The sequence below is a fragment of the Paenibacillus campinasensis genome (genome assembly GCF_002272015.1).
Taxonomy (GTDB): Bacteria; Bacillota; Bacilli; order Paenibacillales; family Paenibacillaceae; genus Paenibacillus_AQ; species Paenibacillus_AQ campinasensis.
This window is the reverse complement of sequence record NZ_NPBY01000038.1, coordinates 115,343-223,834: the sequence shown is the minus strand read 5'-3', so window position 1 is coordinate 223,834 and position 108,492 is coordinate 115,343. Positions and strand designations below refer to the sequence as shown.

Here is a 108,492-nt window from a genome sequence, read left to right as displayed (position 1 = left end):
CTATTAATGCGGAAGTTTAACACTCGCCGCGGCGTGTCGCACTCTATGTGAGTGCGTGGATTGAAATATACCCGTATTGACATGGAGGCAACTGGCCGAGACATGGTCGCACTCTATGTGAGTGCGTGGATTGAAATCGACAAGAGTATCACAATGAGATATATCGGAATGGGTCGCACTCTGTGTGAGTGCGTGGATTGAAATGTTCCATTCTTTCCATCTCTGTAATCCTGTCTCTGGTCGCACTCTGTGTGAGTGCGTGGATTGAAATTCCTGGAGGTGGGAAGTGGAGCGCTGGCACTATTGTCGCACTCTATTTGAGTGCGTGGCTTGAAATATGATGTACAAGTACAACCAGGGTCAGGACCCTGTCGCACTCTATGCGAGTGCGACAAGTGCATGGATTTAACCGATCTATCCCATTTCTGTTAGATCACCTCATCCCTCTCCATCGCTACTTATCTCCCACACGCGACCGTTTCCTTTGACCCTAAAGCTCTCCTAATCCCAGGAGGGCTTTTTTCATTTGTTAACAAATCCCCGCTGTTTCCTCAGAATCTATTCATAAAATTAACCAACTCCTAAAATGCGGATAACATCCAGATTACAATTGAAAATTACAGTAGAGGTATAGACGTCTAGACAATTTCGATGAAAGGAGAATAACTTGAACAGGTTGCAGGCCAGTCCCAAATACGGACTACTGATTACAGTTCTCATCTGGACCTTGTTTCCGATCTACTGGATGGTGATCGTGGCCACACAGACCGATTTGTTTGCGGATGTGTCGCTATTCCCCCGTTCTGTTACGTGGGAGCATGTGATCAGTGTTTTTACAGAAGAAAATTACTTAGGGGCGTTAATCAACAGCTTTACCGTTACAGCCATCTCCTTGCTGATCGTACTCGCATTTGGCTTGTCCTGCGCATATGTCTTGGCACGGCGATCCTTTCGGGTACCGCTCAAAAAAACGCTGTTGATCTGGATTTTGCTGGTCAGAGTGCTGCCACAGATTACATTTGCACTGCCTTTATACATCTTAATGAACGATGTGGGGCTTCTGAGCACCAAAATGCCGATTGTGCTGGCACATATTCTGGTGAACTTGCCTTTTGTCATCTGGTTTATGATTGCATTCTTCTACCATGTTCCGGAGGAAATCGAAGAAAGCGCAAGGATGGACGGTGCATCCGAATTTACGATCTACTATCGGGTGGTGCTGCCGCTCGTGGTGCCGGGCATCGCCGCCATTTCGATTCTGTCCTTTATGGCTTCATGGAATGAGTATTTGTACAGTGTTATCTTCATTCAGCGTCCCAGCGACTTCACGATTCCGCTGAAGCTGGCGACGCTCAACAGTGAGCAGGAATTGACGGAGTGGGGCAAGGTTGCTGGCGGCGGGCTGATATCCATGATGCCGGTGCTGCTGGCGGCGATTTTTATGCAGAAGCATTTAATGAACGGCCTAACGGCCGGTGCAGTGAAAGAATAGGAGGATAAGAGAGAAATGAAAAAACGTATGGTTGCATTAGTAAGCATTGTGACGGCAGTTAGCATTATGGCAGGATGCCAGTCATCCTCTTCCACATCGGCCAATGAACCGACCAAGCTGGTGATCGCCGCTAGGGGCGGGACGCACGTAACAGCGATGGAAGCGGTGAAAGAAACGTTTGAACAAGAACATAATGCGCAAATCGAAATTCTCGGTCTGGAAGCAGCGGACCTGAAGCAGAAGGTGTCCCTGGATTCAACAAGCAAGAACGGTGCTTATGATCTGATCATGGCTGACGACCCGTGGATGCCGGAGTTTGGCGAAGCAGGCATTTTTGCGAATCTGTCCGAGCTGGGTGTAGAGGCTGACGCAGATTTCGAGGAATCCTCGCTGGCGCTCGGCAAGCATCCTTATGAGACAGGCGATCTGTATGCTCTTCCTTTTGCAGGCAATGTACAGCTGTTCTTCTACAATAAAGAGCTGCTCGACAAACATAGCCTCAGCGTTCCGCAAACCTGGGAAGAAGTGGTGAATGCAGCGAACACCATTCAAGCTTCGGGAGATGGAGCAGGCTATGTCATCCGCGGACAGCAGGGGAACCCGATCGTTTCCGATTTCCTGCCGATCTTCTGGGCACATGGCGGACAAGTGTTTGACGACAATTGGAATGCGCAGCTAGACTCCGAGGCCGGGCGCAAAGCGCTGGACACGTATATCAATCTACTGGCAGCCGGCGTGAACTATGAGCAGACCGACATTGTAAGCTCGGTATCCGAGGGACGCGCAGCGATGGCTTTGGGCTGGCCGTCATGGTTCATTAGCGAAGGAAAGGCTAGCGCGAATTACGCTCCAATTCCGTCCAAGGCGTCCGCGAGCGATGCCGAAGCTTCGACCGGTATGATTGGCAACTGGATGATGGGCGTTGCTGCCAACTCCGAGAACAAGGAGCTTGCAGCGAAATTCCTGACCTTCATTACAAGCAGCGAGAGCCAGAAGGTAATGGCTCAGCACGGCGGTGTGCCGACACGGAAGAGCGTGTATCTGGACAGCGAATTGTCCGCGAAGTTTGAGCATTTCCCTGTACAGCTCGAAGCGCTGCAGAACTCGGTAGCCAGACCGAGAACGACGAAATGGTCTTTGGTTGAAGAAGCACTGGGTGCTGAACTGTCAGCGGCTATTGCTGGAACGAAATCGATCGAGGACGCGCTTGCTAGTGCTAACCATGCGATTAATCAAATCATGCAATAATAGCGGTTTGACGATAAAGGAGCGGAATGAATTTGTATAGCAGGCGGCGGTTTCAATGGGCCATGCTGGCTCCCGTAATCTTGTTGTTAATCGGATTGACGGTCTTTCCGTTCATCTATACCGTCTCAAGCAGCTTTACCGACCACTACTACTTGGCGGGTGATTCCAAACAGTTTATCGGGATTGCCAACTACAAGCGCCTCCTGCAGGATCAGTTATTTCTTCAGGCTATCTGGAATACTGTCAAGTTCATGCTACTGGCGGTTTCGATTGAAACCGCCTTGGGACTTGCGATTGCACTGCTGGTCGAGAGCATGAGACGGGGCAAGAAAGTGCTGCGCGTATCGCTGCTGATCCCGTCGCTGCTGCCGCCGGTTACGGTGGCGCTGATCTGGCAGATGATGCTGAGCAACCATAATGGCATTATTAATCATCTGCTCGGCTGGTTCGGCGCAGGGCCTTTCAATTTTTTGATGGACGTGAATCTAGCTTTCCGAACGATTCTGTTCATTGACATCTGGCAATGGACGCCGTTTGCTTTCCTGCTGCTGTATGCTGCGCTCCAGGCCGTACCACGGTCGCAATACGAGGCAGCCAGAGTGGATGGCGCCGGCAAACTGAATATTTTTACGCATATTACGCTTCCGAATATTATACCGACGCTGCTGCTGGTGATCCTGCTTCGCACGATTGACACGTTCCGCCTGTTCGATAAAGTGAACATTCTGACTGGCGGGGGGCCGGCCAATTCAACGATGACCGTGACCCAGTATATCTACAGGCATGGCGTGTTTAATCTGCAGGTAGGCTACGGCGCGGCTGCATCCGTTATCATGGTTGCGCTGGTCCTGGCTTTCACCGTGTTCTATATTAAACGGTCCATCGGAGGCAGCGAGCAAGATGGGCATCGTTGATTCTGGGATGGTCGGGTTTGGCGAAGCGACCGTATGACGGCTGGCAGCAGGGGAGTGGGAATTGTAATTAATCAAATGAGGACATGTGATGGCATGAATGTGGAGCAATGGATGAAGGACATGGAGGAATGGGGCGAGCAAGTGGCCGCCTTCCAGCGAGAAACGAAACGAGAACAGCAACTGAAGGTGTCGACCAAAGGGCATGAGATGGACTTTGTGACCAATGTGGATCTGAAGTCTGAGGATATGCTGGTCCAGCGCATCAGTGAGAAATATCCCGATCACAGCATCCTGACCGAGGAGCGTGGGTTAATCGACAAGCAGAGCGACTATTTGTGGGTGATCGATCCGATTGACGGGACCACCAATTTTATTCATGGTTTTCCGATGTCCTCTATCTCGGTCGCTTTGCAATATAAAGGGATCACGCAGGCCGGAATCGTCTATGCGCCGTGGATGGCGATGAAGTTCAGTGCGATTCGGGAACGGGGCGCCTATCTGAATGGGGAACGCATCGCGGTGTCACAGACATGTGAGCTGAGGCACAGCTTGCTGGCCACCGGATTTCCTGCCGGAGACAGCCAGTCGACCGTGAACCTCGCTTATTTCAACCGGATGATCAGGAAGGTGTCGGGAATCCGGCGCACCGGCAGTGCCGCATTGGACCTGTGCTTTGTCGCTGCCTCGTTCCTGGATGGCTATTGGGAATTCGATTTAAGCGATTGGGATATGTGCGCAGGGGCTTTAATTGCGAAGGAAGCAGGGGCCATAGTACTGAACAAGGATATGGACAATCACAGGCTATTAATCTGTTGCAATCCTCGCATCTTCGATGTGCTGCAAGCCGGCTTGCTTGAGCAGGAAGAATACTAACAGAACCGGGAGGCTGTAGCATTGGGCACCTATCAACATATCAAACAGGAAATCGGAAAGATGATCGACAGCAAGCTGTGGAAGGTCGGCCAGAAGCTTCCTTCGGAATATGAGCTGGCTAAATATTTCGGCGTCAGCCGCGAGACGCTACGGACGGCGATCAAGCTGCTTGAGCAGGAGGGCAAGCTGCTGGTGAAGCACGGCGTGGGCACCTTTGTCATCAAGCCGCTTCCGATGATTCCGAGCCGGCTTGAATTTCTCCAGAGCATCGGGACGATGATCAAGCTGGCAGGTTTGACGGAAGAGGAGAACAAGGAGATGATCGGGGAAGTGGAGTGCAGCCCCGAGTGGGCCGAGGCGCTGAACATTGAAGAGGGCTGCGGGGTAGTCAAGCTGGAGCGCATTCGCTATGCGGACGGCGATGCCGTTGCTTACTCGATCAATATTATGCCGAAGGAGCTGGTGGGCGACGCCTTTGAGCGGATTGATTTCTCCGGGTCGCTGTTCGGCTTCCTGGAGGACAAGTGCAAAATTCAGATTGCCAGGGCGGACACCGAGCTGCTAGTTCCTTTGAAGAAAGACAAGTACGTGCAGCGTCTGCAAATTGATAAAGAGGAAGAAACGCCCGTCATCTTGATGAAACAGCTGCATTATGACGAGCAGAACAAGGAAGTGCTGTATTCGCTTGATTACTTGCGTAATGATGTGTTCAATTTCTGGATTCGCCGGGAACGAAAATAATCATCTTATACCGGTTAAGGAGTGGTTATGATGGGCACGCGGCATTCATGGACAAGCAAACTGTTGAAGGTGGTATTAAGCGCAGCAGCAGTGCTGCCTTTTATCGCAACTAGCGCGTCGGCAAGCTCGGTATTCATTGACGCCAATCCGTACAAAGCGTTTCACGATACGTATGATGAAAGCGATCCGGACCGCAAATTCCGCGATGCGCTCGATATGAAGTTCTACAACGTTGAGCTGGACATCATGGTGGACACGAATCGCACCCGTTACGAAGGGCCGCAGTATCCTGACTATTTGCAGGGCAAGGTGAAGCTGTACGTGAAGCATGATGCGGCTGCCTGGCCCAATACGAGGCATCTGTATCAATACTTTGAAGATATGGCCGCGCAGATTGCTGCCCGAGGCGGCAGCATTCACGGCGACGGAAGAAGCATCATCGTCAACCTGGACATGAAGACGGCCAACAGCCCGAACTACGAGGATGTGGCTGACTCGCTGCAGGCGATTTTCACCCATTATGAGTCTTATATGAGCCATGGCTACATCGGCAGTGCGAACAGCTTCACCGAGCGTGCGATCACCGTGTGCTTGTCTGGCACTGACGCGCTGAAGAATGCGTATTTCAACTACATTTCCGGACAGACGGGCAAGCTGCTGGCCTTTAAAGACGAGGTATACAGCATAACGCATAGCAGATATGGCAATGTCGCTGATTATTTCCCGAACGCTGCGGACATCTATCACCGGTTCTATGCGGTTCACTGGAAGCATATCGAGAGCGGCTTTGACACGCTGATGCCGGGCAACTGGTCGCAAGAGGAAGAGCAGCGCTTGAAGGACATGATGTACATGGCCGAGCAAAAAGGGTACACGCTCCGCTTCTACAGCCTGAACGGCAATGAAGGCGCATGGCATTACAAATTCCCGAACGGCGACGGGGACGCGGCACAGCGCTGGACCCAGTTCGCTTACATGAACCACAAGCTCGGTACGCGCCATTTCGTATCGACCGATTCCTACCAGTCCATGACGAAGTTGTTCAATCACTTTCTCGTTCCGCTCCGGGATTACAACCACCGGGTTGAGAAACCTGGCGGCACGCAGAATGGGGTAGACGTATCGGTGTCCATAACGGATGACCGGCGCGTCGTTGAGGTGCACAAGGCCGAAGGGCTGTTCAACAACAATCTGTGGTATTCCGTCGGGTCCGTACGTGATGACGGGTACATTCAGTGGGTGACGAACGAACGCATCAATCCTGGCGGTCAGAATAAAAACGGCGTTCAGCCTCACAGTGATGTCACGAATGTGGGCGGCCAGCAGATCGTGGTCCAGGTCAATAAAACCGACGGCACCGGTTCCGGGCTGTGGGCCAACATCGGCAGACTGGAGCCGAACTCGACCATCACCTGGATCACCAATGAGCGGATTGCCATCGGCGGCTCGCATACGTCGGGAGATTGGCCGCACATCGCCATCGACGGCGATCGGGCAGTGCTTGTGTACCTGAATGGCGGCAAGCTTCACTATCACACCGGGCGCATCAACACATCGAACTACAGCATAACGTGGAGCAACAGTGGAACGATCAACAATCAGAATGGCGAGCGTCCGGATGTCGCCTTCCAGGACGGCAGAATCGTTGTCGTGTATCGGGACGGCGGACGACTGAACTATACGACAGGCACATGGGGCCAGAACGGGAATATCACCTGGAACGCAAGCGGCAGCATGGGCGGTCAGGATGGCAAGGATCCAGCGGTTGCCTTTATTGGCACAGACAAGATCATTGAGCTGCATACGAGTCAAAATACGGGCCTGATCTGGTACAACATCGGGGAGCTGGAGTGGCCGAACATCCGCTGGATTCACAACTATGTGTGGGATTCCGGCGTGTCGTCCCGCCCGAGCGTCGATTATAACGCAGCGACCAACCTGCTTGTCGATCTGCACAAATCGGGGATGAATGATGCGTTGTGGTATAACACCGGGAGCATTCATTTTCCATAACGAATAGAGCACAGGCAGAAAAGTGAGAAAAGGAAGAAAAGGCATGATCGCCGCCATCCCTTGGGGAGGCTGGTGATCATGCCTTTCTTGTTTACCTGTTCTGTTGTGCGGCAAGATATTCCTTGACCCGCCCAGCGGCTTCCATGACCGAGTTCGCCTGGATCGTGACGCGCTTGTCACCGTCATAGTGGCTCGCGGTATGCTCATAGCGGGGATCATAGTAATACTGCAGCAGCAGGCCCACGGCATCCTCATATTGGCTGCTCTCGAGATGACGCTGGATCTCCGCCGCGATCGGGGTATGAATCCGCTCCTTGATGCGCAGAAATGCCTCCATGCACGCTTCAGCATGCTGCTCGGGCTTATAATCCTCGATGATGTGACGGATGCGCGCTTCCATCGGAAGGTCGATCCACAGATGAGTGCCTTGTTCTTTTTTGGTCAACAAAAATTCAGGCAAGGCCACTTTCCCGATGCGCTGGCTTTCGGCTTCAAAAAGCATGTAGGGTGCCTGCTGATGCTGAAGCAGCTCCTGCAGCAGCAGGGCATCGAATGTCTTCTGGTTACGGGCCGCGTAGCCAATGTGACCAAACACCGATCCGCGGTGGCCCGCCATGCCTTCGAGATCAAGCACAGGGTAGCCCTCCTGCTGAAGCTGGCGCAGGATTTCCGTCTTGCCTGATCCGGTATGGCCATTCAGGACGATAGCAGGGGCCTGGAGCTCATAGCTGGCCAGCTGATCAACGACCCATTTGCGGTACGCCCGAATTCCGCCCGTCAGCCGATAGGCCTTGATGCCCATTAACGAGAGGACGGTGGCCGACGTTCTGCTGCGCATGCCTCCCCGCCAGCAGAAGACCGCCTTCTGCTGCGGAATGGCCGCGAACTCGCGGATAAATGCCGGCAGCTTGGCTGACACGATCTCAAGTCCGCGCTCCTTGGCCGCCTGTACGTTCACCTGCTTGTACAAGGTGCCGATTTCGGCCCGCTCCTCGTCGTTGAAGATCGGGATGTTGATGCTGCCCGGAATCGTTGCAGCAGCATATTCGGACGGCGATCTGACATCAATCGGAAGCAGATTATTGTCTTTCTGAAGTTGTAGCAGTTCTTCAACAGAGATGTCGTGAATCAAGTGTTATCGCTCCCTCTATAATAGTCCTTAACGGACGACGATGTGCCCTGGATGCTCTGCTGTAATTTCCCCGATGCGCGCCGCTTCGACGCCCGCTGCCAGCAGATCGGCAAGCAGCGCCTCGGCCTGGCTGCCGTCCACGGCAATCAGCAGGCCCCCGGATGTCACGGCATCACACAAAATATACTGATCCAGCGGATCCATATCAGCCGGGAACGTCACCGATCCCTCGAGATGGGCGAAATTGTTCTTCGTTCCTCCCGGCACAAATCCGGCCTCGGCCAGCTCGCGAACACGCGGCAGCAGAGGGACGAGCGCCTGCTCAATGACAACGCCGTTGCCGCTGCCCTTGGCCATCTCCGAGGCGTGTCCAAGCAGGCCGAAGCCCGTAACGTCCGTGCAGGCATGCACGTCATAGGACGCCATCGTCTCGGCCGCCGTTTTGTTCAGCGTGGACATGACGGTGGTAACGCGCTGAATCTCTTCCTCGCTGAGCTGATCCTTCTTGATGGAGGTGGTCAGAATGCCGACCCCGATCGGTTTGGTCAGAATCAGCTGATCTCCCGGCTTCGCGCCGGCGTTAGTCCGCACTTTGTCCGGATGCACGAGCCCGGTCACAGCCAGGCCAAATTTCGGCTCCTTGTCGTCAATGGAGTGTCCGCCAACGAGCGTGACGCCAGCTTCCTTCAGCTTGTCGCCCGCGCCTCGCAATATGTCGGACAGAATGCTTTTGTCCAGCGTATGGATCGGGAAGGCCACAATGTTGAGTGCGGTCAGCGGCGTGCCTCCCATCGCATAGATATCGCTGATGGCATTGGCGGCAGCAACCTGGCCGAACGCATACGGATCATCGACGATTGGCGTGAAGAAATCGACCGTCTGCACCATGGCCATCTCATCGTTGAGCTTGTATACCCCAGCGTCATCGCTGGTGTCCAGGCCGACCAGAAGGTTCGGATTCGGCTCGGCAGGCGGAAGGCTCCGGATGACCTGCGCCAGGTCGGCAGGTCCGATCTTGCAGCCGCAGCCGCCTTTGGAGGATAGAGACGTCAATTTGACGTTGTTTATATGATTTTGAAGTGACATCATCACAACTTCCTTTCAATAGGAACTGGGCATACACTTACCCAAGTCACTATTATACTCCTCCAATAAATAATAGTAAAAACCTCGTTTGCTTGTGATATAATACTATCCGTTCTTATCAATCTATTACTGTTCTTACCGGAGGGAAAGGAAATGCATAGTGTGGAAACCACCAAGCCGTCCGGTCACTTCAATCGAAAGACATTGCTGTTTGCATTGCTCTTTATCGTGATCACTGCGGCTGGCTTGTTGTATGTAAAATGGTGGCCGTATTATGGCAAAGCCATCACGTCTGCGACCACGCATTCGATCGGCTCGTCGATACTAACCGGTGCCGGCGATACGATTCCGGCGCCTTCATGGAGCGCCGCCTGGGAATATGCGGCGGCTTATTTTAAAGCCGTTTGGAAAGCGGCTGTGCTCGGTATACTGCTCGGCTCGCTCGTGCAGGTGCTGCTGCCTTCCAAGTGGCTTTTGGATATGCTCGGCAAAGCCAATTTCAAGAGCACCGCTATCGGCGGTCTGGCCTCCCTGCCCGGGATGATGTGCTCCTGCTGCGCCGCTCCGCTCGCTGTCGGGCTGCGCAAGAAGAAGGCGTCGATAGGGGCAAGCCTGGCCTTCTGGATTGGCAACCCGACGATTAACCCGGCAACACTGATCTTCATGACATTTGTGCTGTCCTGGGAATTCACGCTGCTGCGCCTGGTGTTTGGCCTCTTGCTTACGTTCGGGGTCAGCTATCTGGCGAACCGCTTTGCGCCGAATGAACTCGTGCCGCAGCAGGTGCAGGCTGCGCTTCCGGAGGACAACGAGCCGGAGCAGCCGATGTATGTGCGCTGGGGCAAGGCGATGTGGAGCATGTTCATATCGGTCATTCCGGCGTATGTGCTGGTCGTGCTGATGCTCGGCGCATTCCGCGCGTGGCTGTTCCCGGCGATGGACGGGGCGGGCTCGAACAGTCTGCTGGCCATTATCGGCTTTGCCATTGCAGGCATGCTGTTTGTCATCCCGACCGCTGCCGAAATTCCGATTATCCAGTCCTTCATGGACATGGGGATGGGCGTTGGCCCTGCAGCGGCGCTGCTGATGACACTGCCGGCGATCAGCCTGCCTTCACTGCTGATGCTGGCGAAGCATTTTCCAGGCAAGGTGCTGGCATTCACTGCATCCTCGGTTGTGGTGATCGGCATATTGGCCGGACTCGTCGGCTGGATGCTCCTGTAGAATATACAAAGGACTTCAATTCCACGGTACAGGTGGGAATGAAGTCCTTTTTTTATATTGCGGCTTATGGTGGCAGCCAGCGCTTGGGGGACAGCTATGGTGCAGCCTGTGATCAACCGGTTGTTTCCGGTCCAGTGCGGCGGGCGGCACGTGGCACGGGGGGATAACGGCATGAACGCCTAGAGGAGTCCCGCCCATCGCAGTCCATGCCAGATGCCGTCCTGCTCCGCCTCGGAGGTGACGAAGGCGGCCAGCTTCTTGACAGCCTTCGGTGCATTGCCCATCGCGATGCTGCACCCGACGAACCGGAACATCTCCATATCGTTATAGTTGTCGCCAAAAGCGTAAATATCCTCCGGCCTGAACCCGGTTTCGGCGATCAGCCTTTTAATGCCGGCCGCTTTCGAACCTCCCGCAGGCAATACATCCATCGAGCAGGGATGCCAGCGGACAAAATGCAGGTCCGGAAATGCCAGTCGGAACATCGCCTCATGTTCCTCCGTGCAGAACAGCATCGTCTGGTAAATGTGCCTGCCTTCGTAGTACCGAGGATCGCATTCTGGATGGAGGACATCCAGCGAGCGCATGCACTGCTCGACATAGGGGTGATGCTGCTGATTGCAGCGCATCCCTTCCGCATCGAGGTACACCAGCGGATGCTCCCGCTCTGCCGCGAAGGCGGCCAGCTGCGCAACGAGCTCCGGCCCGATCGGGTTGCTGTAGATCAGCCGGTGTTCGTGCACGACATATTGCCCGTTAAAGCTGACGTAGGAATGCAGCCCCAGCTCCCGCCGCAGATGCTCCAGCATGAACGGGGAGCGTCCGGAAGCAAGCGCCACAGTGTGCCCGGCTTCCTTCAGGGTGAAGATGGCGCGCTTGGCGGAGGCCGGAATCCGATTATGTCGGTCCAGCAGCGTGCCGTCGATGTCGAACAGGACCAGTTTTCCTTGCGGTTTGTTCACCCGATTCACGCTCCCAGCGGCTCGGCGCTGTCCGCCAGATTCAGCCGGACCTTCTCATGCAGACGCAGCGCCACCGGGGAGATGACCTCCCAGTTCCGTTCATCACTGCGGATATCGTAGTGGAACTCCTTGCCCTGGAACTGGACGTTGACGACTTCACCGGGAATGCCTTCCGTGCCGTCTGGCTGGAGCAGAAATTGATCGGGGCGCACAGGATATAGACCGCTCGCTTTGAAATAATCGGCAATGCCGTCACCGTTCCAGGCGGTGTTGCTGCCTTCCGGCGTGAACAGGTTGCCGCTCCAGCTGCCCTGCACCAGATTGGACTTGGATACAAACTTGGCGACGAATTCGGTCTCCGGCCGCAAATAAATGTCCTGCGGCGTTCCGGCCTGTTCGATGCGGCCGTCCTTCATGACCACGATCCGGTCAGCCATGGCCAGCGCCTCCCCCTGATCATGGGTGACGTAGACGATGGCCGATCGGGTTCGGCGGTGGACCTGCTGGATTTCGCGGCGCATATCCATGCGCAGCATCGCGTCGAGGCTGCTGAGCGGCTCATCCATCAGCAGCAGGGAAGGCTCGGGAGCCAAAGCCCGGGCAATCGCGACCCGCTGCTTCTGACCGCCGGACAGCTCGTGTGGCATCCGCGCAGCCAGATGGGACAGTCCGGTCAGCTCCAGAATTTGCCGGATGCGCTCCTCTTCCTGACCTTTAATACGGGCAGGGGTGGCTTTATGGGTCCGGATCGGGAAGCGGATGTGCTCGGTCACATTCATATGCGGCCAGAGCGCGAACGATTGGAACACCATCCCGATCCGCCGCTTCTCCGGCGGCAGCAGCGTATGCTCGCCCGCCACGACACGGCCCTCCATCCGAACCTCGCCGCTGGTGGGCTGCTCGAATCCGGCCAGAATGCGCAGCAGCGTTGTTTTGCCACAGCCGGACGGGCCGAGTATGGCCACAAACTCCCCGTCCTGAATCGTTAATTGAATATCCTTCAACGCCTCGAAGCTGCCGAAGGATTTACTCACATGCTTGATCTCTATACTCATCGATGACACCCTCCGTTCACTTCATTGTTCATTAAGCTTTAAAGCCCTTGCGCGCGGCCCAGCGCTGAACGAGCAGCAGCCCCGCTCCGCCTATGCCAATCAGCAGGACGATCAGGCTGGACAAGGCGGTCGAGTAAAGCGTGTTGCCGGCCTGCTCGAAGCTGAATATGGTGACGCCAATCGTCTGCGAGCCGGAGGCATACAGCAGCGCCGATACCGTCAGCTCGGTCAGCGCGGTCAAGAAGACCAGCAGCCCGCCGGTCAGAATGCCGGGCAGCAGCAGCGGAAGCAGGATGGCGGTCCATTTGCGCCACGCGCCTGCGCCGGAGACCCGGGCAGCTTCCTCCATCGAAGCGTCGAGCTGCATGAAGGAGGTAATGCCGGAACGAATCTGCAGAATCAGGAAGCGGCATATATAGGCGATGAACAGAATCGTCATCGATCCGTAAATGCCGGGATTCCAGCCCGGAATCGGCTCCATCCAGACGAGAATCATGGACAGGGCAAACACGATGCCAGGCAGGGTGTAAGGGACGGCCGTCGCAAGCTCTGCCGCTTTATTGAAGCGGGTTGGCTTGCGCACCCGCATATAGGCGAATCCGCAGCCGAGCACGAGGCAGACCAGCATCGTCACGCCAGACAGCACGAGGCTGTTCTGGATCGCCTGCCATACCCGCTCATTCTCGAACAGAATGTAGCGATAGTTATCCAGCGTGAAGTTGGCAGGCGTCAGGCCAAGCCCGTAGGCCCGCTTGAGGGACATGGACACCATCGAGGCCAGCGGCACGACCGTGACCAGCAGCAGGAAGCCCCACAGCACCGCCGACAGCGGCTTGCGCATCTTGCCTAGCGCATAGCGGGGCGCATGGTCTGGCTGGATCGTGTCGGAGGCGTGGCTTTTGCGCAGCAGAATCCATTGGATCAGACTGCCGATCACCGCCGCCACGCCGAGCATGACGGACAGGGAAGCGCCGCGGGCAAAGGCCGATGGCCCGAAGCCGATAATCTCCTCATAGATCAAGGTGCTGAGCACCGAGATGTTCACCGGCGATCCGAGGAAAGCCGGAATGCCGAAGTTGTCCAGGGAAGCCAGAAAGACGAGCAGCCCTCCGGCCGTAAGCCCCGGCAGCGCCAGCGGGAGCGTAATTTGCCGGATCGTTTTCAGCCTGCCGGCCCCCCCGGCGCGGGCGGCCCATTCCAGGTCCCGCGGAATTTTGCGGAATACGTCCAGTGTGAACAGATATACCAGCGGAAAATGATGAATGCCCATCACAAATATGATGCCGCCCATACTGTACATGCTCCATGGCGTTAGGTCAGCATGAATCATCCGAAGCCCTTGGGCAACCCAGCCCTGTGCGCCCATGAAGGAGGACCAGGACAAGGTCAGAACATAGGACGGAAGAATAAAGCAGAGCAATACCGCCATATGCAGCAGCCCCTTGTAGCGGATGTCGGTATAAGCGACAATCCAGGCGAATGCGGTGCCAAGCACAAGGGAGAAGACGGTGGAGCCGATGACGATCACCGCCGTGTTCCGCAGGGTGGACCAGAAGCGGTCCTGCTGCAGCAAGTTGGCGTAATGGTCCAGTGTCAGGCCATGCTCTCCCTGGAAGCTGAGAAGAATCAGCTTCAGGATCGGATATACAAAGAAGATCAGTACCGCCGCTGCGCCCAGCAGTCTGGCGAGCAGCCTCAGGTTCAGAAGCTTCCGCAGACCGGAAAGGGACTTGCGCCCTTTTCCGGTCTTTGGGAGTGCGATCGTGCTAGCGTTTGTATTTTCCATCCATGCCGGTTCCATGTTGTTACTCACCAAACACCTGGATGAACTGCTGCTTGTCCGCTTCACGCTCGTCTGTCAGCTGCGCCAGATCGGCAGAGAGAATCTTCATGTCCGCGATTCCCTTAAGTCCTTCCGGCGGCGCGATGCCTTCCCGAATCGGGGAATAGCCAATCTCTGCGGCCAGCTTCTGTCCTTCTTCGGACAATACGAAATCGACAAACGCCTGGGCGGCCGGCACATTCGCAGCATCCTTCATGATGCCGATCGGCTCGGTGATGACCGGAACGCCTTCGCTAGGGTACGTTAATTCTACCGGCGATCCCTTCGCTTTCTCGCGGGCAACCATGTAGTCCACAACAAGCCCGTAAGATTTCTCGCCGCTGGCAACAGCCTGCATGACAGCGCCGTTTCCTTTAATGACAGCCATGCCGTTGTCCTTCATCTGCTGCAGGAAATCCCAGCCATAGCCATCGGTACGGCTGAATACGCCGATGTTATAGGCGGCTGCGCCCGAGTACAGCGGGCTTGGCATAATGCTGGCGTCTTTGCTTTCCGGCGCAGTCAGCACCTGCCAGGAATCCGGCGTGCTCGATACCTTCTGGGTATTGGTAGCCAGGACGGTAGCCATCACCTTGGTGCCGGCATACATGCCGTCCGGATCTGCCAGCTCAGCCGGAATGTGGTTCAGCTCGGGCGATTTATAAGAGAGCAGCATGTCTTCCTTCTTCAGCGCTTCAAACGTAACCGCATCGGCAAGCAGCAGCACATCGGCCTGAACCTTGCCCGCTTGGCGCTCAGCCTGGATCTTCGCCGTTACCTCCTCGGTACCGGAGCGGAAAATATCAATCTTCACATCCGGGTAGTGCTTATTGAATGCGGCAGCCAGCTTGCTTGCATCCTCTTCCGGCTGTGAAGTATAGAACGACAGATTGCCCGAAATTTCAGTTGTTGCGGCCGGTGGTGTTTCGGCACTGTCTTGTCCGGTTGTGGCAGCAGGCTGGGGATTGCCGCAGCCGCTGAATAAGAGCATGCCCGCCAGAAGGGGAAGTATGGCTTTTTTCGTTAATGGTTTCACAGATGATCTCTCCTTTGGTTCGTTCGTTTTTGTATATAAGGTGTAAAAATGAATCATGGCATCAGCTTGTGGCTTTCAGCAGCAGATGGCGATGAATGGCCTCGGCTACGCCGTCTTCCCGGTTGCTGCCGGTGACGACCGCAGCCCGTTCTTTCACATGGGGCTCCGCATTGCCCATGGCAATGCCGAGTCCGGCCCACTGCAGCATGTCGAGATCGTTGTCATAATCGCCGGCAGCGGCAACCTCTCTCGCGGGAATGTCATGGGCGGCACATAGCCGTTCCAGCGCGCCGCGCTTGGTGACCCCGGCCGCGTTCACATCAAACCGCAGGCTGCCTGTCCGGGACAGCTGATAGCGTCCCTGCTGCTCCAGCGCCTGGTACAGCTGTTCACGGGCCGTTTGGTCGTGGCAGATGACCGCTGCTTTATAGATCGGATCACCGGTGCTGCGGATAAATTTCCGGTAATCTCCGCCCACGTCCTCCACGCGGATAAGCATCGTCTGATCCCGGTAATTCACTTCGTTCAGCTCCCGGTTAGCCCTGACGACAACATTGTGGAGCGGCCAGCGCCGGTTCATGTCATTGAGCTCCCGCACATACAGCACATTGAAGCCGTAGAAATGAATGTAGGCCCCGGCGGTTTCCGCCAGGTCGAGCAATGTCAGAGCATCCTCCGGCAGAAGCGGAGTGCCGTCCAGCAAGTGGCCGGTATCGGCATCAATCGTCACCGCTCCGTTCAGCGCGACCAGCGGGAAATTCATGCCGACCTCCCGGGCGTGCAGCCAGACGGAGGCCGGGAAGCGTCCGGAGGCAATGGTGACATTCACGCCCGCCCGCATCAGCTGCCGGATCGCTGCCATCGTCTGCGGTGTAATCATCTTGTCCGAGTTGAGCAGCGTGCCGTCCATATCCAGCGCAAGCAATTTATACATCGATCAATCCTCCGTTAACATTCACTTAAATGGTGTACATGCTGAGCGGCTCGGGAATGGCTACCGGACCGTGGAACACCCGGCTCGCCTCCTGGCGCATATATTCAAGGTTGCCGTCACCCGGAAGGTGAACGAGGACAAGCTGTTTCACATTCGCCTTGCCGGCGATCATCCCAGCCTGCTGGGCATCCATATGACCTTGACCTGATGTATGCACACTTCCTTCGCAGATCGTCGCCTCGCACAGAAAAATATCCGCATCTCTGGCCAGCTCGATCAAGGATTCGCAGTAGGAGGTATCGCCGGAGTAGACCAGCACCTTCCCCCGGTAGGTGATGCGGATGGCATAGCACATAATCGTGTGCTGCACCGGAACGAATTCGATCTCGGCTCCGGCCAGCTTGATGGTGGTCGCCGGATCAATCGTATGCACCTCCGTATGCTCGCCGTAGAGCCTGCTGTGCATATCGACGGGCTCGCTTGGCGCGTACAGCTTCAGCCGGTGGTTCATTCGGCCGTTGCGAATTGCGCCGGCTGCCGCGTATTGAAGCACGCCGAGATCCGCCATGTGATCATAGTGCAAATGCGATAAAATGACACCGGACAAATGTTCAACCTTCGTTTCATACGGAAGCCTGCTCATCACGCCGCTTCCGCAATCCAGCAGGATCTGTCCTTCCTCCGTCGTAACCAGATAGCCGGCGGTGGCGCCGCCAGCCGACGGGTATCCTCCCCAATAGCCTAAAATTTTTACATTCATGCCTCACACCTCTTGTTCATGACCCAATGTTGTTACATTTGTTCTGCACGGTTACAATTGTAAGTAGGCTCTGTTATTGCTGTGTCAAGCTATTGTCAATTTTGTGTAAACGCCTGAACGCGGGGAGTCCCGTCGCTTGACTATGCCCGGAGTGCCATTTTATAGTGGGGGTTGTAATTGCAAAACGACTTGAAGTTGTACCAAAGAATGTAAAAGGGCGGACGACTTGTGAACCTAGAAGAACGCAAAAACATGGTAAGGGTGTGCAGGCTGTACTATTACGAATCCTGGACGCAGGAGAAGATTGCTGCGCAGCTGGGCGTGTCCAGACCCGTCATTTCCAAGATGCTGCAAAGGGCTCGGGACGAAGGGATTGTGGAGATTGTCATTCACGATGATGACCATGAGGTATCCAAGCTGGAGAAGGAGCTGGAGCAGCTCTTCGGCCTGACGCAAGTGCTGGTGGTGCCGACGAAGGACCTGAACAAGGAGCTGATCTCGAGCGCCGTCGGAAAAGCAGCGGCCCAGTTCGTGCTGAAGCTGATCCGCAACGGGGACCGCGTCGGGGTGTCATGGGGGAATACGCTTTATCATATGGTCCGGGAGTTTCCGCTGGAGAAGAAGGAGAATGTGAAGGTCATTCCGCTTGTCGGCGGCACCGGGAATGCCCGCAATGAGATGCACTCCAACCAGATCGCGTATGAGCTGTCCAAGAAGCTCGGCGTCAGCTGCGAAACGCTGTATGCGCCTGCCGTCGTGGAGACGGAGGAGCTGAAGGAGCAGATCATTCAGCTGCCCAACATCTCCTCGGTATTGCAGGAGGGAGAGCATATCGACGTGGCGCTTGTCGGGATCGGCAACCCGTATTCGATGTCAACGATGGAAAGATCCGGCTACCTCAACGAGCAGGTGCTGGCCGAGCTGAAGGAGATGGAGGTGGTTGCCGACATCAATTCCCGGTTCATCACCCGCAGCGGCGAGGTGAGCAGCCATCCGATCAACCGGAAGGTGATCGGGCTGCCGCTGGAGCAGTTGAAGCAGACGAAGACGGTGGTAGGCATGGCATTCGGACTTCATAAAATCGATTGTATTATAGCGGCGCTGAAGGGCGGTTACATCAACATGCTGATTACGGATGAAGCCACAGCGGAGCAAATTGTGAACATACAGCAAGGGACGCCGCGAATGTCGGGGCGCAGAGGGAAGAACAAGGGCTCTTGAGCGGCCCCAGCCCGAAGAGGAGAAGAGGACACCAGGCACAGCAAGCTGCGCAGGGTGTCCTCTTTCTTGATCTCATTCATCGTGATCCGATGCTGTCGTAATCTGTCCGGCTGATCCGATCGCGATCACGTAGGGCTGGTGTGCGTCTTCAGAAATTGCCGTGGAGACATGCCCTCGGCCTGCTTGAAGGCTTTGCTGAACGAATGCACATTGCTGTAGCCAACCTTCTCGGCGATCGTAGACAAGGACAGATGGTGATGAAACATCATCAGTTCTTTGGCTTTCTCCATACGATAGCGTATCTGAAACCGATGCGGGCTTACACCGAATGTCTGCTTGAACAGGCGGGAGAAATGGAACACGCTCAACACGGCCATTTTGGACAAGGTTTCCAGCGGAATGGTGGCGTTATAATGCTCCATAATATACGTAACGGCCCGCTCCATCGCCCGCTGGTGCATCGTCAGGTGAGCGTTGTCGGCGGCCCGAAGCCCCTTCAGAATCAGATAGAGGATGCGGAGCACCAGCGATTTCTGCAGCAGCGGATAATCGGGATCGCGCCGCTCGTAGGCGTGGATGATCTGCATCAGGGTGTGAAACACCTCGGCATGATTCGGAATGCGGATCACATTCGGCCAGCCGAGGGCGGAGCCGAGAATGTCGGGGCGGAGCCAGGCCAATTCCTCCTCGCTGCACTCACTGCGCCTTTTGAAATGAATCGGCACCGCTTCGTAATCCGCATAATCCAGCACGTCAAAATGAATATGGGGCATCCAGCACTCCCCCCGGGACATGACAAATTCATGCTCCAGCCCCGGCTTGAAGAGCAGAATATCCCCCGGCTCGGCAAGGAATGTCTCATTCTCCACGCGGATCGTAAGCTCCCCTCGCTCCACGTACAGCAGCTCATAGTCAAAAATGATTCTCGGCGCGAGGCGCATCCTGTCTACCCGGTGGTTCCAGGCTCTGCGAACGTTCGGGGACAGGCTTCGCATCAGGCGCTGAATCGTCGGCGGCATCGGCAGATGGTTCATCGTTTCCTCCTGATTCGCAAGATCGGATGCAATTATTCCGTCACAGACTCAATCCGTCGCTTGTTTCATGATCCCACAATAGCAAGAATGGACAACAAATCACAAGTCCTAACATCGAATAGGGGCGTCTGTCTTCGCTACAATCCAAGGTGTACACGTTGGTGAATAAACGGAACGCTGAAGATGAAGCAGGACGAATACCATGATATGAACACAAGGGAGAGCGATGAGCATGAGCGAATTTAACGGACTGGATGTCGGCTTGGGCAATTTGTATCGACTGTCAGCAGCCAAGACAAGATCCATCAGCGCGGAAAATTTTACGGGAGCGAAAGGGCAGGGCGGCATGGCCACGGAAGGAACAGGTGCGGGACCTGCGCGCGATCTGGGCCAAGGCTGGAAGGTGTCGCCATCGGTCATGATCCCGGCGGGCGAGGTGTTCACGATGGCGGAGATCGATGGTCCCGGGGCCATTCAGCATATCTGGCTGACCTGCGCGCCGGAGTGCTGGCGGCATCTGATTGTGCGGATGTATTGGGACGGGGAGAGCGAGCCGAGCGTGGAGACGCCGCTGGGGGATTTCTTCTGTAACGGCTGGTGTGAGCGCAGCAATGTGAACTCCTTGCCAGTGGCGGTGAACCCGGCTGGCGGTATGAACAGCTACTGGGTGATGCCGTTTCGCCGAAAGGCGCTGATCACGGTGGAGAACCGGATGCCTGGAGAGGTCGTGCTGTATTATCAGATCGATTATACGCTGACCTCGGTGCCCGAGGATGCGGCTTATTTTCATGCCCAGTGGAGAAGAAGCAACCCGCTTCGCTACAAGGATGTACATGTGCTGCTGGATGGCGTCCGGGGCAAGGGGCATTATGTCGGTACTTATCTGGCCTGGCAAGTGAACAACAGCGGCTGGTGGGGTGAAGGGGAGATTAAATTTTACATGGATGGAGACCGGGAGTTTCCGACAATCTGTGGTACGGGCACAGAGGATTATTTCGGCGGGGCCTGGAATTTCGAGCAGCCAAGGGGCGAGTACGCCACATACTCCACCGCCTATCTGGGCTTTCATCAGCTGATCAAGCCGGACGGCTTGTACCGGAGCCAGCAGCGCTTTGGCATGTATCGCTGGCATGTGCTGGACCCGATTCGCTTTGAGACCGATCTGCGCGTGAGCATCCAGGCGCTTGGCTGGCGCTCGGGCGGACGGTACTTGCCGCTGCAGGATGACATTGCGTCCGTCAGCTTCTGGTATCAGTCGGAGCCGCATGCGCCTCATCCGCCGCTGCCGGACAACGATGGGCTGGAAGTGATTTAAGCCGGGAAGGCTCGCCCTCGGCTGTTTCAACCGAGATCAATTGCGGCGGCAGGTTTCATCGAAATCGGCTGTAGTTGCTGATTCAGCGGTGCCAGGTGAGATACCTGGAGGATGTTGAGTGGCAAACGGGAAGGACCTCGGCTCCTGCGATGTGCGGGAGTGGGGTCCTTCTGGTGCTGTTATCGGTTCAGCCGGGATGAATTTGTTGGTTTGGCGATGCCCGGGCCCGGGAATGGTGTACAATATGATTACTGCATTAACAAACGGCAAGGCCGCATGGGGTGGACCGGCCACAGCAAACGGTCCCGCTGGGAGAATCATTCCTGCGTAAGTGAGCGATAATTGAAGGGGATTAACGAAAGTGCGCATTTTGTTACACGATATAAGTGATGTTCGTGAACTGAAGGTCTATGATACAGCGGAGTTGTATGGGGTCAAGGGGCGGTACCGTGTGCTGGAGTTCTCCGATCAGGCGGTGCAGGGGGCGATGGATCTGGATGATCCGGCGCGGATCGTTCTTGAGTATCCAAGGGCGATCATTCATCTGATGGATGCGAACCATCCGGATTTTGAGGCTGCATTCCTGATCGGGCACGGCATCGGGACGATTGTCCGCCATTATGCCGGCCGCCGGATGACGGCAGCCGAGGTGGACCCGCTCGTGGCGGAGCTGGCCTGCATCTATTTTGGAAGTGAAGCTGAATCTGTGAGGATAGGCGACGGGCGCGAGCTGCTGGAGCGGGAGGCGGCGGATACGCTCGATTATATGATCGTGGATGCTTTTACGAAGGAAGGGACACCGCGGCATCTGGTTTCGGCAGAGTTTTTCAAGATGGCGTCGGAGAAGCTGCATGATCAGGGGGCTGTCATCATGAACCTGATTGGACGCGGGACGAAAGATCCTTATATCCGTGCAATCCATACGACGCTGCAAACGGTGTTTGCTTATACGAAGGCTTTTTTTCTGTCGGATCGCCGCACCGATATGCAAAACATCATTCTCATCGGGGCTGCGCACCCGATTAGGTATCAGGAGCGGCATATGGCCGGCTTCCGGGAGGCCGGTCTTGATGAGGGCTATATCATAACAGATCGTTTGTAAGGAAGGGATGACATACATATGGAACAAGTATTGCTGGTGCTGGTCGGCATGCTGGCCGCGGTGAGCGGGGCGATTGCCGGCCTTGGCGGCGGATTTATCATCGTGCCGGTGCTGGCGCTTATGTATACGGTGCCGGTGCCCCAGATTTCGGGCACGTCGATGGCGGTTCTGTTCGTCAGCGCGATCTCCAGCACATGGGCATATGCCAGACAAAAGCGAATTGATTACCGGAGCGGCCTGGCGTTCTCGGTGGCGATGATCCCGGGCTCCGTGCTGGGTGCCTGGACGACGAGTATTGTGGACAGCCGCGTCTTTTTTATCGCGCTGGGGCTGTTCCTCATGCTGATGGCCATCGTGATCAACTTTAAGCCTACTGAGAGCCGGGGTGGATTTCTCCGGCCGACGGTGACCAGGAGCTTCATCGATGCCTCGGGCCTGGAGCATCGCTATGCGTTCAATCTGTGGTTCGGCTCGGGGGTGGCGTTTTTTGTCGGCTTTATCTCCAGCCTGTTCGGCATTGGCGGCGGCTCGGTGATGGTGCCTACCATGATTCTGTTTCTGGCGTTTCCGCCGCATATCGCGACCGCAACGTCCATGTTCTCAATCCTGCTCTCCTCGCTGGTGGGCACCATCTCCCATGTCGTGCTGGATCATGTGTTATGGGGCACGTTCATCTGGCTTGCGGTTGGCGCGCTGGCAGGGGGACAAATCGGGGCGAGGCTCGCCTCGAGGATCCCGGGGCTCATCATTGTCCGGATCTTGTCGGTATGCCTGTTCCTTGTGGCGATCCGGCTGATGTTTAAAGGGTAGAGGGGGCGAACGAGCGGGTCCTACATGTATCCGTTCCTACAGGTTTGAACACAGAGCGCTGGACCTGTGCAGGCACCATCGCTCTGCTTATGCTGTCGCTTGTTCCTGATCTCATCCAAACTGTGCATCGGTGACCTCGAAGTGCAGCCAGTGGAACGGCCCTGTCTCCAGCTGCCAGCTGACCTCGCCGCGGGACGGGACCAGGATGCCCTGAAATTTCCTGTACGCCTCCATCCTGACCGACCACGCTTCCAGGCGGAAGGTTCCACCGGCGTCCATGTAGCGCTGCGCCTCAAACCGGACAGGCTCGCCGCTTTCCTGAAAATAGAAGATGCCCGAGACGGCTGCTCCGCCATAGGAGATGGACGCCCGTGCAGCATCGGGGCCGAGCGCTTCCCATGTCATATTCGGCGACAATGCCGCCGGCGGATACCAGACGATCTCGGCCAGGTAGCGTACCAGCGAGCCTTGATCCACCTCAGGACCGCGGGCATGGGCTGCCGTGAGGATGCCCATCAGCTTGATCAGCATATCTGCATGCTGGTCCGCGTACAGATCTCTGCCGTAGATGGCTACACCCGGCGCTGCCCTGATCTTCGCTTTCCAGATAAAGGCTGGCGCAGCCAGCAGCGAATGCTGATCCGCCAGGAACGGCATCCATCGTCCATCCGGCTGGGTGCGAAGCATGCCCTTCTGGCGAATGTGCACCGAGCTGAAGGGGGTCTGATCCAGCGCCCCTGTAAGCTTCAACCATCTCGCTACCGGCGGTGGCAACTTGCGTAACCGGTCTTCTTCAGGTTGAAGGAACGATGACGGAAGAGGCGCTTGTCTAAGCAGGCGCGCTTCCTCCGCTGCTACGCCAGCCCGGTAAGCGCGATTTCGTGCAGCTATTCCGATGATCAGGCTGATAATTATCGCTGATATGACTGCGGCTATCCATAACCAGTACATGGCCAACCTCCTCACACAAGTCTTATTTTTTGTTGCGCTTAAATTGCCAGTAGATCAAATACGGGACCGGTGTGAGGCAGAGAATGAAATACTTGCTTGCATACCAGCCTGCTTCTCCTTTGGCATTGAAATGAAACGGAATTTGACTTGGCAATACGAAGGTCACCGCCAGCAGAATGACAAACGTTCCGGCGAGCAGCAGCAACGCCGTTCTGGTTGGCTTCTTCATACACAATTCCTCCTCTAATCATGATTAATGATGCCTTTCCTGCTTCCGGCACATCGCCACAATTCCCTGAACCCATGTCACGTTCAAGACGGTCGCCAGGGCAGCTAACCCAAGCAGGATTGCCGCTTGACCCCAGTTGTGTTCCAGGGCGAAGGTCAGAAGATAATACAGCAGGCCGATCAGGCTGAATGAAACGAGCATCGCCAGCACGACGTTCAGATTCTGCTTGACCGCTTCAGACTTGTTCAGCCAGTTCAGCTTCGGGCGGCGGGTGTCGATCCAGACACCGATTGCCGACCACAGACCAGCGTATAGCGACCCGATTGAGAAAATAATCACAATCTGTGTCAGACTGAATCCAAAATAAAGCCAGAAAATGAAGCAGTTCATGAGCAGCCCGCAGCAGGATAAAGAATAAGCAAAGGCCAGCTTGGCAGACACCTGGCTATGCCAGGCAAGCGGAACCAAGCGGCATATCCAGAAATGGCGGCCCTCTCTTGATACGCTGCTGGAGGCCACCGGATTAATGGCAGAGGTCGCGATGATCACGCCGAGTGCTAGCAGCAGGGAGAAGAAGGGTTCCTGCGCGACCATCTCTCTTACGGTGCCGGCATCCTCACCGGCAGAGCCCATGCTGAAAGCAAGGGGAAGCATCAGCGGGGGCAGGACGATGCCGAATAGCCCGTTGATCACGTATACAGGCTCCCGGAAGAAGAGCTTCAGCTCCTTGATGAAGCAGCTCACGAATGGGGTGCGCCGGCTGTACGGGCGAGTCGCTGTTGCCGAGACTGGAGCAGCCCGGCGGGGCTGCATTGGCAAGTACAAGCCGCTGCGAAACCATCGCCTGCTAGCCAGTACGTAGAGCGGAAGACTTAATGCAGATACGGCTGCGAACAGGGCCAGTGCGATACCATAATGCCAGGTTTCCGATCCGTGGATGAGGTGCAGCAATTTGCTGAGCACATCGCCCTGAAGCAGGGTTCCCGTCAGCCATCCGCAGCCGGTAACCGTGAGCAGGCTCCCGGCTAACCCAAGCCAGCCGGGATGAACGCGCATGCTGCACTGGGAAACCTTCAGGGCGAGCATAGCGATGACTGCCAGCAGGACCGATGGGATGACAGGCATGAACAGCATAATCGTCAAAGCCGCTGCGGCGAAGCCCATCGACGGGTGATGGCTGCCGTATACGCTGAAGACCGGCACGAGCAGCAGCAGTTCCAGCGTGTAGCCGAGCAGCAACGACACCAGCAGCTTGCTTGTCAGCAAAGTGCCAGGCTCGATCGGCATATGCAGCAGCCCGGTGTAATCCCTGGAGTAGCAGAAGAGGTGAACGGTATAGAATGCGCTCGCCAGGAGGAGCAGCAGCAGGATCGCACAGAGGAAGACGATTAGATAGGCTGATGGCGCGCCGGCTTCATGAAAGAACCGATAAGCTTTGGTCAACAGATTGACATAGCTGTACATGAGAAGGCTGCCAATCATCAGCAATATCGCGAGCATCACCGTCGTATGCAGGCTGATACCTCCTTGTCTCAGCCAGTGTCGAGCCTGGAGGAAGTTCACGTTGGTCAGCAGGATGCACCGGGTCAGCCTGCGGATCTGAAGCCTATTCATAATGCCGAATCACCTCCAGATACAGCTCTTCCAATGTCCGGCCTCCTTGCTGCGCGTGCTCATCAAGAAAGGAGGTGTGCAGAATCTTCCCCTGCTTGATGATCAGGATGCGATCGCATAAAGACTCGCATACCTCCAGGATATGGGATGAGAACAACACGATATGGCCTCGCTCGGCATGACTTTTCATTAATTGCTTCAGGACAAGGACTGATTCCACATCAAGCCCGGTCAGCGGTTCATCCAGAATCCACAGCCTGGGATCGTGGACGATGGAGGCCGTGATGAACAATTTCTGCTGAGTGCCATATGAGCAGCTTCCGATCGGCTTATGCAGATGCGGCTGCAGCTGGAATTGCTCTGTTAAGGTGCTGTACACTTCCGATCTTCTGGTGGCGCTGACGCCATACATATCGGCCATGAAATTCAGATATTCCTTGCCGGTCAGACCATCGTAAATGTGGTGGCTGCCGGAAGCATAACCGATGGCTGATTTGTATGCCTTCGGATCACGATGCAAGGATTGACCGTACAGCTCGATGCTGCCGTGATCAGGCTTTAGCAGGCCGAGGATCAGCTGAATCGCCGTCGTTTTGCCGGCACCGTTCGGTCCAAGCAGACCGCAGATGGTACCGCCGTCGATCTGAAAAGAGAGTCTGTCCGCAGCTGGCGCCGTCTGCAGATTGTATTGAAACGTCACATTGTCCACTGTCAGCATTACGTTGCCTCCTCCAGCTTCCGTCTTTTCTTTCCGGGTTGCAGATTCGCCGTCAGGCCAGCTGTTTTCCTCCCCCGGAAGTCCGCATATGGCTGGCTGGATTGCCGGACGCTCATGCGCCATCGCCGGAAGACCGTGCCTCCATGTTGGATATATTGTGCAGAAGGCGTTCAATGAACAGGTGGAATTGCGCCAGCTCCTCACCGTTAAAATCGGTGAACAGGTCGTTCAGAAAGGCGGTTTCCTTGTCTTCGCGTGTGCGGAAATAGTCCAGGCATTGCTGGGTCAGCCCGATCCTTCGAATCCGTTGATCTTCCGGATCGATGCTGATCTCAAGAAATCCTTTGCTTTCCAGGCTTCTGGCCATCTGCATCACATTCTGATGCGTCGCGCCCACGATGCTGGCGATTTCCTTCACCGCCAGCTTGGCAGGCATGCTCTTGAACAGGATTGCGATGAGCAGCCATTGCTTGACCGTTACATGCTGATCCAGCCGGTCTCCAAGCGCTTGCAATCGATTGGCGATCAGGAAGAGCGAGGCGAATACGGTTCCTTTATGTTCTTCTATGGTGGATTCCTCCTAATCATTATAGGGTTGCTAAACTGCACCAGTCCGTAATGAATTATCAAGACGAGACGGAAGCGAATGTCCCGCTCCTTGCAGCAACGGCACCTCCAGCTTGGCTCCAGGCGCAAGCCGGTATAAGGGGACCAGCGGGTGAAGTAAGGGTGAGACTTGATGGTGTCAGGCAGCTTGTCGCTAAGAAGCCGGCTTTCGACCACTTCTGCCAACTGATGGCGGAAAAAATGAACTTTTGAAACAACGCCCATCCTCGCCATAAGCTCCATCCGATGAAGCCAAGTCATCCAATCCGGAGGCCGACTCAAACGGCGATAGTCTCGATCCATGTCGGCAACCGCAAAACTTCCCGGTGCGATGACCTGCCCGTTCCATACTCCCTTCCAGTCGGGAATAGGCGAGAGGCGCAGAATGTTGCGTATTGCTTCAGCAACGATATCCATCTGAGACTCGGTCCGCCATGATCGGGTATAGGCCAGCAGCCGATAGTGATAGACGCTTGGCCAGCCTGCGCCCTTCTTCAGTATCGCCTTGCCTCGAATAGTCGTGCCGATTTCCTCCCAATGCTCCACACCGGCAGCATGGTCAAATGCCTGCAATGCTTTCTCAACCTCGCTGCGGACTAACGGGCTATGCTCCATACCGCACTGCGAGAGCAGGACGGCACGAATCATGCTCGAGCCGCCGAGATTGAGCGTATCGAGATACCGGCCAACCTTCCTTAGCGATCCGGTACCGAATACATCCGGATGTTCATGGACATACTCGAGCATGGCAGACAGCGCCGGATGATCGGGGCGGACGCCTTTCTCACTAAGAAAACGGATGTAGGTCTCCAGCCCGTGCTCAGAATGCGCATCCCGCTGCGTGATGAATCCAAGCGGCTGCTGGCGGATATGCGCTACTTCCTCATCACGCAGTAAGCGCTCGTACAGTCCGTCAATTCGTTCGGACGATGCTGTATATTCCGGGACGATTTCCGTCAGCAGCCGGTATTGGATGGAAGGGCAGCTGTCGTCAAGCAGACGGTCGATCAGTGTCTGCTTGAGAAGGCAGGCCTGCTGAAGCAAGTCTGTGCGCGTGCTCATTAATAGGTTCACCTCCGCAGTAGGTGGAAGGATGAAGCGTGCTCGTCATCTTGTATCCGGCCACCGCTGGGCATGCTGTACGCTTAACATGTTGAATGAAATATAGGTAATATATTACCTATATTATAAAGGCTGCATGTCGTTGTCAAGTCGTGCGTGGGATTGAGGTCAATCTGCTACGGCTCAAATTCTGAATTCGTCCAATGAACAGCAATCGGGACGGAAATAATAAAATTCAGAATAGGATTGACACAGACGTGTTACTAATATAACATTGCTTCAAATAGTGAAAATACGTTGAGAAGGAATAGTACGATTTTTCAAACGAACAGAGAGCTGTTGGATGGTGCGAAACAGCCGTGGAGAGAATCGGAACTCGCCTTGGAGTTGCCCGCTGAACCGTAGAAGCAAGCGTTCAATAAGTCGGATATCCCGTACTTCTGGACCCCTTGTTCAAGTAGGCGGAGCCGGAGCCTGACCGTTATCATCAGGAGGATGCCTGGTTTGTCGATGTTGACAGCCCCGTAATCCGTAGAGTGCATGCCGCTTGGCATGAATTCGGAGTGGTACCGCGTAAGATATCAAAGTCTTTCGTCTCTGTTGCAGGAGATGGAAGGCTTTTTTTACATGTCTGGTCTTTAGAGGATCAGCGCATCAAGTCGATGAAGAGGAGGATAACCATGAACAATGTTGAAAAGTACGCAAGAGGATATTTTATGCCGCCGAAAACCAGCTTGAACTGGACCCAGAAGGAGTATATTACCGAGGCTCCGGTTTGGTGCAGCGTCGACCTGCGCGATGGCAACCAGGCTTTGATCGTTCCGATGAACTTGGAGGAGAAGCTGGAATACTTCCAGTTGCTTGTGGATATTGGTTTCAAGGAGATCGAGGTTGGCTTTCCCGCAGCATCGGAAACGGAGTTTGCCTTTCTGCGGACGCTGATCGAGCAGCAACTGATTCCGGATGATGTGACGATTCAGGTGCTTACCCAGTCCAGAGAGCATATTATTCGCAAAACCTTTGAATCCCTGAAAGGGGCGAAGAAGGCGGTGGTCCATCTGTACAATTCGACTTCTGTGGCCCAGCGGGAGCAGGTATTCCGCAAATCCAAGCAAGAAATCATCGACATCGCCGTGAATGGTGCGAAGCTGCTGCAGCAGTGCGCAGAGGAGACGGAAGGGAACTTCCAGTTCCAGTATTCGCCGGAGAGCTTTACAGGCACTGAAATTGAGTTTGCACTGGATATCTGCAACCGCGTGCTGGAAGTATGGCAGCCGACAGCAGACAATCCGGTTATTATCAATCTTCCGGCGACGGTATCCATGTCCATGCCTCACGTCTACGCCAGCCAGATCGAGTATATGAGCGAGCATCTGAAATTCCGGGAGCATGTCATTCTGTCGCTGCATCCGCATAACGATAGAGGAACAGGCGTGGCGGACGCGGAGCTCGGAATGCTGGCCGGCGCGCAGCGCGTGGAAGGCACGCTGTTCGGCAACGGGGAAAGAACCGGGAATGTTGACATTGTGACGCTGGCGCTGAACATGTACTCTCACGGGGTGGATCCGAAGCTGAACTTGGAGAACATCCCGAAGATCATCTCCGTGTATGAGCGCCTGACCAAAATGCGGGTAAGCGAACGCCATCCTTACGGAGGCGAGCTGGTCTTCACCGCCTTCTCCGGTTCGCACCAGGATGCCATCGCCAAGGGCATGAAATGGCGGGAGGAGCAGCAGCCGCAGCATTGGTCGGTTCCTTATCTGCTGATTGATCCGAAGGACATCGGCAGGGAGTATGAAGGCGATATTATCCGCATTAACAGTCAGTCCGGCAAGGGCGGAATCGGCTATGTGCTGCAGCTGAAGTACGGGCTGGATCTTCCGGCGAAGATGCGGGAAAGCTTCGGCTATTTCGTGAAGAACGTATCGGACCGGCAGCAAAAGGAGCTGATGCCGGATGAAATTTACGACATTTTCGTCAGGGAATATGTGAACATCAGCGCCCCTGTCGAGTTTGTCAAATACCGCTCTGCCGAGCAGGATGATTTTCATACCATTGTCACGATTCGGACCGGTGATGAGGTGAAGGAAATCGAAGGCGCCGGCAACGGAAGACTGGATGCGATCAGCCATGCGCTGCAAGACGGCCTTGGCGTTGAATACAGCGATCTGATCTATAGCGAGCATGCCCTGGAAACAGGTTCGAAGTCGCAGGCTGTCTCCTACATCGGCATCACCGCTCCGGACGGCACCCGGTACTGGGGCTGCGGCATTGACGTAGACATTATGACCTCGTCGGTAAAAGCGCTGTTTAGCGCCGTGAATCAATTAATGCATAAAGCATAAAGCCCGCTAATGCTCGATAACGGTTCCGTTTGCGGACAGCGAGCGCGTCGTGATGGGCAGACAAGATGAAGGAAGGCGCTCGTGAAGAGTGCCTTCCTTGTTCTCGTTTCGGCCAACGGCGTGGAAGGTCGCTCCCATGCGTCTAGAGGACATCAGGCAGGCCAGAGCGCTTTTCGGCCACCAGATGACCGGTGATTGGAAGCACCGCCCGCCCTCGTGTCCCCGAAGGTAGCTATTCCGAGTTTATCCGGCAACCCGACTGGAAATAGTGAGTAGTATCAGATTGTATTATCCGAGAAGGCAGGTTGAGTGTTGTTGGAAGTAATGAAGGAGCTTCTTCTGGTCTCAGGACGTATTATAACCATCTTCCCCTTGCTGCTGGCCATCGCGCTGTTTATGGGCAAACGGTCGGTTGGTGAGTTGCCGGTGTTTGATTTTCTGGTTGTCATCGCCTTGGGTGCGGTCGTGGGCGCAGATATCGCCGATCCCAAGATTGAGCATATCCATACGGCTGTCGCCATCATCCTTATTGGGCTGCTGCAGCGAGTGGTCTCAGTATGGGCCATCAAAAGCAGAACCTTTGGCAAATGGATTACCTTCGAGCCGACCGTGGTTGTTTCCGACGGAACCCTGCTTGTGAAAAACATGCGCAAAGTTCGGTATTCGACAGACAACATCCTTCAGATGCTGCGTGAGAAGGATATCTTCCACCTGAATGACGTCGAGCTTGCCATACTGGAAGCCAACGGCAAATTGTCGGTATACAAGAAGCCGCTGAAAGCGACGGTAACCTTGGCGGATATGGGGCTGCCGGAGCCTCCGAAGGGCATAGCCTACCCGTTGATTCTTGAGGGGGCTGTCTCGGAGAAAGTATTGTCCTACCTCCATAAAGACGAGGCTTGGCTGGAAGATCAGCTGCAAGCGAAAGGGATTCAGAAGGAAGACATCTTCTACGCTTCCATCGATGACAACCTTGAACTGCATATTTCGCAAACCTCTTCAGGTCCGATTCCTCCTATTGAGCATTGAGGAGTGCGGCAAGGCGCGCGCAGGATTGGCATCCGCCGGGTCACTTTTATACATAGCCACCCCATGCGTGAACAAGAGGATAGTCGTTACAGTAAAAAAAGATCAGGGAGCGGGCTGCCGGTGATGCCGGGCAGCCCGCTATTTGTCGTGGGCCCGTTCCGATGGGAGCGGGCCTTATGCCTGTCTCTCGCAAAGGAAGAGATGAATTCTGAAATCAGATGTGGTAGGATAAACTTGTATACTTGTTTAGTTGTATACAAGTTGGAATTTTATCTTTTGAAAGCGAGGTTAAGCGATGATCAGAGCAACGGAAGACCAGCAATATTATGAATTGACCAGCCCTGTCAGCATGCCGAAGGCATCGGGATTTCTATGGAATGAGAACATGATGATACATATGAACTGCCGCGGCTATGCGGTCGCCCAGTTTATGCAGCCGGAGCCAGCGAAGTACTCGCATGCGCCCAATCTGGAGGCCAAGACCTTCATGCAGCCGGAGCAGCCGTATTACGCGCATCATCCAGGGAGGTTCCTTTATATCAAGGATGAAGTAAGCGGTAACATCTTCTCGGCGCCTTATGAGCCGGTCCGCAAGCAGCTGGACAGCTACACCTTTGCGGTGGGCAAGCATGATATTCGGTGGAAGGTGATCAGCGACGATATTGCGGTGGAGATGACGCTCAGCCTGCCGAAGTCCGATGTGATCGAGCTGTGGAAGATCAAGGTGACCAACTTGTCCTCCAAGCCGCGCAAGCTCAGCCTGTATCCTTACTTTACCGTAGGCTATATGTCCTGGATGAATCAGTCCGGGGAGTACGTGAAGGAGCTGCAGGGCATCGTCTGCTCCTCCGTAACGCCTTATCAGAAGTATCAGGACTATGACAAAATCAAAAATTTCAGCGACAAAACCTATCTGCTCGCGGATCGTCCGCCTGTCTCCTGGGAGGTGAATCAGGAGGCGTTTGAGGGCGAAGGAGGCTTGCACGCCCCGTCTGCGCTTGCGGCAGAGACGCTGCCTTGCGGAGATGCGCGCTACGAAACGCCGGTATGCGCCATGCAGTACAGGCTGGAGATGGCTGCTGGCGAGCAGCAGCAGTACCGCTTCCTGTTCGGCCCGGCCCGGAATGAGGCCGAGATTGAAGGGATACGCAAGGCGTATTTCCTAGAGCAGAACGCCGATGGTCTGGACGGCTTCGAAGCGGCAGGGCCGGAATACGCCGCCTACGTGGGCGAGGGCCAAGGCAGCATTCAGATTCGCACTCCGGACAGCTGGCTGGACAATTTTGTGAACCACTGGCTGCCAAGACAGATGTATTATCACGGCGTGACGAACCGGCTGACGACTGACCCGCAGACGCGAAATTACCTGCAGGATAACATGGGCATGAGCTATATCAAGCCGACGATTGCCCGAGGCGCTTTTCTGACGGCGCTGTCGCAGCAGGAAGCAAGCGGCGCGATGCCGGACGGCATCATTCTGCATCCGGATGCGGAGCTGAAATATATCAATCAGGTTCCGCATACCGACCACTGCGTATGGCTGCCGGTATGCCTGAGCACTTATCTGGACGAAACGAATGATTACAGCATTTTGGAAGAGAAAGTGCCGTTTAAGGACAGCGAGGAGCTGGCGACGGTATTTGAGCATATTACCCTGGCCATGCACTGGCTGATCCGCGACCGGGATGACCGCGGGCTCAACTATATTAATCAGGGGGACTGGTGTGACCCGATGAATATGGTTGGCTATAAGGGTAAAGGGGTATCAGGCTGGCTCACGATTGCGACCGCGTATGCCTTCAAGGTATGGGCCGACATATGCGAGCAGAGCGGACATCCGCAGGCAGCCCGGGAGTTCAGACAAGCGGCGGATGAAACGAATGAGACCGCGAACCGCTATCTGTGGGATGGGAATTGGTATGCGCGCGGAATTACGGATGACAATGTTGTGTTCGGCATCAGCACAGACAAGGAAGGCCGCATTTACATCAATCCGCAGGGCTGGGCGCTGATGAGCGGGGCCGCTGACGAAGACAAGCGCAAGAAGCTGATTCAGGCGGTACACGAGCAGCTCGAAAGTCCTTATGGCGTGGAGAAGCTGGCGCCTTCCTTCACCGCCATGCGCGAGGACGTTGGGCGGGTCACGCAGAAGCATCCGGGCAGTGCGGAGAACGGGGCGGTCTACAACCATGCGGCGGCATTTTATATTTATGCGCTGTATCTGGTCGGCGAGCGTGAGAATGCGTATCGTCTGCTGCGCAAAATGATTCCGGGTCCGGACCTGGATGATATTATGCAGCGCGGCCAGATGCCGGTGTTTATCCCGAACTATTATCGCGGTGCGTACAGACAGTTTCCGCGCACAGCCGGACGGTCGAGCCATCTGTTCAACACCGGAACCGTGCCATGGGTGTACCGCTGCCTGATCGACGGCCTGTTCGGGCTGCAGGGCACTCCGGAAGGATTGCGCGTTCGTCCGCAGCTTCCAGAGGCGTGGCATGAGGCAAGCGTCACGCGCCTGTTCCGCGGTGCGGAGCTGAAGGTGAATTTCAAGCGTCAGGCTGGCGTAAGCGATGTGGAGATTTATGTGAACGGAAGCCTGATCGAGGGCAGCGTCATCACCGGTGTAGAGGCTGGTCAGCAGTACGAAGTGCTGGTGAAGCTTCCTTAGACACATATTCGCCCCGTGCGGCAGCTCTCCAGCGCACGCTGTTTCGCCGCATGGTTGGGGTCGGTCGACCCCATGCAAGATAAGACAAGAGCCCGCTCCTGCTTGAGCAATTCAAGCGGGAGCGGGCTTGTTATGTATGGACCGAGATGTTGAAGATGGTGAATTCTCATGTGGATAAATACGGATCGTTAGCAGGGAGAAGGAACCTATCAGGCATCACACTGCACGTTGAATTTGTTGCCGTCCGGGTCGAAGAAGTTCAAGAACTTGTTGCCTACGCCGTCGTCAACGATGCTCTCCACCGTAACGTTGTGTTCCTTCAGATGAGTATACAGCTTCTCGATATCCCGCGTCTGAAAGCCGATCACATTATGTGTCTCGCCGTTCTTGGTGAAGTTAGCCTGGGTGTCGTCAGCGGTCTCTACCAAAAACAGCATCTGTCCGGATGGTAGATTAAGCTGGGCCAATGCCTCCTCCGGCATGTGCCATGCAAGCTTGAGGCCGAGCACCTCTTGAAACCAGGCCGCCGACTTTTCGATATGGCGAACCGGGATTTCATTGTATAGAATTTGTTCCAGCATAACTTGTCCCCTTTCCTGGCATTTTTTGATAGTATACCGGATTTGAGGCCTCAGTTAAATATTAGATTCCTTTCTAGGAAAAGACCGGCGGACATTCCTATGGGGCTATGCTCGGCCATGGTTCGCCTATGTGCGTCTGGTGATAGCGTAGCGGCCGTAAGTCGGGTGAAGCGATTAGGCTTGCTCTGCGCCTGTCAGGCGCTTTCGAGCGGCGGACCGGGGATGTCTATAGGGGTCACTCAGCCGAAGCTCCCGGGGCACGGAATGGGCGTCGCCAGATCAGCGTACTGCCGTCCGTTCATCACGTGCGCGTTCCCGGGAGCGCATCGGCATGTTAGGCGTTGCTTGTGCCTGTGTCTGAGCCAGTAATCCATACCCATTGCTGGCTGGGATAGAAGTGAGAACCATTCCAGTTGAGCTCGTTCATGAAATAGCCGAGTCCGTCGGCGTTATACCGCCCCGTTATTCGCTGCAGCGCCATCAGCTCATAGCGTCCGTCCCGGTCAAAATCAACGGGGTACAGGCCGCCAAGCGGATTCACATCGCCCTGAATCGGCTCCTTGAGCTTTCCGTCCGGGGTGTAGATTTCAGATAAATAAGCCTCGCCTTTATAAGTTAAGTCGATGATGTACGTGGAAGCGGGGGTAGCGCTGGTGGCTCTGACCTTGTAGCCGTCCTCGTAGTTGATGCTGTAAGCATGGGCTTGATTGTATAATTCATAGTCGAACAGCAAGCGGGGCTGGTTGTTAAGATACGAGAAGACGTAAGCATAGATGAAACCGCCTGAGCCGCCGGAATCGATAACGATAAGGATGTCACTGGCACCATCTCCGGTATAATCGGCCAGCTGGATCGTCGGATTGTATCCTGAATTTTGTTTTAGCGGGATGGTGCTAATCCGGCCAGTCCGTCCGTCGCGGATGTGTAACGTAATATTTTCATAAAAAGGGCTGTCTGCTTGAGAGTCCCCGGTCAGATAGACAAGATCGAGAATCCGGTCTCCATTCACATCGCCAAGCTTCTGGTCTAACACAGGCATGCTCACGATCCCTCCTCGGGCTGTAGGTATATGGCCAGTGTATTCTCGACTGCAGCGAAGGTGACAGAAGCCCAGTAAGAGGACAGGACGTGAGGGGGGGCCGGTATCCCGAAAGGCCTAGAATCCAGAAAGTAGCCGCGTTTTCAAGGACTTAAGTACCCGTTCGGTTCCAGGTACAGACAGCGGAACTGCCGCTAACGGGAGGGTGGCGGTACAAGGGGGAAACTTTTACAGTTTGTGGGGATGGGGTTTTTGTGTTACTATTTTGGGTGTCTGCGCCGCCGAAAACGAGATTCCAGCATTAAATTGGATGGAAATTACATTTTAACAATATCCCGGAGTGGTGCAATTTTCATATTAATTCTATTATAATAGGGAAAGCATCTTTTAATTAGGAGCCTGGAAATGAAAAAGCTAGGAAGAAACGATTTATGTCACTGCGGAAGCGGGAAGAAGTACAAGAAATGTTGTCTGGAGAAGGATCAGCATAGGGAACGCCATACCGTTCGCGGTAAAGTGATCCAGTTCCCGGGTTCGAAACCGGCCAGTGCCATGAAGCCAGAGGCTGAGCGTCTATGGCAAATGCTGAATGATAAGCTGGTATGGCTGGATTGGAAAGCTGATGAGCATCGCGAGCTTGCGGAAAGCGTATTCCCGCAGATCTGCCGCGATTACAAGCTCAAGGATGAGGACACGCTGTTCAAGGTGTTCAGCCTGCTTCTGATCTGGAACAACTTCTCGAAGGAAGTGAATCCAAGCTATCGCAAGCCAGGGGGATACGCGGCTGCACTCGAGCATTTGGCAACCTCGCTGCTTGAGCTGCCAGTAACGAAATCCGAGCTGGCGAAGAAGCATGAAGTATCTCCGGCAACATTGAATCGCTACAGCAGCCAGATTTCCGAATTCATGGACGGTGTAGCGGCATCGGATGGTGCGCCGGCTGGCCAGGGAAACGAAGGCTCCGGCAACTAGAATAGACAGGGACTTTCATAAGAGCTTACTTTCTGAATATGATGGACAAGATGTCCCGCGAACGAAAGCGGTTATCCGTACATATGATGTTGTAATTTTGGGGGTCCTGTTATTCTGGCGGCCGCTCCGACAGGGGCGGCTTTTTCACATTCTCGCATTCATTTTCTACTCTCACGACTCTGCATCGATGGTTCTCGCATCATGTTCACATGTCATCACATGTACAAATGGCTTGTCATCCCTGGATTTAGCATAGGATTTGTACGATCAATCGTACAAATCTTCATGTGGCGAAGCATGGAAGCACGTCTCATCCTTTCTGCCGGAGCGGCGGGGTGGGTGTGCTTTTTTTTGTCGTTGCATGCAAAAAAATCCGCCCATCCCTTCACAGGTGGAAGAGTGGGCGGATGGCTATATGGTTCGACTCGGGGCGCGTCAGACTGCCCATTGGCGGAAGAGCCCTTGCGCTGTGCCATAAGTGCGGATCAGCGACCGCTTTGCGTCACCACGCCCTAGAGCAGTCGCATTGCTGCCGCGACGAGCGGTCAGCGGAGCGTGACCGGAATTTCCTTAACGCCGCGCACGATCATGCCAGGCCTCCATTCCAGTTCTTCCGGCTTTGCGGCGAGCGCGATATGCGGGTACCGCCTGAGCAGAGTCTGGATCGCAATCTCTCCTTCCAGGCGGGCCAGCGGCGCCCCCAAGCACAGATGGATGCCAGTGCCAAAGGCAAGATGCGGGCTCTTCTCCTTGGTGATATCAAACACATCCGCATCGCCGAACTGCTCCTCATCCCGATTGGCTGAGTCGAGGGCGACGATAACGAGATCGCCTTTGGCTATCGAATGGCCATGAAAGTCGATATCCTCGCTGGCCCAGCGGGAGGTGCTGAATTCCACAGGACCATTGTATCTGAGCATTTCCTCAATCGCGTTATGAATGTATTCCGGATGTTGAAGAAGCAGTTCCTTCTGCTCCGGATGCTCCATGAGAGCAAGCATGCCGTTGCCGATCAGGTTGACGGTCGTTTCATGCCCCGCGATGATCAGCAGAGTGACCACGCCATACAGCTCCTCCTCGGTTAACTGATCCCCGGCCTCTTCCGCCATCAGCAGTTCGCTGATCAGATCCTTCCCGGGATTTTGCCGCACCTGGGCGAACCAATCGCGCAAATAGTCGATAAATTCCTTGGCATGCTGCTGAAAAGTCGCGGCGTCTTCATTGCCGGAGCCGATGATGGTGTTGGACCATGTACGGAATTTGTCCCGGTCCTCGAGCGGCACCCCGAGTATTTCGCTAATCACAATAATCGGCAGCGGGAAGGCGTAGTCGTCGATCAAGTTCATCTGCTCGCGTCCGGACACCTGGTCCAGAAGATCGTTGGCAATATCCTCGATGTGGCTGCGCATGCCGGCAATCATTTTCGGAGTAAAAGCTTTCTGTACAAGCCCCCGCAGACGGCGGTGGTCCGGCGGATCGGAGAACAGCATGTTGTTCGTGAACACGCTGCGGCTCTCGGGCCCGTACCGTTTGACCATATCCTTGCTAAAGCGCGAATCCTTCAGCACTTCAACCGCATGGTTGTACTTGCTGATGATCCATCCGGGCTCTCCGCTCGGGAACACAACCTTGTAGATCGGAAACGCATGGCGCAGCTTTTTATAATCGGGATAAGGATTGTGTGTAAAGGCTGCGGTGAACAACTCCGGCGGGTGGACCTCATTGCTATTCAACATGACGATCTCCTTTCTGTGCGGCACCTTGCTCACGAATCGCCGCTGTGATATGCGAACTTCTGGGATAAAGCACATGATATATATTCCATTTTTTAATTGTCAAAACCTTTATTTGTAAAGAGTATCTTTATGACAAAATTGTGACGGACGTCACTTTGACCTGCATTTGGACACGAATCGGCACCCATGTAAAGAAATTGTATAGCAGCATCCTATAACCTAGGTCTATAGACTTATGTAATTAGGGTGATGTCCATGACAAAAGAGTATTTCGAAGAAATGAGAAAGTTCAGCCACAATGATGATATGAGATACAAACTGCTGATGCGCGGGGTCCGGCAGCTGTATGAAGAAAGACAGAAGGAGAAGAACCCGCTCGGTATTCTTCGTCGTCGCAAAAGAAATCGGTCAGTCCGCGTCGGCAAATGGTAAACCAGTAGCCATCAAATGAAAGTTTGACAGCAGAAGAAAACCTATTGTACAGTATTAGTCAAAAGAATAGGAAGTCCACTAGGGGAGCCGTCAGCGGCTGAGACAGGAGCATATCCTGGACCCTTTGAACCTGATCTAGTTCGTACTAGCGTAGGAAAGTGGAGCCTTCATAATACGGGATGGCAGCGTCACTTGACGTTGTCGGTCCTATGCGATGAAGCCGCTCCAGTTTTCGGGGCGGCTTTTTTGGTTGTCCACGAAAATCGGTGATCACGGGACTCCCTGCTCTTTATTTTTCAGGAGGTGGGGTATACATGCGTTTTTCAGAGGAGCTTCGCCGCGAGGCGGACGGTATTTTTGAGGCTATTTTTCAACATCCCTTTGTCAGAGGTATTGCCAAAGGACAGCTGGGCAAGGAGCAGCTGACCCATTACGTCAAGCAGGATTTCGAGTATTTAAATGCCTATATGCGGATTTATGGCATCGCGATTTCCAAATGTGCGAACCGGGAGGACATCGCGGCATTTAACGAGCAGATCTCGTTTATCCTGAACAGTGAGATTCACCCGCATCATAATTTTTGTACGGTCGCTGGCGTCAGTTACGAGGAATTGCAGGGTTACCCGCTGGCGCCTTCCGCACATCACTATATCCGTCACATGCTGACGGTGGCGCACGAGGGCAGTCTGGGCGAGATTATGGCGGTGCTGCTGCCATGCCCATGGACGTACCTGGAAATCGGCCGCAGGCTGATGGAGGAAGTGAACCCGGATGAGAATCATCCGTTCCAGGAATGGATTCAGTTCTACGGCAGCCGGGCGGGAGGCGTCACGGATAAATTCCGTCAAAGGGTGGATGCCTGGGCGGAAACGGCAACGGCGGATGAGCGCAGACGGATGAAGGAGCATTTTATGCTCAGCTGCCAGCTGGAGTATATGTTCTGGGATATGGCTTACAAGCTGGAGGCGTGGCCGGTGCCGATGCCGGAAGCGATCTCCCGGCCTGTGCAGCCGATCTGAGTATGTAGGAGGCAGGATGATATGAGTCTGTTGGAACAAAAGCTTTCTGGACTTCTCACTAAGGTGCGAAATGAGAAGCCGCTCGTTCATAACATGACCAACGTCGTTGTTACGAATTTTACGGCAAATGGCCTTTATGCGCTGGGCGCTTCGCCTGTAATGGCTTATGCTCCGGAGGAAGTGGCCGATATGGCCAAGATCGCCGGTGCCCTCGTGCTGAACATTGGGACGCTCAGCCGTGAACAGGTCGATGCGATGATTATTGCTGGGCGATCCGCCAATGCTCACGGCGTACCGGTCTTGCTGGACCCGGTTGGCGCCGGGGCAACCCCTTTCCGTACGGAGTCGTCGCTTCGAATTATGCAAGAGGTCAACGTTGCGCTGGTCAGAGGCAATGCGGCTGAAATCGCCCATCTGATCGGAGAGAGCCGGAGCATTCGCGGCGTGGATGCAGGGGATGACGAATCGAGCAGCGGCCATACCGAGCTTGCAGTTCGGGCTTCACGCAAGCTGGACACCGTCGTGGCCATTACCGGAGCGGAGGATGTCATTACAGATGGGGACACGTTACGGGTGGTTCGCGGCGGAGATGCCAGACTGACTAAGATAACGGGAGCAGGCTGTCTATTGACCTCGGTGCTTGGCGCCTTTGCCGCGGTGGAGCCGGACGTGCTGCTTGCCGGTACAGCTGGGCTGGCCTTCTACGGGGCAGCGGCTTCCCGAGCGGGGGCACGCACGACAGGTCTGGGGCCGGGCAGCTTCCAGACAGCCTTCCTGGATGAACTGGACCGGCTTGCACCGGACTCGCTGACCGGGCATGCGACGGTGCAGGATTATGCGGCAACGGGGGGAATAACATCATGATGAATGAGCACAGGGTATATAAAGCGCTGACAATTGCGGGCTCCGACAGCGGAGGCGGTGCCGGTATCCAGGCGGATCTTAAGACTTTTCAGGAGCTGGGAGCCTATGGCATGTCGGCCATCACGGCCATTACGGTACAGAATACGCTCGGCGTCCAAGGGGTCTATCCGCTGCCGGCGGAAGCATCTGCAGAGCAAATTCATGCGGTCGGCACCGATATCGGGGTCGATGCGCTGAAGACCGGGATGCTGTTCAGTGCCGAGATTATACGGCTGGTAGCGGAGCAAATAAGAGATTTTGGCTGGGAGAAGGTGGTCGTTGATCCGGTGATGATTGCCAAGGGAGGCGCGGAGCTGCTCCAGATGGAAGCGATCCAGGCGCTGAAGGAGGAGCTGCTGCCGCTAGCGATGGTCGTTACGCCGAATATTCCGGAAGCGGAGGCGCTGGCGGATATGAAGATTCGGACGATGGAGGACCGCCGAGAGGCTGCGAGACGTATTCATCAGTCCGGGCCGAAGATGATTGTCATCAAGGGCGGCCATGATGAAGAGGGCGGGAGCAGCCAGGTGCTGGACCTGTTCTATGACGGCTCATCCTTCACCGAGCTGATCGGCAAAAGGGTAAAGACCACGCATACACACGGAACAGGCTGTACTTTCTCAGCTGCAATTACGGCCGGTCTGGCGAAGGGCATCTCTCCATCGCAGGCGATTCTGGATGCCAAAGCCTTCATCCAGGCAGCGATTGAGGATGAGCTGGGAATCGGCCACGGTCATGGTCCAACCAACCATTGGGCCTACCGCCGCCGCAATGGGATGCTCGTATAATCAGGATCAAGCAATCAGGCATTATAGCTGAATATGTAGACGAGATAGATAGACAAGCTTCGATATCGATAGATATCGGGGCTTGTTTTTTATTATGGAAAAATTATAGAAATTAAGCTTGAGAGTTGACATGCAAGAATTGAACAGTAATACTGGAACTAATTATTATTCCATAATATGGATTCCGTGTGGGGTCTTGTTGGAGGTTGTTCCATTTGAATACAACAACCACGATACGATCACAATTAGAGGATTATCTTCGAACTAAGGGGTTGACCATCAATCGCTTTGCTGAGATATCCAATACCAACTCTGGGACGATTAGTTCTATTATTAATGGTACTCGGCCAATATCAATGCAACAACTCGATCGTATTACGTCCGGCATGGAGCTCCCCGAGGGAGCGCTATACGAGCTGTATGTTGAGGAGTGCTTTCGTTATTCACCTAATTGGCGTCGGTTACGCCCTTTCCTATACCGCTGTGCGGAACTGGACAAACTCGATTGCATCCATAAGATTGTTCAATTGATGATGGACAGTCTTATCTATCTCCCACTATTGTTCGATACTGCTGAAGATTGGTATCAACAGGGAAACGAATCAGCGGCAGCGATCATCTATGAATGTGTGGCTGAAAGTGAGAAATATCAGCATTCTGAACGGCTTGCTTTATGCCAGTACAGGTTATTTTCGATTTCAGTCGGCTCCAATCAACAGCTCAATTTACAAGCAGCTACGAAGTTTGAAGGTTTTGTAGAACGTTTGGATGAGATCGACCAGCTCGACGCATTGAAAGACCTTGCTAATATATATGCGGCTCTCGGGCGATGGGGTAAAGTAGATGAAATTGCAGAGAAGATGGGGAGAAAGGCCAGTATCTTATACCGGAACAAGTATCAGACGTCGAGAAGACGTGTATTGCATAAGGAACCGAAGAAACCTTTATTTCTATATATCATTTATTCCTACCTGTTGCGGTCCGGGGTTAGTGATGCGCGAGGCGAGTACGAGCAGGCTCTTAGTTATGTATCTCTGTACAGTGATCTTGACTGGGTAGTAGAAGATTCAGAGGAAGCTCGTCAGATCATAGCACAATACAAGATGTGGGCAACTGCCAATAGGTATATGTACAAACTCATGATGGGGGATGTTGAAGTTCTTCCTGAATATGTGGCCTACATTGAGGTCAGGCCTGATGAGATATTGCCCGCACTTTACAAGATACTTCAAGCGGCCAACCGTTTCGGTTTAGATATCGATTCGGTCTTGAAGAAGTTCGAACAGCAAATTTCTGAATTTGCTACCGGTAAAGGGCTAACTGGCACCTACAACGAACAAGTAGCATCCGATCGCTATATTCGTTTTGTGATTGAGCTGGCGATTTATCATTTAAACAAGCAGCGGTATGAAGTCGTCGTTGATTACTTGCTGGAAGGATTGAGGGCAGCAACAAGAATTAATAGGATTTGGGCGACTCGGAGCTCTACGGAGTGGGATGGAAATCATTCTAGCAGTAACGGAGAGAATCACTCCCATCATTGGCGGTTGTTGATTTTAGGAATAATAAGCATGCTTGGCCAACAAGAAGGATTATCCGGCCAAGAGATTTCTGAATGGCTGTGAAAATAGTAAAGATTGAATCTAGCAGCCCTAAATATAAGTCATAGGAGTCATTCTCCTATGGCTTGTTTTTTTACATCCCGCCCTATTGACTTTACATGACATTAACCATTCGATTCCGTTCGACTCGGTAAGAATGGATGTGACAACCATCACTGGCACACTCTAGTGTATAAACAGAAACAATGCATTACAAACTAAAAACATTATTTTTACATTATATTCTAAAATATTACACGAGGAGGTGCGAGCGATGATGTATACTGACGTGATGCTGCAGCGAATAGAAGATGCTAGACAACTGCTGTATCAGATGGAGCAGCAGTATGGTTTGCGGCATCCGAGGGTCCTTAAGCAATCTATGGAACTGGACGAGCTTCTCAACCGATATTATCGATCAACGTACCGTAAAAATGTGAAACCCATTGCGTAAATAAGACGTTTAATTCCTGAGCGGATTCGGATAGACAAGGGTATTCGACGGAGATCGCTCACTTGAAGAATGAGAGGGTTCTGCCTCGGAATCATGACATCAGGAAGGGGACTATGGATGGATCAGTACAGGCAATTAACGAGAATGATGGCTACAATCCGAGGCTCCTTGGGTCCCGGATGCACCATCGTGATTGATTTCGCAGCAGGAGAAATCTATTGGGAGCTATCGGAACAAGGCATTGTTGCCGAGATCAGCCCGCGGCCCCTGACAGGAATGGAGAGCAAGCTTGCTCTCGTAGAGGACCTTCGAAACTGCCGGATCTTTAACTGGCATGATCATTATGTGGACCTTGGGGCCAGTGAAGGAACCCATTGGAGCCTGGAGATTGAATGGGGCGATCAACGGAAACGGATCACGGGTCTGAATGCTTACCCCGCCGAGTGGAAGCAATTTTGCGGAATTTTGCGGAAGTGGTCGGGCCGCGCATTCGGGTTCCGAATCTTTTCCGGTCAAATCTATCGAACGGTCCTCTACCATTATCGCAGGCATTAAGTATGATCGGTCGGAATTGAATATGACATAGAATCGTTTTGACGAATTGAAATCATATTAACGTGCAGCGAAGGTCGCTGCTTTTTTATTTGGTCAGATAGTTGTTTGTCGTCTGTTCCCCTTCCCACGAACTCCCCCCTAATCCTGTTTATTTTTTTCCTTCTATAATAAGTAAGTCTCTCATAGTATCTAACAACCAACTGGAAATGTAAGCGTGTTTATTGTGATCGAACATAATAAGGAAATTCCTTCCATCTCGAAATGCGCATATGCATATTCAAATATTTACACAGAATTGTTCGTCACTTTACAATGCATGGATTGAATGTCTGGAGAGAAGCACGTACCCTTATGTACGAACATTATAATGTTTTAGGAGGGAACAGAGAAAGTGAAGAAGAGGATCACGCTGACAAGCCGTGTGCTTGCCATAGTTATGTTATTGACCTCTCTGCTGCCAGCAGGGTACAGTCCGGCGCAGATGGCTGGCGTGGCAGCCACAGATACGAATGTATTCGCCGGAGCAGGAGTCACGGCAACGGCGAACGGATACATATCGGATGACTTCGCTCCGTCTAAAGCAATCGACGGCAGCAAGAACAGCGGGAAATGGAGCTATGCAGGAGGTTCAAGCCTGCCGGATCCAGCGAACCCGTATTGGATTAAGGTAGACGTTGGCGCTGAGGCTCTCGTGCGCCAATTCGTGCTGTTTCATGCAGGAGCAGCCGGTGAACCGGACAGCTACAATACCCGGGACTATTCGATTGAAGTGAGCACCGATGATGTGAACTGGACGCCGGCAGTAACGGTGACAGGCAATACATATCAAGAGACTGCACATACGCTGAGCGTCCCTGTTCAGGCAAGATATTTTAAACTGAACATTACGGATCCTGGCGCGGCGGATGCTGCGACGGGAGGGTATGCAGCGAATATTTACGAGTTCCAGGCTTGGGGTTCGATGGTTGGTGCATCGGCGGTGCAGCCGGATGGCATTCGCATCGACAAGCCGAATCTGGATCTGTTGGAAGGTGAAACAGAGCAGCTGTCGGCCATCCTCTCACCGCCAGGAGCCGCTACGCCAAATCTGATCTGGTCATCAGATAACCCTGCCGTGGCTGGGGTCGATGCGAATGGTCTCGTTACCGGCGTATCCGAAGGCAGCACGGTTGTTACAGTGACAACAGAGGACGGGGCTCATCAAGCCGCTGCGGTCATCAACGTTGGAGCAGCAGGCGCCGCCATCCTTGCGGCTGGACTCCATTTTATCGAGAAGGATAGTCAGTGGACTTATTTGGATGACGGCTCGGATCAAGGCACGGCCTGGAAGGAGCCGAATTTCGATGACAGCAGCTGGAAGAAGGCCCCTGCCCCGCTTGGGTATGCAGGCAGCGGCAAAGGCCAAGACTTGAACACCTGGATCGGGTATGGCTCGGATGCAGGGAACAAACATTTAACAACGTATTTCCGTCAGGAGTTCCAAGTAACCGATGCAGCTGCAATTAAACAGCTGGAAGCTTCCTTGATTCGGGACGACGGAGCGGTCATCTACCTGAATGGGCAGGAAGTATACCGCACCAACATGCCGAGCGGCGAGATTACGTATAGAACAACGGCATCTACTGCGGTTGGAGACGAAAGAAACGCATATGTGTTTGAGATCGACCCTGCCTTGCTGGTCGACGGCACGAATGTCATGGCTGCCTCCGTGCATCAGGACCGGGGAGCCAGTTCGGACCTGTTCTTTTCCCTTGAACTGAAGGGTTCGGATAGTGCACCGCCGGTAGTCGGCAAGGATAACGGATTGCTCGGGGAGTATTATACGGGCAGAAGCAATTTTGATTTCGGTGATCATAAGGGAACGGCGATCGACTCCCGGATCGAATTTAGAAACCTGGATCCCATCCTGCAATCATTAACCGGTCAGGCAGATAACGCCAATGTGCGCTGGACCGGACAGATCATGCCGCCGCAAACGGATGATTACACCTTCTATATGATTGGCGATAACGGCTTCCGGTTGTGGATCGACGATCAGTTGATCATCGATCATTGGGTGAATGACTGGGATATCGAGCAGACCAGTACGCCTATTCACCTGAATGGCGGACAGAAGTACAAGATTAAGATCGAGTACTTTGAGGATTATGGCGGCTCCAATCTCTATCTGCGCTGGTCTACACCTTCCATGGCAAAAGAAATTGTGCCTGATCATGTCTTCTATTTGCCAGAGGATTACAATGGCCCGGTTGCAGCAACGGTTATGGCTGATGGCCTGAACATCTCGCTTGAGATGTTGTCCGATCTGGGAGCTCTTCCGGGAGCGCTGCAGGATCATATTACGGTTACAGCAGACGATACACAGCTGACGCTGCTGGATGTGCTGCAGGATCGTGATCCTTCCTTGATGACGGTCCAAGTGGCTGAAGCGATCACGCCAATTAGGCGGGTAAACATTGCTTATGATGGGTTAGCCGGTCTGCAGCTGGCTGATGGCACGAATGTGGGCAGCTTTGCCTTCACTGCGATCAACCAATCTGAGGTCGTGGATTACACGCCATTTGATATCGCAATGTCCCTGCATGGGGATGCAAAAACAAGACGCAGTTTCGCCTGGTATTCCCAATATCCAAATCCGGCAACCGCCCCGGCAGGTATCCGGGACAGCGAGGTGCAGGTGGTGCGTGCAGGGGAGAGCTTCGATTCACCGACGATGAAGTCTTTCCGCGGCACGAGTGAAGAGATTCATGTACGGGTAACCCGGTCCACCAATGCGAACTACTTGTCACATAAAGTCGTGGTTGAGGGTCTGGAACCTGGAACGACGTATCAATATCGGCTGGGAAGCGGCGGGTATTGGAGTAAGCATGGACAATTTACGACCGAGAGGGAAGAAGAGAATGAGTTCTCCTTCCTGTATATGACGGACTCCCAGGGAGGGAACACCGACGATTATAAAGCATGGGCGGATACTGTTCGCGCGGGTGTGCAGAATTTCCCGGATTCCAAATTTCTGTTGATGCCTGGCGACATGGTGGATGTCGGTGATCTCGAGGAGCAGTGGCATGATTATTTCACCCAGCCTCAAGATGAACTTATGAATCTGCCGCTGATGACCACGATCGGCAACCATGAAGGGCCGTACAATAACAACTTCTATTATCATTTCAATCTGCCTGACAACTCGTTCACGGATTCCAATCCGGCGGGCGCGGTCTACTCGTTCGATTATGGCCCGGCGCATTTCATGGTGCTTAACACCGGTGATATTCCGTGGGACAACGCCCAGAAGTCATCGTTCGAGAAGCAGATCGAGTGGCTAAGAAAAGAAGTTGCTCAAACTGACAAGAAGTGGAAGGTTGTCGCCTTCCATAAAGCGATATATTCGGTAGGCGGGCATGCCTTGGACCGCGATATTCTGGAGCTCCGTGAAACCTTGTATCCGATTATGGATGAGCTTGGCATCGATCTGGTTCTACAAGGGCATGACCATACCTTTATGCGATCTTTCCAGATGTATGGTGACAAGCCGGTTCAGAACGTAGTGACTGACAGCAACGGCAATGTCATTGATCCGGACGGGACGCTGTATCTGATCAATAACGCGGCCGGGCGCAAATATTATGGCGTCAGAGGCGATGTGGACAAATATTACGCAGCCAAGTACAGCCAGCCTTACAAGCCTATGTACACCGGCATTAAGGTAACAGAGGATTCCTTGACGCTGCAGACCTATATCACCGGTGAGTCCGCTCCGATGGATGAGTATACCATCGTGCGTAATGATGGACGCCCCGATGCCGTTGAAGGCCTGTCGGCGGGCAAATCCGGTAATGGAAGGGCAGTGCTCTCCTGGAGTATGCCACAAACGGTGGATGCCGAGGATCCGATCCGCGGGTTTAGGATTCATGAAGTGAACGGACAGCTCGGCCCGAACTGGAGCGCCTATATCCCTGTAGAGGCAGGCAAAACCAGCTATCAATATGAGGTGCCGGGGACTACGCCGAATGAAGCCTATGAATTTGCTGTCACAACCGTTGATAAGCGGGACAATTCGGCAGCGGTCAAGGTAGCTGTCTCGGGGAACGTTCCGGCGGCGCCAACGGCTCCGGTGGTGGATGATGGCCATAATACGTTCGGCTGGACCCATGTGCCGGGTTATGAGCAGCCTTCCGATTACGAATTCAGCGTTGACGGCGGAACAAGCTGGCAGCCTGTGACCGCGAATCCACAGCCGGTTGGAGACGGGAATTATCCTGCAGGCGAAGTTATGGTACGCGTACAGGCAGACGCAGCCAGTGGAAGACAGGCTGGCCTGCCTCTTGCATCCGACAAGCCGTTTACGGAGAACAGCCTCCATGAAACCTTCCAGTTGTCCGGGGAAGTGACGAGAGATGGGCAGCTCAAGGTCGATGTGAAGGTAGCGCGGGCAGCAGAGTACAGTGGCGATCCATACGTAGTATTCGAGCTTATGGACGGGAATACGCCGCTCTTGATTAATGCAATTCCTATTCGGCAGGACGTACTTGAAGTTTCGCAATATTTTAATGTGAACGGAAGCCAGTATAGCGTCAAGGTATTCGTGTTTGATGAATTCAACAGCGACCCTGAGGTGCCGATTCATTTGGCGAAACCGATTGAGCTACGGTAACGGACGAATAAGAGAGGACTGAATATGGTGAAAAAAAATGTAGCACTCATACTGATATTGTTGTTCGTGCTCTCGCCAGCTTCCGTCTTCGCAGCGGATGCTTTCTCCCTTGCGCTAAGCGCAGGAGAAGTCAAACGCGGCGAGAAGCTGACGATTTCCGGAACCGTGCCGGTCGAGTCGGGAACTGTCGTGATCAAGGTGGTTACGCCGCGTCAGACGGTGCTCTACATCGATGTGGTTGAAGCGGCAAACAGCCGTTATGAAGCGAGCGTCCAGATTCCGGCGGATGAAGATTTAGCCCCGTCCGGCATCTATACGGTAGCCGCTGGTATGGGCACTGCGTCGCAAACGAAGACATTCATCGTGCCTGGAGCACCTGTGGTGAATCCTCCGGGCGGCGGAGGCGGGGAGAATCCCGCTCCCGCTCCAGGCTCTCCTGGGTCCAGTGGCGGTGGAAGCAGCCCAACACCTCAGCCGGACGGGTCCGGGTCTCTTACCGGAAGTATTCCAGCCGGCGTAGGATCGGCTTCCGGTTCGGTCATCCGTCCGGAGCTGACATCAGACGGGCGATACATTGTCGGGGCAGGCACGATCACCGAAGCCGCTGATCAAGCGCAGGATTCGGTAACGATTCAGCTGCCAGCCGAAGCCGGTCAGTCCGGAGCTCCGGTTGAGTTCCCGTCTGAATCGCTGCGAACTCTCCAGCAGCGGAGCCTGGAACTCATTGTGACTACAGGCGACCGTACAGTACGTTTCCCGGCTGGCTCTATTCCGGTGCAGGAGGATTTGCAGGCACGGGTACGCATTGTGCTTAAGTCTGCTTATACCGAGGAAGCCCGTGCTCTGGTTCAACGCTCGATAGGGTCTAACTCGGACTATGCATCGACAGACATTGTACTCTCCGTGGTGATCGAGATCATTTCCGGGAACAGCATGACGGAAATCCATCAATTGAACCGGCCTGCGGTGGTGAGCCTGGAATTGACCGAGGCGCAGGAGCGCAGCATCGCTTCCAATTTGGCCGGCGTCTATTATGTGAACGGCAGAAGCCTTGAATATGTCCCTGGCACGCTCAAGGATGGCCGATTTACTTTTACAGCGGGTCATTTCTCCTACTATGCGATTCTTGAATATAACAAAACATTTACCGATCTGGCCGGTCATTGGGCCGAGGAGGCTGTTAAAGCGCTGGCAGCGAAACATCTGGTGACTGGAGTGGACGAGCGCCGTTATGAACCGAATCGGAGCATTACCCGTGCGGAATTCGCCACGCTGTTGATGCGCGCTTTGAATCATGAAGGAATCCGTGCGGATGCAGCGGCGAGCCCGGCTCAGGCGTTTCGGGATGTGCCTGCCGGACGCTATTATTCAGAGCATGTCAAGCAGGCGGCAACGATCGGTTTGATGTCCGGGTATGGGGGAGCATTCAGACCGAATGACCCGATTACACGGGAGGAAGCGGTAGTAGCTCTTGTGCGGGCAGCCGAGCAATCGGGCCTGACAGCATCCAAGCAGGGTGAACCGGCCTTTGCTGATGCGAAGTCCATTTCCGCTTGGGCTGCTGAAGCGGTGAACGAAGCCTGGTCGCTCGGACTGATTCAAGGCGACGGCACCCGCTTCAATCCGAAGCATTCCGTCAATCGGGCGGAAGTCGCGATCATGATTCATCGGCTCATTACAGACCGCTCTTTATAACTGAAAGCGAGGGGAACCAAGCACAATGGGGAAAAGAATCTTATCCATGATCATGACGGTGCTGCTGCTGTACAGCTTGATAGAGCCAGCGTTACCCGCAGGCTTCGCCTGGGCAGCGTCTGGATCAGCGCCAGGCATAGAGACGAGAAACGTAGCGCTCGGGGCCCAGGTGACCGCTTCGGGACAATGCAACAGCAATGAGCGTCCTGAGTTCGCCGTGGATGGCAAAGCGGATACGAAGTGGTGCGACAATACCAGTGCTTCGATCAAATGGTTAAAGCTCGATTTGGGCAAGGAATATACGATTAACCAATGGGTTGTTCAGAATGCTGCCATTTCTGAAAAAAACAACAGCCCATTCTGGAACACCAAAAATTTCCGTCTGCAAAAAAGTAACGACGGCACCGTCTGGACCGATGTGGATGTCGTTCAGAACAACGCGCAGACCATTGTGAACCGGTATTTATCGGAGCCGGTGACGGCTCAGTATTTCAGATTTTATATAAGCCAAGGCGCTTACGACTCGAACACCGTTCGGCTGTATGAGCTTGAATTGTACGGCGTGGATGCCGGTGAAGTCCCGGCATACCCGCCTGTGAATCTCGCTCCGATCGATTATGTCGATCCGTTCATCAATACGCTCGGGGACAACGGACAGACAAATCCGGGGCCGACGACGCCTTTTGGCCTTGTCTCACTCGGTCCTGACAGTGATGGCGGGGCATTCAGCGGCTACTATTACGAGGACAAGCATCTGAAGGGCTTCTCGCATCTAAGATTCAGCGGCGTAGGCTGCAGCGGCGGGGGCGGAAATATTCTGCTGATGCCGCAGACCGGCGCTTTTACCAAGAACAGCAATGACTACAAACAGAAATATGTTAAAAGCAGCGAGCAAGCCTCGCCGGGCTATTATGCGGTCCATCTGGACTCCGGTGTCGGCGTGGAGCTGACGGCATCGGACAATGTCGGCTTTCACCGCTATACCTTCCCGGCTTCGGCCAGCGAAGGCTCGGTGCTGGTCGATCTCTCCAACTCTTATGCGGGAATGGTGAACGCCAGCCTGCAGGTCGAGAACAACCGGGAAATTTCAGGGATGATTCAGTCCAAGAACGTATGCGGTCATGGCTACTATACAATGTACTTCTCCATTGCGTTCGATCAGGATTTTCAATCGTACACGTCCTGGCAGGGCGATGACACAGGCAGCGTGCCTGTGCGCACAGGAGCCAGCAGCGGCGTATGGGTTACCTTCGATACAACTGCAAACCAAGTGGTACAAGCGAAGGTGGGCCTGTCTCCGGTGAGCACGGAACAAGCGAAATATGAGCGCGACCATGACGTCGCGAACTGGGATTTTGACGCGCAGCATGCCAAAGTGAGAAACACGTGGAGCGAGCTCCTGGGAAAAATCGAGATTACTGATCATGATGAGCAGAACAAACGAGTTTTTTACACGCAGCTCTATCATATGTTCCTGCATCCGAATAAGGTGAGCAGTTCATTAGGCACCTTCAAGGCGGGCAGAGACGAGAACACGATCCGAAACACCGACGAGATCGGACCGGACTTCGAATACTATAACGGCTGGACGACATGGGATGATTTCCGGAAGTATGCGCTCTTCTCTGTACTGGAGCCGCACAAATACAACAACATGGTGAAATCCCTAGTGGACCTGTACAAGACGAGAGGCGCTTACACACAGTGGGGAGAAGGCTACTGGCCTAGCCCGACGGTTAGAAATGAGTTCAACGGTGCGGTCATCCTGGATGCCTATTCCAAGGGCTTCCGAGATTACGATGTCTATGCTGCGCTTCAAGGGATGGCCGTTGATGCGGATAACTTCTCCGTGAACGATGGGGAAATCTCAGGGAAGCTGGAGAAGGCAAGAAGCGCCTACTTCCCGATGAAGCTGGCCGAGATGATCGGAGACCGCGACATGTATGACAAATACAAGCAGGTTGCGCTCTCCTACAAGTCATTGTGGAATCCGGACCAGGTTGACGAGAACGGCGACAAGTACGGCTTCTTCACGCCGAACGGAAGGAACGTCGGCCCTGGAGATATTACAGCGGTAGGCCGTTATGCATACCAAGGGAATCTGTGGACGTACCGCTGGTCGGCTTCCCAGGATATTAACGGGCTGGCTGAGCTGATGGGCGGCAAAAGAGAGATGGCTAAACAGCTTCAGGATTTCTTTGCCAGAGACGAATACGTGGCTATTAACGAACCGGACCTGGAAGCTCCTTATCTGTTCAATTACCTGGGCATGCCTTACTTGACGCAATATTATGTCAGACAGTACACAACCGAAGTTGTTACGCAAAAATACCACAACCATGGCCTGTATGCCCATCCGATCAAATCCCGCGTTTATCGCGACGATCCGGAAGGCTACCTGCCGTCTATGGATGACGATGCCGGCGGCATGTCCTCCTGGTATGTGTACAGTGCAATGGGCTTGTTCCCTGGCAATCCGGGAGACGCGAACTTCCTGATCGGCTCGCCGATCTTCTCGGAAGTGAAGCTTCACCTGGACGGCGGCAAGACGTTTACAATCAAGGCTGATGGCGTATCCAGCCAGAACCGGTTCATTCAATCGGCTTCCCTGAATGGTCGCCAATTCGATCAGGCATGGATTAGCTATGTGGATGTGATGAACGGCGGCGTGCTGGCGTTTGAGATGGGACCTGAGCCGAATACGGATTGGGGCGCATCGCCGGAGGCAGCTCCGCCAATGCATGATTACGGTACCGATGTGGATAACCATCTGTCCCGCCAAACAATCATTGCCGAGGGAGAGGAATGGAAGTATTTCGACCAGGGACGTTATGCGGGCAATGGCTGGACAGATGCGGCGTATGACGACACTGGCTGGAGCGCAGGTGAGGCTCCGCTTGGCTATGATAACATCGGGTATGTGAAAACCGTGGTCAGCTATGGCCCGGACGCGAATCGGAAGCACCCGACCACTTACTTCCGCAAGACGTTTGACGTGAGTGATGTGAATGACATCCTGGAGCTTGAGGCTAGTCTCATCCGCGATGACGGCGCGGTTGTCTATCTGAATGGCAAGGAAATCATTCGCACGAATATGCCGCAAGGCCCAATATCCTATGACACCTATGCGAATGCGACCGTCAATAACGAGCGGGATCGCAATCTATACCGCATTGACCCGTCTTATCTCGTGGCGGGCACGAACGTGCTCGCAGCGGAGGTTCATCAGGTGAATGCAACAAGCTCGGATGTCGCCTTCGAATTCAGTCTGAATGCGGTGAAGCGTCTGGAGAAGCCGGAAGCGCCGACGAATCCGGTTGTAGACGACAAGGCCAATACATTCGGCTGGACCTATGTCCCAGGCTACGACAATCCGGCAGATTATCAATTCAGCACGGACGGCGGCAGAAGCTGGCAGCCTGTAACTGCCAATCCGCAGATCGTAGGGCCAGCTGCGTATGAAGCAGGGCAGGTGCAGGTCCGGGTCAAGGCGGATGAGAACTTGAACCGGGCTGCCGGGGAAGCGCTCGTATCAGACCAAGCCTATACTTCGGACATCAAATGGGATGTATTCGATTTGGAGGCAGAGGTAAAGCGCACAGGCAATATGCAGGTTGAAGTGGCTGGAACCTTGAAGGGGGCTTATGTCGATTCGGCTGTCGCCGTCATTCAGCTGATGAGCGGGCATGATCAGGCGCTGGTGTCGAGCGCGATCCCGGTGGAGACGGGAAGCTTCGACATCTCCCAGACGTTTAACGTCAATGCAGGCAGATATCAGGTCAATATCTATCTGGTAGATCAGTATGACGGCAACATCTATAACTCGCTGTGGCTGGCGGATCCAATTGTATCGCAGCCGGAGCCAGTGCCTGTGCCAGAGCCGGAACAACCGGGGCAGCCGGAGCAGCCAGAGCCGAAGCCGGAGCCGTTACCGGTTCCTAAACCGGAGCCGGAGCTGCCGGATGACCCGGTGGAACCTGCTCCGCCAGTGACGGACGTCCGAACGATCCAGTTTGAGGGCAGAACGAGCTGGTCGACCGGGGTGAATACCTTTAACGGCAATCCGCTCAAGACCGAGTCCGGCAATGGAGGAACGGTGGTTGCCAACACATTTGACGGCGCATGGCTGGCGTATGCCGATCTCGACTTCGGAGCTGAAGGCGCGAACCGGATCGCGGTTGAGTACACGGCTCCATCCGACAGAACACCGGCCGACGCGGCGCTTGAATTCCGTCTTGGAAGTGAAAGCGGCGAGCTTCTCGGCACCGCTGCGCTGAACAATACAGGAAGCGGTTGGAACAATTACGCTACAGCCGAGGCGCTGCTGAACCGGACGCTCACAGGCAAGCAAACGTTGTATATCGTCATGAAAGGCAGCACCACCAGCTCGAAGCCTTATATCGGAAATTTCGACTTTTTCACGTGGGGTTATCAGAAGACTCGCAGTGACTATGCGAATCTGGAGCTGGAAACCTCTGACGAGTGGTCTACCGCTGTCAATACCTTTAACCAGGGGCCGCTGAAGACCGAGCCAGGCAAAAGCGGGCGGCAGGTGGCCAATACGTTTGACCGCGCATGGCTGGCATATAAAGGGATGGACTTCGGCACCTCGGGCGTCAACCATCTGTCCATTGAGTATGCCAGCAACAGTGCGAATTGCGCAGCAGATTCTGCCGTGGAAGTTCGGCTTGGCGGCGTAAACGGAACGCTGGTTGGGACGATTCCGGTGCCTCCTACGGGGAACGGGTGGGGGAATTACGCCGTCGCCGAAGGACAGTTGACCGAATCGCTGACAGGTGTTCACGATGTATACCTTGTACTGACGGGCTCTGTCAATTCCACGCATCGATACATCGGCAACTTCGATCGGGCGGAATTTACCCGGCAATAGCATGCAGAATATCCCGCAAGCCTCAAACGAGAGGTTTGCGGGATTTCTTCGTTCTGGGCACTTGGCGTTTAGAATAGCCAGTCCGAGGCAGCGTGATCCGCGCTGTTTATAGGCGGTTGCCAGCAGGCTAGCGTCATCTCGAGCTGATTAGCCGCTCTCAGGGCGGGTATATGATAATCGACCCCGTTAATTTCATATACAAACAAACAGCATGATGAAGGAGGATGATCGTATGTTTATCCACATGAAAGAGCTGCAGTACCGGGCGAAACCGGAAAGACCGGACCCGGTGTTTGCGCGCAAGCTGCAGGAGGTGCTTGGAGGACAATTTGGTGAGATGTCGGTCATGATGCAGTATTTGTTCCAGGGCTTCAACTGCCGGGCTGAGCAAAAATACCGGGATATGCTGCTGGACATCGGCACCGAGGAAATCGGTCACGTGGAGATGCTGTGCACGATGATTGCCCAGCTTCTGGACGGCGCACCGGCTGATGAAGTGGATAAAGCGGCTCAGGATCCGCTCATTGCAGCTGCGCTTGGCGGCATGAATCCGCAGCATGCGATTGTGTCCGGTCTTGGCGCGACCCCGACGGACAGCAACGGCTTCCCATGGAACAGCCGCTACATCGTATCCAGCGGCCACCTGCTGGCCGACTTCCGCGCCAATCTGAATGCAGAGACGCAAGGTCTGCTGCAGGTCGTACGGCTGTACGAGCAGACGACAGACGCAGGGGTGCGCGACATGCTGTCCTTTATGATCTCCCGTGATATTTTGCACCAGAATCAGTGGCTGGCTGCCATTGAAGAACTGGAAGCGATCGACGGGCCAGTGGCACCGGCTTCCTTCCCGAGAGAGCGTACCGTCAGAGAGGCAACGCGTCAATTCATTAATTTCTCCGTCGGAGAAGAGAGCAGACAAGGGCCTTGGGCATCCGGGCCGCTTCCGGACGGAACCGGCAATTTCGAATACGTAGAGAATCCGCAAGCACGCGGCGGTGCTCCTGAGCTTAAGCCGGCAGCGATGCATCAGCATTCCGTGCCAGGAACCGGGCCTTATGTGGCGAACGAAGGACGCGGACTGAAATAAGCAGGCATCAATAGGATTCCAAGGAATAGAAGAGCGACCGTTCCCGTGATAAGTCGGAGGACGGTCGCTTGCTGTTGCGTTTAGAATGCGTCATCAAATACGCGTTCCATTTGATCAGCCTGGTCGGATACGGCGAATAAGACATAGGAACCCTTTGATTTCATAACATGCCGTTCAACCAGATAATATTCGTCAGGCCGATAGTCTTTAAATTTGGCTTTCTGGCGCTCGATGTGCAGCTCGATGTTCTCCTTAACACTCGCAATCCGGCCCGGGTCCTTGAGTTGAATCACAGCAAGTTCATCAGCTTTCACATTGGATGCCGACGTATAGAGCACAAAGTCTGCAATGTCATCCTTGTCGATCCGATATATTTTCTGAATTTTATCCAGATCGCCCTTATTCATATGATCCAATTGTACCGCCTGCTCGATAGCCTGCCCGATTTCAGCTGCCGAGGCTGGTTCTTCAGCGTTCGTACCGCTGCCGGAGCAGCCGGATAATATGCCGAAGGCAACGGCAAGGGCAAGCAGGACGAGGGGGAAGCTCCATATACGTAATTGTGTTTGTCTCATTAGATCACTCCGATTCATGCAAGGTTAATATAGACGAATCCTCAAAAAACGTGTTGGCATTGTACAGCAGCAGCATATCATCAAAATCTCGCGCCTTCGCAAACGAGGCTAAATCCTCCTCGTAGTACCTCAAGTCAACGACATCAATCTCGCTGAAATGCGGTAACAGAAACGGAATCAAGCTGTTGGCATACGAGTCCTTGACCAAGAGCAGCTTCTTCTTGCTGGGATGGGCGGTCTTGATCTGGACGAGTCCATGATTTCCGTTCAGGAACACCGCGTATTTGTCCTTGGCTTCAAGCTGGTCCACGGCATACAGCGAATCTGTAGTGAGCCCTTCATCGACGTAGGTTACCGTATATTTCACCGGGTCCTTCGGCCAATACAGCTCAATCCGGTCGGGCCGGAGATGGCGAAATCCGCTTCTGGAATACAGCGATCCGTAGAAGTGGTCAGTGGCCTGCCGAATATCAAATTCATCCTGGCGCAGCGGGTTCAGTCCCAGGTGTTTGCATAGCTCAACGTAAGCGGTGTAAGCTCCCAAGGTGGTCCAGTGATGGTCGGTTTGATAAAAAATCGGCTTCTCCCGCATAGCATCCAGTGCCGGATATACATCAATATCATGAACCGTGGCCGGAAATCTGCTTCGCATCCGTTCCAGATACTGGAGCTCATCCCCGGCCGAAGCGAATGGAGGCAGTTTATCCTGCAGCACGGTTGCTGCGGTCGGCACCAGCATGACATATTTCCGCAGCTCCGGCGTCGCGCGGTCAAAGGCTAGGATGGCCTCGGCTCTCTTCTCCACATCCGCCTCAGAAGGGGGATTGAATGTTTGGATAAGATATCCGTCCTCCGCCAGAAAGACACCGCCGTTTTCCTTCTTTCCCAGCGCACGGTCCACATCGGTTTTCACCCCGATCCAGGCATCCCTGAACACAAATTGATCGGACACGTATTGGTCGAAGTCGGCAGTGAATTGTCCGGACATCAATGCTTTCAGGGAAAAGCGAGGCAGCTGCAGAAGCACCCGGTTCTCCGCTTCCGAGAATGACCGATCTGGCATCGCGACATGGAGGACGGCGAATACAGCAATGAACAGCGGCAGCAGAACAGCCAGCGCTTTTCGAATGAGGGTAACATTCCGTTCCATGTCCGTCCCCCCTTTTTTAGAATCGAAAATATAAAAATGGATTATAGCTTTCATTGACCAAATAGGCGGTAGACAGCACCAGGAGCAGCGCATAAATCAATGGGATGAGCACGATCCCGGCCGTTCTCCATGTTTGCTTGATTAAGGTGAGTATCGCCCCAGGCAGCGGGGTTGCACAGATAGCTGACAGAACAAGCAGGACCGCATACGTCGACAGATCATAGAGCGCCTTCTGGTCTACTGCAGCATGTGCGCCGCTGCCGAACATCACGCCGATGAAATGCCAGGCGGAAGCTATATGCTCCAGGTCGAACAAGACCCAGCCTACCATTACCGCCAGCAGTGTGTAGACATGGCTGACAACGGCAGGGCTGCGTTCAAGCCAGCGCAGCAAGACCAGCTTCTCGGTCATCACAAGGACGCCGAAATACAATCCCCAGATGATAAAGTTCCAGCTGGCCCCATGCCAGAAGCCGGTCAGAAACCAGACGATCCCCAAATTGCGAAGCTGCTTCACCAGCCCTGATCGATTGCCCCCAAGCGGGATATACACATACTCGCGGAACCAGGAGCCCAGCGAAATATGCCATCTCCGCCAGAACTCCGTCACGCTTCTGGAGATATAGGGGTAACGGAAGTTCTCCAAGAAATCGAACCCGAACATCTTGCCAAGCCCGCGCGCCATGTCGGAATATCCGCTGAAATCAAAATAAATTTGCAGCGTAAATGCCACTATGCCCAGCCATGCGGACAGTACGCTCAGCTGCTCGATCGGCTCCGCCTTGATATGGGCCCATAGCAGCCCGATATTGTTGGCCAGCAGCACTTTTTTGGCAAGGCCTCTCATGAACAGCTCTGCGCCTTCCCCGAAGCGCTCCAGCGTCACTTTGCGGGATTCAAGCTGGGCGGCAATGTGGCTGTACTTCACGATCGGGCCGGCAACAAGCTGCGGGAACATGGCCACGTAGGCGCCGAAAGAGATGATATTCCGCTGCGCCGGCACTTTGCCGCGGTAGACGTCAATCACGTAGGACATCGTCTGAAATGTGTAGAAGGAAATCCCCACGGGCAGCGGCAGATCAGCCGCCTCGATATTCAGGTGAAACAGCTGATTGATATTGTCCACGACAAAACCGGCATATTTGAACAGTCCGAGAACCGCCAGACTGCCTGTCATCGATGCGATAAACACCGTGCTTTGGACTGCCTTCCGGTGCCTGTACTTTTCGATCAGCCGTCCGTTCATATAATCGAATACCGTTGATCCGATCATCAGGAGAATGTACAGCGGCTCTCCCCACGCATAGAAGATCAGGCTTGCCGCCAGCAGCACAGCATTTCGCAGCTTCCTCGGCGACAGATAATAGACCAGCAGCGCCAGCGGGAGAAAAAGAAACAGAAAGTTGAGACTGCTAAAGACCAAGTATTGTCACCTCCGGATGGCAGCCTGCAGCGGCCTACTCCACCTGATCCTTCAGAAACTCCAACAGTATCGGATAATATTCGGGCTTGAAGTGAATCCCGTCGGTATCATACAGATCCGGGCTGTCAGCAAATATCGGAGAGATATCGATAAAATGAACGTTCTCCCGCTCCGCGAGCTGTTTGAGGCTGTGATTGTAATCTGCGATCCGGCTGTAACGCGGCTCCTTGTCCTCTGCTGCCTCTGTTACCGGCGTGACGGACAGAAGCGTAATCCTTGCTTGCGGCAGCTGCTGCTTCATATCCTCAATCAGCTTGGCGTAGTTGTTCATGGAGTACGCTATCGGATCGTCCGTAGGCCACAGAATATCGTCCGAGCCGAGCTGGATATAGATTCGCTTCGGGTTTCGCTTGGCCAGCTCTTCAACATCCTTAAGTGCGAATTCCGACGTTTTTCCCGCGCCTGCCAGAACAATCTCTTCCTTAAGCACATCGTGGTAGGATAACCCTTCCGTAATGGAATCTCCGAAAAATACACTGTCTTCAAACCACAGTTGAGCATCGGTGTTCATTGATCCGGTTGAGCTGGTTCCCCGCGATTCGGGCGTCTCGGGGGATTGAGATACTTGTCCCTCCGATTCAGGGATGACGGGTGCATCCTGTCCGCAAGCAGTCAAGGCAATCGCCAGGCTTCCCGTAAGGAATATCATCATAATCTTTTTCATGGCTCATCTTCTCCTTCGTTGGTGTAAGAGCTTCTGTATGTCGGTGTCTGTACACCTGAAGCTTCGAGAACGAGTGTAGCCAGCCGAGATCAAGATGAAGTGCAGATGAGATCAAGCTCAAATAAAAAAACGCAGAGCCTTTCGCTCTACGTTTTTGTGCGTAAATGAAAATAAAACAAAACCCCATCGTCTGTGTTAACCGCGCCATAAGGCACGCCGTGCATCTCCAGAATTTTCTTGGATATCGCAAGGCCAAGTCCGGTTCCGCCCGTCGCGCGGCCGCGTGATTGCTCGCCGCGGTAGAAGCGGTCCCAGATTCTCTCCAGCTGCTCATCCGGAATGCGAGCCCCTTTATTCTCGATGGAGATCCGGGCGCTATCCGTCTCCTTGGAGATTGTAATGTGAATGGCCTGCTGCTCCGGCGTATAACGAATCGCATTGGTCAGGAAATTGACGATGACCTGTTCAATCCGAAGCTCGTTGCCCATGACCACTACAGGCGGCAGGGAAGTGTATAAATGAAGCTGCTTAGCCGCGAGTTCATCCGCCAGTTTAGCGCAGGTCCGCTCGATGACGGCATCGATAGAAAAGGAGTCCATGTTCATTTTATACGTTCCGGATTCATACTTGGCCAGCTCCAGCATATCGGCAATCAGCATATCCATGCGGCGGACCTCATCTTCCATCGCTTGAAAATAATAGTCCCGTTTATGAGGGGCGATGCCGTCCTTCAGAATGGCAAGACAGCTCTGAATAACGCTCAGCGGCGTCTTGAGCTCATGCGAAACGCTGGATATGAATTCTTTACGCGTACGCTCCAGCTGTTTCTCCTTCTCGATGTCCTCCTCCAAGCGGAGGATATGGGCATGAAGCCGTCCGGACAGCTCATTGATGCTGCGCGACAAGCTGCCGATCTCGTCCTTGCTTGTAATCGGAAGATCCTCCGAGAAATCCAGGCCTGCCATTTGCCGGGTGACACGATTCATGCGCAGCAGAGGACGGGATATCCGCCGGGAATAATAAAAGGAAACGAGCATCACCAGCAGGATCGTGGCGATAATCACATACACGTAGTATTGTTCGAGCATCCCCACCGCTTCATTCACCGGCTGCAGCGACGTCATCGCAAACACATATTCAGCATTTCCGTCGCCGTCTTGGCTGCGCTCGACGAAGATTTTGTAATTCACCTGATTTTCCGAGAAATCCATAACGGGATGGGGACCCGGGGAGGGATCGAAGTCACCGTACAGCAGGTCCGCTTGAAACGCCAGGATGCGATCCATAAATAAGCGGTTGGCATAGCGCGCGGCCGCTGCCCCTTCAGGAGTTCGAAGCTGTGTAATCGTGCCTTGGACCAGAAATCCGGGGTAGGCCTCACGATACTTGGTCCCGTTGCTATGATAGCGGTTATGGAGAATCTCGAACTCCTTGTTTACCATCTGGCTGTTCTCCAGGCGATTCTCTGAACGCAGATTGGAGACGTCCCTTCCCATGCGCTGGGGAATAGGCTGCCCGTGGATCATGATGCCTTCGATTGTGATCTCTTCTCCCTCTTGTACCCAGGGCTGAGGGAACGGACGATCGCTGTAGAAATCCTCCGCGTTCATCACACTGTACAAAGGAATGGTTAGTACGGCATCAGCAAGATCGAAGCCCTCGGCTTGATCCAGTCTGATTTCCATCAGAAAATCGTCTGTAAACTTCAAGCGCCCTTGCGCGTCCAGGGTGGCAATCCAAGTGTTATGCTGTCGATAGAAATCCTGTTCCAGCTCTGCGAGCGCTTGAGGGTTGTCACCAGCCTTGCGTTCATCTTCGACATAGGCTTGAATGGCCGATTGGACGTCCTGTATTTTCTGATGAGCATAGAATTGCTTGAAGAACACGGTCTGTCCAACAAATATAATGGCGACTGTGAGCAGGCAGACCATCGTGGTCAGCAGAAACAGCTTAAGTACAATGCTCTTCATGGATGCTCCTCGAATTTATAGCCTGATCGTACAACGGTGACAATATGCCCGGCGTGTTCTCCCAGCTTGGCCCGCAGATTGCGGATATGGCTGTTGATCGTCCGGTCATCGCCAATATAGTCATACCCCCAGATCTTGGTAATTAACTGTTCCCTGGTTATGATGATGCCTCTGTTCTTCATCAAATAAGCGAGCATCTCAAATTCGGTATGCGTCAAGCTGCAAGGAGCCCCATCCACCGTAACCGTTCGGGACGGAAAATGAATGGTGATGCTGCCGCAGGTGAGGGAAGTGTCCGCTTGTACACGGAGCTGCCGGGTCTGTAGTAGCCGCTTGACTCGGGCCAGCAGGATCGGCGGGCTGTACGGCTTGGTAACATAATCGTCTGCCCCCAGCTCAAAGCCCATCAGCGTATCGTCTTCATCGGAGCGGGCTGTCAGCATGATGATCGGAACGTCCGATTCCTTGCGGATTCGTTTGCACACCGACCATCCGTCCATCTCCGGCAGCATAATGTCCAGAATGATCAGATCCACGCCGGTCTCTTTTACAAGCTCCAGCGCTTTTTTGCCATCGCCGGCCTCCAGCACCTGATAACCGTCCTCCAGCAAATAATCCTTCATCACTTCCCGCAGGATGACTTCATCTTCCACAATTAATATTGTTGACATATAACAACCTCGCCATCATGTTCTCGATCTTGCTTTGGATACTAACATGATTTCTGCAACGAAACAAATGCTCCATCTGGAATAAAGGGTAACCTGGCAGGACATTCTAAGCGCATGTTTGACGAAGGAAGGGGACTTGCAGCAGTATGGGTGAACAGCGTACTTCCACTAAAACGATCGTAGCGATCGGATCGATTCCTCTTATTATGACACTTGGAAACTCGATGATCATTCCGGTGCTGCCGAAGATGAAGTCAGAGCTTCATCTCACATCATTGCAGGTCAGCCTGACGATCACGATGTTCTCCTTGGTAGCCGCATTCGCGATTCCGGTGCTCGGCTATTTATCTGACAGGTTCTCACGCAAGGTGGTTATTATACCGGCATTGTTCTTGTACGGGATTGGCGGGCTTCTGGCCGGCTTTGCGGCAGCGCTGTTCGCCAATGCTTATGCCTGGATCCTGGTAGGGCGGACGCTTCAGGGCATCGGGGCAGCGGGAACAGCTCCGATTGCGATGGCGCTGGCAGGAGATTTATTCAAGGGCTCTGAAGAGAGTCGGGTGCTCGGGCTTGTCGAGGCATCAAACGGCTTCGGGAAGGTCATATCGCCGATTCTCGGCTCTTTGATCGGTTTGATCATTTGGTATGGCGTGTTTTTTGCTTTTCCGGGCGTGGTGCTGATTTCGATCATTCTGACGTGGATTTTTATCAAGGAAAAGGAGAAGAGCGAGAAGCCCCCAGGGGTGAAAAAGTACTTCCAGGGCCTCGCCAGCGTGTTCAAGCATGAAGGCAGATGGCTGCTGACGGCCTATCTCGCGGGAGCCACATGCCTGTTCACCTTGTTCGGCATTCTGTTCTTCCTGTCCGAGGTGCTGGAGAAGACCCATCACATCGAAGGGGTGGTCAAGGGGCTGATTCTGGCGGTTCCGCTGCTCGTGATGTGTACAACCTCGTATGTTACCGGCAGCAAAATCGGCAAAAACCAAAAGCTGATGAAGCGTCTCATCGTGCTCGGGTTTGCGTTTATGACGATTTCTTATGCACTGCTGTCGTTTATCGGGCATCTGACGCTGTTCATCGCCGTGCTTGCCATTAGCAGTCTCGGAACCGGCTTGATTCTGCCTTGTGTCAACAGCTTTATTACCGGTGCGGTAGGGAAGGAACGAAGAGGCTTTGTCACCTCGCTGTACGGCTCCGTCCGTTTCTTCGGTGTGGCGATTGGCCCGCCGCTGTTCGGATGGCTGATGGAATGGTCGCGGGTCGGGATGTTTCTGTCACTGGCGGCCTTTACGCTGCTCGTAGGCCTGCTGGCGCTGTTCCTGATTCGGGTGAACAAGGAGCATGAGGAAGGAGAGCAGGACCGGAGGCCTGAAGGGAAGAGAGAGAAGGGCCGTGTCGGCATGCTGAAGCCTGCTGGAGGACGGTAAACCGACGGACATGAGTCCGATGCGATAAAGACAGACATAGTGCGAGTGTGAGCGCGGGCTATGATCAAGAGCCCCATGTCTGTCAGCATCTGCCGGACGAAGCGGACGGATCCGCATACGTTAGTGCGAGAATGAGAAGCTTCGGTTCCGGTGGACGACCAGGCGCTCCCGGCGATGTTAGCCTGGCAGGTGGATGTCGTCGACCGAAGGTTGTCATGCAGCGTGCGCCGTAAGGGCAAGGAAAGGTCACTTCTTGCGCCAAGCCGGGCGCAGCGCCGGCCTCGGACTCTGGATGCGGAGAATGAAATGGATCATTCGCGTGGAGAGCCACTGGCACAGCACCGCCAGAACGATGATTTGCCAATCAATGACATAGGCCGTCAGCGCAAAAATAAAGCCGTTCATCCAGAACAAGGAAGTGCCGGGATGAATGCGTTTGTACTTGTATATGGCGAGGGCCACATAACCAATCCCGCCGTTGGATACCCGCTGCTTCATCAGCAGCGCAATGCCTGTCCCGAGCAGGAGCGAGCCGAGCAGCAGATCCAGCCATACGTTGTTCATCGGCGGCGCCACATAAACTTCAAAGAAGTTGACGGACACAGAGGTTATGGTAATAACCAGCACCGTCCCGACGGCGCTCACGCTGCCCAGGTAGTGGACGGTAAACAGCAGAAACGCAATGTTGGCGAACCATAATCCGAGACTCATCGGTATGCCAAAACCGTGGTTGAGCAGAACGGCAATCCCGGCTCCGCCCCCGGAGGGAATCGCATGGGGAAACAGGAATACGGCCATGGCGTAGCCCTGAATGATCGAGCCTGCGGCAATCATGGACAGCTTGTTGATCAATCTGCGGATGAAGCTGGGATCGCGGCCCGGTAGGAATGGTATACGCATACGAATAATCATCCTTCGTGGAATAGAAGTCTTAAGCCAGTCCTGCTTATGCTCTATTAATGTATGCTTGTCACGGCGGAGGAATGATTATCGATTGGCGGGAAAAATGAAATAGACGCGCAAAAAAGCCGGGCACTGTCCGAAAGAGCCTTGTCGGTTCTTCGGGCAATGCCCGGTTTAGGTTTCACCAGGTCAGTTAGGGTAAAGCAGGTATAAGGGACGCTTATGTAATGGATCGACGGATGGCCGATTGTCCCATCCCGGCCAGACCACCCCTACCGGGCCCTATTATGTCCAGCGAGCCGCCCACAGCTTCATTTCTTTGCAGATGCCGTGCAGATCCATTCCTTTCGGCGTCAGTGTATACTCCACGGTGACCGGAACGGTCGGATATACGGTTCTCTCCAGAACGCCCTGCTCTTCAAGATGGCGCAGGGTGCTGGTCAAGGCGCGCGGGCTGACGTTAGGAATGCTTCGCTGAAGCTCCCCGAAGCGTCTGGTCCCGCAAAAAAGCTCGCGAAGCACGAGGAAGGCCCATTTGCCTCCGAGCACAAGCAATGTCTTCTCAATGTTGCATTCGATGTGATCCGGGGTTTTCGGGATATAGCTGTTCGCTTTATTTCCCATCGTTATCCGCCTCCTGCTCTGTAGATATTAACTATACTAAAGTATATTATCTATCCTCTATATAATATAGTGAATAACATTTCACTTCTTCAAAAGAAATAGGAACTATTTTAGAATAACAGATGTAACTCGGATTCACAGCATTTTTCGAAGGAGGAATGGCAAGTGAAGTATAGAAGATTAGGTCGCACAGGTTTGAAAGTGAGTGAGATCAGCTTGGGCAGCTGGCTTACATATGGAGGTTATGTTGAACGCGAGAATGCGGTAAATGCCATCAAGACCGCCTATGATCTCGGGATCAACTTTTTTGACACGGCGAATGTCTATGAAAGAGGCGCCGCGGAGGTGCTGGTCGGAGAAACGCTGAAAGCGTATCCGCGCGAATCGTATGTTCTGGCAACGAAAGCATTCTGGCCAATGGGCGACGGTCCGAATGACAAAGGCTTGTCCCGCAAGCATGTAATGGAGCAGGCCCATGCGAGCCTGAAGCGTCTGGGGCATGATTATATCGATATTTTCTACTGCCACCGTCATGATCCGGAAACGCCGCTCGACGAGACGCTGCGCGCGATTGATGATCTGGTTCGTCAAGGCAAGGTCCTATATGTTGGCGTCAGTGAATGGCAGGCTTCCCAGATTGCCGAGGCGCTTGGCGTAGCTGATCGCTATCTGCTGGATCGCATCGTTGTCAATCAGCCGATCTACAACATGTTCGAGCGTTATATCGAGAAGGAGATCATCCCGCTTAGCGAGCGCTCCGGGATCGGTCAGGTGGTGTTCTCGCCGCTGGCGCAAGGACTGCTGACAGGGAAATACACTTCGGCTAACGATATTCCGGCTGACAGCCGTGCGGCGAAGCTGGAGTGGATGCGCAAAGGCATCACGGAAGAGAAAATTGCGAAGGTTCGTGAACTGGAGAAGGTAGCAGCCGAACTGGATCTGTCTGTCGGCAACCTGGCGCTGGCCTGGATTCTTCGTCAGCCGAACGTAGCGAGCGCGCTGGTGGGCGCAAGCCGTCCGGAGCAGGTGGAAGAGAACGCCAAGGCGTCCGGCGTCGAGCTGAGCGAGGATGTTCTGAACCGCATTGAGGAGATATTGAAATAACGAGACAGAGATAGACATATCAACCATATAAGCCAGAATGGGTTCAAGTAGACAAACCGCCCCTATTGCAGCTTCCTGCCAAGCAGGTACTGCATAGGGGCGGTTTTTTCTTAACTTAACTGAGGCGGTAGGCGGCAAACGGCTTGGCGTGGATGAATGGCTCACTGATCCGGTTCAGTTGAGCGGCGAGCGTCTCGTTGATTTCGATATCCAGACTTTGCAGATTATCATCAAGCTGCTCGGTCTTCGTAGCGCCGACAATGACCGTGGACACGGCAGGCTGCTTCATCAGCCATGCCAGCGACAGCGCGCTCGGGGAATAGCCATGCTCTGCCGCAAGCTGGCTGACCTGCTCGCCAAGCTTCACATTCCGCTCCTCCAGGAAGCGCTGGAAGTTCGGGTCGGTGTCGGCACGGGAACCGGCAGGCACAAGGCTGCCCTGGTTGTATTTGCCGGTCAGTATGCCGCCCGCCAGCGGGAAATACGGAATGATGCCCACCCCTTGATCCAGACACAGCGGCACCAGTTCACCCTCCGGGGTTCGATCGGCCAGCGAGTAGCTGGTCTGCGTGGAGACATACCGGACGTATCCCTTCTGTTCGCTGATCCCCAGCGCCTTCATGATCTCCCAGGCGGCATAGTTGGAGGCTCCGATATACCGGACTTTTCCTGCAGACACCATGTCGTCCAGCGTCCGCAGCGTTTCCTCCAGCGGCGTGTGCGGATCAAAGGTATGTATTTGATACAGATCGACGTAATCGGTATTGAGGCGGCGCAGGCTGTCCTCCAGCTCCTTCTGCAAGTGATAGCGGGAGGAGCCGCGTGCGTTCGGCCCTTCTCCTCTGACAAGCCCCGCCTTGGTTGCCAGCACGACTTCATGCCGCTTCCCCTTCAGCGCTAATCCGATGATGCGTTCGGATTCGGTGCCTGCATAGATGTTGGCTGTATCGATAAAATTGATGCCGTGGTGTATGGCATGATGAATGATCCGGATGGACGCTGCTTCATCGGCTCTTTTTCCAAATGCGTTCGTCCCGAGACCAAGCTCGGACACGTGCAGCCCGCTGTTTCCCAGACGGCGATAATTCATAACAATCCACTCCTTCGTATATTCCTTCTCAATCAAGTATTGGCAAAAATATCGACTTCCAGGGTCTCCAGCACGGCGATAGCCTCTGCAACGGGAAGGCGCGGCAGCTTGAATTCGTCAGCCAGTACCTGCTGAATCTCTTGAACGGACGTTAGCGTTCTGACCGCAGTTTCTCCACTGGCGTACCGAATGCCGAATTTGTTGTTAACGAGGGACAAGCTCTGCTCGTTCTTCGTCTGATACAGCTGACAGCGGAGGATCGTCATGAAGGTGGTGCCGGGGCGGTTCGATTCGCTTACGATAGAATAGAAATCCTGAATCTGATAGGGCTGTCTGGAATCGAAGTGCCAGGTCTTTCCGCTCTGCTTGTCCTGAATGTAACGAACGTATTTATACTGGTGTTGCTGCGGCTCCTCGGGAAGCAGATGAACTCGGTCACCCCCGAAGCTGGAGATGTTATGGGCATCCGTTTCGAAGCGAACCGGCTTGAAGAAGGGAGCGGCTGCTCCACAGTCGACATAATACCGATCATCCGCGATATGAACGATGATTCCGATATGCTCGTTGCCGAGCTTGATGTGATAACACGCAAATCCCACAGCTTGCAGCAGGAGCTTCAAGTTGGAATTGAGGACATAGCAGGTTCCTCCATAGTGGTAGTCCCGGTGATTGTTGACAAAGGTCTCGAGCGAGGGAAGCGGATTCCCCCACTTATCTCCGGCATGATCACGGAAATAAATCAGCTTGCTGATGTTTTCGAAAGGATATGTATTGAGATGGGCAAGGCAGATGCGCTCCAGAAAAGACAGAGAAGGCGGCTCTTGCTCCAGCCCAAGGCTGTGTAAATACGCTCTAGCGCTATCAGACAGTTTCATTGAGCATCCTCCTTAATATAAATAGGCCCAGCCCGGTTAACTCCATTATACGCGATTGGTATAAGCAGAGAAATGCGAGAGGAATTGAACGGAAATCAACGGGGGCCACTTCCCCCGTAAGGTGGTGAACGCTTCAAATTCGAAAAAGCTCTTTCATGACAGGAACAACCTGCGGAAAGAGCTTTTTACTTGCCTGGATTTTGCTGTGGCACGGATTAAATCAGCGGATAATTCGGCTCATAGCGCGGGTTGGCATAGAAAGGCGGACGGGCGCCAATCAGAGGCATCGACCAAGTATAAGGGTTGGCATTGTAGAGCATCTGTACCTTCTCATTGGTGTGGTTGACCAGCAGCAGCCGAGCCCGTGGATGAAAATCAAATCGCATTGTCATCAGTGCAAGCCTCCTGACCCTTGGGTTACGTTCATATCAGCCTATTCAACACTCAGCGGAAAGGAGCACGTACGACGGAAAGCTGCACTGCTCTCTCGCGTGCAGGCTCTGTGGAAGAACCGTATGAACAGGCACGGCATTCGCCCAGACGACATACGGTATAAGAGCAATGTAGAGGAGGTTTACGATGAATCATCATGAACACAAACAGGGTACAGCTTCGATGGAGCAGCTGCTTGAGCAGATTCGGCAGTATCAGGAATGGTTCGAGCAGCATAAGCTGACAAGTCCTTATCCGATGTATCCGAACTATGGAAAAATAACCCGCTATCAAGAGATGCCGATGAATTTTCCGGAGCAGCGCCAGCTCAGACAGCCGGGCGTTGAAGGATTGATGGTTCCGAGGCCCATCATTGAGAACCCGAATTACAAAGGGAGCGGCAAGCTGGAAGGAAACGTGGCGCTCATTACGGGAGGAGACAGCGGGATTGGGGCTGCTGTAGCGATTGCATTCGCCAAGGAAGGCGCTGATGTGGCCATCTCTTATCTGGATGAGCATGACGATGCGAACCGGACCAAGGCAAGAGTGGAGGCACTGGGCCGGCGCTGTCTGCTGCTCCCGGGAGACCTTCGGGAGAAAGCGCAGAACGAAGCGATTGTAGCCAGAACGGTGGAGACGTTCGGACGGCTGGATGTGCTGGTCAATCACGTCGGCATCCAGTTCCAGCAGGAAGGCCTGACGGATATTACTGACGAGCAGTTTGACGATACGTTTAAGGTAAATATCTACTCCCACTTCTATACAACGCGGGCGGCCCTTCCGCATATGAAGCCGGGAAGCGCGATCATTAACACGGCTTCGGTTGTAGCCTTTGCCGGGGAGAAGGAGATGATCGACTACACAGCGACGAAGGCGGCGAACGTCGGCTTTACCCGCGCGCTTGCCAACAACGTCGTGAGGCGGGGCATTCGGGTGAACGCCGTAGCGCCAGGCAGAATCTGGACACCGCTGATTCCGGCCAGCTTCTCCTCGGACTCGAATGCGGTTTTCGGGGCGTATAATCCGATGGAACGGACAGCGCAGCCTTTCGAGCTGGCACCGACCTATGTGTATCTGGCCTCGGATGACTCCCGGTTCGTGACGGGACAGGTGCTGCATGTCAATGGCGGAGAAGTGATGGGCTAAGCGGCACTTCTTGTCTCTCTCCCCAGACTCGTGCAACAGCAGGAGGCTGCAGCTGATAGCCTATATCAGCGGAATGAACATACGTAACGACGAGGGACGGCGGTGTAACGCCGTCTTTTCATTGTGCGTGCCGGGCTTCCGCACGTATAATGGAACGATAGAACTGGATACCTGAGTGGGAGGAAGACAACAAATGGCCGTTGAAATTGAACGCAAATTTCTTTTGAACGAATATCCTGAAGCCCTGATTGAAGAGGGAAGCCTGGTTGTGGAGAAGGAGCAGCTGATCGAACAGACCTATCTGGCACTGGACGAGGATCAGGAGCTGCGTGTTCGCAAAATGACGGATGCCCAGACCGGCAAGGTGGAATACACCCACACTTTCAAGAAGGGATGGGGACTGGCCAGGGAAGAGATTGAATATGCGATCTCCGCAGGCTTGTATGAGCAAGTGGTGCAGGCGCATGGCGCCATTCCGCTGATCAAGAGAAGAGTGACTGCGCGCTGGGGCGAGCAGCTCGTCGAAATCGACGAGTACAGCCAGATTGATCTGCTGGTGCTTGAGGTGGAGTTCCCTACGCTGGAAGCTGCGACGTCGTTTGCGCCGCCAGCCTGGTTCGGGAAGGATATCAGCGAGGAGAAACAGTACAGCAACAAGAAGGTGTGGAGAGAGCTGCAGACAGGCCGGGAGGAAGTTTGAAACTGGACGATGCGAGACTCCATTTGACCTCAGTCTATTAGTAGGAATGAATATGAGAGAACAGGAGGGAATCCGCTTGCGTGACCAAGATCCGATTGCCGCATACTGCCTTTCCAAGAAAGCCGCCACCGAAGATTATCCGTTCGGCCCGCTTCCGCTTGTGGCCAAAGTCGGAGGAAAGATGTTTGCCTTGCTCAGCCTGACGGCGGAAGGAAAGGTGGACAACCTGTCCTTGAAATGCGATCCGGTGATTGCAGAGAATCTGCGAGAACAGCATGCTGCGGTGCAGCCGGGCTATCATCTGAACAAGAAGCACTGGAACACTGTAATCCTTGATGGCTCACTGACCGAGGAGGATCTGCACAAGATGATCGATCATTCCTATGAGCTGGTGCTAAAGGGATTGCCCAAGGCGGAACGCATGGCGATAAGCCAGCGCTTCGTATAGGATGCGCTTGCGCCTCTCTCCCCAGGGTGCTCTGATTCATCGGAAGTTACGAATATGATAAACCGCTGCCGGATATTATCCGGAGGGCGGTTTTTTTTTGTCAATCATATTCCCACTCCAAAATTTACACAAAAGGGATTGACAAAATGAGCGAATTCAAATAACTTGTATTTAAACATAAATGTTTCCTCGAGGAAACTTATTGGACGAAGGTAATATTTGTTGTACAAGGGTGTTATTTGTTGCGTAAGGAGAAAAGGGAGTGAAGGGAGAGTATGAAATTGATGAACAGCTACAGATTCGAAATGGCAAGGCGGGGGTGGATCGGCCTGATGCTGGCGGCGCTGCTTGTGCTTACAGCTTGCTCTGCGTCACAAGGAGGCGCGGAGGCAGAGCCCGGGGACACGGGCTCAACCCTGAAAGTGGTGACCACCATTGCCCAGATCGCGGAGCCGATGTCGGTCATCGGTGGTGACAGGGTGAATGTAGAAAGCTTGATGGGGCCGGGGGTTGACCCGCATTTGCACCAGCCGACGCCGGGGGATATTCAGAAGCTCGACGGGGCGGACATCATCCTGTACAGCGGTCTTCATCTGGAAGCCAATATGCTCAAGGCATTCGAGCAGCTTGGGAAGAAAAAGCCGGTCATTGCGATCGGGGAGACGATCCCTGAGGATCAGCTGTTGAAGGATGAGGATGGCGCCATCGATCCGCATGTCTGGTTTGATATTGATTTGTGGAAGCAGGCGCTGGACGCTGCAACAGAAGAGCTGAAGAAGGCTTCGGCGGAAGATGCGGACTATTTTGAGACGAACAAGCAGGCCTATTTTGCCGAGCTGGATCAGCTGAAGCGTGAGGCGGAAGAGAAGATCGCGGACATTCCCAAGGAGCAGAGAGTGCTCATCACGGCTCATGATGCCTTCGGATATTTTGGACGCATGCTCGATATAGAGGTGGTAGGTCTGCAAGGCTTAAGCACGGAGAGTGAAGTGGGTCTGTCTGACATTGAGCGTACGGTCGGGCTTCTGCTGGAGCATAACGTGCCTGCCGTCTTCATCGAGACGAGCATTAACCCGGCTTCGGTCAATGCGGTCATCGAGGGCGCCAAGCAGAAAGGGCTGGAGGTTTCTCTCGGCGGCGAGCTGTTCTCTGATGCGATGGGCGCGGCAGGTACGGAGGAAGGAACATATATCGGCATGTATCGTCATAATGTGGATACGATTCATACGGCATTAACCGGAAAGGAAGATTAACATGGACCGTGTACTGAGCGTTGAACAGCTTAACGCTTCCTACCGTAAAAATAAAGTGCTGGACAATGTCAGCTTCGAGGTGTTGCCTGGAACGCTGACCGCGATTGTAGGGCCGAACGGCGCAGGGAAGTCGACCCTGCTGAAGGCGATCCTGGATCTCCACCCCCGTCTGTCGGGGGTGGTGTCCTGCTTTGGCTCCCCCTATGCCCAGGTGAAGTCAAGGATCGGTTATGTGCCGCAGCGGGGATCGGTCGATTGGGATTTTCCGACGAACGCGCTTGATGTGGTCATGATGGGGCTGTATGGCAAGATCGGCTGGCTCAAGTGGCCCAAGCGCAAGCACCGGGAGCTGGCGCTGGCGGCGCTGGAGGAGATGGGGCTCGGCAATTACGCCGATCGTCAGATCAGCCAGCTGTCCGGCGGGCAGCAGCAGCGGGTGTTCCTCGCCCGGGCGCTGGTCCAGGATGCCGATCTGTACTTCCTGGATGAGCCTCTGGCGGGTGTGGATGCAGCAACGGAGAAGGTCATTATGGATACGCTGAATACATTGAAGAATAAAGGGCGGACCGTCATGGTCGTTCATCATGATTTGCAGACGGTAGAGGAATATTTCGATCATGTGCTGATGCTGAACCGGACGGTGATCGCGCACGGGAAGACAGCGGACACGTTCAATCAGGCGAATATCATGAGAACGTATGGCGGCTCTCTCCGATGGATGGGAGATCGGCTCGGATGATGATACTGTCTGCGAATACACAATGGGTGCTTTTAAGCACGATGATGCTGGGGATGGCAGCCGGGGTTGTCGGCTGCTTCGCCTACTGGAAGAGACAGAGCCTGATGAGCGATGCGCTGTCCCATGCTGCGCTGCCAGGCGTGGTTGCCGGGTTCGCGGTGCTGGGCACGAAGAGCCTGCCGTTCATGCTGGGCGGCGCGGCGCTGAGCGCGCTGCTTGGCGCGCTGTTCATTCAGTGGATTCGCACATCCAGCCGGGTCAAGGAGGATGCGGCGATGGGCATTGTGCTGTCCGTGTTCTTCGGTCTCGGCATCATGCTGCTGACCCTTGCCAACCGATTGCCGGGCGGTCAGCAGAGCGGGCTGGACAGCTTTATATTCGGCCAGTCGGCATCGATGGTGAGACAGGATGTGTACACGATGCTTGGCGTTACCCTGCTCGTTCTAATTGTGACGCTGGTAGCGTGGAAGGAATGGAAGCTGTTTTTGTTTGATCCGCAATTTGGAGGCGGGCTCGGCTTGTCCGGCCGTGTCATGAACCTGTTGTATATGGTTCTGCTCGTGCTTGTGATTGTGATTGGCATTCAGGCGGCGGGTGTCATTTTGATGGCTGCGCTGCTGATCATGCCCGGCGTCAGCGCGCGCTACTGGACGCATTCCTATGGCGGCATGATCGGGCTGGCGGCACTGTTCGGAGGTGCCTCCGGCGCGGTGGGGACGCTGGTTAGCGCCTCCGGGAACGGATGGCCGACAGGGCCGTTCATCGTGCTTACGGCATCTGTGCTGTTTGTGATCTCCTTGACCCTGGGCACAAGCAAAGGGCTGCTCGTCATGCTCCTGCAGCATCGGGCGCAGCGGGCAGCCTTGACGAAGCAGCATACGCATCCAGCGCACGAAACGGTGGAAAGGGGAGGATAACCGATGTCGTATACCGGATGGATCTTGTTAACGGCTTCTCTTGTCGGGCTGTCCTGCGGTTTTATCGGTGTACTGCTTATATTGCGAAGAATGGCGATGATGGCGGATGCAATCAGTCATACCGTGCTGCTCGGCATCGTGGTGGCCTATCTCGTCACCCGTGAGCTAAGCGGTGTGCATATGCTGATCGGCGCTGTAACGGCCGGTCTGCTCACCTCCTTGTTCGTGCAGTGGCTTCACGCCCGAGGGGTTCAGCAGGAGGCTTCAATCGGCGTGGTGTTTACCTCCCTGTTTGCCATCGGGGTGGTGTTGATTGCGACCAAGGTCGGCAATGCCCATCTGGACATTCAGCATACGCTGATGGGGGAGATCACGTATATTCCATGGGAGCTGACGGAGCTGCCCTGGATCGGGGCTGTGCCGGAGGCGGTTGTGCTGCTGTCCGGAGTGCTTGTGGTGGTCGTAGGCGTGATTTTGGCCTTTTATAAGGAATGGAAAATCACGTCGTTTGATCCGGCGCTCGCTGCGAGCCTGGGCATTCCCGTTGTGCTGATGCATTATGTGTTTATGTCGCTGGTGTCGATCACGACCGTTGCGGCCTTTGACGCAGTGGGGGCGATTATGGTGGTGGCCATGCTGATTACGCCGGCGGCAGCCGCTTATTTATGGACGGACCGGCTGCTGGTGATGATGGGGCTTAGCGGTGTGTTCGGGGTCATAGCTGCATTCATGGGCTATTATATAGCGGTATGGCTGGACACCTCGATCTCCGGTTCGATGGCCTTTTCCACCGGGATCATCTTCATGATCAGCTTCCTGTTCTCCCCCCGGCACGGGCTGGCGTCCAGGCTGGTGCGCCCGGCGGACCAAATCTGAATACAGCTTGTTTAAGAGATCGCCTGTGTGGAAGTGCATCTCCATCGTTAGATCCCCTCTAACGAATGGAAGTGCAGTTCACGGAAGGCGGTCTCTTTTTTATGGGCGGATTCGACAGAATATGAGCGATGTCTAGCAGGAGTGTAGCTGAAAGACGGCGAACCGTTTGTATATGGGGTGCTCGAGCATGGACTTCTGCTAGGCGAATGGCCGGCCTCGAGGGGTGTGATTAGCATTATTTTTACACTGGCTTTACACTGCGTTTACATAACCCGCATACCCCAACAGTACAATTATAGAGTTAAAGCTATGAAGTGAACGCTGACATTCGGAGGACCGATATGTTAAGAGAAATAAAGACGGGTCGATATGTAAATCGTGATCTGAGCTGGGTGGAATTTAACCGGAGAGTGCTGCAGGAGGCTCAGGACCATGAAACGCCGCTGCTTGAGCGGCTGAAATTTCTTGGCATTGTGGCGAGCAATCTGGATGAGTTCATGGCCGTGCGAGTGGCAGAGACACGAGAAAAGATTAAAGCGGGATTCACCCAGAAGGATTTTACCGGATATACCCCATCGGGGCTGTACCGCAGGTTGGTCAAACGGGTGGACCAGATGGTTGGGGAACAATATAAAACCTATCGCGAACTGGTTCGTCAGCTTGCCAAAAAAGGTGTTGTTTTTCAAGGCTATGAAGATTTGAGCACCACGCAGCAGAAGGCGCTGGCAACCTACTATCATGATATTATTTTTCCGCTGCTGACTCCGATGGCGGTCGATCAGAGCCGGCCGTTTCCGCTGGTGCATGCCAAATTTGTCTATTTGTCGGTGCTGCTTGGCAAAGAGGGCGAAGAGGATCAAGGCGAGACCTTTTTTGCGCTGGTTCAGGTGCCCTCCAACGTGCCGCGGGTCGTGCCAGTGCCGCATCGGGCGAACAGCAAACGCAAATCGTTCATCCTGATCGAGGAGCTGATCAAGCATCATATCCATAGCTTGTTCGTTGGCTATACGCCGCTTGCCGTTCACGAATTCCGGCTGACGCGCAATGCGGATCTTATCATTAATGAAGAAGAAGCCGAAGACTTGCTGGAAGAGATCGAGAAGGAGCTGCGCCGCCGCAGGCGCGGGGCCCCGGTACGGCTGGAAGTGCAGAAGGGCATCCACCCGGAGGCGCTGGCCAAGCTGCAGGAGGAATTCGAGCTTGAGGATATTTACGAAATTGACGGTCCGCTGGATTTAAGCTACCTGATCGGGTTTTCCGATGGGCTGGAAGGCTTCTCATTTCTGAAATATCCGCCGATTCAGCCGGTATATCCGCAGGAGTTCGGGCCGCATGAAAGTCATTTTGACGTGCTGCGAAGACAGGATGTGCTGGTCTACCATCCATACGAGTCGTTTGATGCGGTAACGGATTTTGTGCTGGAGGCGGCCGAGGATCCGAAGGTGATGGCGATCAAGATGACGCTGTACCGCGTGAATGGCGATTCCCAGCTGATCCCGGCCCTGGCTCATGCGGCTGAGAGCGGTAAGCAGGTCACGGTCGTGGTGGAGCTGAAGGCCCGCTTTGATGAGGAACGAAATATTGCCTGGGCAAGAAAGCTGGAGCAGGCGGGCTGTCATGTCGTATACGGGCTGGTCGGGCTGAAGACGCATGCCAAGATTATCCTCGTCGTGCGCCGTGAGCAGCAGGGGCTGCAGCGTTATGTTCATGTCGGTACAGGCAACTACAATGCCAGCACCGCCAAGGTATATACCGACGTGGGCTTGTTCACCACCAATTCGCTGATCGGTGATGACGCCTCCGAGATGTTTAATGAAATCACCGGTTTCTCCGGGCCGAAGAACCTCAAGGCGCTCCATATCGCTCCCATCGGCATGAAGGACAAGCTGTTCGAGCTGATCCGGAGGGAAGCGGAGCATGCGCGAAAAGGCAAGAAGGCTCGCATCATCGCCAAGATCAACTCGCTGTCTAACCAGGATGTGATTGACGAGCTGTACCTGGCTTCCCAGGCAGGCGTCAAGATTGATCTCATTGTCAGAGGCATCTGCTGCCTGAGACCGGGCGTGGAAGGATTGAGTGACAACATCAGGGTAATCAGCATCGTCGACCGGTTTCTGGAGCACAGCCGGCTGTTCTACTTCGAGAATGGCGGCAACTCCGAGGTATTCCTGTCCAGTGCCGACTGGATGACACGGAATCTGATGCGGCGGGTAGAGCTGATGTGCCCGGTGTTTGATCCGGCGCTGAAAGAGATTATGATGAACATTCTGCAGCTTCATCTGAACGATAACGTGAAGGCCAGAGAGCTTCAGTCCAATGGCAACTATACGTTTGTAAACAATGAGAAGCCTCCGCTGCGGAGCCAGACGGAGGCGATGAATCTTATTTCGTGGAAGCTGCAGGATGCTCCGACCATGTCAACTTGATGTTCCAGGCGTCCTCCAGCTCTTTGGCGGACTCTTCCATACGGCGGTTCTGGACAAGCGGCTCAGCTGTACAGTGCATCTGCACGTGCAGCGAGCCGTTTTTTGCCGTGGCATGAATCTTCTGTACGACCGGCGTTGAACGGATCGCCTTCGCCAACGCCAGCAGCGATCCGAGCCGGTGCACCCGCCCGGTGTCCGAAGCATCCAGGATGTCGGCATGCTGCTCCAGCAGCTGCGGCGTCCGCTTCTTCGGATGGTAATCGGCGGTGATGGCGCTGAGCACCGCTTCCCGGTGCGTCAGACCGTAAATGCCGCCATACATGATGCGATACACCGCGTGCTGGCTGCTCTTGTAATAGTTGATCATCGTGCCGGATTCACTGAGCATTGCGGCGGTGTACATTACCGCACGGTCCTGCTCGCAAGGGTCTGCCTGCACAAGTGCGTGATACATCGTCACCATATCCTCGTAGACGGCATGCAGGGACGCTTCCGACACCGGAGGGCCGAAGCGCAGCAAGTTTCGTACGCTGGTTCTGAGCGCATCGGATACGACCGGCTCCTGCGGTGCGAACCAGTCCCGGAACAGCCCGTCCCGAAGCCCTGCGCTGCTGACGATGTACCTGTCGGCCTCCACATAATCGTAGACGGTCTGCAATATTAGCATGCCGGGCACGATCAGGTCGGCGCGGTCCTTCGACAGGCCGGGCACCTTCTTACGATAGGCGGTCGTTTCGTAAGGGAGAACGCGGGCCATCTCATCGACCGTCTCGCCCCCCATCTCATAGTGATGAACGACGGGCAACGAATATTTGGTTTTCCGCTGATGCATTTTGGCGATGGTCCGGATCGTTCCGCCAAGGCCGATCATGGGGAGGCCGGGATTACTGTCCGCCCAGTCCAGCTGTCTCAGCTGCTCCCTGATCTCTTCCCGAAGCGCTTCGATTTCACTGTCATTCCACTGCTCCCCGCTCGCAAACCGGGTATACGCGTTGACGGCTCCCAGCGGAATCGAGATGCTGTGCAGAAGCTGGCGGTCCCGGAACAGCGTCAGCTCCGTGCTGCCGCCGCCGATATCCACGATCATGCCGTCCTGAATCGACATGGACTGAAGCACGCCCAGAAAACCGTAATAGGCCTCCTGCTCGCCGCTGACCCGTTCGATCGTCAAGCCCGTCTCCCGCTCCAGCCAGCGGATGATTTCCCCGGCATTCGCCGCATTGCGGATGGCTGCTGTGGCAGCGGCCCGGATATGGGTCGCGTGAAACTGCTCGCAGATCGTTCTGAACTGCCTCAGCACCTCGATGGCGGCCTCGAGGCTGCTGCGCGGTATTCGCCCGTCCGAGCCGACTTCTCGGCTAAGACGTGCGGAGTATTTATTCTCATAGATGATGCGATAGCCTCCACCGGACTCCACTTCATAGATGACCAGCCGGATGGAGTTGGATCCGATATCGATGATCCCAAGCGTATAACGGCGACTCATAGGCTTTCTCCTTATCACGTTTCGTTCTAGTAGTCTGTATAAGACGTTAACAGACAGACCAGCGGATTTCAATGCCTGCGGCAGGTTCAATATGGGATAGAGAAGCATTTGATGGCGGGGTCTGCGTACAGGCTGCAAATCGTCGTGAAAATGTACTGATTATTTTTCGAACTTCATATATAGTTGGAATGGAGTTCTAACTACATAGGCAAAGAAGGTATCTAATCGGGATGAATGTCATGGTGAGAGAGAAAGCGTTTTACAAGAGCTTCTTTTGGTTGACGCTGGTCATTGGTTTGCAGAACATCATTTCCCTCGGGGTCAATCTGTCGGATAATCTCATGCTCGGCGGGTACAGCGAGACGGCGCTGTCCGGGGTCGCGCTGGCCAATCAGATTCAGTTCCTGCTTCATATGCTGGTGATGGGCGCTGCAGAGGGGCTCGTCATTATGTCGTCCCGTTTCTGGGGTGCGAAGGATATCGGTTCGATCAAAAAAATCGCGAGCATCGGGATGCGAATGGCAATCGGGCTAGCCGTGATGCTGTGGCTCGTTGTATTCCTGTTCCCGCATGCCACGTTATCATTATTTACCAGTGAGGCGCATGTTATAGCCGAGGGCGTCAGCTATTTGAGAATCATTTGCTTCTCCTATATATTCTTTGCGATTACGAATGTGCTTCTGGCCTCGCTGCGCAGTGTGGAAACGGTCAAGATCGGCTTCATTGTGTCACTGTCCACCCTCCTCATTAACGTAGCGCTGAATTATGTGCTCATATACGGCCACCTGGGCTTTCCTGAGCTTGGTGCCAGCGGGTCGGCCATTGCAACGCTGACGGCGAGAGTAATCGAGACGGTGATCGTCTGTGTTTATATTAAATTCTATGATCGAAAAATCGGACTCAAGTTGAAAGATTTCTTCCACATCGATATGGGACTGTTCAAATCTTACATCCGCATCGGTTCCCCGGTGCTGATGTCGAATACGATCTGGGGGCTGGCGATGGCCGCTCAGACCGCGATCCTCGGCCACATGGGCGAGGCGGTCATTGCTGCGAACAGCATTGCAACGACCATTTTTCAGTTGGTAACGGTAGTTGTATATGCCTCGGCAAGCGCCACGGCGGTGCTGATTGGCAAAACGATCGGGGAAGGCCATATGGACAGGATCAAGCCGTATGCGAAAACATTGCAGGTGCTCTATCTGATGCTCGGCTTGGTAACCGGGGCGGTGCTGTTCATCCTGAAGGATGCCGTGCTCGGGCTGTACGCCATCTCCGGCGATGCCAAAGGACTGGCGCTGCAGTTCATGACGGTGCTGTCGATCACCGTCGTCGGAACGGCCTACCAGATGCCGGCGCTGACCGGCATCGTCCGCAGCGGCGGGGATACCCGGTTTGTGCTTTACAATGATTTTATTTTCATGTGGCTGGTCGTTCTGCCGTCGACGGCGCTGTGCGCTTTCGTATTTGAGCTGTCGCCGCTCGTAACGTTCATCTGTCTGAAATCCGATCAGATTCTGAAATGTTTTGTGGCGATCGTCAAAGTGAACCGCTATAAATGGATCCGGGCATTTCATTCCTGAAGCTATGAAACGGAAGTCTCGCTCTCTTGCAGAAATATCACTTCTGACGCATATCAGGCCAGGAATTGGCAATCCTACAGGCAACAAGCCGCGAATCATTGAAAGAATTCATGGCTTTGATGAGCAGCATATGGGACGCTTCGGCATTCGGAGAAAGACAGCGGACCGCCTCCCCCTGTTCGAATGATCTGGGGGAGGGTAATTTCCGAACATTCGAGGCGTGAAATTATTTGAATGTTCCGCGTTAACGGGTGGAATTCGGTATAATTCTTCGAATTTTGACAATTAACGACATAAAACACTAATTTTTTAGTTTTGACAACTTCTCTCCTATACCCTAGGATAATAGTATCAAAACGAGTACATTTAGGAGGATATGGTCAGGAAATGAAAAAGTCATGGACAACACTGTTAACGCTTGTATTATCCATTACGCTGCTTGCAGGCTGCGGCGGCAACGGCAACGCAAACAACGATAATAACAGCGCATCCGAGGGAGGCTCGGAAAGCTCTCAAGATAAGAAGCGTATTGCCCTTATTCATCCCGAGAAGGTTGGCGTGAATCCTTTCTTTGCCCTGATGGATGAAGGCTTGAAGAAAGCAGCGGGTGAATTCGATATCGAAGTGAAAAGCATCGAGTCGACTGACCCTGCCTCCATTGAGCAAAATCTGCGTACAGCTGTGGCGGAAAACTATGATCTGATCATCACTTCCACCTTCCAGATGGAAGACGCACTGAACAAGATTGCTCCAGAGAATCCGAATGTATCGTTTGCGATCATCGATACGACAGTAGACCTTCCGAACGTTCGCAGCGTTGTGTTCCGCGAGCATGAAGCGGCATACCTCCTCGGCGCGGCAGCCGGTCTTGCTACCCAGTCTAATGTCGTCGGCAACGTTGTGGCAGCTGATATTCCGATCATGCATAAGTACATGACCGGTTTTGAAGAAGGGGCCAAATCGGTCAACCCGGATGTGGAGATTCTGGTGAACTTCGTCGGCGGATTCGACGATCCGGCGAAAGCGAAAGAACTGGCGATTCTGCAGCATTCCAAAGGCGCTGATTTCGTAGCGGGCATGTCTGCAGTCGGCGATCTCGGCGTGTTCGAGGCTGCCAAGGAGAACGGCTTCTACACTTCCGGCCAGGATACGGACAACACCGGCATCGATCCGGAGCATGTAGTGCTCGCACAGCTGAAAGGCGCGGACGCGGTCGTATACGAGACGGTGAAGGATTTCGTAGAGGGGAACTTCACCTTTGACGTTCGCGACTATGGTCTTAAAGAAAGCGGCGTAGGCCTCACCTATGTAACGCATGAGAGCGAGACTCCGCTGAACCCGTTCATTGGACAAGAGATTGTGGATCAGCTCAAGGTGATTTCCGAGGAGATTGTTAACGGAAATATTAAAGTAACGAACGCATTGGAACAAAATTAGTTCTCACCTGGACCGGCTGCACATGAGCAGTCGGTCTTTCATTAAGCAGGAAAGGAAGGCATGACTCGAATGCTACTCCAGATGGACAGTATCACGAAGAAGTACGGCGAGTTCAGTGCGAATCGCGGAATTGACTTTTCGCTTCGCGCTGGCGAGGTTCATGCGATCGTCGGGGAGAACGGCGCGGGAAAAACGACGCTCATGCGCATTCTGTACGGGATGGAGCAGCCGACCTCGGGCACGATCAGCTTAAATGGAAAGGCCGTTTCCTTTGCCAGCCCGCTGGATGCGATTCAGCATGGCATCGGCATGGTGCACCAGCATTTCATGCTGTTCCCTACGTTCACGGTAGCGGAGAACATCGTGATTGGCCATGAGCCCGGGAGCGGTGTACGGTTCGACCGGAAGCAGGCGGTCAGCATCGTCGAAGAGCTGTGCGAGACATACGGCATGAAGGTGGACCCCGAAGCGGTTGTCAGCAGTACGGCACCCGGAGTGCAGCAGCGGGTAGAAATCCTCAAGGTGCTGTACCAGGGGGCCGAGATTATTATTCTGGACGAGCCTACCGGCGTACTGACACCGCTGGAGGTGAAGGAGCTGCTGGAAGCGATCAAACAGCTGTCGAAACAAGGTAAAAGCTTCATTCTCATCAGCCATAAGCTGAACGAGGTGCTGGAGGTTGCCGACCGCATCACCGTGCTTCGCGACGGCGAGGTAACCGGCGTCGTGAATAAGGGAGAAGCCGACGCAGCCCTGCTGTCCCGGCTGATGGTAGGCCGCGAGCTGGCCGATCTGGACCGGCGTCCGGCCCAGCCCGGCGAGAGCGTGCTGGAGGTGTCCGAGGTGACCATCCGGGGAAGCAAAGGCAAGCCGGTGCTGGATAATGTCAGCCTGAACGTTCGGGCAGGCGAGATCGTGGGCGTTGCCGGCATTTCCGGCAACGGGCAATCGGAGCTGCTGCAAGTCATCTCGGGACTCGCATCTTCGGACAGCGGCAGCATCAAGCTGTCGGGCAAGGATGTGACCGGGATGTCGACCCGCAGCATTCGGGAGCATGGCCTGGCTCATATTCCGGAGGATCGCTATGTGTGGGGCGCCAATCGGACCGCGACCGTGGCGGATACCGGATTGATGGGGCATCAGCGGCGTCTGCAGCGAAGCGGCATGCTGAAGCTGAAGGAAATCCGCTCGCTGGTATCCGGCTGGGTGCAGAAATTCTCGATCAAGACCGGATCGCTCGATACGAGCACACAGTATTTATCAGGCGGCAACCTGCAGAAGCTGATCGTTGCACGGGAGCTGGAGCAGGGAACGCCATTTCTGATTGCAGCCGAGCCTACGCGTGGCGTCGATATCGGCGCGATGGAGACGATTCACGGCGAGCTGCTGAAGCGGCGCGAGGAAGGCACGGGCATCTTATTGGTATCATCCGAATTAACAGAGATTATCAAGCTGTCGGACCGCATTCTGGTCATGTATGAAGGACGGATTGCCGGGGAACTGTCGGTGAATGAAGCGACAGAAGAGAAATTGGGACTGCTGATGGCAGGAGGAACGCTGCAATGAATAAATGGACAAAATGGACTCTTCCTCTGCTGCAGCCAATAGGCGCGATCATTGTCGGTTTGCTGGCTGGTGCGATCGGCATTCTCATCGCCGGGGGCAGCATCTTGGAGACCTATGCGGAGATGTGGAAGGGCGCCTTTGGCGGCATGTATTTCTTCACCAATACATTATCGCGGGCAACGCCGATTATTCTGATCGGGCTAGGCGCTGCCTTCGCTTTCCGGGCCGGGTTCTTCAACCTGGGGGCCGAAGGGCAGATGGTGTTTGGCGCGCTGGCGGCTGCGCTGGTCGGCCTGTATTTGCCGGGGCCGGGCTGGTTCGTGTGCATCGCGGCACTGCTGGCCGGCGTGATTGCCGGCGGGCTGTGGTCGGTCATGGCCGGGTACTTTGACGCCAGATTTCGTGTAAATCTGCTGATTTCGACCTTGCTGCTCAACTATGTGGCGGTGCTGTTCGCCGGTTATCTGGTCGCTTATCCGCTTCGAGACCGCTCGGGCTCTGCGGCGATGGCGCAGTCCCCGATGCTGGATAACAGCGTATGGCTGCCGAAGCTGATCTCCGGTATGCCGCTGCATATCGGCTTTGTGCTGGCCGTGCTGGCTGCACTGATCATATTCGTGCTGCTCAAGCGCTCGGTGATCGGGTACGAGATCCGGATGCTAGGCGGGAACCCGCTGTTTGCACTGTATGGCGGCGTTAAGCGGGGGCCGATGATGATCGGGGCGATGTTCGCAAGCGGCGGTTTGGCCGGACTCGGCGGCGCGGTGGAAATCCTCGGCTCCCAGTATCGCTACATCGACGGGGCTCTATCCACGGCCAACTATGCATGGACAGGCATTATGGCCGCATTGCTGGCCGGATCGCACCCGATCGGAACGCTGATAGCTGCCATCTTCCTGGCCGCGCTGCAGACCGGCGGCATGGGCGTGGAACGCAACACCGAGGTTCCGCTGGAGGTCGGCGCCATTATCCAGGCGGTGCTGATCCTGTTTATCTCCGCACGATTCACTTACAGCTTTCTAAAGCGCAGAAAGGAGAACAAGTCCGATGGCACAGCTGTTTGACCTGGCACTGATCAACTCGGCCCTCCGGGTGCTCACTCCGATATTGCTGGCCGCGCTGGGCGGAGCGCTCTGCTCCCGCGTCGGACTGTTCAATGTCGGGCTGGAGGGATTTATGCTGCTGGGCGCATTTTCCGCCGTAGCAGGCAACTATTTCTTTGGTAACGTCGTATATGCGATTGTGTTCGCCATTATTGTGGTCTCGCTGTTCTCCCTGGTGTTCGGCTATTTGAGCATCCATCTCAAGGCGAACGTCATCGTGGTCGGGGTCGCCATGAACGCGCTGGCGGCGGGGATTACAACCTTCAGCCTGCGGGCGATCTTTGATGTCAAAGGCGCCTTCTATGATAATACGATGGTTGGCCTGCCGAAATGGAACATTCCGATCATCGAGAATATTCCGGTGCTCGGTCCGATTCTGGCGGGGCTGACCCCGCTGGTGTATGTGGCCTTTTTGATTGCAGGGCTGATGTGGTATTATTTCTATCGAACAAAAAGCGGATTTCGCTTCCTGGCCGCTGGCGAGAATCCGCTGGCTGCGCGAAGCGTCGGCATCCGGGTGACCCGTTATCAATACGGCGCGGTGCTGGCCAGCGGCGTGTTGTGCGCGCTGGGCGGAGCCCAGCTGTCGCTTGGACAAGTGACCATGTTTACCGAAGGCATGACGGCCGGTCGCGGCTTCATTGCCCTTGTTGCCACCATGCTCGGCCAATCCGGACCACTTGGCGTGACGGCGGCGAGCCTGTTGTTCGGCTTCATGGACGCGCTCAGCATCCGATTCCAGGGGCTTGCGCTGCCTACGCATTTCACGCAAATGCTGCCCTATGTGGTGACGATTCTGGCGATGTTCTTTTTCAAGGATAAAAGCTTCCAGCAGGATGCGCTGAAGCAGGGTACCAGCTCCCGATAAAATCATGGCCGCTGCATACCGAAGCGCGAATCACGCTGCGAATCACGCTGCGGATCAGTATGCTGATCCGGGGCTTTTTCGCAGCATGAGCGAAGCGCCTCGTGTGAAGCGCCGCGTGCGACAACCCGCGAGCGATGACCCGCACGCGGGCGGGAATAAGCCGGGCCGCCCCATGCCGTTTTTCGGCCGCGGTTCGTACAAGCGTAAAGGAGATGACATCTAGTGCATAAGAAAGCGGAGCGTCTGAAGAAGATGAAGCCCGTGGTTGCCGGGAATTTGACGGACGAGCAGCGCGACAAGCTGCCGCCGGGCCAGACCTTGACCGAGAAATTCCCGATCCTCCATGAAGGCGAAGTTCCGGTATACGATATGTCGAAGTGGAACCTGAGGGTATTCGGCGAGGTGGAGGAGGAGCGGACGTTTTCCTACGAGGAGTTATTGGCGCTGCCGACCGTGACGGTGAATACGGATATTCATTGCGTCACCCGCTGGTCCAAGTTTGACACGGTCTGGGAAGGCATTCTGTTCAGAGACTTCCTGAAGCTGCTGAAGGTGAAGCCGGAGGCCAAATATGTGATGTTCCATGCCGATCCGGACTATGACACCAACGTGCCGATTGAGGATCTGTTAAGAGATGATGTGCTGCTGGCCTACCGGTTTAACGGGGAGCCGTTAACGGACAAGCACGGCTGGCCGCTGCGCACGGTGGTGCCGCACCGTTATTTCTGGAAGAGCGCCAAATGGCTGCGAGGCATTGAATTTATGAGCGAGGACCGTCCGGGCTTCTGGGAGCGGAACGGGTTCCATAATGAAGCTGATCCGTTCAAGGAGCAGCGGTTCAGCGGCGAGGCGCTGGACATCCCGGAAGACGAATGGACACGCAAGGAGTTTGATTGATATGCTGATGCCAATTTTGCAAGTGAACTCGGAGGATATTCCGGAATTCGTCATCGTCTGTGGTGACCCGAAGCGGGCCGAGCTGATCTCCCGCAAGCTCGATGGCGCGAAGGAGCTGGCCTTCAGCCGGGAATACCGGACCTTTGTCGGTACTTATGAAGGCGTGGAGGTGGGCGTGACCAGCCATGGCGTCGGTTCTCCGGGCGCGGCGGTTTGCTTCGAGGAGCTGATCCGCGCCGGGGCAAAGACGCTGATCCGCGTCGGCACCGCCGGCTCCTATCAGGCCGACACGCCTGCAGGCAGCCTGGTGGTCAGCACGGCAGCGATTCGTACCGATGGGCTGACCAAGCAGCTGGTGCCGGACGGCTTCCCGGCCGTGGCGGACAGTGCGGTTGTGGAGGCGTTGTACGAATCCGCGCTGTCCTTAGGCGAGGGCGTCGTCCGTAAAGGGATGACGGTGACGTTGGACGTATTCTTCAACGGAGTGGAGGAATTCCCCCATCCGAAATATAAGGCGGCCGGTGCGCTCGGCGTTGAGATGGAAATCTCGGCGCTTTATGTAGTAGCCGCTCTCCGCGGCGTCCGCGCCGGTGCGATCGTGGCGATCGACGGCTTCGCGGACGCAGACCTTGCGGCAGAGTATGATCCGAACACGAATGTCGTGTCGGATGCCGTGGAGCGCGAAATTCACGCAGCCTTGATAGCCGTTGCGAAGCTGGCGAAGCAAGGGTGATGGAATAAGCCGGTTATTCCCGAGATGTGGGGATGACCGGCTTTTTTTGCGGGGCCGTATCGTTACAAATGGAAAATCATGAAAAATAACAGTTGCACTAGTACATGATTTCGCATATACTGATTCCAGTAAGTAATTGGTCAATCAATAATAAATGTGAATCGACAACAGAAAGGATGGATTCCGTATGCCGCGCGAAGCCTCCGCGAACCGACGTCAGGATATTGTTGCAGCAGCCATCGAGGTATTTGCAGAGATCGGTTATTACCGTGCGACAACCGCTCAGGTTGCCGAACGCGCAGCCATATCGCAGCCCTACGTGTACCGTTTCTTCACCAAGGAATCGCTGCTGGTTGAAGCGCTGGCCGTATCTTGGCAGCGGATTGTTCAGGCGTTCCGTCAGGTCATTGATTCGGCACCGCCTCAGGAGCTCGAAGAGGGATTGATCCGTGCTTACGAGGAGATCATGCTGGCGCATCGCAGTGAAATTTTACTGCAGATGCAGGCACAGACGATCTCGGATGCTCCTGTTCGAGCAGCGATGCAGCAGGGGATGGGCGAGGTAAAGGAGCTGGTGGAGACTGCCTTCATCCATGCCGGATTTCAGGATGCAGATGTGAGAGTCTCCAATTTTCTTGCACGGGGAATGCTGTGTAATGCGGCCATGGCCATGGAAATGCCGAGCATTATGCCGAAGCGTTAGAGCTGCCAATGGACCGGGGAATGGTAATCCGTGTGCTGTCCTTACGGGGAGGACTATAGGGGCAGTGTAAGCATCGAGCCGCAAGGGGCAGAATGGCTTGAGCGTCCCAAGCGACTCACCGGGAATACACGTCTTGACAGTGAGAGTCCATAAGCTGCTTCGCGAGAGTGCCAGCCCATTCCCGGGAGCGGTCGGCTCCGCATTCCCGAAAGCGGCTTGATCGGTGAGCATAGGGAGCCGCAGGCCATAACAGCCTAAGGTGTGTAGCAGCGATGCACGTTTCATCATTATGAAGTTCGTCATTATTTTTTTTATCAATAGTGATTGATTAATCAATAACAAAGGAGAGGTATGAATATGAAAAAAGCGATTGTTCTGGGAGCAACGGGCGGAGTGGGAAATCCGCTGACAGCCGAATTGATCACAAGAGGGATCGAAACGATTGCCTTCGGCAGATCGATGACCAAGTTAAATGCGCTCGCCGAGGAGCTCGGCCGATCCCCATTGCTGAAGCTTCACACGGGGGATGCCTTTAATCCAGAGGACATCATTCAGGCGGCCGAAGGGGCGGATGTCATTTTTCACAGCGCGAATATTCCGTATCACGAGATGGAATCAAGACTGCTTCCACTCGGGGAATCCGTGATGAAGGCTGCGCAGCAGATGGACGCAAGAGTGGTGGTCGTCGACGGTATTTATCCCTATGGGCGACGCAGGATGGAAAGAGCGACGGAGGAGCATCCGAAGCGGCCTCATACCCGAAAAGGCAAAACCAGGCTCGCCTATGAGGAGCTTCTGTATTCGGCACGTTGGAACCCCCGCACGCACCCTTTGATCGCCCGGCTGCCGGATTATTACGGTCCCTCCGCGCAAGCATCTTATCTATCCGTGACGATGGAAGCTATCGCAGCAGGTAAGCCTACGGCCTTCATCGGGAATATGACGGTGCCCCGTGAATATGTCTACTTGCCGGATGCAGCCCGGATGATTGTGGATATCGCCGTTCAGGAGGAGTCTTACGGGCAAAACTGGCACATTCCCGGCCCTGGTGTCATTTCAGGTCGCGACCTGGTACGCATCGCTCAGGAGGCGAGCGGGAGCCGCAAAGCTGTCGTACCGCTAGGACGCATCGGGTTATCTCTGATCGGCCTGTTCAATCCCGTCATGAAGGAGGTCGTCGAGATGCTGTATCTTACGGAAGAGCCGCTCGTGCTGAGCGGGGAAAAATACGAGCGCCTCATCGGACGCTTATCCTGGACGCCGCATGAAAAAGCGATTAAGGAGACCATTCGGCGGCTGAAGCAGAAGCAGGGCCTGTGAACGGATTGTACGATTGTACGAATTGTGCTTAATAGCAAGCGTATATATGCCTAACGTCCTTTATTTTTTCGCTAATAGTAATTGGTCAATCAATAATATTACAGATAAATCATGCACCTACTACTCAACTTGAAAAAGGAGGTGATTCAAATGGCCAAACTTCAATTGAAGTTTGTGGACGGCGTGCTGGCTGCAACCATTCTCATGTCGATGCTTAGCTGGTGGGATTAATAAGCTGCAACTGCTGTCTGTTACAAATCATTTGACAAGGAGGTTTGGATCTATGAATGAAGATTTACGTTCCGCCTGGGTATCAAAGCATACGCTTTGGCTCGGAATTGCCGCTGTCTTGCTGGTATTGTTCTCCATCTGGGATTAGTGAATATGAATACTTGCGCGCTGGCCGAAGGGCTGGCGTGTTTTTATTAGTCTCTGATTGTGAACGGAACACTGCACTGGATGACGATGTAAGCGGAGGAGGTGATCCGGAGAATTGTGCAGCCTTTGACCTGTTCGGAGAGGTGACAGCTGCGGAAAAAAGAATTAAAGGTGTTTTATCCCTTACCATAGTGCTATCTGCGGCATTATTATAGTGAGGGGGACGGGAGAGTTCATGCAGGTGTTGGTAATGTCGGATTGATGTCGCTGTAAAAAAGAAAAGAGGAATGAAACATGTTTAGAAACAATGAAGATATTGCCAAACAGCATGCGAACGATCTCCGTCAGGAAATGGAACGCTGTCGTCTGGCAGAACAAATGAGGCTTTCACGCTCGGAGCCGGCACCGCCCGCAGACGAGACGGTGGAAAGCAAGGATGTATGGAAATCCCTGTATGAGACGATTGCAGGGATGGGGAGAAGAATACTATAATTCGAATTCTGACACAAATCGCCGGCGCGTACTGCGCCGGCGATTTTTAGCATGCGTATTCCTTCTTCTTATTCTTCTTATTTCGTCTCCTCGGATGTCCATACCACCGCGGGTTGTTGATCGGGTCCGAGGCGGGAGGCAGCTCTGCGACACGAGAAAGTTGTGCAAATATTCTGACTGCGCAGCACATAAAATGGTGAAGAACTGTGTCGTTACGACGAGGGGAGGGCCTTCCATACATGCTGACAGCGATATTGTTCATGTTCGCGATCGGCGCTGCTGTTGCCAGCGTGGATACCACATGCGGGCTGAACGTACTTGGAAGCCTGGACAGCACCAAGGTTAATCGAACGAAGTATGCGCTCGTCTACACGGTATCATGCACGCTGGGCGGCCTGGCGGCAGGCGTGGCTCTGGGCGGGATCGGTTATCTTCTGTCCTTGGCCCCGATCAGCGGGCTGCAGTCGACCCTCGTCATGGCCGGGCTGGGTGTGCTGCTGTTGCTGGACGTGTTGAATATGTCACGGCATCTTCCATCAGGAAATTTCATCGTACCGTCCGAATGGATTCAGCATGCGGGATACCGTTCCGCCGCGCTGTGGGGAAGCATTCTCGGCATGGGCTTCATCACGCTTCAAGCCGGTGTATTGTTTCACGCGTATATGTTTGTCTCTGTGTTAACACTTTCCTGGCAGGCGAGCATCGCTGCGGGCGCGTGCTTCGGTGTTGTTCGCGGCGCCCTGTTCAGCCTGCCGTTCGTCCGCTCCGTTGTATACGCCTGGCTGGGCCATCGATGGCTGAAGCGCACCCTGCTGACAGCGGTCCGACAGATCCTCTCCGGGGGGCTGATCCTTGGTGCGATTCTGTGGATGCTGATGGTCTGACCGAAGAGCGGGCCGGAGCTTCGCAGATATTCGTAGGCTGGTAAGCGGCGTGGCGGCAACACCAATTCATTAAACGATGAAGTCAAGGAGGCTTGCCGAATGATGTCTGCCGGCATGAGCATCGCTGTTGCGCTGGTCGTTACGTTTCCGATGCTGCTGTCCATCGCTGCTTATGGATGGAGCAGCGTGTTCGGGGATCCGCATCGTTTCCCGGGAAGCCCGCGGGTGCATCGGTTTCTGATGATCTGCCAGTTCGCTGGGGTGACGGCGGTTTATGCATTTCCTTCCTCTTACAGCCTGTATCTGTTGGCGTCGATTTATGCCGGCCAAGGGTTCGGTGCGGCTTATTACATTCACAAGAAGGGGAGGGTGGATTGCGGCTGCCTGGGGCCCCAGGTCCAATCGAAGTTAGGGCTTCCGCTCGTCGTGATCAATATTCTGTTCGCCGGAATATGCATCATCTCGAGCATAACGTATGGCTTTATCAGCCAGGAAGTAGCCGAGCCGCGTTTGGTACCGGTCGGGCTGCTGCTGGAAGCGATGCTGCTTCTGCTGTCACTGGTAGTCATTGTCGGGGTGCCGGATGCTGTTCATGCCATTCGATTGTATCGGAGGATGGCTGCCCGGCATGCGCCGAAGGTGCTGAAACGGAAGGAGAGAGCGGTATGAATGCGTTCTTCTGGATATCGTATACGATTCTGTGGCTGCTCGTCGTTCCTTTGGTGCTGCTAAATCTCGTGCTCTTCCGCCAGCTGGGCATTATGGTGATGGGGACGGCTCGGGGCGTCAACCAGTCGGGGATTCCTGTCGGACGCAAACTGCCCAAGGCCGAGACATCGACCCTATATGGCAAACCGTGGACAACGGAGGCCTTATACGGAAATTCCGCCATCATGCTGTTTGCTTCACCGACTTGCAAGGAGTGTGCGCGTATATTGCCGGACTTTGGAGCGGTTGCTAAGCAGTATGGCGTCAAGCCGATTCTTCTGCTGTTTGCGACGGCAGCACAGGGCCAGGCCTACATGCATGCGATGGAATATGACGAGGAAGTGCTGCTCGTGACTCCGGAGCTGGCGGAGCGACTGGATGTTGAGGTAACGCCGTTTGCGTATGCGGTTGATCCCGGAGGGATGATCCGACACAAGGGGCTGGTTAACAGCCGCGAGCAGTTGGAGGCCTATGTCAGGGCTGCGCGAGCTTCCTGAGTGAGAGGTGAACGTGATGAGACCTACATCATCCAATCGGGATGAGAATATGCAGGCGCGGATCAGCCGCGCAACCCGGAAGATCAACCGGAGAACGATCCTGAACCAATTCGCGCAAAAAACAGCCGAAATGCTGGCCAGGGCTTTCCTTTCCCCGGAAGAGAGCCTGGTTCCCGGTTCGTTTGCTGCCGGGCCTTGCCGCCCTCCGCATGGGCAGTATTGCAGCGGCTGTGGCGCCGATGCCTCCTGTCCGTCAGATTACGTCGTCTGCACCCCGAACACGGTCATTACGGACTGCAAGGGGCTATGCCCCTATCCGTCAGGGTGGTGGTATACGAGCGATCCGGTCGGGCAAAGAGCCAAGTGTCAGGACTGCATCTCCCGCTATGTGCATCCGACTTTCGACAAAGAGGGCTGTTATCAAGGCGCGCATATCGATGGACGGTTCGTGATTTGCGCTTGCCGGTCCACGATCATGTATTAGTTCTGGCTTCCTGGAGGGCCATGCTCCACCCCTTATTCCTAAACTATCCCTGTCCGGTGTCCTTTGTATGATTATCCCTTTTGCTCAGGTGCTAGCTCTTTTGTTTCCTCCTTCGCATTATCATTTCGTCATCATTTCGTCTTGTTCTGGGGCCTATCCTTGACTTTGAGTCTTGTCCTTGATCTCCGGCATTCAGGATCTACCGCTCTTCGTAAAATATGTTTCTCTCTCAGTCCAGCCTATCTGTTTCTAGGTTTTCTATGTTGCCTGATCAAACGGGATAATCGTGCAAAGTATCTATGAACAACGAGTGTTGGTTGGGACATCAGAGGTTCGACAAATGATCTTGTGCGCACGGATTATTGACATTAAAAAATGGTACATGTTTAAATAGAAGAAGTGTTAGCACTCTTTATTAGGGAGTGCTAAAAACCTGATTCATAGCGGAAAGGGGAACACTTCACATGGCCAAAAAACAGTTTAAAGCGGAGTCCAAGCGTTTGCTTGACATGATGATCAACTCCATCTATACCCAGCGGGAAATTTTTCTGCGCGAGCTGATCTCTAATGCCAGCGACGCCATCGACAAAATTTACTACAAGGCACTGACTGACGATAACCTCGTATTTAACAAGGACGATTATTTCATTAAAATTACGCCGGATAAAGAGAATCGCATCCTGACGATCTCCGATACCGGGATCGGGATGACCAAGGAAGAGCTGGAGAACAATCTGGGCGTCATCGCCAAGAGCGGTTCGCTTGCCTTCAAGACGGAGAATGAAGCGAAGGACGGCCATAACATTATCGGCCAATTCGGGGTCGGCTTCTATTCGGCGTTTATGGTGGCCGATGTCGTGACGGTAATAACGAAGGCGCTCGGCAGCGACGAGGCGTTCAAGTGGGAATCCAAAGGCTCGGACGGGTATACGATTACCTCGGCGGAGAAGGATTCGATAGGAACCGACATTATTTTGAAGATCAAGGACAATACCGAGGACGACCAGTACGATGAGTTCCTGGAGGAATATCGTTTAAGATCGATTATTAAGAAATACTCGGATTTTATCCGTTACCCGATCAAGATGGATGTGACAACCTCGCGTCCGAAGGAAGGCGCAGACAACGAGTTCGAGGAAGTACAGGAGGAGCAAACCATCAACAGCATGGTTCCGATCTGGCGCAAGAACAAGGACGAGCTGACCGAGGAGGATTACGAGAACTTCTATACTGAGAAACGGTATGGCTTCGATAAGCCGCTCAAGCATGTACATATCAAAGCCGATGGCGCGGTGGTGTACAATGCGATTCTGTTCATTCCCGAGCATACGCCGTTCGATTACTACACGAAGGAGTATGAGAAGGGGCTGGAGCTGTATTCCAACGGTGTGCTCATCATGGAAAAGTGCGGGGATCTGCTCCCGGATTACTTCAGCTTTGTCAAAGGGATGGTGGATTCCGAGGACCTGTCCCTCAATATTTCCCGAGAAATGCTGCAGCATGACCGTCAGCTGACGCTCATTGCGAAGAATATCAAAAGCAAAATCAAAAGCACGCTGCAGAGCATGCTGAAAGATGAGCGTGAGAAATACGAGAAGTTCTATGAAGCCTTTGGCCGCGGGTTGAAGTTCGGTGTCTACAACGAGTATGGTGCGAACAAGGACCTGCTGCAGGACTTGTTGCTGTTCACTTCTTCCAAGGAGAAGAAGCTGGTGACGCTGGACGAGTACGTGTCCCGCATGCCGGAGGACCAGAAGTATATTTACTATGCGGCCGGCGAGTCGATCGAGCGTCTGGAGAAGCTTCCGCAAACCGAGCTCGTGCTGGATAAAGGCTATGAGATTCTGTACTTCACGGATGACGTGGACGAGTTTGCGATCAAGATGCTCATGAAATATAAAGACAAGGAATTCAAGTCGGTATCCAGCGGGGATCTTGGCATCGAGTCCGAGGCGGAGAAGAAGGAATCCGAAGCGGAGGAGAATGAGAACAAGGAGCTCTTCAAGGCGATGGAGGGCTATCTGGAAGGCAAGGTGACAGCGGTAAAAGCGTCCAAGCGTCTGAAATCGCATCCGGTATGCCTGTCCTCGGAAGGCGAACTGTCGATCGAAATGGAGAAAATTCTGAAGGCGATGCCGAACGGACAGGAAGTCAAGGCGGATAAGGTGCTTGAGATTAACACCAACCATGAGGTGTTCCAATCGCTGAAGGCCCATAAAGACAATGAAGAGAAGCTGAAGCTGTACACGAATCTGCTGTACAATCAGGCGCTGCTGATCGAAGGCTTGCCTGTAGCGGATCCACTGGAATTCACTAACGATATTTGCAAAATTATGGTCTGACACTTTTGACTGCCTATCCTATTAGCGTGTTAGGTTCAGTCCAGATATGGAAGGAAAGCAACCCCCGACCTGCCAGCTGTTGCTGGTGGACCGGGGGTTGTTTGGTTGTTGGTTAAGGTGAGCTTGTTCTTGCTAATGGCCTAATCAGGTGAGGGGAAGGGACGCAAAACGCGAACGGTCACCGTCTACGGAAGGCGAGTTCGGGCGATGAACGATATGATGAGGGATCAGGCATCAGCTATCGAATAGCCGGATCAGGAATCGGTTAGAGATCCATTATATTTGGCGGATATGTCCGCCAGTATAGCTTTCATCCGGTCAATCACCGATTGCGGTTCTACCACGGTCGCTTCCGTGCCCAGCCCGAGAAAATAATGCGCGAAGTAATCCACGTCATTAGCAGGCACTTCGTGAAGGAGCCGCCCGCTCCCGTCCGCCCGAAGTTCGATGTGCGGGAAGGGCCATAATTCCGCTTCGGCCCGCTGGACGCCTTCCCGGGTAAGCTCGGCCACGATCAGCATATATTCGATTTGTTCAGCCCCTTGCGCCCTCCAGTTCCCGAGATGAATATGGCGGTGATCCAGCGGCTTTACATCTTCACGTACGACGGCCGATTTCATCCGGTCGCAGCGGAAGAGCCGGAAATCTCCCCGCAAGAAGCAGTACGCGGGACAGTACCAGAAGCCGTTGATGGCATAGATCCCTACCGGCTGAATGTTCCGCTCGGACAAACCGCGCTTCGTTTCGTACTGGATGGCGACGACCTGCTGCGTTACGGCTGCATCGAGCAGCGTGTCAAGGAACAGCAGCTTCTGCTTCCGGGTGTGCGTCAGAAAGTCGACCCGGTTCTTCATCTGATCAATCCGGTCGCGGACATCGCCTGGCATATAATTGTAGAATTTTTGCAGGGCTGCTGACGATTCTGTCTCGAAAGGAAGGGATAAGTAATGCCGAAGGGCGTGACTGGCAAAAAACATCGCGACCGCTTCCTCCTCGCTGAAGGCGATCGGCGGCAGAATGCGTTCCCGCAGCACCTGATATCCTCCGTGCGGACCGACCTCGGAATACAGAGGCACCCCAAGCTCGCTCAGCTCTTGGAGATCCCGCAGCATGGTGCGGGTGGAGACGCCGAATTGGTCCGCGAGTTCCTTGACCGTAAATTTTCGCATCCGGTTGACGGTCATCATCAGCTCCATCAGACGCTTGGATTTGGACATGAGGGGCCCTCCATCTTTTTGAATGATTATGACAATAGTTGTCACTATTATATCCTAAACTAAGAGCAGGTTCGAAGCGCGGTCTGTTCATCAGGCCGGCTGTCTGATAGTAGTCTGCCGATTGCTACTGATCGTCTACAGATCCCCTGCCGATTCCGGCTGCGCACGTGATCTGTCAGAAGTGGCGGGGCAGGTCAGCTGCCAGTCATCGCTGAGGCTGTATGTTCTTCGAACCCATTTTCAGAAGATTGCGGAGGGATTCTTATGTATGTGACCGTTGCAGATTTTATTAAGGAATGGAACCGGGAAGCTGATCTTACGTTGCATGTGCTGGATGGTCTGACCGATGAGGCATTGCAGCAGCAGGTTCATGGGGAGGGGCGTTCTCTTGGGAGAATCGCATGGCATTTGACGACAAACATTCCCGAGTATTTGACCGAGTTCGGGCTGAAGATGGAAGCCGTGCCGAATGCGGAGGTTGTACCTGCCACGGCGAAGGAAATCGCCGCTACTTTCCGTCAGGTCAGTGCCCGGGCAGCAGAGGTGATTCAGGCGAATTGGAGAGATGAATCGCTTGGGCAAGTTCAGGAGGCCTTTGGCAGACAGGAAAGCAATGCCGCCATCATTATGGGGCTGATCAAGCACATTGTCCATCATCGCGGACAGATCACCGTGCTGATGCGTCAGGCCGGATTAAAGCCGTATGGCGTCTATGGACCGCCGAAGGAAGATTGGGTTCGTTATGGCGTGGAGCATGCGCCGTTGTGAGGGCCAAGACGGACGGTTAAGTATGGATCGAGAGAGTTGGGACGATGAATAGAATTGAAGGGAGATTGGGTTATGAGTCAAGTTGGAGAACTGAAGCAAATGCTGTTTGAGGAGCTTGAACTGATTGTGAGGACATCCTCCAATCTGATCCGGAACATCTCGGACGAGCACTGGGATTACCGTCCCGCTGACAACATGAGAACCTTGCTGGAGCTGGTGCATCATCTGGTATCTGTTCCCGCAACCGATCTGTTGATTATGCAAGAGAAGCCGGAGGCGGACATCCGCAAGCTGGAAGGCGCCATCGCTGCTGACGGCCAGGACAAGGAGAAGCTGATCGCGTGGATGGAGAGCGGGCTTGAGGACTTGAGATCCTACATGAACAGTCTGGAGGATGATGCGTTTCTGCATAAGAAGACGCGGCCGTTCTATCTGGAGCATGGAAGCGCGCAGGCCAAATGGCTGATCGAAGTGGTGACCCACGCCCAGCATCACCGGGCCCAGATGTTCAACTATTTGAAAGCGCAGGGATATGATATCAGCATGTTTGACCTGTACTAAGCTAGTCATGTTACAATGTGAGACAGGGGCATGCTTAGGATAGCCCCCAAACCACCCTTAAAGGATAGTTGCTCTTATGATCCATTACATTCGTTTGCGTTAATTAGAGGTGCAGTTGATAGCAAGCCCGGCCTTTTTTCAATGAAATTAGGCAAGGGTCTTCTTTCCTGCACCTTTTTTTATCGTAATAAACGAATGAAAAGGGTGAGAAGACGATGTCCCAACATCAACATGATAGATTACGAATCAGAACGAAAGCGCTGCGGCAGCACGAGCATCTATTTCGCTGCCCGGTATGCACCGCCTCGATGAAGTTTGCGGAGCATTCGGCGGCATTGGTATGTGACAACCATCATTCCTTTGATGTGTCGCGGCATGGCTATATAAATCTGCTTGCAGGCAGAAGCAGTACCAAATATGACAAAGCGCTGTTCCAGTCCCGGAAAAGAATGAACGACAGCGGTTTTTTTCAGCCGATGCTGGCTGAGATCATTGACGTCGTACAGGAATTGGCAGAGGAGCGCGGGCAGCTGACCCTGCTCGACGCCGGCTGTGGTGAAGGCTCGCATCTGACTGCGATTGGCCGTGCGCTGGATGGCGAGAAGCCGGGCCGATGCGTGCGCGCGGGGCTTGATATTGCCAAAGAAGGGGTTCTGACCGCGGCCAAGTCGGATCGGGATTCCGTCTGGTGTGTCGGGGATTTGGCGCAGGCTCCATTTGCGGATCAGCAGTTTGATGTCATTCTGAACATCTTGTCGCCTTCCAACTATGCGGAGTTTAACCGGCTGCTGACCGCAGAGGGGCTTGTGCTGAAAGTGATTCCCGGGATCGGATATCTCAAGGAATTGAGGGAAATGCTCTATCCTGATTCCGGTCATAGACGAGAGACGAACGACCAGCTGCTGAGGCTCTTTACCCGGCATTATGAGCTGGTTGCCCAAAGACCGGTTCAGTACCGTTATCAGGTGGGCCCGGCGCTGATGAAGGATCTGGTCACGATGACGCCTCTGGCCTGGGGGGCAGCTGAAGAAGACATTATGGCGGTCCTTGGACAAAAGACGGCGGATATGACCGTTGATCTGATGATGGTGTGCGGCAGACGCAGACCGGGCTGAAGTGCAGCTTACAATAAAGTATCATCTATAATAGGTATGCGGAAGGGGTCCTTATAGGTCATGAAACCTAAAGGGCCCTCTCTTTAATCTGTTCGACAAAAAGCGGCAAACCGATGGCGATGCGTGCTGGATAAGGGAAAGCTGTAAACCATCCACTGCGGATGACGATTCATAAGGATATACGATGCCGAAAGATATGTCCGAGGCGGGTAGGACCCTTGCGCAAGCAAGCAATAAAACTGGATAATGATAGTAAGTTTTGGGCTCCGGGTCAGGGTGTACCTATTGCCTATTGGAGAATGATGCTGCTTTGGGTACAATAACCTGTGGATTATTCTGGTAGAAGGGTGGAACTTATTGATGTCATTTCTCCGAAAATCACTCCTGATCATGTGCAGCCTGCTGATTGCGACTGCTGTTCTGGTTCCGGCTGGTGCTGTCCATGCTGCTGACCAGAAATGGATCAATCAGGTGTGGAGCGACTACAAGGCGTTTAACAAGAAGACGGTGGATACGTACAACAAATATCAGGCCCGGATTGAGCAGGATTACAAACGCTTTAACGATAAAAGCCAGGCCGCGCTCGACGAGCTTGAGCGCAAGGTGCTGGAAGACCAGGAGCACTGGGTGCAGCTGCTGAATGACGATTATGAGGCGCTGAGCGCGAGATACGCGGACGGCAGCCTGAATATGCGGAACCAGCTGATGAAGTACAACCGTTACATTAACCCTGGGCATATGGGCAGCCCGATGTACAACTATGCGCGCCAGGCCAACATCGGCATGCTGAACAGCACGATGTGGAAGCTGGATAAGGAATTGAACGATGCTTTCCTGAACAGTTATATGTGGACTTACCGCGAGGCCATTAACCCGGCTTCTCTTAACAGCTCGGCCTTTAAATTTAAGAATACGGTGAATGAAAGCTATCTGAACAGCGCAATGTATAAGCTTCGGAACGCTTCAAGCTCCAGTTCGCTCAACAGCCCGATGTGGAAGTACAAGATGGGACGCATCAGCAAAACAGCGGCGAAGAACGAGTACAACAAGCTGTTCAAGAAATACACCACGGAGATGTCTCAAAGCAATGCCGTAAGGAAAAAAGAGATTGCGGACATGGCAAGCAGCACGCAGAAGAAAGTGGAACAACTATATATCCAGACGGTCCTATCTTTGGAAGAGCAGCGGGAGAAGACGCTTCAGAGCATATCCGACCTGCGTAAGGAAATCACGGGTGAAGGTCTGGAATGGGAGCCGCTGTTTGAAGAAGAGGAGATTAAATTTTAGAGGAGATAAAAGTTTAAGCGATCGGCTCGTGTTGGCCTCGGTGGACTGGAGAGACAGTCTGCTGAGGCTTTTTATCGTTTCGAGGCAGCGGATAGCAGCGTCTGGCTTATTATGCTTTGACTTCCCGGTCTATTTCCAATATATTATGTTTGTATCCTAACGCAAGCTAACGGAATGGCATTACATAAACTCCGTTCCCAATATATCGTTCAGGCAGGTAGACGAGTAATGAAAAATAAAGTAACGCTACAGGAAATTGCGGAGTTTGCGGGTGTATCCAAATTCGCCGTATCCCGTGCGCTGTCAGGCAAGCCTGGCGTCAGCAAGGAGACGCGGGACATGATATTGAAGGCAGCCGGTCAGCTTGGCTACTTCAAGGATCAGCCGCTGCCGGCGAAGGAGCGGTCACAGCTGCAGGAGGCTGACCATCGGAAATGGAGCGGGGCGGTGCTGGTGCTGTTCCCGAATGTGCGCCATCAGAACCGGGAGTCGCTGTACTGGGGGCCTGTGTTTGACGGCATCTCTGCCCGGTTGAATCAGAAAGGGCTCGATATTGTGACCCTTACGGAGCCCTCCAATGACCATATGTTCTCGCTTCTGAACCCGCAGGGGCTGCTCGGCATCGTCACGGTCGGTTCCGTCACGACGCAGAATCTGCTCGATATCAAGAAGCTGAACATTCCGGTCGTCATGATTGATCACATGGATCCCGCTTTCCAGTCGGATACGGTGTTCACAGATAACCTGTCCGCGATGCGGCATATGATGACCAAGCTGGTCAGCCGGGGCTTCACATCGTTTCAGTATGTCGGCAATATCGGGGATGCCCCGAGCTTCTACGAGCGCTATCTGGGCTATATGTCCGTGCTGGCTGACCATCAACTCGGCATGGGGCAGATTCCGGAGCTGATCAGCCCGGATATCGGCCTTCATTTTCAGGAGACGCTGTCCAAGGCGCTGACTGAGCACGAGCTTCCGGAGCTGTTCGTGTGCAACAATGACATCACCGCGATGTTTGTCATCGACGTGCTGAAGTCAAGGGGGATTGACGTTCCGGGGCAGGTTCAGGTCACCGGATTCGACAATACCTATGATGATCCGGCCATCCTGGCAACGGTCAACGTGGACAAGGAGCTCTTGGGCATGCGGGCTGTCGATCAGTTGCTGTGGCGGATTGTGAATCCAGGCTCCAATTATGAGCGGCTGCTCATCCAGGCCGATGTCCTGGTTCGCGAGCCGTATCCGGCCTTCCGGGAAGATGAATAGTTAGGCACGCAGCTGGAGGCTCCGATGCGATAAGCATCGGGGCCTCTTTATTTGTTATTTTTCTTACGCTACCAGAAGGGGATCATCTGATTTCCTAGAAAACGATACATCTTTACCTAACATAATGAAAACAATGATAATTATTTGTTAGGTTGTTTGTTAGTTTAGTGATAATTTTATGGTTGACGACCGGGATGGCGGGTGCTATATTTTTGGAAAAACAGGATAAAAGGAGATCAATATGACCCTAAACGTTCTGAAGTTACATGCATGGAAACTCAAGGCCAGTGACGAGTCGGAATGGCTTCCCGCCAAGGTGCCTGGCTGTGTTCACACGGATCTTCTGCATAACGGAATAATTCCCGATCCGTTCTATGGCACGAATGAGCATGATCTGCAGTGGATTGACAAAAAGGACTGGGAATACGAGACGTCGTTCCGACTGGAGCCGGAGGTTCAATCCCAGGAGAGAGTCGAGCTTGTATGTGACGGTCTGGATACCTATGCCGAGGTATATGTGAACGGAACGCAGGTGCTGTCTGCCGATAATATGTTCCGCGCTTGGCGTGTCGACGTGAAGCGGTTCCTGAAGTCAGAGGACAATGTGATGCGGATCCGCTTTCGTTCGCCAATCCAGGAGGATCTGCCGAAGCTTGCGGCGCTGGGTTACCCGCTGCCGGCCTCGAATGATCAGTCTGAGCTTGGGGGTCTGGGCGACAAGCGTGTGAGCATTTTTGCGCGCAAAGCGCCTTACCATTATGGCTGGGACTGGGGGCCGCGGTTTGTGACCAGCGGCATCTGGCGGGAAGTGCGTATTGAAGCATGGTCCGAGGTTCGCATCGCCGATCTGTTCATCCGTCAGGATGAGGTATCCCCGGCTTCGGCCAGAGTGACCGCTATGGCAACGGTGGAGGCAACGCAGGCATGGCAGGGCAAACTGAGATTGACGGCCGCCGGTCGGCAGTGGGAGCAGGACGTGGAGCTTGCTGCCGGAACCCATACGGTGGAGCTGGAGATCGCCATTGCCGAGCCGAAGCTGTGGTGGTGCCGGGGGCTGGGAGAGGCCCATCAGTATGATTTTCATGCCGAGCTTGTGAAGGAACAGCAGGTGGCGGCTGAGAAGAAGGTGAGAACCGGCCTGCGCAGCGTCCGTCTGGTGCGGGAGCCGGATGAGCGGGGCACTTCGTTCTACATTGAGCTGAATGGAACGCCGGTGTTCGCCAAGGGAGCGAACCATATCCCGAACGACAGCTTTATTACGGAAGTGACGGCGGAGCGTTACCGGCACGAAATCGCGTCCGCAGCCGAAACCAACATGAATATGCTGCGTGTATGGGGCGGGGGCATTTACGAGGAGGATATTTTTTACGAGCTGTGTAATGAATACGGTATCATGGTGTGGCAAGATTTCATGTTTGCATGCAGCATGTACCCGGGTGACGAAGCGTTTCTCGAAAGCGTAAGGCTGGAGGCAGAAGAGAATATTGTACGCCTTCGCAATCACCCGAGCATCGTGCTCTGGTGCGGCAACAATGAGATTGACTCGGCCTGGGCGCATTATGACGAGCATGCCGGATGGGGCTGGAAGAAGGATTACACGATGGAGCAGCGCGAGAAGATTTGGAGCGATTATGAGGCGGTATTCCACCGGATTCTGCCTGAAGCCGTCTCTGCGTATGCGCCAGGGGCCGAATATTGGCCTTCATCTCCGATGGTATCGCTCAGCGGAGATAAAACGCAGCATGCCAATCCGTCCACCACAAGTGGAGACATTCATTATTGGGGCGTATGGCACAACAAGGAGCCGTTCAGCAATTATAACGTTTATGTCGGTCGCTTCATGAGCGAGTATGGCTTCCAGTCGTTCCCCGAGCCGAAGACGGTGCGGACTTACGCGGAGGAAGGCGATATGGAGCTGGAATCGAAGGTGATGCTGGCGCACCAGAAGAATGGGGCGGGCAATCGCCTGATCAAAACATACATGGAGCAATATTATAACGAGCCGAAGGATTTTGAGTCCTTCCTGCACATGAGTCAGATTCAGCAGGCCGAAGCCATGAAGATGGCCATTGAGGCGCATCGCCGGAACAAGCCGTATTGCATGGGCACGCTGTACTGGCAGATGAACGATTGCTGGCCGGTTGCTTCCTGGGCGGGCATGGACTATCTCGGCAGATGGAAGGCGCTGCAATACGTGGCTAAGCGCAGCTTCCGGGACATCAGCCTGTCCATTGAAGGCAAGGATCAGGAAGTGCTGGTGCATCTCGTCTCGGATGTATCCGAGAAGATCGCAGGCACACTGCACATTCAGCTGCTTGATTATGCGGGGAACGAGCTGAATGCCTTCGAACAGCCGGTTCGTGCGGATGAGCAGGCGGCGCTGGTTGTGTACCGGAAGACGGAGAGCGAGCTGCTTGGCGGTCATGATCCGGCACAGGTGGTGCTGCTTGCACGGCTGCAGACGGAGGACGGAAGTGAAGTGGACAGCAAGACGTATTTCTTCGTGAATGACAAGGCGCTCCGACTCAGCCGTCCGACGATTCGCGTTCGCGAGATCGAGGAGGACAACGGCGGCACGGCATTCGTGCTGGAGAGCGATGTGCTGGCGCGTCATGTGTGGCTGTCGCAGGAAGAGGAGGGGATCTACAGCGACAACTACTTTGATCTCATTCCAGGGATCCCAGTGACGGTTGCCTTCTACCGCCGCAGCGACGAGGATCAGCCTTTCGTGCCGGGAAGCCCGGGTTCAGTGAAGGTGCGGTCGATGGTTGACTGCATTGATCCGGCAGCGGTGGTGACGGCGCAGTAGAGCCGGCCGAAACGACGTGCAGTATTCCCTATCTCGGCTCGAGCTGATGTAGGCGGGCTCTGCGATTGCTTGGGATAAATAAAAAAGTGGCGATGCAAGGAGATGATCCTTGTATCGCCACTTCTCATTATCGGACAGGTGGGCCAAAGGCAGCGCCCCGACCCGCATGGTGCTATCCGTGGGCTTTGCACCATTATCCCGTTTGATCAGGCAGCGTAGAAGCATATTTAGAGCCGACTAACTTTTTCGGCCTCTGTTTTCAGCCTCGAACTGTCCTTATTCAACCCTTCCTTAGCCCCCATCATCCGCCTCCTGATCAAAAGGGATACTCATGCAAAGGCTATAGATAGGGGATAGGGAGGCACAACGAGCAAGAGCGCGAATCCGCTTATCGCTAAAGCTGCGTTATTATTTGCTCGCTTTGTAAGCGTTCAGGAATTCCTGAACCTTCGCCGGATCCGCTACGAGCTCGTTGCCGGTTTTGACGATCGGGCTTACGGTAGAGTAGGCTTTGATCTTGTTGTTGCTGTAATAGGCCAAAATCTCATCCTGATTGATGGAGTAGAGCACCGCTTTTCTCAAATCATCGCTATTAGCAACATCCCGGTTCTTCGTATTGAACAGGAGGTACGATACCGCATTGCTCTCGATCGTTGTCAGCTCCAGCTTGCTGTCGCTTTGAACCACATCATAGCGGGTCTCCGGCACGCCGTAATACAGATGAATCTCGCCGCTGCGAAGCGCAGACAGTGTGCTTTCGGCGTCCTTGATGAAGCGGACGTTGATTTGCTCGATTCTTGGCTCATGCTCGGTGCCGCTCATGTAGCCCGGATTTTTGTAGAAGACGGCTTCGTAATCATTTTTGTAAGACAGAATATACGGGCCGCTGGCATAAAGCGTATTGTTGTAGCCATCCCCTTCGGTTACGGATCTTTGATCCCCGTATGGAATGTCTTTGTTGATATCAAAGTTGTTGATGTCATACGTGTTGATTTTTTCAACCTGCTGCTTGGACACGATGCCTGCCGATTGGTGGGCAAGATAGTTCAGCACTTGCGGGAACGGCTCGGTCGTTGTCAGCTTGATGACCTGGTATTTTCCTTCGCTGCTGTTGGCCTGATTTTTGTCGCTGACCAGAGCAGAGATTTTGGTGGACAATCCTTTTTCCAGCGCATCCTTGATGCTTTCACTGGACCCGGATACTTTCGTATTTTCCAGCTCGCTCAGATCGGTTACCGCTTCTACAGTATTGATATGCTCGTGAAGGGTATACGTACGGTGGTCCGGCACCGAGTCTTTGTCTTTCGCTCTGTTCATCGAGAAGATGACGTCATCGGCACCAACGCGCTCGCCGGAATCCTCGGCTTGTTTGTTGTTGATTCTGGCGAAGTTAATATCATCGCGCAGAATGAAGTAATAATCATAATTTCCCTCGCCTATGGCATGATTGTAGGACAGGGAGCCTTCGGAAGTGATTTTGTCATCATCCGTCAGGTTGATCAGACGCACGTTCATGTTGGTGTTGATGATGTTGATCGAGCCGTCGTTGCCCTTGATCGGGTCGAGCGAGGTCAGCTCGGAGTTGGCTTGGGACAAAATGAGCGGCTCGGTAGCGCGCTTGGATGTATCATTGAAATCGACTTCTTCCCATGGCAGGGAACGGGACTTCGAGAGGCGTACGGAGCTTGGGTCCAGCACCTCTTTGTTGAAAGCCTGGCTCTTCAAAGAAATGTACAGTGGTGCAATGTACGCTTTGTCTGTCACGAGACGCTGCTCAAGCTGACGATATGTCTCAACCGCTTCTTCAGGCGTCTGGGTGGCTGCCTCATCGATCAGACGGTCCACCTCTTCATCCGACATAATGCTGTAGTCGCCGCCGGTCTTGAACAGGGAACGAACCGCATAGTCAGGGTTCCCGGTGACGGTGGTCCAGCTGGACAGGGCGATGTCGAAGTTGCCGGCATCCTGCTGAGCTTTGTAGCTGCCGTAGTCCGGCTGCAGGTTGAGCTTCACGTTGAAGCCGTTCTTGCTGAGCTGGTCGCGGATGATGTTAAGATCGGATTCGTTTGCGCTCATGCCGAGCAGTTCAATATCGACTGCCGTGTTATCGGCCGGTGTTTCCGCTGCAGGGTCTTGCTGGTTTTGTTGCTGTGCATCTTCTTTGGTCGTAACGCTGCAGCCCGCAAGCACGATGACAAGCGTAAGCATGAGCAGCAGCAGGTTGTTCTTTTTCATGATGATGACCTCCTGGGTAATGTTATATAAAATAAGGCTTTTGCAATGCCGGAATCGTATTTTGCAAAATCCTGAGTGAACGGCGTTGAAGTTTAATCCAGTTTCGGATCGAGCGCGTCCCGCAGCCCGTCTCCCAGAAAGTTAAAGGAGAGGACAAGCAAAATGATGGCAAGACCCGGATAAATGGCCAGATAAGAATGAGTTTCCAGATAAGTGCTGCCGATCTTGAGAATATTGCCCCATTCCGGGATATGCGGCTCGACGCCAAGCCCCAGATAACTCAAGCTGCTCGTTGCAATGACGGCTGAACCAATCGTAAGCGTGGATTTCACGATCATCGGGGCCAGCGAATTCGGCACGATATGCTTGAAAATAATCGACAGATTGCTTGAGCCGAATGCCCGTGCCGCATCGACGTATTCATAGGTGGACACGAGCAGCACATTGGCTCGCATCGTCCTTGCATAGGTAGGAATGGCCCCCACGCTGAGGGCAATAATCAGGTTGACGGTATTGGCCCCAAACGCGGCGATGATCGCCACCGCAAGCAGAATTCCCGGGATCGCGTACAGCACGTCGAGCATCCGCATAATGATGTTGTCGGTGTGACGTCCGTAGTATCCGGAAATCGCACCGAGGATGCCCCCGATCACAACCGGGACGAGCGTGGAGGCGAAGCCGACAATCAGGGATATTCTTGCGCCGTACACAATTCTGGAGAACAGATCGCGGCCGAAGTTATCCGTCCCGAGCGGATATTCCAGACTCGGCGGCAGCAGAATTGCGCTGTAGTTGTTATCAATCGCGAAGCTGTACTCGAAGGTGAGCAGGCTGCACACCGACAGGCAGAACAGAAAGACAACAAAGAACAGGCCGAGCATCGCGGTTGAATTGCCTGTCAGCTTCACCCATACGTCTCCCCAGCGCGTGAGCGCGGGGTTGCCATTGCGGCGGATTTTGGCCAGCAGATTAATGCCGAGCACCAGGGCGAACAGATTGCCGGATACCGCTGACAGCGCGAGCGGCAGCGCGATCCACACCAGCTTGGGATGGGCGTAGTGTCCGTCCACGTATTTGGCGACCAGCAGCAGTGATGCGAAATGAAAGACCGTGATGATCAATAACCCGAACATCGCCGGCAGAAAGGTGTTGGACACATATGGCTTGAATAAATTCAAGGCCGATATCGCCATGACACACAGCTGGGTCAGCAGCATGTAGACCGCGATGGTGTACTCGGGCGGCTTCCGCTTCTTGACCAGGTTGCACCCGAATACGGTGGTGAACAGATTGCCGGAAAGAATGCTCAGCAGCTGCACATAGCCCAGCAGTCTGGTAGAGCGCCGGATATCACCCGCTTGAAGCAGGTCCCGCCGGATCAGAATGGCGATGATCAGCTGAATAATGGTGAACACCGCATAAGCTGCAAAGGCGAGGAAGACCCAGGAGCGTACCGTTCCATCCGCATAATGAAAGCTATTTAGCAGAAGGATGACCGTGATCGCCAAAGACAAGACAAATGTGAAGCTCGCCTGGCTGTACTCGGGGGACGATTTCAGCTGGTGATTGGTATGTCGCTTGGAATTAAGCTTATTGATCATGAGTACACCTGCTTTAGTATTGTTTCATCTTGGATCTGATTCTCGGATCAAAGAATGCATATAAAATATCAATGATCACGTTGATCAGCGAGATGGTGATGGCTGTATATACTACGCCGCCCATAATCGCCGGAATATCGGGGATGAATTGCTTGTCCACGATATAGCTGCCGATCCCGCTAATATTGAATACCTTCTCCGTGACGGCTGCACCGCCCAGCATCCCCCCGAACAGTAGACCGATGACGGTAATGATCGGAATCAGGGCATTGCGGA

At 54.1% G+C, this 108,492-nt stretch carries 92 protein-coding genes, 1 CRISPR repeat array, 1 riboswitch and 1 other annotated feature (1 of these 95 running past the window's edge); of the genes, 58 read left to right on the top strand and 34 right to left on the bottom strand.

Translation table 11 applies throughout. The features are described 5' to 3' along the window. Positions 1-35 precede the first annotated feature (35 nt). A CRISPR array of direct repeats spans positions 36-337; the repeat unit is 32 nt; unit sequence GTCGCACTCTATGTGAGTGCGTGGATTGAAAT. Between the two features lie 330 nt (positions 338-667). From CHH67_RS12855 to CHH67_RS12830, 6 genes are all read left to right on the top strand, one after another. Beyond that, positions 668-1,492 carry a carbohydrate ABC transporter permease gene (locus CHH67_RS12855; RefSeq protein ID WP_230875737.1) on the top strand — a complete coding sequence of 275 codons (825 nt, stop codon included), beginning with the start codon at positions 668-670 and terminating at the stop codon, positions 1,490-1,492. Between the two features lie 15 nt (positions 1,493-1,507). Then, complete coding sequence (locus CHH67_RS12850; RefSeq protein WP_095265574.1) at positions 1,508-2,740, top strand: extracellular solute-binding protein; 1,233 nt, start codon at positions 1,508-1,510, stop codon at positions 2,738-2,740. Positions 2,741-2,772: 32 nt separating this feature from the next. Then, positions 2,773-3,654 carry a carbohydrate ABC transporter permease gene (locus CHH67_RS12845; RefSeq protein ID WP_095265573.1) on the top strand — a complete coding sequence of 294 codons (882 nt, stop codon included), beginning with the start codon at positions 2,773-2,775 and terminating at the stop codon, positions 3,652-3,654. Positions 3,655-3,729: 75 nt separating this feature from the next. Further along, positions 3,730-4,527, top strand: coding sequence for an inositol monophosphatase family protein (locus CHH67_RS12840; RefSeq protein ID WP_176475472.1), 798 nt, complete (start codon positions 3,730-3,732; stop codon positions 4,525-4,527). A 21-nt stretch (positions 4,528-4,548) separates the two neighbouring features. Further along, entirely contained in the window at positions 4,549-5,268 is a 720-nt protein-coding gene (locus CHH67_RS12835; RefSeq protein ID WP_095265571.1) for a GntR family transcriptional regulator, read from the top strand. 63 nt (positions 5,269-5,331) lie between these two features. After that, positions 5,332-7,281, top strand: coding sequence for a hypothetical protein (locus CHH67_RS12830; RefSeq protein WP_218832020.1), 1,950 nt, complete (start codon positions 5,332-5,334; stop codon positions 7,279-7,281). 91 nt (positions 7,282-7,372) lie between these two features. Here the strand turns inward: CHH67_RS12830 and mnmH are convergent, their stop codons facing one another. Together mnmH and selD are read right to left on the bottom strand one after the other, a co-directional pair. Continuing rightward, positions 7,373-8,413, bottom strand: a complete 1,041-nt coding sequence (gene mnmH / locus CHH67_RS12825) for a tRNA 2-selenouridine(34) synthase MnmH (protein WP_095265569.1) — start codon at positions 8,411-8,413, stop codon at positions 7,373-7,375. A gap of 27 nt (positions 8,414-8,440) precedes the next feature. After that, positions 8,441-9,499, bottom strand: a complete 1,059-nt coding sequence (gene selD / locus CHH67_RS12820) for a selenide, water dikinase SelD (protein ID WP_095265568.1) — start codon at positions 9,497-9,499, stop codon at positions 8,441-8,443. Positions 9,500-9,652: 153 nt separating this feature from the next. Between selD and CHH67_RS12815 the strand changes: the two genes are divergently transcribed. Continuing rightward, on the top strand, positions 9,653-10,723 hold the full coding sequence (locus tag CHH67_RS12815; protein ID WP_095265567.1) for a permease: 1,071 nt from the start codon (positions 9,653-9,655) through the stop codon (positions 10,721-10,723). 179 nt (positions 10,724-10,902) lie between these two features. On the opposite strand, the gene CHH67_RS12810 is transcribed toward CHH67_RS12815, so the two are convergent. The 6 genes from CHH67_RS12810 to CHH67_RS12785 all read right to left on the bottom strand — a co-directional run bounded on the left by CHH67_RS12810 (position 10,903) and on the right by CHH67_RS12785 (position 17,292). After that, positions 10,903-11,685, bottom strand: a complete 783-nt coding sequence (locus CHH67_RS12810) for a Cof-type HAD-IIB family hydrolase (RefSeq protein ID WP_095265566.1) — start codon at positions 11,683-11,685, stop codon at positions 10,903-10,905. A 5-nt stretch (positions 11,686-11,690) separates the two neighbouring features. Continuing rightward, complete coding sequence (locus tag CHH67_RS12805; protein ID WP_095265565.1) at positions 11,691-12,740, bottom strand: ABC transporter ATP-binding protein; 1,050 nt, start codon at positions 12,738-12,740, stop codon at positions 11,691-11,693. 31 nt (positions 12,741-12,771) lie between these two features. Next, positions 12,772-14,541: an ABC transporter permease gene (locus tag CHH67_RS12800; protein WP_095265564.1), complete on the bottom strand. Its 1,770-nt coding sequence runs from the start codon at positions 14,539-14,541 to the stop codon at positions 12,772-12,774. Positions 14,542-14,545: 4 nt separating this feature from the next. Next, on the bottom strand, positions 14,546-15,553 hold the full coding sequence (locus tag CHH67_RS12795) for an ABC transporter substrate-binding protein (protein WP_095265591.1): 1,008 nt from the start codon (positions 15,551-15,553) through the stop codon (positions 14,546-14,548). 106 nt (positions 15,554-15,659) lie between these two features. Beyond that, on the bottom strand, positions 15,660-16,532 hold the full coding sequence (locus CHH67_RS12790) for a Cof-type HAD-IIB family hydrolase (RefSeq protein ID WP_095265563.1): 873 nt from the start codon (positions 16,530-16,532) through the stop codon (positions 15,660-15,662). A gap of 25 nt (positions 16,533-16,557) precedes the next feature. Beyond that, positions 16,558-17,292 carry an MBL fold metallo-hydrolase gene (locus CHH67_RS12785; RefSeq protein ID WP_095265562.1) on the bottom strand — a complete coding sequence of 245 codons (735 nt, stop codon included), beginning with the start codon at positions 17,290-17,292 and terminating at the stop codon, positions 16,558-16,560. Positions 17,293-17,520: 228 nt separating this feature from the next. Between CHH67_RS12785 and CHH67_RS12780 the strand changes: the two genes are divergently transcribed. After that, positions 17,521-18,513 (top strand): sugar-binding transcriptional regulator, encoded by a 993-nt coding sequence (locus CHH67_RS12780; RefSeq protein ID WP_244908178.1) that lies wholly within the window; start codon positions 17,521-17,523, stop codon positions 18,511-18,513. A 125-nt stretch (positions 18,514-18,638) separates the two neighbouring features. On the opposite strand, the gene CHH67_RS12775 is transcribed toward CHH67_RS12780, so the two are convergent. Next, on the bottom strand, positions 18,639-19,547 hold the full coding sequence (locus CHH67_RS12775; RefSeq protein ID WP_095265560.1) for an AraC family transcriptional regulator: 909 nt from the start codon (positions 19,545-19,547) through the stop codon (positions 18,639-18,641). Positions 19,548-19,779: 232 nt separating this feature from the next. Here CHH67_RS12775 and CHH67_RS12770 point away from each other — a divergent pair, with 232 nt between their 5' ends. The 3 genes from CHH67_RS12770 (at position 19,780) to CHH67_RS12755 (ending at position 22,774) form a co-directional block, all read left to right on the top strand. Then, positions 19,780-20,862, top strand: coding sequence for a glycoside hydrolase family 172 protein (locus CHH67_RS12770; protein ID WP_095265559.1), 1,083 nt, complete (start codon positions 19,780-19,782; stop codon positions 20,860-20,862). 361 nt (positions 20,863-21,223) lie between these two features. Then, a complete protein-coding gene (locus CHH67_RS12760; protein WP_095265557.1) occupies positions 21,224-21,964 on the top strand; it encodes a spermidine synthase in 741 nt (246 codons plus the stop codon). An 18-nt stretch (positions 21,965-21,982) separates the two neighbouring features. Then, on the top strand, positions 21,983-22,774 hold the full coding sequence (locus CHH67_RS12755; RefSeq protein WP_095265556.1) for a sulfite exporter TauE/SafE family protein: 792 nt from the start codon (positions 21,983-21,985) through the stop codon (positions 22,772-22,774). A 111-nt stretch (positions 22,775-22,885) separates the two neighbouring features. Here the strand turns inward: CHH67_RS12755 and CHH67_RS12750 are convergent, their stop codons facing one another. The 6 genes from CHH67_RS12750 to CHH67_RS12725 all read right to left on the bottom strand — a co-directional run bounded on the left by CHH67_RS12750 (position 22,886) and on the right by CHH67_RS12725 (position 27,954). Next, positions 22,886-23,725: a DUF6544 family protein gene (locus tag CHH67_RS12750; RefSeq protein ID WP_095265555.1), complete on the bottom strand. Its 840-nt coding sequence runs from the start codon at positions 23,723-23,725 to the stop codon at positions 22,886-22,888. A gap of 22 nt (positions 23,726-23,747) precedes the next feature. Next, positions 23,748-23,954, bottom strand: a complete 207-nt coding sequence (locus CHH67_RS12745) for a DUF1648 domain-containing protein (protein WP_095265554.1) — start codon at positions 23,952-23,954, stop codon at positions 23,748-23,750. 24 nt (positions 23,955-23,978) lie between these two features. Beyond that, positions 23,979-25,568, bottom strand: coding sequence for a hypothetical protein (locus CHH67_RS12740; protein ID WP_095265553.1), 1,590 nt, complete (start codon positions 25,566-25,568; stop codon positions 23,979-23,981). Further along, a complete protein-coding gene (locus CHH67_RS12735) occupies positions 25,561-26,286 on the bottom strand; it encodes an ABC transporter ATP-binding protein (RefSeq protein WP_095265590.1) in 726 nt (241 codons plus the stop codon). Before CHH67_RS12735 ends, CHH67_RS12740 begins: the two co-directional genes overlap by 8 nt. A 112-nt stretch (positions 26,287-26,398) precedes the next feature. Then, entirely contained in the window at positions 26,399-26,800 is a 402-nt protein-coding gene (locus CHH67_RS12730) for a MarR family winged helix-turn-helix transcriptional regulator (protein ID WP_244908177.1), read from the bottom strand. 50 nt (positions 26,801-26,850) lie between these two features. Continuing rightward, positions 26,851-27,954, bottom strand: coding sequence for a hypothetical protein (locus tag CHH67_RS12725; RefSeq protein WP_095265551.1), 1,104 nt, complete (start codon positions 27,952-27,954; stop codon positions 26,851-26,853). A gap of 288 nt (positions 27,955-28,242) precedes the next feature. Continuing rightward, positions 28,243-28,556, top strand: a binding site (T-box leader). Between the two features lie 78 nt (positions 28,557-28,634). Between CHH67_RS12725 and leuA the strand changes: the two genes are divergently transcribed. The 3 genes from leuA (at position 28,635) to CHH67_RS12710 (ending at position 33,999) form a co-directional block, all read left to right on the top strand. Next, a complete protein-coding gene (leuA, locus tag CHH67_RS12720) occupies positions 28,635-30,299 on the top strand; it encodes a 2-isopropylmalate synthase (protein ID WP_095265550.1) in 1,665 nt (554 codons plus the stop codon). Positions 30,300-30,614: 315 nt separating this feature from the next. Then, on the top strand, positions 30,615-31,328 hold the full coding sequence (locus CHH67_RS12715; RefSeq protein WP_144029264.1) for a DUF421 domain-containing protein: 714 nt from the start codon (positions 30,615-30,617) through the stop codon (positions 31,326-31,328). Between the two features lie 295 nt (positions 31,329-31,623). Then, positions 31,624-33,999, top strand: a complete 2,376-nt coding sequence (locus CHH67_RS12710; RefSeq protein ID WP_095265549.1) for a GH36-type glycosyl hydrolase domain-containing protein — start codon at positions 31,624-31,626, stop codon at positions 33,997-33,999. Between the two features lie 209 nt (positions 34,000-34,208). On the opposite strand, the gene CHH67_RS12705 is transcribed toward CHH67_RS12710, so the two are convergent. Next, positions 34,209-34,580 carry a VOC family protein gene (locus CHH67_RS12705; RefSeq protein WP_095265548.1) on the bottom strand — a complete coding sequence of 124 codons (372 nt, stop codon included), beginning with the start codon at positions 34,578-34,580 and terminating at the stop codon, positions 34,209-34,211. 334 nt (positions 34,581-34,914) lie between these two features. Beyond that, positions 34,915-35,619 (bottom strand): FG-GAP-like repeat-containing protein, encoded by a 705-nt coding sequence (locus tag CHH67_RS12700; RefSeq protein WP_095265547.1) that lies wholly within the window; start codon positions 35,617-35,619, stop codon positions 34,915-34,917. Between the two features lie 405 nt (positions 35,620-36,024). Here CHH67_RS12700 and CHH67_RS12695 point away from each other — a divergent pair, with 405 nt between their 5' ends. After that, positions 36,025-36,591, top strand: a complete 567-nt coding sequence (locus tag CHH67_RS12695) for an SEC-C metal-binding domain-containing protein (RefSeq protein ID WP_095265546.1) — start codon at positions 36,025-36,027, stop codon at positions 36,589-36,591. Positions 36,592-37,136: 545 nt separating this feature from the next. Here CHH67_RS12695 and CHH67_RS12690 read toward each other — a convergent pair. Further along, complete coding sequence (locus CHH67_RS12690; RefSeq protein ID WP_413773621.1) at positions 37,137-38,324, bottom strand: cytochrome P450 family protein; 1,188 nt, start codon at positions 38,322-38,324, stop codon at positions 37,137-37,139. 309 nt (positions 38,325-38,633) lie between these two features. Here CHH67_RS12690 and CHH67_RS27060 point away from each other — a divergent pair, with 309 nt between their 5' ends. The 11 genes from CHH67_RS27060 (at position 38,634) to CHH67_RS12640 (ending at position 56,403) form a co-directional block, all read left to right on the top strand. Continuing rightward, positions 38,634-38,759, top strand: a complete 126-nt coding sequence (locus CHH67_RS27060) for a hypothetical protein (RefSeq protein WP_255222968.1) — start codon at positions 38,634-38,636, stop codon at positions 38,757-38,759. A 70-nt stretch (positions 38,760-38,829) separates the two neighbouring features. Next, positions 38,830-38,933: riboswitch (TPP riboswitch) on the top strand. A gap of 140 nt (positions 38,934-39,073) precedes the next feature. Further along, on the top strand, positions 39,074-39,778 hold the full coding sequence (gene tenA / locus CHH67_RS12685; protein ID WP_095265544.1) for a thiaminase II: 705 nt from the start codon (positions 39,074-39,076) through the stop codon (positions 39,776-39,778). Positions 39,779-39,799: 21 nt separating this feature from the next. Further along, entirely contained in the window at positions 39,800-40,642 is an 843-nt protein-coding gene (gene thiM / locus CHH67_RS12680; protein WP_095265543.1) for a hydroxyethylthiazole kinase, read from the top strand. After that, positions 40,642-41,469: a bifunctional hydroxymethylpyrimidine kinase/phosphomethylpyrimidine kinase gene (gene thiD / locus CHH67_RS12675; RefSeq protein ID WP_095265588.1), complete on the top strand. Its 828-nt coding sequence runs from the start codon at positions 40,642-40,644 to the stop codon at positions 41,467-41,469. The genes thiM and thiD overlap by 1 nt, the downstream gene beginning before the upstream one ends. 215 nt (positions 41,470-41,684) lie before the next feature. After that, positions 41,685-43,094, top strand: a complete 1,410-nt coding sequence (locus CHH67_RS12670; RefSeq protein ID WP_176475471.1) for a helix-turn-helix domain-containing protein — start codon at positions 41,685-41,687, stop codon at positions 43,092-43,094. Between the two features lie 250 nt (positions 43,095-43,344). Continuing rightward, positions 43,345-43,524 carry an aspartyl-phosphate phosphatase Spo0E family protein gene (locus CHH67_RS12665; protein WP_176475470.1) on the top strand — a complete coding sequence of 60 codons (180 nt, stop codon included), beginning with the start codon at positions 43,345-43,347 and terminating at the stop codon, positions 43,522-43,524. A gap of 93 nt (positions 43,525-43,617) precedes the next feature. Then, entirely contained in the window at positions 43,618-44,079 is a 462-nt protein-coding gene (locus tag CHH67_RS12660) for a hypothetical protein (RefSeq protein ID WP_218832019.1), read from the top strand. Between the two features lie 391 nt (positions 44,080-44,470). Next, positions 44,471-48,730: a PA14 domain-containing protein gene (locus tag CHH67_RS12655; protein WP_095265541.1), complete on the top strand. Its 4,260-nt coding sequence runs from the start codon at positions 44,471-44,473 to the stop codon at positions 48,728-48,730. Positions 48,731-48,754: 24 nt separating this feature from the next. After that, the gene (locus CHH67_RS12650; protein ID WP_095265540.1) at positions 48,755-50,425 is read left to right on the top strand and encodes an S-layer homology domain-containing protein; all 1,671 of its coding nucleotides are present in this window, start codon (positions 48,755-48,757) and stop codon (positions 50,423-50,425) included. 25 nt (positions 50,426-50,450) lie between these two features. Then, positions 50,451-55,316: a glycoside hydrolase domain-containing protein gene (locus CHH67_RS12645; RefSeq protein WP_095265539.1), complete on the top strand. Its 4,866-nt coding sequence runs from the start codon at positions 50,451-50,453 to the stop codon at positions 55,314-55,316. Between the two features lie 232 nt (positions 55,317-55,548). Then, on the top strand, positions 55,549-56,403 hold the full coding sequence (locus CHH67_RS12640; RefSeq protein ID WP_095265538.1) for a manganese catalase: 855 nt from the start codon (positions 55,549-55,551) through the stop codon (positions 56,401-56,403). A gap of 80 nt (positions 56,404-56,483) precedes the next feature. On the opposite strand, the gene CHH67_RS12635 is transcribed toward CHH67_RS12640, so the two are convergent. The 6 genes from CHH67_RS12635 to CHH67_RS12610 all read right to left on the bottom strand — a co-directional run bounded on the left by CHH67_RS12635 (position 56,484) and on the right by CHH67_RS12610 (position 62,916). Beyond that, on the bottom strand, positions 56,484-56,978 hold the full coding sequence (locus CHH67_RS12635; protein ID WP_095265537.1) for a DUF4358 domain-containing protein: 495 nt from the start codon (positions 56,976-56,978) through the stop codon (positions 56,484-56,486). Positions 56,979-56,982: 4 nt separating this feature from the next. Further along, the gene (locus CHH67_RS12630; protein WP_095265536.1) at positions 56,983-58,128 is read right to left on the bottom strand and encodes a DHHW family protein; all 1,146 of its coding nucleotides are present in this window, start codon (positions 58,126-58,128) and stop codon (positions 56,983-56,985) included. A 16-nt stretch (positions 58,129-58,144) separates the two neighbouring features. Continuing rightward, positions 58,145-59,551, bottom strand: coding sequence for an MBOAT family O-acyltransferase (locus CHH67_RS12625; RefSeq protein ID WP_095265535.1), 1,407 nt, complete (start codon positions 59,549-59,551; stop codon positions 58,145-58,147). 34 nt (positions 59,552-59,585) lie between these two features. Next, on the bottom strand, positions 59,586-60,275 hold the full coding sequence (locus tag CHH67_RS12620; RefSeq protein WP_095265534.1) for a GDSL-type esterase/lipase family protein: 690 nt from the start codon (positions 60,273-60,275) through the stop codon (positions 59,586-59,588). A 146-nt stretch (positions 60,276-60,421) separates the two neighbouring features. Continuing rightward, a complete protein-coding gene (locus CHH67_RS12615; RefSeq protein ID WP_095265533.1) occupies positions 60,422-62,245 on the bottom strand; it encodes a sensor histidine kinase in 1,824 nt (607 codons plus the stop codon). Continuing rightward, on the bottom strand, positions 62,242-62,916 hold the full coding sequence (locus tag CHH67_RS12610; RefSeq protein WP_095265532.1) for a response regulator transcription factor: 675 nt from the start codon (positions 62,914-62,916) through the stop codon (positions 62,242-62,244). The genes CHH67_RS12615 and CHH67_RS12610 overlap by 4 nt, the downstream gene beginning before the upstream one ends. A gap of 146 nt (positions 62,917-63,062) precedes the next feature. On the opposite strand from CHH67_RS12610, the gene CHH67_RS12605 reads away from it, so the two are divergent. Further along, positions 63,063-64,343, top strand: a complete 1,281-nt coding sequence (locus CHH67_RS12605; RefSeq protein WP_095265531.1) for an MFS transporter — start codon at positions 63,063-63,065, stop codon at positions 64,341-64,343. A 246-nt stretch (positions 64,344-64,589) separates the two neighbouring features. Here the strand turns inward: CHH67_RS12605 and CHH67_RS12600 are convergent, their stop codons facing one another. Then, positions 64,590-65,243, bottom strand: a complete 654-nt coding sequence (locus CHH67_RS12600; protein ID WP_095265530.1) for a YitT family protein — start codon at positions 65,241-65,243, stop codon at positions 64,590-64,592. A 288-nt stretch (positions 65,244-65,531) separates the two neighbouring features. Further along, positions 65,532-65,870 carry a winged helix-turn-helix transcriptional regulator gene (locus CHH67_RS12595; RefSeq protein WP_095265529.1) on the bottom strand — a complete coding sequence of 113 codons (339 nt, stop codon included), beginning with the start codon at positions 65,868-65,870 and terminating at the stop codon, positions 65,532-65,534. A gap of 165 nt (positions 65,871-66,035) precedes the next feature. Here CHH67_RS12595 and CHH67_RS12590 point away from each other — a divergent pair, with 165 nt between their 5' ends. Further along, positions 66,036-66,974 (top strand): aldo/keto reductase family protein, encoded by a 939-nt coding sequence (locus CHH67_RS12590; protein WP_095265528.1) that lies wholly within the window; start codon positions 66,036-66,038, stop codon positions 66,972-66,974. Positions 66,975-67,089: 115 nt separating this feature from the next. Here CHH67_RS12590 and CHH67_RS12585 read toward each other — a convergent pair whose 3' ends face one another. The 3 genes from CHH67_RS12585 to CHH67_RS26210 form a co-directional block, all read right to left on the bottom strand. Then, positions 67,090-68,064 carry an aldo/keto reductase gene (locus tag CHH67_RS12585; RefSeq protein WP_095265586.1) on the bottom strand — a complete coding sequence of 325 codons (975 nt, stop codon included), beginning with the start codon at positions 68,062-68,064 and terminating at the stop codon, positions 67,090-67,092. 32 nt (positions 68,065-68,096) lie between these two features. Further along, positions 68,097-68,939: an arylamine N-acetyltransferase gene (locus tag CHH67_RS12580; protein ID WP_095265527.1), complete on the bottom strand. Its 843-nt coding sequence runs from the start codon at positions 68,937-68,939 to the stop codon at positions 68,097-68,099. Between the two features lie 215 nt (positions 68,940-69,154). Then, on the bottom strand, positions 69,155-69,331 hold the full coding sequence (locus CHH67_RS26210) for a hypothetical protein (protein ID WP_155618292.1): 177 nt from the start codon (positions 69,329-69,331) through the stop codon (positions 69,155-69,157). A gap of 223 nt (positions 69,332-69,554) precedes the next feature. Here CHH67_RS26210 and CHH67_RS12575 point away from each other — a divergent pair, with 223 nt between their 5' ends. From CHH67_RS12575 to ppk1, 8 genes are all read left to right on the top strand, one after another. Further along, the gene (locus tag CHH67_RS12575; RefSeq protein ID WP_425320443.1) at positions 69,555-70,517 is read left to right on the top strand and encodes an SDR family oxidoreductase; all 963 of its coding nucleotides are present in this window, start codon (positions 69,555-69,557) and stop codon (positions 70,515-70,517) included. A gap of 193 nt (positions 70,518-70,710) precedes the next feature. Continuing rightward, the gene (locus CHH67_RS12570; protein ID WP_095265525.1) at positions 70,711-71,217 is read left to right on the top strand and encodes a CYTH domain-containing protein; all 507 of its coding nucleotides are present in this window, start codon (positions 70,711-70,713) and stop codon (positions 71,215-71,217) included. A gap of 76 nt (positions 71,218-71,293) precedes the next feature. Next, positions 71,294-71,665 carry an MmcQ/YjbR family DNA-binding protein gene (locus tag CHH67_RS12565; RefSeq protein ID WP_230875738.1) on the top strand — a complete coding sequence of 124 codons (372 nt, stop codon included), beginning with the start codon at positions 71,294-71,296 and terminating at the stop codon, positions 71,663-71,665. Positions 71,666-71,949: 284 nt separating this feature from the next. Further along, positions 71,950-72,918 (top strand): metal ABC transporter solute-binding protein, Zn/Mn family, encoded by a 969-nt coding sequence (locus CHH67_RS12560; RefSeq protein WP_095265585.1) that lies wholly within the window; start codon positions 71,950-71,952, stop codon positions 72,916-72,918. A 1-nt stretch (position 72,919) separates the two neighbouring features. After that, positions 72,920-73,657 carry a metal ABC transporter ATP-binding protein gene (locus CHH67_RS12555; RefSeq protein WP_095265523.1) on the top strand — a complete coding sequence of 246 codons (738 nt, stop codon included), beginning with the start codon at positions 72,920-72,922 and terminating at the stop codon, positions 73,655-73,657. Further along, the gene (locus CHH67_RS12550) at positions 73,654-74,574 is read left to right on the top strand and encodes a metal ABC transporter permease (RefSeq protein ID WP_095265522.1); all 921 of its coding nucleotides are present in this window, start codon (positions 73,654-73,656) and stop codon (positions 74,572-74,574) included. Before CHH67_RS12555 ends, CHH67_RS12550 begins: the two co-directional genes overlap by 4 nt. Positions 74,575-74,577: 3 nt before the next feature. Then, positions 74,578-75,450 (top strand): metal ABC transporter permease, encoded by an 873-nt coding sequence (locus CHH67_RS12545; RefSeq protein WP_095265521.1) that lies wholly within the window; start codon positions 74,578-74,580, stop codon positions 75,448-75,450. Between the two features lie 341 nt (positions 75,451-75,791). Beyond that, complete coding sequence (ppk1, locus tag CHH67_RS12540; protein WP_095265520.1) at positions 75,792-77,876, top strand: polyphosphate kinase 1; 2,085 nt, start codon at positions 75,792-75,794, stop codon at positions 77,874-77,876. Here ppk1 and CHH67_RS12535 read toward each other — a convergent pair. Next, on the bottom strand, positions 77,833-79,362 hold the full coding sequence (locus tag CHH67_RS12535; protein ID WP_095265519.1) for a Ppx/GppA family phosphatase: 1,530 nt from the start codon (positions 79,360-79,362) through the stop codon (positions 77,833-77,835). The two genes, ppk1 and CHH67_RS12535, sit on opposite strands and share 44 nt — an antisense overlap. Before the next feature lie 239 nt (positions 79,363-79,601). On the opposite strand from CHH67_RS12535, the gene CHH67_RS12530 reads away from it, so the two are divergent. The 16 genes from CHH67_RS12530 (at position 79,602) to htpG (ending at position 95,357) form a co-directional block, all read left to right on the top strand. After that, positions 79,602-80,945: an MATE family efflux transporter gene (locus tag CHH67_RS12530; protein ID WP_230875739.1), complete on the top strand. Its 1,344-nt coding sequence runs from the start codon at positions 79,602-79,604 to the stop codon at positions 80,943-80,945. Between the two features lie 387 nt (positions 80,946-81,332). Beyond that, on the top strand, positions 81,333-82,382 hold the full coding sequence (locus CHH67_RS12525) for a BMP family protein (protein WP_095265517.1): 1,050 nt from the start codon (positions 81,333-81,335) through the stop codon (positions 82,380-82,382). 69 nt (positions 82,383-82,451) lie between these two features. Beyond that, complete coding sequence (locus CHH67_RS12520) at positions 82,452-83,948, top strand: ABC transporter ATP-binding protein (protein ID WP_095265516.1); 1,497 nt, start codon at positions 82,452-82,454, stop codon at positions 83,946-83,948. After that, entirely contained in the window at positions 83,945-85,012 is a 1,068-nt protein-coding gene (locus tag CHH67_RS12515) for an ABC transporter permease (RefSeq protein ID WP_095265515.1), read from the top strand. Before CHH67_RS12520 ends, CHH67_RS12515 begins: the two co-directional genes overlap by 4 nt. Beyond that, the gene (locus CHH67_RS12510; protein WP_095265514.1) at positions 84,996-85,919 is read left to right on the top strand and encodes an ABC transporter permease; all 924 of its coding nucleotides are present in this window, start codon (positions 84,996-84,998) and stop codon (positions 85,917-85,919) included. The genes CHH67_RS12515 and CHH67_RS12510 overlap by 17 nt, the downstream gene beginning before the upstream one ends. 222 nt (positions 85,920-86,141) lie before the next feature. Further along, entirely contained in the window at positions 86,142-86,816 is a 675-nt protein-coding gene (locus tag CHH67_RS12500; protein WP_095265512.1) for a sulfite oxidase-like oxidoreductase, read from the top strand. A gap of 1 nt (position 86,817) precedes the next feature. Further along, positions 86,818-87,549, top strand: a complete 732-nt coding sequence (locus CHH67_RS12495) for a nucleoside phosphorylase (protein ID WP_095265511.1) — start codon at positions 86,818-86,820, stop codon at positions 87,547-87,549. A 187-nt stretch (positions 87,550-87,736) separates the two neighbouring features. Beyond that, entirely contained in the window at positions 87,737-88,252 is a 516-nt protein-coding gene (locus CHH67_RS12490; protein WP_095265510.1) for a TetR/AcrR family transcriptional regulator, read from the top strand. A 357-nt stretch (positions 88,253-88,609) separates the two neighbouring features. Then, positions 88,610-89,572 (top strand): NAD-dependent epimerase/dehydratase family protein, encoded by a 963-nt coding sequence (locus tag CHH67_RS12485; protein WP_095265509.1) that lies wholly within the window; start codon positions 88,610-88,612, stop codon positions 89,570-89,572. A gap of 287 nt (positions 89,573-89,859) precedes the next feature. Continuing rightward, the gene (locus CHH67_RS26205) at positions 89,860-90,165 is read left to right on the top strand and encodes a hypothetical protein (protein ID WP_179292111.1); all 306 of its coding nucleotides are present in this window, start codon (positions 89,860-89,862) and stop codon (positions 90,163-90,165) included. Positions 90,166-90,244: 79 nt separating this feature from the next. After that, entirely contained in the window at positions 90,245-90,442 is a 198-nt protein-coding gene (locus CHH67_RS12480; RefSeq protein ID WP_095265508.1) for a hypothetical protein, read from the top strand. Positions 90,443-90,681: 239 nt separating this feature from the next. Then, positions 90,682-91,326 (top strand): hypothetical protein, encoded by a 645-nt coding sequence (locus CHH67_RS12475; RefSeq protein WP_095265507.1) that lies wholly within the window; start codon positions 90,682-90,684, stop codon positions 91,324-91,326. Between the two features lie 99 nt (positions 91,327-91,425). Beyond that, positions 91,426-91,995: a hypothetical protein gene (locus tag CHH67_RS12470; RefSeq protein WP_230875740.1), complete on the top strand. Its 570-nt coding sequence runs from the start codon at positions 91,426-91,428 to the stop codon at positions 91,993-91,995. Then, on the top strand, positions 91,992-92,531 hold the full coding sequence (locus CHH67_RS12465) for a TlpA family protein disulfide reductase (RefSeq protein WP_095265506.1): 540 nt from the start codon (positions 91,992-91,994) through the stop codon (positions 92,529-92,531). Before CHH67_RS12470 ends, CHH67_RS12465 begins: the two co-directional genes overlap by 4 nt. Positions 92,532-92,547: 16 nt before the next feature. Further along, positions 92,548-93,015 (top strand): hypothetical protein, encoded by a 468-nt coding sequence (locus CHH67_RS12460; protein ID WP_095265505.1) that lies wholly within the window; start codon positions 92,548-92,550, stop codon positions 93,013-93,015. A 464-nt stretch (positions 93,016-93,479) separates the two neighbouring features. After that, positions 93,480-95,357, top strand: a complete 1,878-nt coding sequence (gene htpG, locus CHH67_RS12455) for a molecular chaperone HtpG (protein WP_095265504.1) — start codon at positions 93,480-93,482, stop codon at positions 95,355-95,357. A gap of 254 nt (positions 95,358-95,611) precedes the next feature. Here the strand turns inward: htpG and CHH67_RS12450 are convergent, their stop codons facing one another. Then, a complete protein-coding gene (locus CHH67_RS12450) occupies positions 95,612-96,574 on the bottom strand; it encodes a helix-turn-helix transcriptional regulator (RefSeq protein WP_095265503.1) in 963 nt (320 codons plus the stop codon). Between the two features lie 264 nt (positions 96,575-96,838). Here CHH67_RS12450 and CHH67_RS12445 point away from each other — a divergent pair, with 264 nt between their 5' ends. From CHH67_RS12445 to CHH67_RS12420, 6 genes are all read left to right on the top strand, one after another. Next, positions 96,839-97,342, top strand: coding sequence for a DinB family protein (locus CHH67_RS12445; protein WP_095265502.1), 504 nt, complete (start codon positions 96,839-96,841; stop codon positions 97,340-97,342). Between the two features lie 72 nt (positions 97,343-97,414). Further along, complete coding sequence (locus tag CHH67_RS12440) at positions 97,415-97,903, top strand: DinB family protein (protein ID WP_095265501.1); 489 nt, start codon at positions 97,415-97,417, stop codon at positions 97,901-97,903. 215 nt (positions 97,904-98,118) lie between these two features. Continuing rightward, positions 98,119-99,018, top strand: coding sequence for a putative RNA methyltransferase (locus CHH67_RS12435; protein ID WP_095265500.1), 900 nt, complete (start codon positions 98,119-98,121; stop codon positions 99,016-99,018). A 360-nt stretch (positions 99,019-99,378) separates the two neighbouring features. Continuing rightward, a complete protein-coding gene (locus tag CHH67_RS12430) occupies positions 99,379-100,305 on the top strand; it encodes a hypothetical protein (RefSeq protein WP_095265499.1) in 927 nt (308 codons plus the stop codon). A 228-nt stretch (positions 100,306-100,533) separates the two neighbouring features. Then, positions 100,534-101,571, top strand: a complete 1,038-nt coding sequence (locus CHH67_RS12425; protein ID WP_095265498.1) for a LacI family DNA-binding transcriptional regulator — start codon at positions 100,534-100,536, stop codon at positions 101,569-101,571. A 241-nt stretch (positions 101,572-101,812) separates the two neighbouring features. Then, a complete protein-coding gene (locus CHH67_RS12420) occupies positions 101,813-104,380 on the top strand; it encodes a glycoside hydrolase family 2 protein (protein WP_095265497.1) in 2,568 nt (855 codons plus the stop codon). Between the two features lie 408 nt (positions 104,381-104,788). On the opposite strand, the gene CHH67_RS12415 is transcribed toward CHH67_RS12420, so the two are convergent. The 3 genes from CHH67_RS12415 to CHH67_RS12405 form a co-directional block, all read right to left on the bottom strand. After that, the gene (locus CHH67_RS12415; protein WP_095265496.1) at positions 104,789-106,615 is read right to left on the bottom strand and encodes an ABC transporter substrate-binding protein; all 1,827 of its coding nucleotides are present in this window, start codon (positions 106,613-106,615) and stop codon (positions 104,789-104,791) included. Positions 106,616-106,707: 92 nt separating this feature from the next. Continuing rightward, positions 106,708-108,216 carry an ABC transporter permease gene (locus CHH67_RS12410; RefSeq protein ID WP_095265495.1) on the bottom strand — a complete coding sequence of 503 codons (1,509 nt, stop codon included), beginning with the start codon at positions 108,214-108,216 and terminating at the stop codon, positions 106,708-106,710. A gap of 13 nt (positions 108,217-108,229) precedes the next feature. Then, on the bottom strand, positions 108,230-108,492 hold the final stretch of the coding sequence (locus tag CHH67_RS12405) for an ABC transporter permease (protein WP_095265494.1). It continues 1,180 nt past the right edge of the window; the window shows 263 of its 1,443 coding nt (coding positions 1,181-1,443); the start codon falls outside the window, past its right edge — the gene reads right to left on this strand; the stop codon is at positions 108,230-108,232.

What these genes read in the sequence shown, in the direction of transcription:
- CHH67_RS12425 (WP_095265498.1), top strand. Translation starts at nt 100,534, where the DNA reads ATGAAAAATAAAGTAACGCTACAGGAAATTGCGGAGTTTGCGGGTGTA.
- CHH67_RS12710 (WP_095265549.1), top strand. Translation starts at nt 31,624, where the DNA reads ATGATCAGAGCAACGGAAGACCAGCAATATTATGAATTGACCAGCCCT.
- CHH67_RS12535 (WP_095265519.1), bottom strand. Translation starts at nt 79,362, where the DNA reads ATGAGTCGCCGTTATACGCTTGGGATCATCGATATCGGATCCAACTCC.
- CHH67_RS12700 (WP_095265547.1), bottom strand. Translation starts at nt 35,619, where the DNA reads ATGCCTGTGTTAGACCAGAAGCTTGGCGATGTGAATGGAGACCGGATT.
- CHH67_RS12475 (WP_095265507.1), top strand. Translation starts at nt 90,682, where the DNA reads ATGCTGACAGCGATATTGTTCATGTTCGCGATCGGCGCTGCTGTTGCC.
- htpG (WP_095265504.1), top strand. Translation starts at nt 93,480, where the DNA reads ATGGCCAAAAAACAGTTTAAAGCGGAGTCCAAGCGTTTGCTTGACATG.
- leuA (WP_095265550.1), top strand. Translation starts at nt 28,635, where the DNA reads ATGAACAATGTTGAAAAGTACGCAAGAGGATATTTTATGCCGCCGAAA.
- CHH67_RS12630 (WP_095265536.1), bottom strand. Translation starts at nt 58,128, where the DNA reads ATGGAACGGAATGTTACCCTCATTCGAAAAGCGCTGGCTGTTCTGCTG.
- CHH67_RS12435 (WP_095265500.1), top strand. Translation starts at nt 98,119, where the DNA reads ATGTCCCAACATCAACATGATAGATTACGAATCAGAACGAAAGCGCTG.
- CHH67_RS12545 (WP_095265521.1), top strand. Translation starts at nt 74,578, where the DNA reads ATGTCGTATACCGGATGGATCTTGTTAACGGCTTCTCTTGTCGGGCTG.
- CHH67_RS12515 (WP_095265515.1), top strand. Translation starts at nt 83,945, where the DNA reads ATGAATAAATGGACAAAATGGACTCTTCCTCTGCTGCAGCCAATAGGC.
- CHH67_RS12735 (WP_095265590.1), bottom strand. Translation starts at nt 26,286, where the DNA reads ATGCTGACAGTGGACAATGTGACGTTTCAATACAATCTGCAGACGGCG.
- CHH67_RS12775 (WP_095265560.1), bottom strand. Translation starts at nt 19,547, where the DNA reads ATGAACCATCTGCCGATGCCGCCGACGATTCAGCGCCTGATGCGAAGC.
- CHH67_RS12745 (WP_095265554.1), bottom strand. Translation starts at nt 23,954, where the DNA reads ATGAAGAAGCCAACCAGAACGGCGTTGCTGCTGCTCGCCGGAACGTTT.
- CHH67_RS12465 (WP_095265506.1), top strand. Translation starts at nt 91,992, where the DNA reads ATGAATGCGTTCTTCTGGATATCGTATACGATTCTGTGGCTGCTCGTC.
- CHH67_RS12660 (WP_218832019.1), top strand. Translation starts at nt 43,618, where the DNA reads ATGACATCAGGAAGGGGACTATGGATGGATCAGTACAGGCAATTAACG.
- thiD (WP_095265588.1), top strand. Translation starts at nt 40,642, where the DNA reads ATGAATGAGCACAGGGTATATAAAGCGCTGACAATTGCGGGCTCCGAC.
- CHH67_RS12635 (WP_095265537.1), bottom strand. Translation starts at nt 56,978, where the DNA reads ATGAGACAAACACAATTACGTATATGGAGCTTCCCCCTCGTCCTGCTT.
- CHH67_RS12600 (WP_095265530.1), bottom strand. Translation starts at nt 65,243, where the DNA reads ATGCGTATACCATTCCTACCGGGCCGCGATCCCAGCTTCATCCGCAGA.
- CHH67_RS12645 (WP_095265539.1), top strand. Translation starts at nt 50,451, where the DNA reads ATGGGGAAAAGAATCTTATCCATGATCATGACGGTGCTGCTGCTGTAC.
- CHH67_RS12510 (WP_095265514.1), top strand. Translation starts at nt 84,996, where the DNA reads ATGGCACAGCTGTTTGACCTGGCACTGATCAACTCGGCCCTCCGGGTG.
- CHH67_RS12785 (WP_095265562.1), bottom strand. Translation starts at nt 17,292, where the DNA reads ATGAATGTAAAAATTTTAGGCTATTGGGGAGGATACCCGTCGGCTGGC.
- CHH67_RS12610 (WP_095265532.1), bottom strand. Translation starts at nt 62,916, where the DNA reads ATGTCAACAATATTAATTGTGGAAGATGAAGTCATCCTGCGGGAAGTG.
- CHH67_RS12530 (WP_230875739.1), top strand. Translation starts at nt 79,602, where the DNA reads ATGGTGAGAGAGAAAGCGTTTTACAAGAGCTTCTTTTGGTTGACGCTG.
- CHH67_RS12665 (WP_176475470.1), top strand. Translation starts at nt 43,345, where the DNA reads ATGATGTATACTGACGTGATGCTGCAGCGAATAGAAGATGCTAGACAA.
- ppk1 (WP_095265520.1), top strand. Translation starts at nt 75,792, where the DNA reads ATGTTAAGAGAAATAAAGACGGGTCGATATGTAAATCGTGATCTGAGC.
- CHH67_RS12840 (WP_176475472.1), top strand. Translation starts at nt 3,730, where the DNA reads ATGAGGACATGTGATGGCATGAATGTGGAGCAATGGATGAAGGACATG.
- CHH67_RS12605 (WP_095265531.1), top strand. Translation starts at nt 63,063, where the DNA reads ATGGGTGAACAGCGTACTTCCACTAAAACGATCGTAGCGATCGGATCG.
- CHH67_RS12585 (WP_095265586.1), bottom strand. Translation starts at nt 68,064, where the DNA reads ATGAATTATCGCCGTCTGGGAAACAGCGGGCTGCACGTGTCCGAGCTT.
- CHH67_RS12525 (WP_095265517.1), top strand. Translation starts at nt 81,333, where the DNA reads ATGAAAAAGTCATGGACAACACTGTTAACGCTTGTATTATCCATTACG.
- CHH67_RS12815 (WP_095265567.1), top strand. Translation starts at nt 9,653, where the DNA reads ATGCATAGTGTGGAAACCACCAAGCCGTCCGGTCACTTCAATCGAAAG.
- CHH67_RS12805 (WP_095265565.1), bottom strand. Translation starts at nt 12,740, where the DNA reads ATGAGTATAGAGATCAAGCATGTGAGTAAATCCTTCGGCAGCTTCGAG.
- CHH67_RS12755 (WP_095265556.1), top strand. Translation starts at nt 21,983, where the DNA reads ATGGAACAAGTATTGCTGGTGCTGGTCGGCATGCTGGCCGCGGTGAGC.
- CHH67_RS12740 (WP_095265553.1), bottom strand. Translation starts at nt 25,568, where the DNA reads ATGAATAGGCTTCAGATCCGCAGGCTGACCCGGTGCATCCTGCTGACC.
- tenA (WP_095265544.1), top strand. Translation starts at nt 39,074, where the DNA reads ATGCGTTTTTCAGAGGAGCTTCGCCGCGAGGCGGACGGTATTTTTGAG.
- CHH67_RS12480 (WP_095265508.1), top strand. Translation starts at nt 90,245, where the DNA reads ATGTTTAGAAACAATGAAGATATTGCCAAACAGCATGCGAACGATCTC.
- CHH67_RS12410 (WP_095265495.1), bottom strand. Translation starts at nt 108,216, where the DNA reads ATGATCAATAAGCTTAATTCCAAGCGACATACCAATCACCAGCTGAAA.
- CHH67_RS12450 (WP_095265503.1), bottom strand. Translation starts at nt 96,574, where the DNA reads ATGTCCAAATCCAAGCGTCTGATGGAGCTGATGATGACCGTCAACCGG.
- CHH67_RS12580 (WP_095265527.1), bottom strand. Translation starts at nt 68,939, where the DNA reads ATGAAACTGTCTGATAGCGCTAGAGCGTATTTACACAGCCTTGGGCTG.
- selD (WP_095265568.1), bottom strand. Translation starts at nt 9,499, where the DNA reads ATGTCACTTCAAAATCATATAAACAACGTCAAATTGACGTCTCTATCC.
- CHH67_RS12415 (WP_095265496.1), bottom strand. Translation starts at nt 106,615, where the DNA reads ATGAAAAAGAACAACCTGCTGCTGCTCATGCTTACGCTTGTCATCGTG.
- thiM (WP_095265543.1), top strand. Translation starts at nt 39,800, where the DNA reads ATGAGTCTGTTGGAACAAAAGCTTTCTGGACTTCTCACTAAGGTGCGA.
- CHH67_RS12470 (WP_230875740.1), top strand. Translation starts at nt 91,426, where the DNA reads ATGATGTCTGCCGGCATGAGCATCGCTGTTGCGCTGGTCGTTACGTTT.
- CHH67_RS12695 (WP_095265546.1), top strand. Translation starts at nt 36,025, where the DNA reads ATGAAAAAGCTAGGAAGAAACGATTTATGTCACTGCGGAAGCGGGAAG.
- CHH67_RS12595 (WP_095265529.1), bottom strand. Translation starts at nt 65,870, where the DNA reads ATGGGAAATAAAGCGAACAGCTATATCCCGAAAACCCCGGATCACATC.
- CHH67_RS12790 (WP_095265563.1), bottom strand. Translation starts at nt 16,532, where the DNA reads ATGTATAAATTGCTTGCGCTGGATATGGACGGCACGCTGCTCAACTCG.
- CHH67_RS12800 (WP_095265564.1), bottom strand. Translation starts at nt 14,541, where the DNA reads ATGGAACCGGCATGGATGGAAAATACAAACGCTAGCACGATCGCACTC.
- CHH67_RS27060 (WP_255222968.1), top strand. Translation starts at nt 38,634, where the DNA reads ATGAGATACAAACTGCTGATGCGCGGGGTCCGGCAGCTGTATGAAGAA.
- CHH67_RS12440 (WP_095265501.1), top strand. Translation starts at nt 97,415, where the DNA reads ATGAGTCAAGTTGGAGAACTGAAGCAAATGCTGTTTGAGGAGCTTGAA.
- CHH67_RS12725 (WP_095265551.1), bottom strand. Translation starts at nt 27,954, where the DNA reads ATGAGCACGCGCACAGACTTGCTTCAGCAGGCCTGCCTTCTCAAGCAG.
- CHH67_RS12750 (WP_095265555.1), bottom strand. Translation starts at nt 23,725, where the DNA reads ATGTACTGGTTATGGATAGCCGCAGTCATATCAGCGATAATTATCAGC.
- CHH67_RS12650 (WP_095265540.1), top strand. Translation starts at nt 48,755, where the DNA reads ATGGTGAAAAAAAATGTAGCACTCATACTGATATTGTTGTTCGTGCTC.
- CHH67_RS12485 (WP_095265509.1), top strand. Translation starts at nt 88,610, where the DNA reads ATGAAAAAAGCGATTGTTCTGGGAGCAACGGGCGGAGTGGGAAATCCG.
- CHH67_RS12570 (WP_095265525.1), top strand. Translation starts at nt 70,711, where the DNA reads ATGGCCGTTGAAATTGAACGCAAATTTCTTTTGAACGAATATCCTGAA.
- CHH67_RS12520 (WP_095265516.1), top strand. Translation starts at nt 82,452, where the DNA reads ATGCTACTCCAGATGGACAGTATCACGAAGAAGTACGGCGAGTTCAGT.
- CHH67_RS12640 (WP_095265538.1), top strand. Translation starts at nt 55,549, where the DNA reads ATGTTTATCCACATGAAAGAGCTGCAGTACCGGGCGAAACCGGAAAGA.
- CHH67_RS12770 (WP_095265559.1), top strand. Translation starts at nt 19,780, where the DNA reads ATGAGCGAATTTAACGGACTGGATGTCGGCTTGGGCAATTTGTATCGA.
- CHH67_RS12495 (WP_095265511.1), top strand. Translation starts at nt 86,818, where the DNA reads ATGCTGATGCCAATTTTGCAAGTGAACTCGGAGGATATTCCGGAATTC.
- CHH67_RS12615 (WP_095265533.1), bottom strand. Translation starts at nt 62,245, where the DNA reads ATGAAGAGCATTGTACTTAAGCTGTTTCTGCTGACCACGATGGTCTGC.
- CHH67_RS12445 (WP_095265502.1), top strand. Translation starts at nt 96,839, where the DNA reads ATGTATGTGACCGTTGCAGATTTTATTAAGGAATGGAACCGGGAAGCT.
- CHH67_RS12575 (WP_425320443.1), top strand. Translation starts at nt 69,555, where the DNA reads ATGGAGCAGCTGCTTGAGCAGATTCGGCAGTATCAGGAATGGTTCGAG.
- CHH67_RS12850 (WP_095265574.1), top strand. Translation starts at nt 1,508, where the DNA reads ATGAAAAAACGTATGGTTGCATTAGTAAGCATTGTGACGGCAGTTAGC.
- CHH67_RS12460 (WP_095265505.1), top strand. Translation starts at nt 92,548, where the DNA reads ATGAGACCTACATCATCCAATCGGGATGAGAATATGCAGGCGCGGATC.
- CHH67_RS12550 (WP_095265522.1), top strand. Translation starts at nt 73,654, where the DNA reads ATGATGATACTGTCTGCGAATACACAATGGGTGCTTTTAAGCACGATG.
- CHH67_RS26210 (WP_155618292.1), bottom strand. Translation starts at nt 69,331, where the DNA reads ATGACAATGCGATTTGATTTTCATCCACGGGCTCGGCTGCTGCTGGTC.
- CHH67_RS12560 (WP_095265585.1), top strand. Translation starts at nt 71,950, where the DNA reads ATGAACAGCTACAGATTCGAAATGGCAAGGCGGGGGTGGATCGGCCTG.
- CHH67_RS12555 (WP_095265523.1), top strand. Translation starts at nt 72,920, where the DNA reads ATGGACCGTGTACTGAGCGTTGAACAGCTTAACGCTTCCTACCGTAAA.
- CHH67_RS12795 (WP_095265591.1), bottom strand. Translation starts at nt 15,553, where the DNA reads ATGCTCTTATTCAGCGGCTGCGGCAATCCCCAGCCTGCTGCCACAACC.
- CHH67_RS12430 (WP_095265499.1), top strand. Translation starts at nt 99,379, where the DNA reads ATGTCATTTCTCCGAAAATCACTCCTGATCATGTGCAGCCTGCTGATT.
- CHH67_RS12490 (WP_095265510.1), top strand. Translation starts at nt 87,737, where the DNA reads ATGCCGCGCGAAGCCTCCGCGAACCGACGTCAGGATATTGTTGCAGCA.
- CHH67_RS26205 (WP_179292111.1), top strand. Translation starts at nt 89,860, where the DNA reads ATGAAGATTTACGTTCCGCCTGGGTATCAAAGCATACGCTTTGGCTCG.
- CHH67_RS12620 (WP_095265534.1), bottom strand. Translation starts at nt 60,275, where the DNA reads ATGAAAAAGATTATGATGATATTCCTTACGGGAAGCCTGGCGATTGCC.
- CHH67_RS12420 (WP_095265497.1), top strand. Translation starts at nt 101,813, where the DNA reads ATGACCCTAAACGTTCTGAAGTTACATGCATGGAAACTCAAGGCCAGT.
- CHH67_RS12705 (WP_095265548.1), bottom strand. Translation starts at nt 34,580, where the DNA reads ATGCTGGAACAAATTCTATACAATGAAATCCCGGTTCGCCATATCGAA.